The organism is Sporosarcina gallistercoris, from assembly GCF_050459885.1.
Lineage (GTDB): Bacteria > Bacillota > Bacilli > Bacillales_A > Planococcaceae > Sporosarcina > Sporosarcina gallistercoris_A.
Window position 1 is genome coordinate 1 of record NZ_JBCMNO010000014.1, and the last position, 115,343, is coordinate 115,343.

Sequence of the window (115,343 nt, forward strand, 5' to 3'; positions counted from 1 at the left end):
CCTGCACCGCACAGTTGAGACACGAATCTGATAAATTGAAAGTTGTATTGTACGTTCCTAGCATTACAGAGCGATTAAGTCACTCATGACCTAGAATTCGTCCAGACATTCTTCCTACTATGATAGTGTGTTACACTATTGTCAATTGTGTGAATAGGAGGATCCTAATGAAACCGAAACTCTTGATAACAAGAAAAATGGATGAGCGAGTGGTGGCGCCGCTTCAAGAGAAGTTCAATGTCCGGATGTGGGAGTCGGAAAGTGAGCCGGTTCCGCGAGAGGTTCTATTGAAGGAAGTGACGGACGCGGACGCATTATGGGTGGTCATTTCCGATAGGGTCGACCGGGAGCTGATTGAAACGGGCAAGAATTTGAAAGTGATTGCCAATATGGCGGTCGGTTATAATAATATCGATTTGGAAGCAGCGAAAGAACAAGGAGTATTAGTGACGAATACACCCGATGTCTTGTCGGAAACGACAGCAGATCTGACGTTTGCACTTCTTTTGTCGACGGCACGTCAATTGACTGTTGCTGAAAGTGAATTGCGGAAAGGCAATTGGAAGTCATGGTCTCCAATGGGGTTCACGGGGATGGATGTCGGCGGCGCGACGCTTGGTATTGTCGGTATGGGACGAATCGGTGAAGCGGTTGCGCGCCGGGCGAAGGGGTTCAACATGGATGTCCTTTACCATAATCGGAATCGAAAACCTGATGCGGAAGCGGAGCATGGTTTCGAATACCGGGAGCTCGATCGATTGTTGGAAGAGGCGGATTTCGTTGTCCTTCTTACCCCTTATACACCAGAAACGGCAGGTCTGATCGGTGCCAGGGAGCTGGGACTGATGAAGCGGACAGCGGTTTTGATTAACGTATCGCGGGGTGGAATTGTCGACGAAACGGCTTTGTACAGTGCGCTGAAGGACAATACCATTTGGGCAGCAGGGCTGGATGTGTTCGAGACGGAACCCGTATCGCTCGAGAACCCGCTTCTTTCATTGCCGAACGTTACAGTCCTCCCTCATATTGGCAGTGCCAGTATTAGAACACGGCTTGCGATGATGAACTTGAATGCCCAGGCGATTGTGGATGTGCTTGAGGGGCGTGCACCGAAAAATATTGTTAGGTGAGAGATGGGGGGTGTGTGGGTTGCGCCTTGCGCAGCATAGAAAAAGCTTCCCTATTCTTAATAAGACTTAAACAGTTGAATGACATGAAAAGAATGCCAGGTTTTCATTGAATCGGACTTCAATGAAAGCCTGGCATCTTTTGTGTTTCCCTTGTTATCTGAATTATACTCGTTTCCGTATCGTGAAATTGTCTTCAAGCAACAGCCAGTTTTGGGGGAAGGGGTAGCCGAGCACCCAGTAGCTGATCCCGCGGAGTTTATATGCCTTCACCATATCGAATTTCGCTTGTGCACTCCGGGCGTCTTCGAACCATACTTCATGTCTGCGGCCTTGTGCATCTGAGTAACGGAAGAAAGGGGATTGTGCTCGTTCGTCATATTGAATGGCGGCTTGGTATTGGATGGCGCGTTGGATTGCTTCCTGTTGGCTGAACGTTTCAGCTTCTTGCCCTGGTACGAACGGAAGGACCCAATCCCGTGCGTATATTTGGAAGCCGAACAGGATTTTGTCTCTCGGGATGACTGTGACAGCATAGTCGAGCACTTTTTTGATTTCATTCAAAGGGGAAATGGCTTGGGCGGGTCCTTTGCGATAGCCCCATTCGTAGGTCATCAGGACAACAAAGTCGACGATCCTGCCGTGCGCTTCATAGTCATGTGCTTCATAGAGCTCGCCTCTTTGGGTGCTGCTGGTTTTAGGGGCAAGCGCGGAAGAGACGAAGTACCCTTCTGGATGCAGGCGATCGACGGCCAGCTGAAGAAATTGGTTGTACGATTCCCGGTCACCCGGCCTCACATTCTCAAAGTCGATGTTGAGCCCTTGATAGCCTTTTTCCTTCATGACAGCGAGAATGTTCGTAATCAGTTTTTCTTGAAGTTCACGGCTGGAAAGAACGGTATGCGCAAGTCCGGCTCCCGTAGTGGTCGAGCTGAAGTTTGTGATCGCAAGAACGGGCACGATCCGTTCGGCGGAAGCAGATTTCAGCATTTCAGTGTCATCGAGTGTCGTTAAACTGCCATCCTCTTTAATACTATAGACAAACGGCATCCAGTAGGTTAAGTAACGGCCGACTTCTTGAATCTCCCTGGCCCCGGTTTCCCCTGCATTGATCGTATACGCATTCACATCGATCACCGGCTTTGGAGTGGTTGACTGGGACACAGTTGGAATGACGAGCGCCTGACCGACTGCTAGGGCGTTCGAATTCTCCAGTTGGTTGGCCACAGCAATTTCGTTACTTGTGACTCCATATCCACGGGCAATCGCCCATAGCGAATCTCCTTGTTTCACGACATAAATCTGCAATCCACTTCGCTCCTTATTATTCATCTCCTATATGACTATGCCTGCAAAATCCACGATGCCACTCGTTTCTGTTTTAGATACCGCTGCATCATACGATTCGGAAGTTAGTCAGGGATTTGTGGAATGGGGATGGATAGAATTCTCCCAGTGGATTTCGTAGTTAAGGAAGATTTTTGAAGCAAGTAGCGTTGGTAGCGTTTCTTGCATCATAATCATTTGAGGAAGTGAATGGCGATTCTAGTGAATCAGGTTAACCAATTGATCGAAGATGGTCAGGAAAATAGGTAGAATAGCATAATTATGCTGTCATTTAGTAGCAGTATTTGGTACTATTAAAATAGAAAATAAAGTATAAGAGATTAAAGGTTTTAAGAAGTATATTGATGATGGAGTTTGGGTTGAGAAAGAAAGAGGGTTTATCAATGGAGAAGATTATCGATTTGCATCTATCTTTTTTGGACCGCCTAGCCGAAAAAGGGGATGTACTGCGGGAGTTGGAACGGGAGGGGATCTCCGTATTGCCTGGATTCAAAGAGCAGGCTGAGCTGGTCCGGGCTTATTATAAAAAGTTCTATTCCAAGTTGGAACGTCGCATCGTCTTTTGTGGAATAAATCCCGGTCAATATGGGGCGGGGAAAACGGGTGTGCCCTTCATCGATTTCGACGGGATTGATCGGCTGCTGCCGGGATATGGCCGACAGGATAAGGAGAGAAGTGCCCAATTCATGCTGTCCATCATCGAGGAGTATGACTTAGGAGAATTTCAGGATGCTGTGTATTTGACCAATGTTTCCTGGTTCGGCTTCCTTCGTAACGGCAAGAATTTGAATTATTATACTCTGCCCCGTACCGTTCGTCATCACTTTATCGAGTCCTTTGTGGAAGAGATGAAAATTGTCAATCCTTCTTTTATTATCCCTCTCAGCGAAGAGGTGGGACGAACTCTCCGCCAACTGGTAAAAGAAGGACAACTGGACTATCCGATTGCAGACCGACTTCCACATCCTCTTCACGGTTCGTTTCCAACCAATCTGAAAAAAACGAGAATGAGGTATCTCAAGTGCATCGAACAGCTGGCCGGGGTGAGACGGAAAGGGGAAGACAGTAGTGAAAGCTAGGTAACTATGCAAGAAACTTTCGTGTTTGTTTTATGCACTGCTGCTTTCCACGAGTGTCCGCCCTGGAACAGATCGGCTCTATCTGACGCTGACTGTTGTTTTTAACTAAAGCATTTCCAAGGAAAGGTGTAAGGATACGGGAAATAAAAAATAGCACCAATTTCTCTGGAAAAGAAATCAGTACTTACTTTGTTCACTATAGGTTATCGTGCTTCTTTTGGTGGTTGGCACACATCACATTTACGTTGGTTTTTAGTGTTGAATTTCGTGAATGTTTTTTCGAAGTTACTGCCACACGCACATTTAAATAGTAATTTCTGAGAAAAACCATGATATTCCGTACTTAACAATTTACTATCCGAATTGTTCTCAACAAACTTTTGTATCTCACCGATCGTCCATCGTTTTTGCATTCCCTTACATCTCCTTATTTCGTCCGTTCCATTATTAGTGATGATGTTAGTTTCTCATTATAGCATGGGATGGCACACAATGAAAATACACTAGAGATTTGGAAAGTCATACGGAATAGGAGTCTTCAGCTATCTGACAGATAAGAGGACACCATGTTTCATCGTGTAAGAAGCACAGAAATTCCCAATGAAACAGCCATCCAGCAGCGCATTATTCGCTGTTGGATGGCTGTTTTTTTGTTCTTTCAATCATCCAATGACGGTGCGGCGGGACCTGTATCCAACTCCTGATTCTTCCGGCCTTTCACAGATCAATGTTTCTGAAAACCTTCGTCTTGTTTGCACGCAGGTACCATTCACTCAAGAGTTTAGTATCTTTCTCCTATCCAATTCATATGGTTTTTGAAGGGGGGACGGATAGTTGTTAAGTAAATTCATAGTGAAACGGGAGAAAGTTGCAAACGCACAATTCAATGAAAGACAGATAGAAAGGAATCACCAAAAGAATAAAGAAGACTTTGACAGCATTATGAGTTTTTCTAAAAGCGTTCTGGACCAAACAAAAGAATTAGACCTAGGTAAAGGAGTAGAGCATCCAATAGTTGATGTGGTGAGACTCGTAGGAAGGGGAATTCAAACACACTATTTAACCAATCTCCTGTATGTAAAGTATGAGTCAGGATTACCTAACTTATATCCAGAAGGAGTTCTATTTAATTTCAGGTCCATACTGTCACAAGATGGGAGGAGATTTGAAGATTTAATAAAAGAATCAAAGCTTGAGAAAACTATATTATTAAATCGAGATTTGGTTTTACCCTGGCCATGGAAAACCTCGAGGTTGGTAAATTGCATTGCGCAAATTGGAGAAGGAAGAGTGAATAACCCTTGGAGACAAGACGTTAACCATAGTGTGGATTTGTGGTTGCCGATGGGAATCGCATGGGTCCATAGTGGAAACCATTCCATATCAGCTGGTCTCATTCAAGGAAAAGGTAGCATTAAACCAAATGCTGTTTATGATATCAGTGAAGTATATGATTATGTACAGTGTGATGGCTTTAATTATTATAGGAAAGAAGACGGTTCTATAATATCTTCGGTTAAAAACGCAGAAATTGCTGCAATTTTTGAGATAGGCCGCTTAATGAAGGAAAACTCAATAAGCTTTTAAAGTGCCCCATGTTATGGTATAGAACCTTTTACCGATAAATGGTGTTCTTTTTTTCCGAAAATAGACTTTGCCTAATCATTATAGTGAAAAATATACAATAATTTTCATATACTGGGCACCCTCATATGAGAATAATAAAGGAAAAACGGGGATGCTGCTTACGGATGATCGATTGTGAAGAAGACAAAGGAATTGGTGCAGGTTGGCAGACGATGAAATGGGATCTTCAAGAATAGTAAATCGGAAAGCAGACAGGGACAGCTCATGCTGACTCTGTCTGTTTTTGCAGGGCGGTTGTCTACCTGATTTACACCAGCTATCCTATTACGTTTATGCCGGGCGAATTTGATCTATTTCGGTACTTCAGAAGAAGGTCATTACACTGCGTCAATGCGGAATAGTATGCTAAACTGAAGATATATTTTACGGCTGAAAAAGGCTTGTGATTAGGCAGATGACTGTATCTTTTACAGTGTTTTTTTATGTCTGCTCTTTATATACAACCCGGGAAAGAGTCTTCCTAAACCAACAAACTCATCCAACGAAAGGAGGAAAGATACATGGCGACCCTAAACGTTTCAGAGCGTCCCGATTCAAGCTATCCAACAATCGAATCCGCAGTAAAAGCTGCCATGCCCGGAGATACGGTGGAAATTGAAGAGGGCATCTACCATGAATCCTTACGTATCGATAAGCCCCTTATCCTTCGAAGTACAAGAGAGGACGCACGGTCCGTCTGTATAACAGGCGGCATACATATCGATGCAGCGGATGAAGTACGGTTTGAATCGCTCACTGTCGGACGCGGCACTGCTCCGATTGACTATGGACTTCATATCGAGTCAGGGCAGTTGACACTTCATCACTGTCTTTTCTCTGAAATTCAAGGAACTGCGATGCGAGTGGACAAGAAGGCAAAAGTATCGGCAGAGCATACCGTATTCAAAAAGAATATCCAGGGTATTGACGTGTCAGGGCGTCTCGTTCTGTTCGATTGTATAATAGAAGAAACAACGGAGAAGGCACAACTTGCTGTACATGATGGAGGGGAAGTTGCCCTGACAGATTGCGGGATTCTAAGCGGTCAGGAAGAAGGAATCAGTCTGACAAGTGGCAGTCGATGTACGGTTACTAAGAGTTCGATCATCGGCAATAGCGGGGTACAAATATCTATGGAAGAAGACAGCTTCTTAGATTTGGTACAGACGAATTTCTATTTAGGGAAGGCAAATGGGATTTCTAGTGACCATTCCAAAGGGGTCATGAAAAACTGTACATTTAACATGCAGGATCTAGCCCATATGAACCTGACGAACGGATCTCATTTTGAAATAGAGTCCAGTACGTTTGAAAACGGAGAATCCGAGGGTGTGACTATGAGCAGCTCCTCTGTTGAGATTACGGATTCGCTATTCAAAGGTCAAAAAAGCGTCCAGTTAAACTGTATGGAACAAAGCAATGTGACGATGAAACGAACGCGATTGGTCTCAGGGAAAGACAGAGGGATTGTTTGCGTGAATTCTACGTGTACGATCATTGAATCCGCGGTGAAATACCATCAGATGACCCAGCTGTCTGCATTTACCGAAAGTGTGTTAACCATTCTCGACTGTGATATAGAGAAAGGGAAAAACAAAGGGATTTACGCTGCAGACAGTCAAGTGAAGATTTCCGATTCGCGAGTGAGTCATCATAAGAGCGCTCAGGTTTTTGCTTCGGAACACTCTGAATTGACGGTCTCTGCAACTGAAGTGAAGAGTGGGAAAAATGTGGGCTTGTCGGCTAAAGAATCCACGTTGAATGTATCTAACTGTATTATCTCGGATCATAAAGGTTCGAACATTGCACTAGGCTCCGATGTTCATGCAGAAATTGCGGATTGCAGGATTTCAAATGGAGAAAAAAATGGAATACTCATAGGTCCAGGGACAGTTGTGTCACTGGAGCGGACGGTTCTGTTTAACCATAAAAGACCGCAGGTGAGCGCATCGAAGTCTGCCAAAGTTTCCCTGACGGAGTGCGAACTCTACGATGGCGACTCGTCCGGAGTGTCGTTCAGTCAAGTGGAACGTATTGAAGTGACAAATACTAGAGTGCACGGGCATCGTGATGACCAAATCGTTCTGAAAGAGTGCCCTTCGGCTATCTTTAACTCAACACAGGTGATGAATGGAAAAAAGGCGGGATTACGTGTGGAGAAATCCGCTCCACTCATGGAAGCGTGTCACTTTGACAACAACCGTGCGGGAGATCTGAATCGACTGGATGACAGTAACCCATTACTGAAAAACACGGCGTTGTCGGTACCTGCCGTTTCAGCAGGACAAGAGGAACGAGTTAAAGCGGGCACACTGTCAAAACCAACTAAAACAAAAGATTCACATGTCAATGAAGAGATGATGAACGTCTTAATGAATGCTTTGGACGAGTATATCGGACTTGAAGCGGTTAAAGACAAAATCCGGGATATGAAAAACTTAGTGGAAATCAATCGATTCAAAGCTGAACGGGGGTTGAAAACCATTGAGCTGGTTGCCCCCCATATGATTTTCCAAGGGAATCCAGGCACAGGGAAGACTACCATTGCACGGCTCATGGGCGGGGTGTTTAAGTGGCTAGGTCTTTTGGAGAAAGGGCATCTTGTTGAAGTGAAACGGGATGATCTTGTTGGAACCCACGTAGGGAGTTCTGAGGAATTAACGAAGATGAAAGTCCAAGAAGCGATGGGCGGGGTACTCTTCATAGACGAAGCGTATTCTCTTGTAGCAGGAAAGAACTCAAGCAACGATTATGGACAGAAAGTGATCGACACATTACTGCCTGCGATGGAAAATCATCGTGGTGAATTTGTTGTGATTGCAGCAGGGTATCCGGAGGATATGGATCGTTTCTTAACGTCCAATCCGGGGCTGAAAGATCGATTTACTGAAAAGCTTTTCTTCGAGGACTATACGCCTGATGAGCTCATGCAAATCGTATTATCCAGCTGTGAAGGAAGTTATTCTGTAACTGAAGCGGCAAAGCGTGCAATCCGGAATGAGTTCATCGAACGGTATCGCAAGCGCGACCAGACATTTAGCAATGCCCGAATGGCACGCACATTTTACGATCAAATCGGTCTGGCCCAGTCCTTGAGAATTGCAACGTTTCCACGGGACCAATGGACAGAAGCGTTATTGACGACTTTTGAAGAAGAAGACGTACTTCAAGCAGTAGGAAAGCGGGATGTTAAGAATTACGAGGTTCCCATCGATGAGGAACTGCTTTTTGAGAAAAGAGCAGAACTCCATCAGTTCATCGGTCTGGACACGGTAAAGGCTGAAATTGATGAAATGATTGAACTGATGAGGTATTACAAACGGGAAAACCATTCAGCCGAAAAGTTGATGAACCATACGTTGCTCATAGGAAAACCAGGGACAGGAAAAACAGAGGTCGCCCGCGTCCTTGCAGGTATCTATCAAGCCCTCGGATTACTTGATAGAGGCGAACTGATTGAAGTGGATCGCAGCGACTTGGTCGGGACGCATATTGGCGAAACGGAAAAGCGGACAGCGGACCAGATTGAGCGTGCGATGGGCAGTGCGCTGTTCATCGACGAAGCTTACACACTCGCCGGTGGTGGCGAGAATGATTACGGGAAAAAAGCAGTGGAAGTATTGCTGAAGCAGATGTCCGATCGCCAAGGGGAGTTTTTGCTGATCGCGGCAGGCTATGAGAAAGAAATGACCCGGTTCCTGGACAGCAACGCAGGGCTGCGACGCCGCTTCGGGCTCACTTTACATTTTGAAGATTATACACCAGAAGAACTGATGGAAATCACGAAGCTCTACATTCAAGGATATCGCCTGACGGTTGAAGCCGAAATGGAGTTGCATCGTCATTACGAAGACATTTTTAACAGAAGAGACGAACACTTCGGAAATGCAGGTCTGGCTAAGAAGATGGCTAAAGAAATGACCCGGAAAGTCGACTATAGACTGGCAATTGCAAGCAGCAGCCAGGTGAGTGATGTAATGAAAAAAGAGATTACACTAGATGATTTGGTTTTATTGGAGAGCTGAATCTTAAATAGGTACCTTCGCAAGAAACTTTCATGTTTGTTTACCATTCATGGTTGTTTTGCGCAAAGGTGCCTTTTAGTTTTTTCAAAAAATAGACTTGCTAAAAGCCTGTTCTTATCGTTTAATTAGCTAGTCATAAAAAAACGAAAAGGACTGTGATACATGAAAAAGATTGTGAGCTGCTTGACGTTGTCGATGCTTGTCGGCATGTCATTAGTGGCATGTGCGCCAACAGAAGAAACGCCTGAAGTGAAGGAAGAGTCTGTGGAGGATGGGAAGACGGCTCCCGTTACAGATGGAAAGGAACAATACTTATCTGCAGTGGATGTGGAGTATGCTTTTGACTTTACTAAAGGATTGGAAGAATATAAAACCAACGAGAAGTTAGGCTATCGTACTGCCGGATCGGAGGCGGAACGGAAGACGGGTGAAAAAATCGGGGAAGAAATGAAGGCTATCGGTCTAGTCGAAGTGACAAAAGATAAGTTCAAGGTCGACAGCTGGGAATTCGAGAAAGCGGATTTGACCTTTACAGACGTGGAGGGAAAAGAACATCTTGCAGTACTAGGTGGGTATCAAGTCAACTTCGACACAAAAGGCGTGAAGGAACTTGAGGTTGTCTATGCGGGTAAAGGGACGGCTGCCGATTTGGAAGGGCTCGATATTAAAGGGAAACTCGTTTTGATAGACATCAATCAACGGGAAGAATGGTGGATCAATTATCCGGCGTACCAAGCTCACCTGAAAGGAGCGGCCGCGGTGATTGCAGTGCAAGAAGCCGGGTATGGCGAAGTGGATCCCGATGCACTGAATGCCCAGGATATTTGCGGACCGGATGATGCACCTGCATTTTCCATGTCCCAAACTGATGCAGGGAACCTTAAGAAGGCCTTGGAAGCAAGTGAAACAGGAAGCCTTACTGTGAAGTTCGATGCAAAATCCACTGTGAAAATGGATGGGGAATCGTACAATTATTACGGAAAAATCATCGGTAAGGATCCTGACTCCTACATCCTCTTATCCGGACATTACGATTCTTATTTTGCTGGATTCCAGGATGACAACGCGGCAATCGGCCTATTGATGGGGATCGCAAAAGGGATGATCGACAGCGGCTATCAACCTGAAAAGACGATCATCTTCAACGCACTTGCGGCGGAAGAATGGGGCGTATCGAATTCCCGATACGATTGGTCCACAGGAGCTTACAACCAAATCTTCAACATCCACCCTGAATGGGTAGGAAAAACATTTGCCAATATGAACTTTGAACTCCCGGCATTTGAACATACGACTCAAGACGAAATTCGTTCCGTCTATGAGCTGAATAACTACTTGACTGAGTTTGCAAAGGAAGTACCACAGCTATCCGATGTATATAAGGATGGGATTTCTGTCGTCTCTCCATTACGTACGTGGTCGGATGACTTCTCATTCGGTATTGCTGGTATACCCGCACTGCGTAATGATTTTCAAGATAGCGAATTCATGCACTCCCATTATCACTCCCAATTCGATAGTGAGGATGCATTCAATGCAGAAGCACTGAAATTCCACTTGAATCTCTATGGATTACTTACCATGCATTACGACCAGACGGCAATCGTGCCACTGGACTTCACCACGCGTCTGCACGCGATGAAAGAAAAGATCGACACAGCAGTATTCAAACAAGCATCGGTCGCTCCAGAAAGTTTGATTGGTGAAATCGATCGCGTTGCAACTCTTGCAGAAGAGGTGAATGCGAAGGTAGCTGAAGTGAATGAAGAATACGCAGCTGCACTCAAAAAAGGGGATACGGATTCAGCAAAGAACCTCTATGAGGAAAGCCGTGAATTGAACAGCGGTTTACTGGCGGCCTTTAAATATGCTGAAGACCAATTTGTCCGGTTAACGTGGGAGGACGAACCGATTTTCCCACATGAACACGCACAAAATAACGTCAAGAACTTAGCGGCGTCCATTGCTGCATTGGACAAAGGCGATATCACTGCTCCTTTGGACGAGTATTTATACGAAATCGATAACAACTGGTACGCATATGACTTCGAAAAGGAAGTATATGATTACTTTACTGACTATGTAATGGAAGCGCCAAAAGAAAAACTCATGTGGGGCGCGGGAAGAATTGTCGGTCATGAAGACCTGTTTGACACCATCCATTCATTGAAAGTGAAAAAAGAGCAAGCAAATGCAGATGTTTCCGTTGAGATTTCAACTTTGACAAGTGCACTGGAAAGACAAAAAGCTCTGTTGGACAAAACTGTAACTGATGAAGCAGCTAGTGTGAAAAAGCTCGGTGAGTTGTTGGCTGAGTTGAAATGATGAAAGAGGAGTCTCTGTCGATATGACGGGGGCTCCTCTTCTTTGTGATTTTTCATTTTAGATTCTCAAGTTAGTGTTCCTGTAAAAAGTGATTGCGGAGAAATTTAATATTTTTTTTGTGGAATCGCTCACTTTCCCGTTATGAAATCTTAACAACACCTTTTTATAGCCGATAGTACTCATGAGGGGTTCGTGAATACTTGGACACCTGTTAATGGAAGGAGGAGACAATTATGACATATGAAGAATACTTATCAGCCCGGCATGAGCTAGTGGAGAACTCTAAGCAGCTTTCCGAAGTGACCATTGAACAGTATGTGAATCGTTTTCACAATCTTCAACGCCGTGGCATTTATACGAACGAGCGTGAAGTCACGGATACTCTTTTACAGCAAATCGAACAACAATATAAAAATGGCCTAAAGCATTATCCCATTCCGTTACGCTATTACTTGGAATACTTGGATTACCTGGACCAAGCTGTCGAAGCATCGTCCTAATGGATTGTGCTAAAAGTTGAAAAAACAGCAGGGAGTGTTTGAGAATCGCTACGGAAATCCCTATGGCTTATGCGATTAGGGAATATGTAGTGTGCCGCTCATATAACGATCTAACTATAGTAAGGTATTATAAGTTGGCCTTCTAGCCGAGATTCAACAGCCCCCCAAATGGAATCACTTTTTTAAAGTGTCTACCATTTGGGGGGCTGTTCAAAAGTAGCTAGGGGTTTTTGGGTTGGAAGCGATTGTAGGTAATTTTCATCCTTAGATTCTCACGTGAAGGACCCATTTGTAAATGCTTACAACATGGAAAAACGATCGTTCCACTTCAAAAATTGAGATAGATGAAGGCATGTAACTTCCACTTGCAATCCGTACACTATTCCCCATAATATATACATTTTAAAGACACCCTTGGAGATTATTTTTCCAAAGGTGCTTTTTTATTTGCAATGGATGTGTAGGAATCCTTCTATGCAAAAAGAAACGAATAACGCCGCGATCACAAGTAAAGATACTGATATTGTTAGGCACGCCCCCAATACCTTACAAAAATAATATCACTTACTCCTCCATAGTTGACTAGTAATCGGTTGTTGCTCGCTCGATTAATCTGCTGAGGAGGGAGAAATCCTATGTGCTGCATAAAAACATGAGGAACAGGCAGTGTAATCAGATTTAGCGATATAAGAACGAGCATTTCAAAAAAAATTCTCCGATAGGAGTTTTGAAAAGTACTTCTTCAGCATAGTATTAGAGAACATTTCCATACCAACTTTTTCAGAGCTAGAGGACTCTTGAAATGTGTTGCAGTTTTTTCTATTACTGACAGAAATGAATTGGCGAATCTTCTTTATGAATTTAAAGAACCAAACGGATGTTACCTGTTGAACGTATTAAATCCCGTCCAATTTGTACTTGATCCCCCTTTGTTAAGACGATTTTAAAAATGTATACAATTATTTTAAAGGTGGTAAAAGATTTGAGCAAACTTGTTAGGACCAGCAGGGTATCGACTAAAGATATTGCTTATAAGGAGTTAAGGGAAAAAATCGTGAAATGTATTCTTGAACCCGGTCAACCTATTGTGGAAGATGAGTTGGCAAAAGAATTAAAGATCAGTAGGACGCCATTGAGGGAGTCCTTACAAAGACTTGAACTGGAAGGCTTAATAAGCCGAGGTATTAATGGCAGAATGAAAGTCGCGCCAATTTCGATTCAGGAAGTAAAGGAAATATTTCTCATACGTAGTAATTTAGAGGGGATTGTAATTGAAAATGCCATTGATCATATTACTGAAAAAGAAATTGAACATCTGGCACACCTTGTTGAAATTCTCAAATTGACTGTCAGCTTGAAAAACTTTGAGAAGATTGACGACTTTGGCAGTCAATTCCATGAATACATTTATAAAGTAAGTCGCAATAGAATCGCAGTAAAGTTTTTATCCCAGCTCAACAGCTTAATCACTCGATACAGGCGTTTAGCACATCAATGCATTATCGATACCAAAAATTCAGTAGACGAACACGAGGTTATTCTTAATTACATCATCAAGAAGGATAAGGTGAATGCAGTAGCAGAAATGAGAAAACATATTTTGGGCTCTATGAATCAAGCAATAAAGACAGTCGAGAAATACAATTGTGTACGACCTGATCAAGTTATGAGTACAAAACAAAAATGGGGTTAAGAACACTATACGAGGAGGAAATAATGATGACCTACGCAGTAATTGGTGGCGGTAATACGGCACAAGCTATAGCGGGATATCTGACATTAAACGGGGAACGTGTGAAGTTGTATACACGTGACTCAACTAAGGCACAACGATTATCACAGCAAGGGTTGGAAGTTAAAGGGATATATTGCGGAAAAGCATTTTTTGAAGCGTCAACATCAATCGCTGATGTTATTTCAGATGCTGAGTTTATCATTATTTCGACGGTTGCGATGGGGCATGAACCAATTGTAAACCAAATCCAACCATTTCTAAAAAACAATCAGACCATTGTGTTTTTCCCGGGATATTGGGGGGCGATCGAATGTAAGCGCATATTAGGTTATGACACTATAAAAAATAAGAATATTACAGTGGCAGAAACTAGTGCCATGCCTTTTGTCAGTATAGCGGATAATGCTGGTTCCGTGAATATCAATAAAATTAAAAACAACGTGCTCATTAGTACATTAGATAACGAGAATCCAATCGCAGCCTCTTTTATGAACAGGTTCCCCCAATTAATCCGTGGAAACAATGTTTTTGAAACATCATTGAATAACTCGAATGTCGTGATTCACCCACCGATTACTCTTTTTAACGCTGCTAGAATTGACGCAGACGAAGAGTTTCAGTTTTATACAAATGGTGCGTCGCCTTATTCAGTTAACTACGTTGAAAAGATGGATGTGGAAAGACTGCAAATAGCAAGTCGGCTGAATGTAGATACTCAAAGTATTTTGGCTGTATTGAATGAGTTTTATGATACAAGTTATCCAAACCTATATGAAGCTTTGCCAGGTTTATTCCCTACAGGGCTGGCTCCTACTACATTGGATTATCGGTATATGACAGAAGATATACCGTTTGGTCTTGTTCCGCTTTCAGAGTTAGGGAAAATGTTGGGAGTTGAAACCCCTTATACGGACTCGATAATTAGTACAGCGTCTTTACTGATGGGGAGCGATTATAGAACAGAAGGGATTAAGTTTACTGGATTAACAAAAGAGAGCCTACTAAGTATGTCGGAGGTGTAAAAGGTTTACTACTATTTTAAAAACGTCTGGGGAGGTAGACATTATATTACACATAAAAAACTTGCATATTTCATTCAATGAAAACGAGGTATTAAAAGGAATTGATTTATCTGTTAAGAAGGGGGAGGTCGTATCCTTTATTGGACCGAGCGGAACAGGTAAAACAACGTTATTGAAATGCATTAATTATTTAGAAAAACCACATGAAGGTGAAATTCAATTAGGCGATTTAACGATAAACTATAAAAACATGAAAAAACAAGACATCCTTAAACTTCGTCGGAAAACTGCCATGGTGTTCCAAATGTTTAATATTTTCAAGCATAAAACGGTCATACAAAATGTGATGGATGCCCAAATAGCAGTTCAAAAAAAATCTAAAAAAGAGGCGTATCAGAATAGTTATAAGCAATTAGAGAGAGTGGGATTAAAAGACAAAATAGATGAATTTCCTTCTCGTTTGTCTGGGGGACAATTACAACGGGTAGGCATTGCACGTGGTCTAGCGCTTGAGCCCGAGTTGATATTATTTGATGAACCCACATCTGCGCTGGATCCGGAACTAGTGGAGGAGGTCTTGCGGGTAATTGAGGATGTAGCCAAGTCAGGAATGACAACACTTTTAGTGACCCATGAGATGGATTTTGCAAAGCGCATTTCAGACAAAGTTGTATTTATGGAGAATGGATACATTGTTGAGGTCGGAACACCTGAACAGATTTTTGAAAATTCAGAGAACCCGAGAACGAGACAGTTTTTGAATAAAATGTATGCGAAACATGAAATTTAAAAAATATAATAATGGGAGAGAGGTTGATTTGAATGAGGAGAAAGTTCATTTCATTCACTATGTTCGTATTCGTTTTAGTTTTACTAGCTGCATGTAAGTCGGGCGATAAAGAAACAAAAGCAGTGGGTGATGGTGATTCAGACGTCAGAACAATCAAAGTCGCAACTGGACATACTTCAAAACCATTAAGTTGGGTGGATGAGGGTGGAAAGGTTACTGGTTATGAACCGGAAATAATAAAAGAACTGGATAAAATAATGGATGGATATGAATTTGAATTGGTTGCTGTTGAAGATTCAGCAGGTGAAACAGGGTTAGCCACTGGTAAATACGATATGCTCGCGGGTGGCATGGGTTTTACGGAAGAACGTGCAAAACAATACTTAGTCCCGGAAGAATCTAACGGAAGGGCCCTAATAAAAATGTATGTTGCAGAGGATAGTGGGATTGAAACGATGGAAGATGTGGAAGGGATGAAAATCTCTCCTCTTTCACCAGCTGGAGCCACTTATAAAGCCGTTAAGGATTGGGAAGATGAGAATCCGAAGTATCAGCTTAAGTACGATTTGGCGGATGTTGGTATCCCCATAGCAGATAGGCTGAAAGAAATAGCGAACGGTAAGTATGATGTATTGTTTTATCCATCAAGTTATGGACAAATAAAAATTATAGAAGACCAGAAGCTAGCTGTCCGTGCAACGGATCCCATCAAAATTATCCCGACTTTCTTCATGATACACAAATCGGAGGAAAACGAGAAACTGAAAGAGGCAATTGACGAAGGATTACGGGAATTGGCGGATTCCGGAAAACTTTCGGAACTATCTGTTGAATTTTACGATGAAGATGTATTTCAATATGATGAAAAACAATAAGATAGGATGTACTTGAAGTTATCCAGTTAAGTATTGAATTTCTACCGGAATAGAAAGAAACATCCATATTCTCTTTATCCTTCCTTTAGGGGGATGAGATGAAGAGAGTATGGATGTAAACAAAGATCATAGAAGGTATACCTTGACTGGCAGGAGTTATATAAACGGATTGAAACATGGACGTTCATCATTGTAGGGAGGAATTACTATGGAAATGACTATGCCTGAGTTGCTATTGGAATTTCTAAAAGCACTTCCCATTAATATAATAATAATCATTATGTCGGCAGCACTTGGACTACTATTTGCTGTTTTTTTAACAGTACTTAGAATAAAAAAGATCCCAGTAATCAGTCAAATGGCAGATTTATATGTTTCATTTGCTCGGAGCGTTCCTGGATTAATATTACTATTTATTGCGTACTTTGGTATCCCTAAAATATTTTCCTTAATAGGCCTAAGTTCGGTTGATGTAAGTCCAATGCACGCAGCGATTATCTCAATGGGGTTTTATCATTCGGGATATATTTCTGAAGTTTTTCGTCCAGCCTATCTATCTATTGATAAAAGTCAGCATGAAGCAGCGGATAGTCTAGGTTATACATCAACTCAAAAGTTTTTCAGAATTATACTTCCGCAGGTGATACCCGTCGCGCTCCCCGGATATGGGAATGGGTTGGTTTATTTAATCCATGATACTTCACTTATCTTTGCGATTGGTGTAGTGGATATTATGGGAACTGCTGAATTGTTCATATCAAGGTCTTATGGGACCAATCAAATAGTTATTTATTTTGTTATCGCCATTATGTTTTCTGCAATGTGTTTTACAATCGATAGCTTGGTTAGGAAGTTTGAGAAGAAAATATCATTTAGATAAGGGATAGCAAAATCAAGCAGAGGGGGGAAGAAATGTTTGACGTAAAGGCTTCATACGATATGTTTTTGGAAATACTGGGTGTACTTCCTAAAACTTTGTTATTGGCGATAACTATACTTTTTTTATCTACCCTCTTAGGAATAGTTATGGCTTGCATACTACAATATAAGATTCCAGTACTGGTCCAACTGATAGGATTATATAAATTGTTTTTAAGAGGTACGCCAATGGTTGTTTTTTTATATTTAATGTACTATGCATTACCAGCGACGGGGCAACTTATTTTGTCACTGCTAGGTATTCCTTACAATATGGATAACCTGTCTCCAGTTATCATTTTAATTGTCACAGTTAGTCTCACCTTATCCACCTTTCAGTCAGAAATTATAAGGGGCGCATTTTTAGCAGTGGATAATGGACAAATCGAGGCAGCCCACTCATTAGGGTATAGTTTCTTTCAAACCTTTAGGAGAATTATTGCCCCTCAGGCCTTTGTACACGCGGTACCCGATTTTGCCAACTCCTTTACAGTAGCAATCAAAGCAACTTCACTCGGTTTTTTAATCACCGTAATCGATATTTTTGCACAAGCTAAAATTATGGCAGCTCAGAATTTCCTTTTCATTGAGGCGTTTTTAATGGTGGCGCTAATCTATTGGGGGATAGGTATCTTAATAACAAAGATTGCAGATAGATATGAGAATGATGTAAGGATAAAGTGAAATGAAACGCGCATTCTTCTTTTGTCTAAGGGAACTGGGGGTACCTCGCTATATCTGAAAAGCATAGTCCCTACTTTTGCCACGAGTAGATTCAGTAAGACAAGCTCCTGTAAGTCCTACTAAGCCAAATCACGAAATGGAAGTATATCAACGGATTGGTAGCAAGGCGAGTAAAGACATACTGTCGACCGCTTTGAGAAAACTGAATATTGGACTTTCTGGTATTCCGATATAGACGGTAAGTAGTAATCGTATGATTAGCGGGACAGAACTAATGGGTGAACACTCGAATCATGAAATACGCTTCAATAGATTTACTGAATTGTATCGTGTTTAGTAAGAACGCTCTCTGCGTAGCCTATAGGAATTGTAAAAAAGGTGAAACCGATCTCATCGGTTCCACCTTTTCTTAAGCTTTAGTGCTCTCTGCATCCAGACTCTTGAAGATCTCCCCGGCAATCCCCATTGCATGAACGGCCTTCGGGAACCCGATGTACCCTACGCATTGGATGATGATTTCAATAATCTCTTGCTGAGTCATGCCTATTTTCAGAGACGCAATGATGTGGACGCGTAGCTGATCGAACGCTCCTTGTGTGATAAGGGCTGTCAATGTGATGTATTCACGTTGGTGGAGTGTGAGATTCGTTCTTCCGTAGAGGTCTCCAAAACCGAACGATACAATCATATCCCAGAAGTCGGGGGATATTTCCTTGATGTGCTGCATGTACGTTTGGGTTTCTTGTGAAAAGAGCTGGTCCATTACGTCTGCACCCGTTTCGTAACGTTTATGATTTTCCATATTATTGTCTCCCCATCGTAGGTGGAATTTCGTGTTCATCGACTAATGCTTCGATAACGAATGGTTTGTTTGTTTCTTGAATTCGCTGCAGCGCTTTTTTAATCTCTTCACTGATTTCTGTCGGTGTATGACACGTTACGGCTTCAAGCCCCATGGATTGTGCGAATTTTGCAGCGTCAAGAGGAGTTTCATAAATGCCTCCAATAGACGTTCCAATCATCTTCCGCATTCCTTTTTCCACCATGTCCAATCGGCCATTATTGACGACGACGAACAGAACAGGAGAGTCATAATTGTAAGCGGTGGAGATTTCCGTACCATGCATGAACATGCAACCGTCCCCGACTAGGCAGACAATCAGTTTTTCAGGAGCTGCCAGTTTTGCACCGATGGAATATCCGATTCCATTCCCCATTGCTCCAAAAATATCGTCAAAGAAAAATGTCCCGGGTTCATGGATGTCGAAGTGCTGGATGCCGTAGAACGAATGGCTTCCGTCATCTCCGAAAACGATGGCCTCCTTTGGTAACACATTCCGCATCGCTTTCAGGACTTGGACAGCGGACATACGGACTCCAGGCTTATTCTCTTCAAGTGGCTTCGGCTCGATTTCCAATAGGAAGGAATCGCTGTCCGGTTTTGGAGTATTCTTCAATAGGACCTTCAAGTTCGATTTGATATCCCCTAGTATTGGCGTTGTTGGGACTGGAATCGATTTACCGATGAAGGTCGGGTCATAGTCGAAGTGGAGAATGTGTTCCGGATACATCGCTTGCGTTAATCCGACAGTGGACATATCGCTTAGTTGTGAACCGATCACGAGTAATAAGTCTACAGATTCAGCTAGATAATTGGATGCTTCCGTTGTGCCGCCTAAGCCGAATGCCCCTAAAGAGAGTGTGTGATTGGATGGGAAAGTTCCTTTCCCCCCTGGCGTTGTCATCACAGGGATCTGCCAATGCTCTGCCAGGTGTCGGACTTCTTCATAGGCTTTACTTGAGTGTACGCCTTTGCCCAAAAAGAGGAGGGGGCGTTTTGCGGTTTGTAACTTCTCGGATACTTCATCCAGTTTTGGTGAAATGAGTTCATGGGCAACCGGGAAATCGAGAATGAAAGGATCGATCTCAGCGAGCAGGATGTCAAATGGAATGGATAAGTGAACAGGACCTCTGACACCGGATACTGCTTTTTCAAGTGCATGCTGTAAATAGGGTTTCAACAGATCTCCACGCTCTACGCGTGCACTGAACTTAGTAACGGATTTGAACATGTCCGTCAGATCCGTTGCGAAAATACTGGAATCCTGTCCCATCGCTGTTCCAGTATCTTTCATCGAAGGGTGTCCAGTGATGAGCAATAGCGGAATGTTGGATGCTTTTGCTTGTCCTGCAGCGGAAAGAAGGTTTGTCCCGCCAGGCCCCGAAGTTCCTACAGCTACTCCGATCGTTTCGTTCATCAATGCATAACCTGCTGCCTCATATCCTGCGGCAGCTTCATGTTTGCTTAAGACGAATTCCATCTCGTGGGCTAAAAGTTCGAATAGTATCGGGGAAATCGCCTTCCCAGGTATGCCGAAGACATGATCGATTCCCCAATGCTGAAAATTAGAAACTAAAACGGATGCACATGACTTCATACTCATTTCGCTCCCTAAACTTAGATTATATTAAATAGTTTTTTTCGATTTCTTCTGCGGGTAACGGCTTACTGAAGAAATAGCCTTGAGTGATATCACAGTTATGACTTTTCAAGAAGTCCAGCTGTTCTTGAGTTTCAACGCCTTCTGCAATCACTTCTTTGTGAAGATTATGGGCCAAAGTAATTATAGCAATTACAATTATAGCATCGTTATCCCCATTCACAAGTTCGCTAACGAAAGATTTATCGATTTTAATGTAATCAATTGGGAAATTTTTGAGGTAGTTCAGTGAGCTGTATCCGGTACCGAAGTCATCTATACTTATACCTACGCCTAATGATTTGAGTTTTTTCAATACGTGTATCGAGTAGACATATTCCATCGCCATATTTTCAGTTATTTCAATCACCAGATACTTGGGATCGAGAGCCGTCCGCTCGAGTACTTCTTCTACGAATGTAACAAGGTTCGGTGTTAAAAATTGTTGCGTCGATAAATTCACAGAGATTTTAACGGGAGACATCCCTGCATTTTGCCATTTTTTGTTTTGTAAGCAAGCCTCATTGATCACCCACTCCCCAATTTGGGTAATCAATCCGCTATCTTCTGCGAGTTTGATGAATTGGTTGGGCTGGACAAGTCCTAAACGTGGATGCTGCCAGCGGATCAATGCTTCAAAACCGATCAAATGCCCCGATGTATTATGGATTTGAGGTTGGTAGTGGAGAACGAATTCATCATTTTCCAGAGCATTCCGTATTTCGATTTCAAGACTGGATTCCGCCATCATTTCATCTAATAGATCGGATGTGTGCACAACGAACTGATTTTTTCCTTGTAATTTTGCTTGATACATTGCGTTATCTGCATAGACCATGAGGTTCTCCATTGAAATAGGCGGACCAGGGGATAGGACAACCCCTATGCTGACGGTAGTGTGCAATTCCTTGTTATTCACTAGGAATGGATGGCGGAACGATTCAAGAATTTCTTCCGCTTTTTTTGTGACGTAACTTGGATCATCAAAATCCGTCAGCAGCATGATGAATTCGTCACCCCCCATGCGGCCGAGTGTGTCTTTTTCTCCAAGACGTTCTGTCAAACGCTCACTTACCTTGTGTAGCAATTCATCTCCGTAGGAGTGGCCGAAATTATCATTGATGATTTTAAAGCGATCCAAATCCATGAACAACAGGCCCATGCTGCGGAGTTGCCCGGTATTCACTTCCTGGGCGATCGTTTCAATTTTGTTTTTGATATACCTTCGATTCGGCAGATTGGTCAGATCATCATGGTAGGCTAAATAGTTGTATTTTTCTTGAAGATGATAGCGGTTCGTAATATCCCTGAACTGACCGAACGCTCCAACCATTTTTTCCCCTTCATAGATCGGCTGCGCGTCGAAGAGGCAAACCACCTGATCCCCTTGGAGATTCGTAAACTTGATTTCTTCGTTGTTGATGATTTTTTCTTCGTTGATGACTTTTTTGAAGTATTCTCCTGTAAGAGGAGAGTCGAAAATGTGTTTACCGATAACCGATTCTCTACTATTACTGGATAGTTTTTCAGCGATATCATTGAACTCGGTAGTCATGCCTTTTTCGTCGGTGATCACAATCGCATTTCTCGTTCTTTTCAGCATGATCTGGTTCATGATATTGAGTTTGCGATTCTGTTTCCGTAAGAGCAACTCGCGTTCAATCGAGTCCACTACTTGCCCTAACATGGATAAGTATAATGGGTTCTGGAACCAAATCGGCATCATGATGGAGACACTGCCAAGTAGATCATTCTCTTCTGTATTTCGGAAGCCCGTTCCGTAGCAAGCGATTTCGTGAAGCGATTGGTGGTAATGCTGCTCCCCGATAATACTGATGGGATTCATTTCCTGTAGGGAGAGACTCACTACGTTAGTTCCTGTATCTTCTAGAGTGAATTGAGCTCCGAGTTGGATGCCGAATTGGTCACTAGTGGACTTGATGGTCTCGTCACCTTCTATAGAAAGCAAATACCCATCGGCGTCTGAGACCACCACAAGAATCGGTGTACCTTTCAACGAATGGAGTAATTTGTCTGAGAAAAAGCTGACTACAGACAGAATTTCACTATAGGAATTTTTCTTTTTTTTGAAGTCTTTATCATTCAAGAAATGTTTCGGCGGAGACACTTCTCCGGGATCCATTCCCGAGGCAGCACACATTTCATTGGCTTCTATAATATATTGTGGATCTGGCATGTGAAAAATCTCCTCCTAACAACGATGTATATGAGCATTCTCTATTCAACAAGTGTATCGTTCATTTGTAATTTCAGTATAGCTATTAGCATGATTTGACACTCTTATTCTAGCATATAGTTTATGGCCTGGACTTGAAGGAAGCGAGGCTGGCGATTACAAAACGACTATTCTAAATTGCGGTTGTACTAGCAATCGGGAGTTACCTGTATCCTTATTATCGTACTTCTCATTCGAGGATATATGAGTCAATGGTATTGATTCTATACAACCATGTTTTGAATTGAGGTTATGGGGATTGTCTAGTAAAAGGAGGTGTATGGACGATCGACTGAATGGGGTGCGTTTTTTGAAGTTTCAAGGATATTTTCTTACAATTGCCTTTGAATATGAGGTATGGTGATAGAGTAGACATATTGAAAAATTCAAAAAGTAGTGGACTGAGGAGAGGAACCGATGACTGGATCAGAAAGCTTATTTACAAAACTGACTGCTGGATATGATGAATCCCTATCGCGCGGAGGCGTCGATGGCGAAAGGATTGCACAACGATTGAGTGAGCTGTCTATGATCGGTGCGTCGCCGGACGGTGGAGTGACCCGCCCGGGCTATTCTGCTGAAGAAAAGCAGGCAAAACAGGTTGTGAAGTCTTGGATGGAACAATCTGGTTTGCAAGTGACTGAAGATGGGGCTGGAAATGTCATTGGCCGATTGGAAGGAATCGAAAGCGGACCTGCGATCTTGTCTGGGTCACATGTCGATAGTGTTCCGAACGGAGGGGATTTTGACGGACCCCTTGGCGTAATTGCTGCGCTCGAAGTGGCAGAAGCATGGAGAGAAACGGGGTACGAGCCGCGTAAGCCGTATGAAGTGGTTGTGTTCTCAGACGAAGAGGGAACTCGATTTGGCGCTGGACTAACGGGCAGTCATGCGATGGCCGGGCAGTTAACTGAAGAAGAGACGAACTTGAAGGTGGACAGTGAAGGCAAGTCATTCGAAACCGTCATTGAAGAATACGGAAGTACACTGCCAGCCGTGTGGCGCGCAAAGCGGAAGATGAGCGAAATCGAATTGTTTGTCGAATTACATATCGAGCAAGGAAAACTATTGGAGAAACACGGTTTATCAGTCGGGGCTGTAAAGGGGATTGCAGGTCCGGTGTGGATGAATGTGACATTCGAAGGGGAAGCGGGACATGCAGGAAATACACCGATGGATGATCGAAGGGATTCCATGGTAGCTGCGAGTCATTTTATTCACATGGTTTCTACTTTACCCCGTCAGTTCAGTGATACCGCAGTAGCGACGATTGGAAAGTTGAATGTCTTTCCAAACGGGGTGAATGTGATTCCACAGAAAGTGGAGCTGACTGTAGACATACGGGATATCCATGAGGACAAACGCGATGCGTTAGTGGAAGCGATCATAGAAGCCGCTGAACAATCAGGGGTATCCCATCATGTCGACGTCACCTGTCAAAAGACATTAACCGTCCAACCTTTGTTGGTTAATGAAAAACTCCTCACTGACATGAAAGAATCCATCAGTGAATTCGGGATGGAACCGATGGAACTGATGAGTGGTGCAGGTCACGACGCCATGGTAGTAGGAAGAGAAGTTCCCTCTGCGATGCTGTTTGTTCAAAGCAAAAAAGGAATTAGCCATAATCCCGAAGAATGGACGGACTTGAGTCACTGTGTCGTTGGCATACACGTGTTGAAAGATTTCATTGAAAAGCAGATGGAACGATCTTGAATAGTTCGGAACTTCAGAGGAGAGTGGAGTGATTGGGTTGGTGACTATTGCGATGACGAGTACCGCCCATTGGATGACTAACGTAAGTGCACTGTCTGTTATCGGATGTTTGTATTTTATCCTCACCTTCTTCCAACACATTAAAATGGAGGACGAACGGCTTGCGCAGCAATCGAAAATTGCAGCTGTCGTCTGTCTTGCGATCGCTTTGCTCATCCAAGCAATCTAGGGGACCTGCTTGTTTTCGAAGATGAATAGGTCACCCGATCTTTTTCACACATCGCCTCACTATGAATACACTGTCATAGAGAACGCGAACTGGAGGAGATGGATTGAAGAATAAGAATTGGGCGGAACCGAATCCATATTGGGCAAATCATTGGCAACATCCTCAATATCGTGTGATTTCCATCGAAGAGGCCATGATGATTGCCATGCAGCAAGTGCCAGGTCATGTAGTGAAAGCGGAGTTGGAATACGACCAGGGAGCTGTCGTCTACGAAATCGATATCCGTACTCATGATGGACAAAAGTACGAAGTGAAAGTGGATGCAAATACGGGGAATGTGTTGAGAGTGAAACTGGATTGATGACAAGTAGTGAAATAGCCGTCTACAGGTTTTGTTACCTGTAGACGGCTATTTTTCACTTGAAATTTCTATTCGGCATGGTCGTGGAAATGGAATCAGTTCAACTTGAAAGAACCCATTAAAACCTTTTAAAAATATACTTTCGAAAAATACTAAAATAATGTTGTAATGGGATGAAACATGATGTAAAGTATTAGAAAATATAGAATAGTAGGAGAGTGATGATGTGCCAGCTGAAAGATTAGTAGACGTGGTACGGGGTGGGTACGTAGAGAGCGGCCATACCGGACACATTGCAGTGGTCGATTCGAATGGGAAGTTGCTTTTCAGTTGCGGAGATCCGAAACGCCATACATTTGCACGATCTTCCATGAAACCGCTTCAAGCCATTCCACTTATTGAAACCGGAGCTGCAGATCATTACAACATGCAAGCTGCCGACATTTCACTTGCATGCGCTTCCCACAATGGGGAAGACCAGCATACGATCAGAGTGCAAGATATTCTGCATCGGCTGGAACTTGAAGTGGACGATCTGAAATGTGGCACGCATCCTCCTAGATGGGCTCCTGCATATGAAAACGTTATCAAAACGAATACGCCGATTACTCCTGTCTACAATAACTGTTCAGGTAAACATAGTGGGATGCTGACTACTGCCAAGCATATGAATGAGTCGACAGATGACTATTACCGGATTGAGCATCCGGTCCAGCAACGGATTCTTGAAGTGATCAGTGATTTGTCGGAAGTTCCTATCGACGAGATTGAAATCGGAATTGATGGGTGTGGGGTTCCTGTTCACGGAATTCCACTTGACCGTTTGGCACTTAGCTTTGCCAAAATGGCTAGCCCGGAGAACTTTCCTGAGAAGAGGAAACAAGCGATCGAAACGGTGACTTCTTCGATGATGGCTGCGCCTGAAATGGTGGGTGGTACGCAACGTTTCTGCACCGACTTCATGAACGTGATGGACGGTCGGATGTTTGGAAAAGCGGGAGCGGAAGGTGTGTATTGCATCGGGGACCTTGAAACAGGATTAGGCATTGCGGTCAAGATTGAAGACGGGAACGGCAGGGCAGTCTATCCGGCTGCTGTCGAAGTCCTCAAGCAGTTGGAGCTGCTGACGGATGCCCAATTGGAACAGCTGTCTTCCTATCATGAGCCTGCTCTGAAAAACGCGCGCGATGAACTAATCGGTCATTTGAAACCCGTATTTTCGATGAAAAATGCGTCATGCATTTTATCATAAACGAGTTTAACAAAAAGGGGAGAAGAAGATGAAGAAGACCTATGGTTGGCTTTCAGCACTTGTGTTCGTCATGTTGCTTGTGTTAGCAGGATGCAGCGACTCTGGAACGAAAGAAGGAGCTGCTGAAAAAGAAGGCGATGGGAAAAAGGCTACAAAAGAAGGGAAAGACTTAGTCATTGCGGTCGCGGACAACTTTACCACTCTGGATCCACATGATACGAATGATACACTTTCCAACTCTGCTGAAAAAACAATGATGGAAGGTCTTCTAGGATTCGATGAGAAAATGACGGTTGTTCCGTTGCTTGCTGAAAAATATGAAACGAATGAGGAAGCAACAGAGTTTACGTTCAAACTCCGTGAAAATGTGAAATTCCATGATGGCACTCCGTTCAATGCTGAGGCCGTAAAAGTGAACTTCGACCGTCTGGCTGATCCGGACAGCGGCCTAAAACGGCACAGCCTGTTCTCGCTTATCAAGTCGACGGAAGTACTGAGTGATTACGAAGTGAAATTCACGTTGTCTGAACCATTCGGAGCGATGATCAATACATTCGCGCACCCGGCAGCTCTTATCCATAGTCCTAAAGCGCTCGAAGAGTTCGGTGACGAAGTCGGTAAAAATCCTGTCGGTACAGGACCATTCAAGTTTGTTGAGTGGAAACCTAGTGAAGGATTGAAAATTGTTAAGAACGATGATTACTGGAACAAAGGATTCCCGAAAGTGGATTCCATCACATTTAAACCGGTATCGGAAAACGGATCGCGTATCGCTATGCTGCAAACAGGTGAAGCGGATTTCATCTACCCTGTACCTACAGAGCAAGTGGAAGGCGTAGATGGTAAAAATGGAATTGAAGTGGACAGTAAACCATCCATTGTTGTCCGCTATATGGCGATGAACACAATGAAAGCGCCATACAATGATGTGAAAGTGCGTCAAGCGCTGAATTATGCCATCAATAAAGATGCGTTCATCAAGGTCGTGATGAATGGGCAGGGAGAGAAATTGGATTCGGTGATTGCGCCTGACGTCCAGTTCTATTCCCAGCAGGAACTTTATGAATTCAACCTTGAAAAAGCGAAAGAACTATTGAAGGAAGCTGGAGTCAAGGAAGGGATGAAAGCGAAACTATGGGGCGGAAATAGTTCAAGTACAGTGAAAGCGATGGAATTCCTGCAGCAGCAGCTTGCAGCGGTAGGAATTGAAGTGGAAGTGGTACCGATGGAATCGGGGACATTGTCCGATAAAATCTGGTCAGTACAAAATGCCGAGGATGCTGAACTTGAGCTGTATTACGGCGGATGGTCACCATCCACTGGAGATGCAGACTGGGGTATCCGCCCATTGCTAGGCGGTACAGATGCATTCCCGCCAAAATCGTATAACGTATCTTACTACAATAGTGAAGAAGCGAACAAATTGATCAGTGCAGGGTTGCAAACTGCGGACGAAGGCAAACGTGCAGAAGCGTATGCAGAGGTTCAAAAAGTCCTTTGGGAGGATGCGCCATGGGTATTCTTATCTGCTGACAACACGTTGGCTGGAAAGAAAAACTATCTGAAAGGTGTTTATCTATTGCCTGATGGTTCGTTGAGTGTTGCTGAAGCTGAAATCGAGTAAGAGATGGATACAGGGGCGCTTACTTTAAAAGCGCTCCTTCTTTATCTAAAGGGGGCTTATGAATGTTACGATTTCTCGGAAAACGATTGCTGCAGGTCATACCGATTCTCATATTGGTTTCGATTTTCATTTTTCTATTTGTACATATGATACCTGGGGATCCTGCAAGACTTGTGGCGGGTGAAGACGCAACGATTGAAGATGTGGAACTTGTCCGTAAAGAGCTGGGTCTCGATAAACCGATTACCGAACAGTATATTACGTACATGAAAAACCTGTTTCAAGGGGATTTTGGGAAGTCGTTGAAGACCAATCGGGATGTTAGTTATGAGATTGGGGAACGCTTCATGCCAACGTTCTGGCTGACAGTATGGAGTATGTCTTGGGCGGTGGTCGCTGGATTGATCATCGGGGTGATATCTGCGACTAAAAGGAATAAATGGCAAGATTATTTAGGGATGTTCGGAGCCGTTTCAGGACTGTCTCTCCCCTCCTTCTGGCTGGGACTTATGCTCATTCAACTATTTGCAGTGACTTTGGGCTGGTTGCCAAGCGGGGGGATGGAATCCTGGAAAAGCTACATTTTGCCGGCATTCACATTGGGTACAGGAGTAGCTGCTGTTGTTGCCCGTTTCACAAGATCTTCTCTGATGGATGTATTGAAAGAGGATTATATCCGAACGGGTCGCTCGAAAGGGTTGAACGAACGAAAAATTACCTGGGGGCATGGGTTGCGGAATGCATTGATTCCTGTCGTCACGATGACGGGCTTGCAGTTCGGATTTCTGTTGGGCGGATCGGTCGTCATTGAATCGGTGTTCAGTTGGCCGGGATTAGGTAAGCTATTAATCGATTCGGTCGCGTATCGGGACTATCCAGTCATTCAAGCTGAAATGCTCATTTTCGCACTGGAATTCATCCTCATTAACTTAGTCGTCGACTTACTCTATGGAATCTTGAATCCGCAAATTCGTTATGAATAGGAGGGTACTTTGTGGTAGAAATCAAGTTATCAAATAAAGAAGCCTACTATCAGCAGACTTTGGAGAACTTCCCATCCAAAACACCATTTTCCGAGTTTTGGAGGAAATTCAAAAAGCAGAAGCTCGCATTGGTCGCATTTTTCTTTGTAACAGCGCTCATTTTGCTGGCATTTATAGGCCCATTCATCACTCCATATGATATTACGGAACCTGATTATGAAAACGTATTATCCGGTCCGTCAGCGCAGCACTGGGCAGGAACAGATGCCTACGGCCGGGATATCTTTAGTCGGGTGCTCGCTGGAACCCAGATATCTCTCGCTGTAGGATTGACATCCGTTTTGCTTGGAGCAATCGGTGGAACATTCCTCGGGATTGTTGCAGGGTACTATGGCAAACGAATCGACTCCATCATTATGCGAATTTGCGATGTACTGCTTGCATTTCCCGGGATTTTGCTGGCAATCGGAATTATCGCCATTCTCGGGCCAGGACTAGGAAACGTCATTATTGCAGTGGCGATTTTCAGTGTTCCGATGTTTGCGCGAATTGTACGGAGTTCCACACTTGCTGTGAAGTCCACCCTCTATATTGAAGCGACGAAATCCATCGGCACAAGACCGAGACGTATCATTTGGAAGCACATTTTTCCTGGGACGGTTTCCAGTATCATCGTCTATTTCACGATGCGGATCGGTTCAGCCATTTTAACCGCTGCAAGTTTGAGTTTCCTCGGACTTGGTGCACAGCCACCATCGCCGGAATGGGGCGCGATGTTGAGTGGCGGTCGTGATTATTTGAATATTGCTCCCCACGTTACGATATTTCCGGGGATTGCGATTTTTGTAACAGTACTAGCATTCAACTTGCTTGGAGATGGACTGAGAGACGCACTGGATCCGAAGATTAAAGAGTAATTGTTTTATGGAAGGAGGAACACAGAATGGAAGAGAAGGTTCTTCAAGTGAAGAATTTGCAGACCCACTTTACAAGCGATTCCGGGGTTGTCAAAGCGGTGGACGGCGTATCGTTTGAAGTGGGAAAAGGTGAGACATTAGGCATTGTGGGGGAATCCGGAAGCGGAAAGAGTGTGACTTCGCTCTCCATCATGAGACTGTTGAAAGACACCCCGGGGGAAATTGCAGGCGGTGAAATTCTTTATGAAGGCCGGGATTTGACCAAGATCAGCGAACGTGAAATGAGGAAGATACGCGGCAACGAAATCGCCATGATTTTTCAGGAGCCGATGACATCATTGAACCCTGTCTATAAAATTGGACGGCAATTGGAAGAATCGATCATTCTGCATATGAAGGTCTCGAAAAAGGCGGCACGGGAACGTTCCATTCAAATGTTGAATGCAGTCGGGATTTCAAGACCGGAAAAGATCGTCTTTGAATTTCCCCATCAGCTTTCTGGCGGAATGAGACAGCGCGTGATGATTGCCATGGCGATGGCGTGCAATCCAAAAGTACTGATTGCAGACGAACCGACGACAGCATTGGATGTAACCATTCAGGCTCAGATTCTTGAGTTGATGAAAAGCCTGACGACTACGACGGATACCGCGATATTACTGATCACCCATGACTTAGGTGTGGTCGCTGAAATGTGTGACCGCGTTGTGGTCATGTATGGAGGCAGAGCAGTTGAAGAAAGCGATGTTGTGTCTATTTTCACGAATCCTAAACACCCTTACACCCAAGGTCTACTGGAATCCATCCCTAAAATCGGAGACCGGGTCGATCGGCTTTCATCGATTCCAGGAAATGTGCCGATTCCAGCGCATATGCCGCTTGGCTGCAAGTTTGCACCCAGATGTCCTCATGCAATGGATATCTGTTGGGAAAAGGAACCTGCATTTGATAAGTTAACCGATAATCATTCCGTACGCTGCTGGCTGCATGAGGAGGTGCCGACAGATGAACCAAACTTTGTTGGAAGTTCAAAACATTAAAAAGTATTTCCCTCTACCTTCTAAACTGTTCAGTAAAAAGAAGGAATTCGTCAAAGCGGTGGACGGTGTTTCGTTTACAGTGAACAAAGGGGAAACATTGAGTATTGTTGGGGAAAGCGGATGCGGAAAGTCGACAACAGGCAGAATGATTATGAAATTACTCGATATAACTGAAGGGAAAGTGCTTTTTGAAGGGCAGGACATTACGGATATGACGGATGATCAGATCCGTCCGCTTCGAAAAGAATTTCAGATGGTGTTCCAAGACCCATATGCGTCTCTGAATCCTAGGTTAACGATTAAAGAGACCCTGGAAGAGCCTCTCATCGTGCACAATGTGAATAAGTCGAACCGCAGTCAGCGGGTAACGGAACTTCTTGAAGTGGTGGGTCTCAACAAATACCATGCTGACCGGTATCCCCATGAATTCAGCGGAGGACAGCGCCAACGTATCGGGATTGCAAGAGCCCTTGCAGTGAATCCTAAACTCATTATTGCTGATGAGCCTGTTTCCGCATTGGATGTGTCCATTCAATCGCAAGTGTTGAATTTGCTGAAGGATCTGCAAGAGGAATTCGGGTTGACTTATGTATTCATCGCCCACGATTTAAGTGTCGTTGAGCACATTTCCGATCGGGTGGGCGTGATGTATTTAGGAAGACTTGTCGAACTGGCTACGCGTGACGAACTATTTGGAAGACCGTTGCATCCATATACGAAAGCCTTATTGAGCGCAGTTCCGATACCTGATCCTACGGTGAAGCGTGAACGGATCATTTTGAAAGGCGATATACCAAGTCCGGCAAATCCGCCTTCAGGATGCACGTTCCATACGCGCTGTCCATTTGCGCAGGAAACGTGTAAAATTCAAGTGCCGGAATTCCGCGAACTGGAAACCGGTCATTACGTGGCGTGCCACTATGCTGAGGAGCTTGAGATTACTTAACATGAAAAAACTTCATATCATCTCGATTCAAAAAGAATATTTGAACATCGTCGCCTATCAGCTATTTGATATTTTTGGTGATCAAGTGAAGTTATATCCGATTACTTTACAGGAACTGACAATGGAAACGGTAGCTGATGGGGATTTGGTGCTGCTATCGAAGGAGGTGTTGAGGGGAATCACTGCTTCTTTCATTCCTTCCTCGTGTACGATCCTGGTGGCAAATCGCGAAGTGAATATTGCTGCAACAGAAAAACTATCATCGCTCTCCAAAGACCAGCGTATATTAATTATCAACGATACGGTCGAGCATGCAGTTGAAACAGCCAGCTCTTTAAAAAAAATCTATTACGAACACCACTATAGAACCTACAATCCGATGAATGCGGTTCCTACGGATATTGACTGGATTGTCACACCTGGGGAGAGGGAATTGGTTCCGGCAGCTTTCAAGAATGTTATCGACATTGGTCCACGGACGCTGGATTTTTTGACCATCCAACAAGTCGAGTCTGCGCTGAACACGTCCATTTCTGAAATCGTTCTGATGAACCGGTACTTCAAATCACAAGTGACCGTGGCGATGAAACAGAAGTCCGCATCCAATGAGAACGAGCCGGTGCCGGCCCGTGACCATAGAGTGACTGTTGAAAATCAGAAAGAACCTTTCTTTACACTTAACTCGAGTGACATCGAGGCGATTAAGAATAAAATTGAAACCCATGGATTCCTAGATGAAAGTCTAGTGATTCTCTCTATATATAAAGAAGGTAAAGAATCGTATGAGCTGTTAGGCAGGGCGAAAGTCAAGGAACGTCTCGCTGTCAAAGGAATCACATTATCAGATCAGCAATTACGTCTACGCCTGGAGATTATGCAGGATGAACAGCTGATCCATGCTCGGATAGGACGAGGAGGAACCCGTATTTCAGAAAAAGGGGAAGCAGTTCTGGAGTATTTCATGAGCACAAAAGAATAAGAGGCGGTGGGTCATGAAGATTTACATTTCCGCAGATATTGAGGGAGTGGCCGGAGTCGTGCATGCCGAGCATACGCTGCGCGATGGGAAAGAGCACGACTATGCCCGTAAACTGATGACCGATGAAGTGAATGCATGCATCCGCGGGGCACTGGAAGCAGGTGCAGATGAAATTGTAGTCAATGATTCTCACGGAACGATGCGTAACATTTATCCTGATCAGTTACATAGTGAAGCAAGGTTGCTAATGGGATCGCCTAAAAAGCTTGCCATGATGGAAGGGATCACATCTGAGTATGATGCTGCACTTTTCGTGGGCTATCATACAAGAGCGGGAACCAATGGCGTTCTGAATCATACTTTCAGCGGCAAAGTCATTCGAACGATCCGGGTCAATTCAGTCGAGATGGGGGAATTCGGATTAAACGCCTTAGTTGCCGGTTCTTATGATGTACCAACAGTTTTTGTGTCCGGCTGTGATTTACTGGCGGAAGAAGCCAAGGCTGTCATTCCGGAAATTGAGACGGTCATTGTGAAAGAAACGATTTCGCGAACAGCAGCATTGAATCTCAGTCCATCGGAGGCCAAAGCGCGGATTCAGCAAGGAACTAAGCGATCATTAGAAAATGTTAGCAGTCGAACTCCGTTTGTGATGGATGGACCCTTTGCAGTCGAAATAGAATTTTTGAATACCGCATATGCGGATGCGGTGGAAATCTTGCCTATATATGAACGGAGTCATCCGCTAACGGTAAGTTTTACAAACGACGATTGGTTGCATTGTTACCGCCTCATTCGGGGTGCCATCATGATTGCTAATTCAGTTCAGTGAAAAACTGAAGGGGAAGGGGACTTGCAAGTGAAACCGTTAATCGGAATTACATGCCATCATAATTTTGAGTATCAATATGTACTGAATCATTCGTATGTCCAATCCGTAACCGAAGCTGGCGGGATTCCGCTATTGCTTGCTATGGGATTGCAGAATGATGTTGGCGCTCTGGTAGAGCGTTTGGACGGTCTCTTGCTGTCAGGTGGGTTCGACATCGATCCGTTATTTTATGATGAGGAACCCATCAAAGAACTTGGAGAGATTTCACCGGGCAGGGACGATTACGAGATGGAGATGGTGCGAGCCTTCCTTCAAGCGGATAAACCCGTTTTAGGGATATGCCGCGGTCACCAAGTCTTGAATGTCGCTCAAGGCGGCACCATGTATCAAGACATTCATGCACAAATGGATGGCCACGTCCTCCAGCATGTACAGAATGCGAGAAGGGATCACGTGTCCCATCGCGTAAAGCTGTTGGAGAACTCCAAGATATCCACTATTTTTGGCGCAACGAACATCCTTGTGAATTCCTTTCACCACCAAGCGGTAAAAGAAGTCTGTGATGGGTTTACTGTGTGCGGTACAGCAAGCGATGGTGTGATTGAAGCGATCGAGAGTGAGAGACATAAGTTTGTTGTAGGCGTTCAATGGCACCCGGAAAACACAGCCTGTGCTGGAGATTCTCCTTCTGAACGATTGTTCAAGGCATTCGTAAAAGCGTGCCTTTAGAGTAGGTATTATGGAACAAGATATTAAATCATTAACGGGTTGTTACAATATGTATGCATATCTGCGAACAAAAAGGAAGCCGACTCCGAGTGGAGCGGCTTCCTTTTTTGCTGAAAATCTTTTGTGATTAGTTCAGATTGGAAGGATTTTTCTTTTTATTGACCCAATATAAGATCCCTTCAATCGCAAGAACAACTAGCAAAGAGATTCCGAACAGGGGCATGAGGACGCCCAAAATCACCATAAGCACGATAAACCCAATGGAAATGCCGCTCGTTGTTTTAGGCGGAGCCGATAGGTTTCCTTTCCGCTTTCTCGATAACCACATGTTGAAACCGTAGAAAATCAGAAACAAGAATGCAAGACAGACGGCTAAGTTGATGAGTTTGTTCGGCCATCCGAACAAATGGCCTTCATGCAAGGGGATACCCCAAGTGAACCATTTTGCTAAAATCCCATAATCGTCATACCCGACTTTGGATATCAAATCTCCGCTGTACTGATCGAAATAAGAAGTCATCTCTTCAGAAGGGCTTACATCCAACCCTGTGACCCCAGTGTTACTTGCTTTGGATACCGTGAAAACGCCATCTTCAGAAAACGGATAGACGATGGAGTACGGTTTTGAAATTCCGGCATCCCTTACTTTCCACAACAGTTTTTCAACTAGAATTCCATCATTCCCCATATCCATACCAGGCATTTTCCCATTGCCGCCGTGATTTGCATGCGGATCCGGTTTATCGGATTCAGGTGCTTCCTCTTTACGAGTTGCCCATGGTATTTCGCTCATATCGGAAGTTGGCGGTTGCTGCTGAAGCAATGGTGTGCCGATGGAAGGGTGTTCCTGTGATGCCGTGTAGATGAAGTTCCCCATAAATGCTGACCAAGGCAGACCCGTGAATATGAGGATGATCATCGGAATCGTAATAATTGTCCCAATAAGTGCATGAATTCTTTTCAGCTTTAAGCGACGTGTCGATTTCTTAGGCTTTTTGAGGGCTTGACTTTTAAATGTCATATAAAGTCCGGAAAATAATAAGAAGATCGCCCAGCATGCCGCTAACTCCACTAAGTAGTTCACAACGGTTCCGCCCACAAAGAGGGAACTATGGACGTTCCTCATAATGTTCGCGAACGTATACTTGGGATTTTGTGATCCGACGATTTCGTTATGTTCATCTAAAAAAACATACTTCTCTTCGCCAGATTCGGATGCTAACGTAAGTCTTGTATTATACGGTTCATCCATGATCATGATTTTGGACACTTCAAAACCTTTATTCTGATGCTTCGCAAGGGAAATCCCCTCATCGATTGTCAGCTGGTACGTCTCTTCGCTGTTGCCGAAGAAAAGATCTTTGTATGCGACATTTTCAACATTATTAAAAAACAAGTACCCGATTCCACTAAGTGTCAGCGTAATCAGAAGCGGTGCCATGAACAATGCCCCGAAGAAATGCCATCTCCAAAATCGATTGTACGTGCCTTTATTCATCTAATATCCTCCTCTTTCTCGATATCATTTAGTAGCTAACGTAACCATTCATTAGTTGGATCACAATTTTGGGTATGTATAGTAGATTGTCCAAAAAAGGGTGAGAGAAAACAAATGATGGTATCTGCAATAGACACTAGAAGTTTATAACATGTAATTGTGAACTCTGGATGAACAGCTCTGCAATTTCAGAAAACTGAAATCTCAGATATCATCCAATATTTGTCTGGACTTTATTTTTAAAATCATTATGATTGAAGTAATGGAAATTGATTACAATAACAGGAGTTACAAATTAGATTGATCTTGCAAGAGAAAGAGGGGATTTGCTTGACTGGATTTTTCGAGGGGTTTTTAACCGGTATAGGAATGTATACCAAGTCACCATTATTTTATTTGTTGATTGTTTTATTGGTTTTGCGTGTATTGTATCGAGTTAAACGTCCAGCTATTCGAGGAGTTTTTGGCGAGTGGAGGGTGAATCGGCGACTTGCGAAGCTGGGGGATGAATATCGTATTTTTGCAGATATGTATGTGCCTGATGGAAAGGATGGGTACACACAAATCGATCATATCGTGACTTCGCCATACGGGATTTTCGTCATTGAGACGAAGCACTATAGCGGGTGGATTTTTGGTAGGGAGCGTCAGAAAAACTGGACACAAGTGATTTATAAACGTAAAGAGAAAATGTACAACCCAATCTGGCAGAACTTCGGTCACATCCAGTGTTTGAAAACTTACTTAGAAATTGAAGAACTGGAGATGCATTCGATTATCGCGTTTTCAAGCGATGCCAAGCTTAAATTCAAAGAGCCATTTGAAACGGCACATGTGATCAATGTGAACGAGTTGAAAAAGGTCATAAACAGATATGTGGATATCGTTTTGAGTGAAACAGAACTGAGGGATATCAATAAGTCACTTGAACAACTGAGCTTCACAGATAAAAAACAGAAACGTAGAGTAAAGGCAGCGCATTTGAAATCTGTGAAAAGTAAACAATCCGGGCAGAAACCTGATCGTCCTCACCTATCAAAAGTTGAGTTTAAACCGAATAAGAGTGCGAGCAAAAAAATAGAATCCGTTGTGGAGTTGAATCCCTCGATCCATACAGGACCTCAAGTGGGTTCCCTCGGATATTGCCCTCGATGTACTCATGAACTCGTTCAACGTAATGGGAAGTTTGGGGAATTTGTAGGATGCAGTGCTTTTCCGAAGTGTCGTTATACATTGAAAAAGGAAGCGTGAAAAATAGGATTGCCTATGAGGCAAGGGTTCCTCATTCTTCGTGTCATACATATTGGTTGTAATGGGTAGAGAAACTCGCAGCTATTTGCTGTTTTTGTAAGGCCAGGTTTTTCACGACGGAATACGCCCATTTCAAGGAAAGAAGGAATGATGATGAGTAATAATTGCTCGATTGTGCTCCGGGAATTGATCGAGGAAGACAAATGCATTCTTGCGAGATGGTTGTCCAATCCGCAAGTTCTTCAATATTATGAAGGACGAGACAATCCTTTTTCTGTAACGAAAGTGGAAGCTGCCTTTTTTGATGAAAATCCGGAGGAAACCAGATGCATCATCCTCCATGAGGACCAACCGATTGGGTATAGTCAATTTTACGAAATTGGCGAAGAGGAACGAAAGATTTATGGCTATAGTGATTCAAAAGAAGTCATTTTCGGGATGGATCAATTCATTGGCGAGACTGAGTACTGGAATAGAGGAATCGGAACCCGGGTTGTCAACATAATAATTGAGCGGCTCGTTCAGGAAAAACAAGCAAGTCGAATCGTGCTGGATCCCCAAACGTGGAATGAGCGGGCAATTCGTTGTTATGAGAATTGTGGGTTTCAGAAAGTGAAATTGCTACCTGAACGGGAGTGGCACGAAGGTGAATTTAGGGATTGCTGGCTGATGGAGTATGTGGTTGCGAAATCCTGAAATTATCAGCAACGCTCATACTCCTCCGTAATCGAAATCAGGGAGAAGCGTCATAGTATTCCATATAACCAATGTATAAGTGGATAGGTCACGTAACTCTCTTCCCTGTCGGAAGCGGAGTGATGATTGTTCAGGGGGATCAACTTGTGTTGCAGCGGCCAATACTGTAACTCTTCTTTCAATGTTTCAACTATCATTCTCAAGGGCACAAGAATAAGAAACACGAGTAAAGGATGACACGTATGGACATCTATACGATTGGACACTATTCGCACACACAAGAAGAATTCATCGATCTCCTGAAACAAGCCGGAATTGAAAGACTCGTTGATGTACGGGCGTTCCCAGGCAGTCGGAAGTTCCCTTGGTTTGCGAAAGACAGAATGGCTGAATGGTTACCTGAAGCACGGATTGATTATGAACATATCGAAGAACTTGGCGGCAGACGACAGCCATCGCAACTTGTCTCCCCCTTGCTAAATGAGGGCTGGCAAAATCAGTCCTTTCATAACTATGCGGATTATACATTATCGAACTGTTTCAAAGAAGGTGTGAAGAGGCTGACTGAAATCGCTTCTGAAAAACGCACAGCGTATTGCTGTTCAGAACGGCACCCTGCACGTTGTCATCGATTGATCATCAGCAATTGGCTCGCCGTGCATGATTGGGAGGTTCTCCATATTGTCCCGAAAAGTGACGGTACATGCGAGGTGGTTCCACATGAACTTGGCAAGTGGGGGGCGATGCCGATTATCGAAGAGGATGGTACTGTGGTATATCCCGGATTGACACAATAAGAATGGGTCTTTGCAAACAGCCTTCTAAACTGAGAGGCTGTTTTTTGTATGTAAGAATACCCAATTCAAACATTCTGAAAATAGAACTGTTTACTCATCTGAAAATGGCGAATACTGCCACAAAGACGCATAGTAGGTTGCCAATGGCAATGGTACGCTTAAATCGATATCAGTATTCCATCTGAAGATGAAAATATGTCTGCGGACGGAATCATTCCAATGAGGAGTGTGAGGCAATGCACGGTCGAACGGGAAAGAAATGGTTGAATTCACTGATGGCAACAACGCTGGTCGCGGGATTGGCGACACCGGCAGTACCGGTTCACGCGGCAGAGGCGACTGCTGTAATAGCGAAGGATTTACTGATTTCCGAGTACGTTGAAGGGACTAGCTTCAATAAGGCGATTGAGCTATACAATGGCACGGGCGCTGCAATTGACTTAGGTGGATATTCTATTGAACTGTATGCAAATGGTGCAGTGGCCCCAACGAACAAACTCCAGCTCGAAGGAACGCTTGAAGATGGACAAACCTTTGTCATCGTTCATAACCAAGCGGGTCCTGAATTGAAAGCGAAAGCGGACTTGGAAGTTGGAAGTGTTACCAATTTTAACGGGGACGATGCCATTGTATTGAAAAAAGGGGAAGCTCCGATTGACTCCTTTGGACAAACGGGCGTCAGAGACGCTAGCTGGGGCACCGACGTGACACTTGTCCGCAATGCCGCGGTAACTAAAGGAGACGCTATTATCGATGACGCATTTGACCGGACGAAAGAGTGGACGGTGTATCCGAAAGATACGTTTTCGAATTTAGGTATGCATAAATTGGACGGCTCCGATTCGACAGACCCGGAAGAGCCTGAAACACCAGCAGACGTTGTGTCCATTAAAGACGCACGTGCATTGCCAGCTGGAGCGAACGCAACGGTGAAAGGAATTGTCACTGCGAAACTGAAAAACACAATTTCGATACAAGACGAAACTGGCGGCATCGCACTGCGTCCAACGAGTTTAGCAGCAAACGTTGGAGATGAAGTGACCGTGACAGGCAAGCTTGTCGACTATCGGGGACTCTTGCAATTGGACGGAGCGACACTCGTTGAAAAAGTTACAGCAACAGAGCCTAATGCAAAACGGGTGACAGGGGCGGCGATCGGGGAAGAGGTTGAATCCCAGCTTGTCACAGTGAATAATGTAACACTATCCGATAAACAAGCAGGACCCGGCTGGGCAAACTTCATTGCCACAGATGGAACTGAATTCACGGTTCGGGATGAAAACGACAGTCTTGGATTGCAGGCAGGCATGACATATGACTCCATCACAGGCATCGTTCAGCAATTTGACGATGTCTACCAAGTGATTCCACGGGGATCCAAGGATATTGTAGAAGATGCTTCAGTCGTGCAGCCTGTTTCTGCGAATCCGGGGAGTGGGACGTTCGTTGATAGCGTGGAGGTAATCTTGACGTCTGGAACCGTCGATGCAGAAATTTTATATACACTCGACGGAACGGATCCGATCGAGAATGGCGCAACCTATGCAACTCCATTGAAAATCACGGATACCGTTCAGTTGAAAGCAGTTGCGAAAACGGACGATGGACGGTTAAGCGCTGTTCAAACGTTCGACTATACGATCACGGATGCTCTGCAGATCCACGACATCCAAGGCGCAGGTCATGAGTCACCATTTGCGAACCAAGTGGTTGACGGCGTGCAAGGGATTGTGACATACAAATACGAATTGCAAGGATCCACGTATTATCATATCCAATCACCCGATAACAAGCGGGATGGTGATTTGAAAACGTCTGAGGCTATTGTGTTGTATAGTGGACGCGATGCATGGAATTTACAGAAGGGCGATTTCGTCTCTGTCACTGGACAAGTGAGTGAGTACGCGATCGATGGCTTCTCCGACCGTCAAGAGACGGACCTGAAAACGACGCAAATCAACGTCCGTGAAGATCGCGGCGGTGTCGTGACCGTTATAGATCGCAATGTTGCACTTCCTGCACCGTTCGTTATAGATGAATCCAATCTGCCTAAAGAACAAATTCTCAGTGAAGGGTTAAAAGAATTCGATCCAGCAAAATATGCAGGCGATTTCTGGGAAAGCCGTGAAGCGATGCTGGTGCAAGTGGGCAATGTGAAAGCTGTCGCTCCTCAGCAGAACGGGGATCTTGCAACGGTATTGGAAACGCGTAAGACAGAAACGAAAAACGGCGGCATCTTGTTGAAGAAAGACGCTCCGAATGCAGATCTCGTGCAATTCCGTATGGAACCAAATGGCCCAGTACGCGATTTCGAAGTGGCTACAGGGGATCTGTTCAAAGGACCGACAGTCGGAGTTGTCGGGTATTCCTACCAGAACTACAAGATTTACGTGGGGTTAGATGATATGAAATCGAAGTTTGTAAAAGGCAAAGCGGTACCTGAAACGACAACGATTGTGAAGGATAACGAAAAATTAGCGATTGCGTCGTACAACCTGGAGAACTTCTCTAACAATACAAAGACGACTTCTGCGGATAAAGCGAAGAAACTGGCACGTGCTTTCGCGGTGGATATGCAAAGTCCTGATATTGTTGGAGTGACTGAAGTTCAAGACAATAATGGCCCGGACGCAGGCGGTCCTGAAGCCAATCAAAGTTACGAACGCCTGATTCAAGCGATTGTAGATGCTGGCGGTGTGAAGTATGAGTATGTCAATATTGATCCTGTGAATAACCAAGATGGTGGACAACCGAATGCAAATATCCGAGTTGGCTTCCTGTATAACCCCGAGCGTGTTTCATTGAAGACAGGCGCGCCGCATGGAGATGCTGTCACAGCAGTCGGGTATGAGAATGGAAGGTTGACGGTCAATCCAGGTCGGATCGAACCTCAAAACGAAGCATTCAAGAGCAGTCGAAAGCCGCTGGCGGCCGAGTTCACATTCCAAGGTGAAGACGTCATTGTCATTGCCAACCATTGGAATTCCAAAGGTGGGGACACGCCATTGTTCGGTTCAGTCCAGCCGCCTGTGTATAAAAGTGAAATCCAACGTAAACAGATTGCGCAACTTGTGTATAACTTCATTGATGATGTGAAGACGAAAAACCCGGATGCGAATATTGTATCGCTTGGCGATTTTAATGACTTCCAGTTTACAGATGCGTTGAAGATCCACGAAGGGGAACGGATGACGAACCTAGTGAATAAAGTCGAAGAATCGGATCGTTATTCGTATGTATATCAAGGGAATTCGCAAGTGCTTGACCATGTACTCGTATCGAACAATTTAGCAGATGCTGCTGAAATCGACATGCTGCATGTGAATGCTGATTATACGGATATGGCGGGCAGAGCAAGTGACCACGATCCGGTTCTTGTCCAGCTGGCGTTGAAGACGAAGAGTGATCCGGATGGATTCGAGTGGGAAAATGTACCGGTTACCAAGTACTTCGTCTTTGTTAACAATAAAAAGCCGAATATCGTCATTGAGGATGCAGGCATTTCAGTTACCGTGGATTCTAAATCCAATTTCGGGAAGGGTCTTACATTGAGAGGTCAGTATGCTGAATTGTCCGGATTGGGCTTCCTGAAAAATAAATTGATTCTTGAGCCATCTGAAAAAGGATTGACGGTGGATACGAGAAAGGCCGTCCAAAGCAGTGTGACGATCCAAGGATCGAACCCTGTCCGAATTTATGGAGCTGAAAATATCTTGAAGATCAAATACAAGGGTGGAGCAAGCGAAGAGACGGTTGAGTTGTATGACAGCAACGCCACTCCGCTGAACAGTTCAAGTTTGGAGTATGAAGAAGCGAGCTAAATAGGTTTTAATGGGGGACGGCGCCTGAGGGCGTCGTCCTTTTTGGGTTGTTGATCAGATGGGATGAGTTGTCCGACACTCGGTGGGGATTCTCCATCACCCCGGGAAATTTGCCCGACATCTAGAGAGCTTTCTCCGACACCTAGCGGAATTTCTCGATAACGGGAGACAATTCACGCGAGTTAAGGAATTAATTGGTAGCGCTTCGCTTGTTGAGGGAGGGCTACCACATAAAAAAATCTGATTCGCAAGTTGTCCGACAGCTCTAGTTGATTGTCCGACACTCGGTGGGGATTCTCCATCACCTCGGGAAATTTGCCCGACACCTATCGGGTTTTCTCCGACCCCTAGCGGAATTTATCGATAACGGGAGACAATTCACGTGAGTTAAGGAATTAATTGGTAGCGCTTCGCTTGTTGAGGGAGGGCTACCACATTCAAAATCTGCTTCGCAAGTTGTCCGACAGCTCTAGTTGATTGACCGACACTCGGTGGGAATTCTCCATCACCTCGGGAAGTTTGCCCGACATCTAGAGAGATTTCTCCGACTCTTAGCGGAATTTCTCGATAACCGGACACAATTCAACACACAAAAAAGCAGCCTCTCAAGTCAAATAGAGGCCGGATGTACCAAAAAGTCAAGAAGGAGTTAAGAGACTATGTTGACCGGCCTTCAAACCATCATTTGTCCGTTCACTTCTTTTCCCTACATGAAAAGAACGTAAAGCGTTGCAAAAGTTGAATTCAGCAACAATAGACATTGGAACAATCAGACGACTATGGTAAGTTAGAGTAGTAAGAAAACAATGGGTGAAAGGGAGATGTTAATGTCATTGCTTAAAAGAATGGGCTTTAGTATTCTAGTCGTTTTGCTGACCCTTGGCAGTTTAGTCATACCTCAAGGAGCAAGCGCTGCTAAGTCAGATGAGGCAACTAGAGGCGAATTTGTACAACAAGTCGTAACAGCACTAAATTTACCTACTAATGATGGGTCCTCACTCACATTCAAAGATGTGGACAAGCAGCTGGCTCCATATGTGGAAGCTGCCGTGAAAGCCGGTCTGGTCCATGGCCGTACTTCAACAAAGTTCGACACAAATGGTTCACTTACTCGTGAACAGGCATTTGTAATTGCAGCACGCGCTGCAAAAACAGACAAAAAGTATCCGATGTCCCTCCTTGACCGATTTAAGGACAAACGTGACTTCGGTGCTTCGCTGCGTCCTGAAATGGCGAAAAGCATCGGTTTAGGCCTGATGAAAGGATATTCAGACCATACAGCAAAACCGAAAAAAGCAGTGATGAAAAATGAGATGCGCGCAATTGTAAACCGTTTAGTGAAAGTAAGTCAACAATACCCAGGGACTGACGAAGCGACTGTGTCCCTTCGTGTAATGGGAACTTCAGATCTTCACATGAACCTCGTGAACTATGACTACTATCAGGATATGAAGGTAGAAGATTACGGACTTGCGAAAGTGGGTGTGTTGGTTGAGGAGGCACGTGCGGAATCGAAAAACACGCTCATGTTCGACAATGGGGATTTAATCCAAGGAACGCCACTCGGTACATATAAAGTGAGTGTGGATCCATTGAAACAGGGTGAAGTCCACCCTGCATTTGCTGCCATGCAAGCACTTGGCTATGATGCAATGACTCTTGGGAACCACGAGTTCAATTACGGATTGGAATACCTGGACCAAGTGATCGATCAGTCTGGTGTCCCTGTTCTAAATGCCAACGTATACGATGCGAAAACAGGTAAAAACCGCTATAATCCGTACATTGTCATGGATAAGGAGGTAACTGATTCCAAAGGTGCGAAACACACCTTGAAAGTCGGTGTGATCGGAATTGTTGCACCTGGAATTTTGCGCTGGGATGGCGCGCTTCTTGAAGGAAAGGTCACTGTAGAAGATGCAGTAGATTCAGTTGAGAAATTCTTGCCGGAAGTCCAGAAGGCAGGAGCTGACGTCGTATTCGTCCTCTCTCACTCAGGTATGGGTGATGCAGTCCATGAAAAAGGCGAAGATGACGTAACTTGGCAGATTTCTGAAATTGACGGCATCGACGGCGTCCTCACAGGACACAACCATGGAGTATTCCCTGGTGATTTCACTGACGTGAAAAATGCGGATCAGTCACAAGGGACAGTGAATGGAACTCCTGTCGTGATGCCTGGCAAGTTCGGAACGCACCTAGGATTGCTCGATTATGAATTGAAAATGGAAAATGGTAAGTGGAAAGTCATTTCTGGAAAAGGCTCACTCCGTGCAGTCCATAAAGATTCGGAAGCTATCAACCAAAGTGTCATGGATGCAGTGAAGGAAGCCCATGAAGGAACTCTGAACTATATCCGTACACCGGTTTCTAAAACCACCGCACCGATCACAAGCTACTTTGCACTTGTCAAAGATGATCCTTCGATTCAAATCGTGACAGAAGCACAAAAACGTTATGTAGCAACTCAGCTGCCTGGTACAGAGTATGCAGATCTGCCTATCCTGTCAGTAGGAGCACCGTTTAAAGCAGGCGGAAGATACGGTTCCGATTATTATACAGATATTCCTTCTGGAGACATTGCCATAAAAAACATGGCAGATCTATATGTATTCGACAACACCATTACGGGACTCGTCATGACAGGAGCCGATGTGAAGGAATGGCTTGAGATGTCTGGCGGTCAGTTCAACCAGATCGATCCTAAAAAGACCGGAGAACAGAATGTGTTGAACGAAAACTACCGATCTTACTTGTTTGACGTGATTGACGGAGTCACATATGAATATGATGTGACGCAGCCAAACAAATATGACGGTGCAGGTAAAGTTGTAAACGAAGGCGCAAACCGCGTGAAAAATCTCATGTTTGACGGTCAGCCGATTGATCCGAAACAGAAGTTCGTTGTAGTGACGAACAACTATCGTGCAAGTGGGGACTTCCCGGGGGTTCGTAACGCGACAGATACGCTTTCGTACCAATACGAAAACCGTGAAGCGATTGTTGACTACATGAAAGCGGTAGATCCGATCGACCCTTCTGCAGACGGAAACTGGTCCATTCAATCCATCAGTGGAGCAAACATGATATTTGAAACATCAGAAAAAGGGAAACAGCATCTTGGTAATGATAGCCGCATTCAGTATGTCGGACCAACAAAAGATGGGTATGCGAAGTATGAATTGAAATAACAAGACAGTCAAAAGAGACGCGCTCGCTGCGTCTCTTTTTTTATGCCCCACTATCATTAAGTAATTATAGTATGCAAATAGTATTCATAAAATTATTTCTGAATAATATTTATACGGAAAATATTTATTCAGAAAATTACTGTATATATTAACAATCAATTATCTATGCCGACACTATAAGTAGAGATTCTATACATAAAGAAATGGGAGATGACCTATGTCGATTGGAAAGAAATTATACGGAGGATTCGCTGTCCTTTTAGTAGTCATTTTACTCTCCGCACTATATAGCTTCAGTCAGCTTGCGAAGATTGAAAAAGAGTACAATTTTTTGTTGGAACACCGCGTGTCCCAAACGGTTCTTGCAAAGAATATACAAACTGAAAGCGGCTTGGAAGGGGTATACATCCGTTCCTACTTGTTACTGGGTCGTCAAGATGATTTAGAAAAATTTGATGAGCACTACGAAAAAATCAATCAATATCTTGCAGGCATTAAGCAATTGGCCCGTTCCGAAAAAATGAAGAACCTAGTGAATGAGACAGAAGAGTTGAATACAAAGTTCTATACTATTTCCCAAGACGTCATTAAATTGAGAAAAGCGAATGACGTAGAAGCGGCAGTCCAGTTGATGGATTCAGAAATGCGTCCAATCAATGAAGGTATTCGAGAGAAATTGGAAGAGATGACAACTTACCAAAATGAACAATTGACCATAGGCAATAGTGCTGCACTCAAAACTGCCAAAAATGCAAAGTTGGGTTTACTTGGTGCGAGCTTCATTGCACTGGTTTTAGCTGGCATCATTTCAACAACCATCACACGCAGTATTTCAAAACCCGTCGTTCGGCTATCTAAAGCGGTATCTGTAGTCGCATCTGGTAACTTATCAGATGAGGACATTCAATTGAAATCCAAAGATGAACTGAACGATCTTGCGAATTCCTTCAATGAAATGAAACAAAGTCTTCGCACTCTAATTCGCGGAGTGAACGATAACGCGCTGCATCTGACAGCATCTGCAGAAGAGTTGTCTGCAAGTACGTATGAAGTATCCCAATCCTCTGAAGAGATGGCTAAATCGATCGACTCAGTTGCTCTAGGTGCAAAACTATCCGCATCTGCTGCGAGCGAAAGTTCGATTGCAATGGATGAAACAGCTGTAGGTGTCCAACGGATTGCGGGGTCAGCTGCCGAACTGAACGACAGCGCTGAAAAAACAAAGAATATCGCTACTGAGAGCGGTCAAACAATCGAAACAGCGAAGGAACAAATGGATATCATTTATCAGTCATCCAACCAGACGTCCGAGCTTATCAAACGATTGAGTCGACAGTCTGAAGAAATTGAAAGCATTACCAAAGTGATAACAGGTATTACTGAACAAACCAATTTGTTAGCACTCAATGCCGCCATTGAAGCAGCACGTGCTGGAGAGCATGGGAAAGGATTCGCTGTCGTTGCGGATGAAGTGCGCAAATTGGCGGAGGAATCGAAGAAGTCGGCGGGTCAGATTGTCGAGTTGACGATGGCCATCCAAACCGATACAAAGAACGTTGAACAATCCGTCACGGAGAGCATGGTAAATGTGGAGCAAGGTGTACACGTTATTGAAAACGCCGGCCTTACGTTCCTGGAGATAGTGAAAGCTGTTGAGATCATGTCCAGTCAAATTGCGGAGATTTCTGCAGCAACAGAGCAGATTTCTGCAAGTGCCGAAGAAGTTTCAGCATCTGTGAATGAAATTGCCGGTCAAGCAACCAGCGCCTCTGCCCAAACAGAACAGAACGCGTCCGCTATGGAAGAACAAATGGCAACAATCGAGGAAATCAATGCAGTGGCTCAAGACTTGAGCAATAAGGCGGTAGACTTACAAGAAATGATTCAGCAGTTTACTGTATAACAGAGAACTTGAGGTCCTTTTGTCCACAAATGTGGGCAAGAGGGCCTTTTCAATGCCTGTAAAGTTCCTCTATATCGGATACACCTGATCCTGGACGTTAAAGAATCAGCTGCCGAAACACGGAGGCAGCTGATTCTACGATAGGTATAGGAAGTACGAGTACGCCGCTTTCCTTGAATGGTTTGGCTATTGCGACACGTTAATGAAGGAAACAAAGTAAACTGCGTTTATCCACTTCACACTTGAGCAGGTTAATAAAATCAGAACTCAGTTCTAGTTCCATGGCTTTTACATAAGATAGGATGAGCAGATCATCGGGGAGCCTGTTCACAAGCACGACACCTTCTTCCAGCATTGTTTTATTCATTTTCCCCAATTCCGAGGAAAGCGGCTTGCTTCTAACTTATCAGATAAATAAAAAAAGAACAACCGTTCGATTATCCACATGGTTTAGTGGATAAAGTGTGGACAAGCTGTTCACAGGAACCTTCAAGACTGTTCAGACAAGGGTAAAAAGTGGAAAAGGTTATGCACAGCTGTGGAAAGTGCAAATTTTGTCGAAATGTTTTTGAAATTCTTGCACGCATTTGAGTGAAAAATTTTATTTAAAAAGTGCGATGTGCAATATATCGCGTAGTTGAGGCATTGTAAGCGTATACATTTTCACTATATATTCTAAATTGAAAAATAATTTGAAAAACACTGTTGACTCTTTATTTCTTTCGCTATATGATAGCAACAATCTACTTCAGCGAAAGGTGGTTTCAATTACCTGGCTGCTGAAAATATCGTCCACCCGTTGGTGCCATTGTGAGGAGTGAGATTCATTGAGAAGTGACATGATAAAGAAAGGTGTCGACCGTGCACCCCATCGAAGCCTGCTATATGCGACAGGCGTCCGTTCGAAAGATATGGAGAAACCGTTCATTGGGGTATGTAACTCATACATTGATATCATTCCCGGTCATATGCACTTGAACAAATTTGCGGAAGTCGTGAAAGAAGCGATACGTGAAGCTGGAGGCATTCCGTTCGAGTTCAATACAATTGGCGTCGATGACGGAATCGCGATGGGGCATATCGGCATGCGGTATTCATTGCCAAGTCGTGAACTCATTGCCGATTCCGCGGAAACGGTCATTAACGCGCACTGGTTTGACGGTGTATTCTACATCCCGAACTGTGACAAAATCACACCGGGAATGCTGATGGCAGCAGTTCGTACGAATGTCCCTTCCGTTTTCGTCTCAGGCGGACCGATGGAAGGAGGGACTTCTTCCGATGGGAAACCGTTATCCTTAGTATCCGTATTTGAAGGAGTCGGCTCTTACAAGCAAGGAACCATGACTGCTGAAGAGCTCCTCGATATCGAACAGAGCGCATGTCCTACTTGCGGAAGTTGTTCAGGAATGTTCACCGCCAATTCGATGAACTCGCTCATGGAAATGCTTGGCGTAACCGTCCCGGATAATGGCACGATCATTGCGACTTCCGATGAACGGCACCGGCTTATCAAAGAGGCTGCCCACCATCTCGTGCGAATGGTGAAAGAAGATATTAAACCAAGAGACATCATTACAAAAGAGACGATTGATGACGCATTTGCTCTCGATATGGCGATGGGAGGGTCAACGAATACCGTACTCCACACTCTCGCTATTGCACACGAAGCGGAAATCGAGTACGACGTCCGAGATATCAACGAAGTCGCCAAGCGGATTCCATACTTATCCAAAATCAGTCCTGCGTCCGATTATACAATGCACGATGTCCATCTGGCAGGTGGCGTCAGCGCCATTATAAAAGAACTGTGTGAAATTGAAGGAGCGGTCCATCCCGATCGGATGACCATCACCGGGAAGTCACTCTATGAAAATGTGAAAGACCGTCCTATCAAAAACGAGCAAGTGATCCGCAGAAAAGAGAATGCCTATAGTCCCGTCGGAGGGCTTTCCGTCCTTTTCGGAAATATAGCTCCCGATGGCGGCGTTATCAAAGTAGGTGCCGTCGATCCTTCCATCAAAGAGTTCAAAGGGGAAGCAATCGTCTTCGAATCCCAGGAAGCGGCTCAAGAAGGTATTGACGACGGTACTGTGCAAGCGGGCCATGTTGTGGTCATTCGTTATGAAGGTCCAAAGGGAGGACCTGGAATGCCGGAAATGCTCGCACCGACTGCAGCGATTGCAGGTCGGGGACTTGGAACCAAAGTCGCGCTCATCACCGATGGACGTTTCTCTGGAGCATCCCGAGGTATTTCCATCGGGCATATTTCCCCGGAAGCAGCTGAAGGCGGGCCGATCGCGCTTGTGGAAAATGGAGATATCATCGAAATCGACTTGACGAATCGAACCATCGAATTAGCAGTTGATGAAGCAGAGCTGGTTAGTCGGAAAAGTCGATTGAAACCATTTGAACCGAAGATTAAAAAAGGGTATCTTGCCCGTTATTCTAAATTAGTGACATCCGCCAGCACAGGCGGCGTTATGAAAATTTAATAGACGAACTCGATGATGAGGTAAAAGTGGTTGGAATCTTGCATTCCCAGAGAGCCGGTGGTGCTGAGAACCGGTAGTGCAGCCAACGCGATATCCCCTCGGAGTGAACAGCTGAACAAAGTAGGCTGTTTCGGGCAGATGTGCCCGTTATGGAAAAGGACGTGATTCATTCACGTCCATGAGGCGGTGAACGTTACCGCGAACAAGGGTGGTACCATGAAAGCTTTTTCATCCCTTGCGCAACTATTTTTGTGCGCGGGGAGAAAAGGCTTTTTATGTTGATGAAAATCGGATTTTCTTTAACGAAAGTACTAGATCGACGATGACAAGGAGAGATGCAGATGAGTACGGAATTACAGTTGAAAACGGCACCTGAAGCTAGTGTGCAAGATGCCGCTCCGGTGCGGCCAGCGAACGGATCGGATGTACTGATCAGGTCTTTGAAAGAACAGCAAGTTGAAATCATTTTCGGATATCCAGGCGGTGCAGTGCTCCCGATTTATGATGCGCTGTATCAAAATCCGATTCAACACATTCTAGCTCGCCACGAACAAGGAGCAATCCATGCTGCTGAAGGCTATGCACGAGTATCCGGGAATCCTGGCGTTGTCATTGCCACTTCAGGACCCGGTGCAACCAACCTGGTCACAGGGATTACAGACGCCATGATGGATTCCATCCCACTCGTTGTGTTTACCGGTCAGGTCGCAACTAGCGTCATTGGAACAGATGCTTTCCAGGAAGCGGATATTATCGGCATTACACAGCCGATTACGAAGCATAACTATCAAGTGACTCGTGTGGAAGACTTGCCTCGTATCATCAAAGAAGCATTCCATATTGCTTCTACTGGCAGGCCGGGTCCTGTAGTTGTCGATATTCCTAAAGATATGGCTACAGCATCGGCTGAAAACGTCCCGGACGCGCCAAGTGATCTCCATTTACCAGGTTATCAGCCGACGATTCATCCGAATTACCTGCAAATTCAAAAAACTATTGCGCTGCTCAAAGAAGCGAAGCAGCCGGTGATTTTAGCGGGAGCTGGCGTCTTACATGCAAAAGCGACTAAAGAACTGAAAGAATTCGCTGAAGTGAATCGGATCCCCATTGCTAACACGCTCCTCGGATTAGGCAGCATTCCTGGGGATCACGAACTCTTCCTGGGCATGGCGGGCATGCATGGTACGTACACTTCGAACATGGCAATCAGTGAATGTGATGTGCTGATCAACATCGGTGCAAGGTTCGACGATCGGTTGACAGGAAATCTCCAACGCTTCGCACAAAACGCTACGGTCGTCCATATCGATATCGATCCTGCAGAAATCGGAAAAAACGTTCCGACTGCAATTCCGATCGTGGCAGATGCAAAAGAGGCGCTGCTGGCGTTATTGAAACATCCAGCTTCCAAGCCGGATACGGAAGTCTGGTTAACGAAGCTCGAGAGTCTGACGAAAAACTTCCCTCTCTGGTACAAAGAAGATTCGGAGCATCTCCTGCCTCAACAGGCGCTCGAACTGATCCATAGAATTACGGAAGGAAATGCGATTGTGACGACGGACGTCGGACAGCACCAAATGTGGACCGCCCAGTACTACGCACTGAACCACGCGGATCGCTGGGTCACTTCCGGTGGGCTCGGAACAATGGGCTTCGGATTCCCGGCGGCCATCGGTGCTCAGCTCGCTAAACCGGATGCACGTGTTATTGCGATCGTCGGTGATGGCGGTTTCCAGATGACAGCCCAGGAATTATCGCTGCTTCAAGAATTACGGATTCCCGTGAAAGTAGTGATCTTGAACAATGAAGCATTAGGGATGGTAAGGCAGTGGCAGCAGACGTTTTTCGAAGAACGGTATTCACAGTCGCTGATCCCCATTCAACCGGACTTCGTAAAACTTGCAGAAGCCTATGATTTGAAAGGGTACCGCATCAGCAATGCTTCAGAAGCGGAAGCGGTATTTACAGAAGCCTTATTATCGGATGAACCCGTTCTGATCGACTGCCGGGTGAAACGTATGGAAAACGTCTATCCGATGGTTGCACCGGGGAAAGGGATTCAAGAAATGATTGGAGTGAGTGCGCCATGAAACGAGTCATCACCGTAACGGTCATCAACCAAAGCGGCGTGCTGAATCGAGTAACGGGGTTACTGATGAAACGCCAATTCAACATCGAAAGTATTACAGTCGGTCACACGGAACAGACGGGCATGTCGAAGATGACGTTCATCGTTCACGTCGAGGACGAACGCAAAATCGAGCAGCTCGTGAAACAGCTGCAAAAGCAGATCGATGTCATCAAGGTGAATGATATTACCGACAAGTCGATTGTGCTGAGGGAGCTGGCGTTAGTGAAGGTGACGTCCCCACCTCATGCAAGAGGGGAGATGAACAGTCTGGTCGAACCGTTCCGGGCGACTGTCGTCGATTCCGGAAAAACCATCGTGACGTATCAAGTGACGGGTGACCCGGAAAAGATCGATGCATTCATTGCTCTGCTTAAGCCATATGGCATCAAGGAGCTCACCCGAACAGGCACAGCAGCGTTTGTCCGGGAAGTCCAAAAAGCTCCGTCTCCATTGTTATCTATTTTGAAATGAATTGTTAGACAGTGTTGATTTGCGCTTCAGACGGACGCTTTCCGAGGGGCTTGATCTCAGCCGCTTCCCTCGCTTTGCTCAGTCCAGGGTCTTCGATCTTCGCTGATCCCTCCGGAGTCGCCGTCTTACGCTTCAATCAACGAATTATGTTAACGACGGGTCAACTTCTTGAGAAATGATTTGAAAAATAAAAAATAAAACCCACAAACCCTAGGAGGAATTCATTATGACAAACATGTATTATAACCAGGACATCAATGAGAAAGTATTGGACGGCAAGAAAATCGCGGTGATCGGGTACGGATCGCAAGGTCACGCACATGCACAAAACTTGAAAGACTCCGGTTTCGACGTGGTTGTAGGAATTCGTCCAGGGAAGTCATTCGATAAGGCGAAAGAGGATGGACTCGAGGTCACTACGGTTGCGGAAGCTGCGCAACAAGCAGACGTCATCATGGTATTGCTTCCGGATGAGCGCCAGAAGCAAGTGTATGAAGAGGAAATCGCACCTGCGCTGAAAGCAGGCAAGTCACTCGTATTCGCACACGGATTCAACATCCACTTCGGCCAGATCAAACCACCTGCAGACGTCGATGTGTTCCTCGTCGCACCAAAAGGTCCTGGACATCTCGTTCGTCGTACCTTTGAAGCAGGAGCGGGTGTTCCAGCATTGTTCGGAGTCTACCAAGATCCTTCAGGTACTGCGCGTGAAACGGCACTTGCATATGCGAAAGCGATCGGCTCGGCTCGGGGCGGTGTCCTTGAAACGTCTTTCGAGGAAGAGACCGTGACGGATCTGTTCGGGGAACAAGCGGTACTGTGCGGTGGATTGACGTCTCTCATCAAAGCAGGATTCGAAACTCTCGTAGAAGCTGGATATCAGCCGGAACTCGCGTATTTCGAAACACTCCACGAAACGAAGCTGATTGTGGACTTGATGTATGAAGGTGGTATGGCAGGCATGCGCTACTCGGTATCGGATACAGCAGAATGGGGCGATTTCGTTTCAGGACCGCGCGTCATCGATGCCGATACGAAAGCTCGCATGAAGTCGATTTTGGATGATATCCAATCCGGCAAGTTTGCAAAAGAATGGATCCAGGAAAACGAAGACGGCCGTCCTAACTTCAACCGGATCGAAAAAGAAGAAGCAGGACACCAGCTTGAAGAAGTCGGTGAAAAACTGCGTGCGATGATGCCGTTTGTTGCAAAAGGATTGAAAAAAGAGGAAGAGGTGACAGCGGGTGCGACGAATTGACTTTTTCGATACGACACTGAGGGATGGCGAACAGTCAGCAGGCATCAATTTGAATACAGCGGAAAAGCTTGAAATCGCACGCCAGCTGGAGCGACTTGGCGCAACGGTGATTGAAGCGGGCTTTCCCGCTTCATCCCCCGGCGATTTCGAAGCAGTGAACCGCATCGCAGCAACCGTAAGAAACTCTACAGTGACGGGCCTCGCCCGTGCTGTAAAGAGTGATATCGACACTTCGTGGGATGCGTTAAAAGGCGCAGAACAGCCTCACTTACACGTGTTCCTCGCAACATCACCCATTCACATGGAATATAAATTGAAAAAAACACCTGAAGAAGTTGTGGCTATCGCAGTGGAAGCTGTCAAATATGCCCGCTCAAAATTCCCGCTCGTACAATGGTCAGCTGAAGATGCGTTCCGATCAGATCCAGCGTTTCTCGTCCGGATTTTGAACGAAGTCATCGCAGCCGGAGCGACGACGGTCAACATTCCGGATACGGTCGGATACGCTTCACCGCAAGAGTACGGTGCACTTTTCCGCTTCTTGAAAGAAAATGTCCGTGGGATTGATCGAGTAAAACTATCTGCCCATTGCCATAACGATTTAGGGATGGCCGTTGCGAATTCCATCGCTGCAATCGAGAACGGTGCCGACCAAGTGGAAGGCACCATCAATGGGATCGGCGAACGGGCAGGCAATGCGGCACTTGAAGAGATCGCAGTCGCACTGCACATCCGGAAAGACTTCTACAAGCTGGAGACAGGCATCCATCTCAATGAAATCAAACGAACGAGCGAATTAGTCAGCCGGTTGACAGGTGTCATGATCCAGCCGAATAAGGCGGTTGTAGGTAAAAATGCTTTTGCACATGAATCGGGGATTCATCAAGATGGTATGTTGAAGAATCCGGAAACCTACGAAATTATTACTCCTGCGCTGATTGGTGCGAAAAAAGAGCCGCTAGCTCTCGGGAAACACTCGGGCCGTGCAGCGTTTAAAGATCGGGCTGTTACAATGGGATTCACATTGACTGAAGAGCAGCTGAACGAAGCGTTTGCAGAATTCAAAAAGTTAGCCGATAAGAAGAAAGAAATTACGGAAGATGATCTATTCGTACTCTTCACTAGGCAGCAGCTTGAACAGACAGAAACCCCTATATATGATCTGGAAAGTATTCAAGTGCAGTATGGAACGAATAATGTACCGACAGCAACTGTGACGAGTGTGACTCCTGAAGGAAAAACGATCAGCGTTGCCACGACGGGTGCCGGGTCGGTGGAAGCGATCTTCAATACTTTGGAGCTGCTTGTGAAAGGTGATGTGCACATTCTCGATTACCAAGTTTCTTCTATTGGTAAAGGACGGGATGCTCTTGGTCAGGCGGTTGTGAATTTGAATTTCAATGGGACGCAGCTGACAGGCAGAGGAATTGCACAAGACGTGTTGGAAGCATCTGCAAAAGCATATTTGAATGCGATCAATCGGCAATTGGTTCGTGAGTCATTGGAAGTGCAACGGGAACACGCAGTTGAAACAGTAAACTAACCTTACAAGGAGGAGACGACGATGGAAAAACGTATCGCAGTATTGCCCGGTGACGGGATTGGTCCAGAAGTAATCGGTTCTGCAGTGAAGGTGCTTGAAGTCATTGCTAGAAGATTTCATCATTCGTTCGACTTTGTCCATGGGACGATCGGTGGAGCGGCAGTGGACGCCTTCGGCACACCATTGCCGGATGAAACGATAGCCCTTTGCGAAAAGAGTGATGCGGTGCTGCTCGGCGCAGTCGGAGGTCCGAAGTGGGACCACAACCCTGCAGAGACACGCCCCGAAAAAGGATTGCTTGCCATCCGTAAGCACTTTGGATTGTTTGCAAACATTCGTCCTGTAAAGGCAGTACCTGCCATTCTCCATCGTTCCCCTCTGAAAGAGGACCTAGTGAAAGATGTGGATCTTATCATCGTCCGTGAACTGACAGGCGGTCTGTATTTCGGAGAACCTAGCTGGAAAACACAGGACGCTGCGGTCGATACACTTGTTTACACACGTAAGGAAATCGAGCGGATTGTACGATCTGCATTTGACATTGCACGAATGCGACGCAAAAAAGTGACATCTGTCGATAAAGCGAACGTCCTGCAGTCGAGTCGCCTATGGCGGGAAGTGGTTGAAGAAGTCCGTACCGGCTATCCCGATATCGAAGTCGAGCACCAGTTGGTCGATTCCGCTGCGATGAAGCTCATTACGAATCCAGCTGCTTTTGACGTCATCGTAACGGAGAATATGTTTGGAGATATCTTAAGTGACGAAGCATCCGTCATTACAGGATCCCTCGGACTCTTGCCTTCTGCAAGTGTTCGGGCGGATGGATTCGGGTTATACGAACCGGTCCATGGATCTGCGCCGGATGTTGCAGGAAAAGGGCTCGCAAATCCGGCTGCAGCCATGTTGTCGGCAGCGATGATGCTGCGTCAATCATTTGGAATGGAAGAAGAAGCGGCTGCAATCGAGCTAGCCATCCAGACGGTTTACGAAGAAGGTCATTGCACTGCGGATCTAGCAGGTCCTGGCGTACGTCCGATGACAACAGAGCAATGGGCAGCACGGGTTGCAGAGGAAGTGGATGTACAGTCAGTTTCGAACAGTATCATGTTTTCATATGTGTAACTAGTCAATCGCGGCTTTCGCATGCTGCCGCTCATGGAAAGGGGAATTGGTTATGGCAAAAACAATTATTGAAAAGGTTTGGGATCGTCATGTCGTGATGGAAGAAGTAGGGAAACCTGATTTACTTTACATCGACCTCCATCTCCTCCATGAAGTGACATCTCCGCAGGCGTTTGAAGGATTACGGCTTGCGGGACGGCAAGTGCGGCGTCCGGAACGATGTTACGCGACGATGGATCACAACGTACCGACTCGGAATATTGAAGTGGTCAGTGATCCGACTGCTCAAAAACAGATGACGACACTTGAGAAGAACTGTGAGGAATTCGGTATCGAACTAGCCCACATGACACATCCCGATCAAGGAATCGTCCATATCATCGGGCCTGAGTTAGGGCTCACACAGCCAGGCAGGACCATTGTTTGCGGCGACAGTCATACTTCTACACACGGTGCATTCGGTGCGATCGCATTCGGTATCGGTACAAGTGAAGTGGAACACGTTCTATCCACACAAACCCTTTGGCAAAACCGTCCTAAAACGATGGAAGTGAAGATTTCCGGGCATTTAGGAACAGGGGTTACTGCGAAGGACGTCATTCTCGCTGTCATTGCGAATTTCGGGATTGACGTGGGGACTGGACATATCATTGAATTCACGGGAGAAGCTATCCGAAACCTGTCAATGGAAGAGCGCATGACGATTTGTAATATGTCGATCGAAGCAGGAGCAAAAGCAGGGATGATCAGCCCCGATGAAACGACAGTTGAGTATTTAAGAGGCCGTCGTCATGTTCCTGAAGAGACAGCATTTGAAGTGGCAGCTGAAGACTGGCTGGCACTTGCGACAGACGAAGGTGCTGTGTATGACACGACGCTTACAATCGATGCATCTGACATAGAACCATACGTAACTTGGGGAACGAACCCAGCGATGGGAACGGGAATAAGCGGTCATGTCCCATATGCTGACGACTACTCCTCCTCATCTGACAAAGAAGCATTGAGAAAAGCGATTGCCTATATGGGGCTTGAAGAAGGCATGCCGCTATCGGATATCTCGATCCAACATGTATTCATCGGATCTTGTACAAATGCGCGTCTAAGCGACTTGCGTGCAGCGGCAGCAATTGTGGAAGGTCAACAAGTGCACCCGGACGTCACTGCAATTGTCGTTCCGGGATCACGTTCCGTTAAACGGCTTGCAGAAGAAGAGGGGCTGGATGAAGTGTTCAGAGCAGCTGGATTCGAATGGCGGGAATCCGGCTGCAGTATGTGCCTTGCGATGAATGATGACGTCGTTCCTGCCGGAGAGCGGTGTGCATCTACATCGAACCGGAACTTTGAAGGACGGCAAGGCGCTGGAGCGAGGACACATCTGGTCAGTCCGGCGATGGCGGCCGCCGCTGCGATTGCAGGGCGGTTTACGGATATTCGGAAAGTACCTGTGCTGCAGGACTGAAGGGAGGAGCATTCCATGGAACCGATCAATAGTGTCACAAGCGTCATGACCCCGCTGGACCGGAAAAATGTCGATACGGACCAGATCATTTCAAAAGAGTTCTTAAAGAGGATTGAACGGACAGGATTCGGCAAGTATCTGTTCTATCATTGGCGGTTCGATAGTGAAGGTAAAGCGGATACTGATTTTGTTCTTAACGATTCCAGATTTGAAGGTTCACAGATTTTAGTGGCGGATGAAAATTTCGGGTGCGGCTCTTCCCGTGAACACGCTCCGTGGGCCATTCTGGATTACGGATTCCGAGTGGTGATTGCACCAGGGTTTGCGGATATCTTCTATAGTAATTGTTTCAAGAATGGTATTTTACCGATTCGGCTGGCCCAACACGATATCGATTCCTTGCTTGCAGAAGGACAGAAGTCTCCGATCAGCCTCACTGTGAATTTGGAATTACAGACCGTAACACGTGAAGATACAGGCGTCACCCTTGCGTTCGAAATCGATCCATATTCACGTCAGATGTTGCTGAACGGTTGGGATGAAATCTCCCTTACGTTCCAATACGAAGACCAGATCGCTGCATATGAAGAACGTACGGCCCGTTGAAAAACGGGCTTTTTTGTAATGAAGGATTTCCGATGAACCGTGTCGAAATTTTGGATGCACAACAATCTGATTATTGGGGGAATTTGATTGAAGAATGAAGAGTTGTTACTCATACCCGGGCCTACGCCTGTCATCGACTCCATTTATGATGCATTAGGGGAGGAAACCCGTGCGCACACAGACCCGCGGTTTGTGAAACGATTCAAGACTGCGATCGAGCGCACAAAACGAATTCTGAATACCGATGGGGAAGTGTTCATCGTCGCAGGATCTGGGACACTTGCGATGGAAATGGCGCTCGTCAACACGATTGCACCTGGTGAACGCCTCTTGATCATCAGTCACGGGTATTTCGGGGATCGCTTCATTAAACTGGGGCAGGCATTCGGAATCCAGATCGATCTGCTGCAGGCGGAGTGGGGCAAGCAAGTCGAAGTGAAACATGTCAAAGAACATTTGGAGAAAAACAAATACAAAGCGGTTACGGTGACGCATGCAGATACGTCTACTGGAGTTCAAGCGAGCTTGGGGGAACTGATCCCTCTCATTAAACAGCATGGCGCCTTAGCGATTGTAGACGGCGTCTGTGCGACAACGGCCATGCCGGAAGATATGCAGCACAATTATGCAGGACCGGACACTGCAATCGATATTGTCCTGACAGGTTCTCAAAAAGCGATCGGTGTCCCTCCAGGTATTGGTATCGTTGCCTTCAGCCAAGCGGCATTAAAGGCGAGAAGTGAAATGGAATCGGTATCCGCTTACTATTGTGATATCCATAACTGGATTCCTGTCATGCATGACCCATCCAAATATTTCGCAACACCACCTGTCAATATGATCTATGCACTCGAAGAAGGCTTACGGATTGTCGAAGAAGAAGGGTTGAAACACCGGTTTGTACGCCATCAAGCTTATGGACGTGCCGTTCGTTCTGCTTTGCGTGTTTACGGCATGATTCCGCTCGCCGAAGAGAAAGACGCTGCGCCGACTTTAAGCTGTCTCTACTATCCGGAAGGAGTCGATGACGCCACGTTCCGTGCAGAGCTTGCTAAACAAGGTGTGATCCTATCCGGTGCTCTTGCTCATCTAGCTGGAAAAGCATTCAGAATTGGACATATGGGGAATACGACCCCGGAGATGCTGGAAACTGCAATCCGTAAAATCGGGGAGGCGTTGCAAAATAGCGGCCATGACGTCGTAGTTGAAGATGCAGTGTCGGTATTGCAAGCAACGTTGGGGGCGATATCTGTGAAGTGAGACCATCCGATTTGATAGGAACGTTTGAATCGATAAAGGCAATGTGGAAAAGTAAGTACGAGACGTATCGGATCCTGCAAGTGGACCCGATGCGTTTTTTGTGTTCCGGTTCATCCGGTGTAAAAAGATTCGTGACTATCGAAAAAAGAGAGCCACCTTTTAGTAGACTAGGCATCTTCCATTTCCAACGGGCCAACTAATCATATACTAGAGAACACAGTCTGAATTTGTATATGGAAAGTCTTCGGAATGACATGAATGGAGTGGGGAGATGAAGGAAGAAAAGGAGAGATTTGAACAAATCGACGGGAAGTTGTTTCCTGGACAAACGTACTCAGATGCCCTGCTGAAACCGCTGTTTGAACTGCAGAAACATCATTTGTTCTGCGCGATGCTAGCGGTGCATCGTGCCCATACGATCATGCTTGCGGAACAAAGCATCATTCAAGATGCGGAAGCTGAACAAATCTTGCAGGCAATCGAAGAAATATCGAACATGGATTCAGCAGCTTTCACTTATGATGCGGCTTATGAAGACCTGTTTTTCCTCTTGGAATCCAAACTCAGTGAAAAGATCGGTGACGAGTCAGCAGGCAATATGCACATCGGGAAAAGTCGGAATGACATGGGAGAAGCGATGTATCGGATCGTATTACGAGAACACTTGCAAGCTACAATCGGCTTGGCAAAAAAATTAGCAGCCACACTATTGAGTCAAGCGGAAGATCATGTTGAAACCATCATGCCCGCCCATACGCATACACAGCCCGCGCAGCCGACTACATTGGGCCATTATTTCGTAGCGATCTATGACGGGCTGTACCGCGACATCGAACGTCTGGAACGGGCAAGACGTACCGTCAATCAGTCTCCGATGGGCGCAGCTGCTATTACGACAACAGGTTTCCCGATTAGTCGTGAGCGCATGGTGAGTCTGCTCGATTTTGAAGGGTTGATCGAAAACTCATATGATGCGATCGGTGCAAGTGACTACTTGCTGGAGGCAGCACAAAGTCTAATCAGTCTGATGACGAACATCGGCCGGTGGGTGCAAGAGCTCTTGAGAATGGCCTCTAAAGAAGTGGGGTTATTGCGTGTTTCCGATGCATACGTTCAAATCAGCAGCATCATGCCGCAAAAACGAAATCCTGTTTCACTTGAACACTCGCGCTCCCTTGCATCGAGTGCTATTGCAGAAGGGCTTGCTGTCCTTCACATGATCCACAACACCCCTTACGGAGATATCAATGATACGGAAGATGATCTGCAGCCTCATTTGTACATGGGATTCGAGAAAGCGGATCGAGTGTTGAAGATGCTGAATGCTGTCATGATCACGATGGAGTTCAAAAAGGAACGGGCGTATCAGCAAGCGAGTGCGAATATGATTACAATTACCGAACTTGCAGATGTGTTAGCAAGAGACTTTGATATCCCGTTCCGTCAAGCTCACAGAAAAGCTGCTTTCGTTGCCAAAAACGCGGATGCACTTCAGAAAGAGCTAGTTGATATCCCGTTAGAGCTTGTAAACGAATGGTTAAAGGAGGTGTCTTTGTCTGAAGGAGACTGGCAGGCAATTATAGATCCTGGAGTATTCATCGAAAGAAGAAGCATCACGGGAGGACCGAATCCTGACACCGTTCGTGAAATGATTGCGAAGCGGAAGTACTGAGGGGTTGAATGGAAACAAAGAACTCTTAACAAACAGCTAGTTCAAGATGTTGAACTACACACAGATTAGCAAAAAACCACGCACGGTGACCTAATCGCGTGGTTTTTTCATGCTCTCATAATTTGATTAGGCATAACGGGAAGAATGGAAATTATAAAATGGTCGAAAAGTAGTGATTTATTTGAAAAAAACAGATATAATTGGACTAGTCATAACTATTCAGACGATTGGGTAAGTTCGTCGGTTCTGAAAAAAGAGAACAAATCGGGGTGGAATGGGTGAAACGTACAATTGCTGGGAAGTTACGGAATGGATTTGGGTTATTACTGGCGTTGCTAGTTGTTATTGGGGTGGCTAGCATTCTGTTACTTGTGAAATTGAATAGCGATTATCGGAATATGCTCGATGATGAAGTGCATAAAGTGGATATCGTAGACGAATTTGTTCTGAAGCAAGAACAAATGCAGAGTGAAATCCGAGGCTACATGCTCTATCAGGATAAGGCGTTGCTTGATAAGCGCCAAGAGAACTATGAGCGTTCTGAACAGCTCCTGAGCGAACTGGGGAAGATGATGAACGAGGCGACGATGAAAAAAGAATATGGAGCACTTGTCGATTCGAATGAAAAATCGATGACGCTTCAAAACAATATTGTCGATAACTTGGAACAAGGAAAAGATGATATCGCAAAATGGATGTCAGAAGCATCCAAAGACGTAGGAAATGTTGTCATGACACGTGCGGATCTCATAAAGGACAACCAGTATAAGGCACTCGAGAAAAAACAGAAAGAAGTGAACCGGATGATGGTGCAGCTGACGGTTATCATCGCTGCAATCATCGTTATCGGAGTCGTGGTGGGTATCGTGATTTCTCAGCGTATTAGCAGATCCATCACGAAACCTGTTGGGATCGTAACGGAAGGGCTGCACCAAATTGCAAATGGTGATTTTTCCATAGATCCGCTCGTCGTGCGCAGTAAAGACGAAGTCGGAGAAATGGCGAGTGCGTTCAATAAGATGGGCGCAGATGTAGCGAACATGATCCGCAAAATCAATGTCTCAGCGGAACAGTTGGCTATGCAATCGGAAGGGTTATCTGCAAGTTCGGAAGAAAGTTTAGCTTCATCGGAACTGATCGCAAGTACTGCAGAAAAACAACTCGAAGGCAGTGAGCGGCAGCAGCGGATCACAGACCAATCGACTCAATCCATGAATGAGCTGTCTTTAGGGGTTGGAGAGATTTCAGAAAGCAATGAGGACATGCTGCGTTCGGCAGAAGCGGTTACACAACTTGTTGGAAAAGGATCTGCATCGATGGATGAGGTCGTCGAAGAGATGAAGACCATTCGGGAAACGATCCGGGAAACGGCAGCGATCATGAAAGAGATGGCTGACCACTCTTCTGAAATCGAAAAAGTGACGGCCATCATTACAGGCATTGCTGAGCAAACAAACCTTTTGGCACTGAATGCAGCAATTGAAGCAGCCCGTGCAGGAGATGCAGGGAAAGGGTTCGCAGTTGTTGCAGATGAAGTCCGTAAACTCGCAGAGCAGTCCAAAACGTCTGCATCGGAGATTGGAACGATGGTCAGTGACATCCAAGTGTATTCGAAAAAAGCGACGAAATCGATTGAAACGGGCAACGAGAAAGTTGAAAACGGGATGAAAGCAACGGCTGAGTCCAACGCAGTATTCAAAGACATCCAACAGGCAGTGGGCGATGTATCCGCTAAGGTTGAAACGGTCTCTGCTGCAATTGAAGAGATCCAAGCGATGGCGGATGAAGTGACTCAAGGCGCACGCGAAGTGCAGAGCTTAAGCGGACAAGCAGCTGCTTCGGCAATGGAGACAAGCTCAGCCACCGAAGAGCAGCTGGCGGTCAGCCAAGAGATCAGCGCAAGCGCACAAAGCCTTACACGACTCGCTGATGAACTTCAGCAAGAGGTCAGCCGATTCCAAGTATAAGAGAAACTGACAAGCGCATTCCCCATAGAAATGGGGGATGCGCTTTTGCTAGGCGATTAAAGCCGAACAAAGTAAAGTTTTTCGGAATATAGGTTTAATAAAAGAAAAAACGTGGAAACCTCTATAGTAAGAGAGTTCCACGTTTTTCATATCATTTAAGGTTGTCCATAAAGCGTTGCATGTCTTGGATTTTAACTTTATCATCTACACCAAAGTTCCCATTCGTGTAACCGGATGTAACTTTGTTAGCGTACAATGCAGCAATCGCTTCTTCTGCATAGTAACCTTTTGGAACGTCCTTGAATGGTAAATCGATTTTCGTAGAGGAAGCAGTTGTAGCAGTCAAGTCAAAAGCATCTGTTAAGACCAGAGCCATCTGTGAGCGAGTCAACGCAGAATTCGGATCGAACTTACCACTGCTGTTTCCGTTAAAGATACCTGCTTCGGCAGCAGCCATGATTTCGTTATAATAAGGAGTTTTAGGTGTAATATCCGGGAAATCCGCTAGTTTGTGTGTTCTATGAAGACCTAATGATTTCACAACAACATTCGCAATTTCAGCGCGTGAAGCGTATGTCACTTTCGCAACTGGTTTTGAAGCAACAGCTGTTTCACCGAAAGAAGCAGGGCGTTTAGCGCCTACATAACGGCTTTTCCAGTAATAAGGATCATTAAGGGAAGAGATTGTGACGCCTTTACTCGTTGACGCGTGAATGAATTTGCTAGAACCTATGTAGATTCCAACATGTGAAACACCTTTACCGCCTGTGTTGAAGAATACGAGGTCGCCAGTAGTCAATTTGCTTTTCGAAACTGATTTACCTTGTTGGTATTGTTGACCTGTTGTACGTGGAAGTGAAGATCCGCTCTTTTTGTATACGAGTTGAGTATACGCAGAACAATCGATACCGGTTTTAAGGCTTGTCCCGCCATATCGATAAGGTGTTCCTATGTAATTTTTAGCTGTATTTACCAAGTTAGTTGCAGAAAGTGTTGCAGCAGAAGCCATAGACGGTACGGACGTTGAAATTACTAAACTGGCGATTCCTAATGCCAAAAGACGTTTCAGTTTCATAAGTTTCTCAGTTTCCCCTTTCGCACCGTATCAAGGACAGTGTCTTTATCTGTGATTATCTTAGCACAGGCTAAACCTGATTTCGGTTACAGTTATATTACAATGGTGTTACAAATGGTCGGTTGCTGTATAAAAGGTTGATATAACGCGGTTTGTCGGATGATGATTCCGATGAAAGCGTTTTTATTTTTGCGCTAAATGGCTGTTCAGCGTGAAAAAAAGACGAAAATGCTGTATCTTTGTAACCAAACAAATTGAAATGCCGGAAAATGACATTATGAATCTGGCAGAATGGGGCGGACATGAAAAAAATTGTAGTATTCAGCAATATGTATCCATCTGCGGAACATCCTACATACGGTATTTTTGTTGAAAACCAAGTTGAATTATTGAAAGCTTCTGGTGTAGCGATGGATATTAAGGTGATTGATAATCCGAAAGCAGGTAAACTGCACGCTCTTTTGAAATACGGAAAGTGGTTTGCCGGTTCCTTCTTTTATCTGATGGGGAACCGGAAAAATTTAACCATGACCCATGCTCACTATGCCTTTCCTACAGGTTATATTTCATTGATTGGAAAGCGCCTGTTTAACCTTCCGTATGTTGTCACGATCCATGGTGGGGATATTGACAAAATGCCGAAAAAAAGCGCGCGGATTGCTAAACTGACCCGTACCATTTTGCAGGAAGCATCTCACGTCATTACCGTTGGGGAACGTTTGAAACAAGAAGTCGTGACAAACTTCGGCGTATCTGAAGTGAAAGTTTCCGTGATGAGCATGGGGGTGGACCGGACCGTGTTTCACCCGTTGCCGAAAGCTGAAGTCCGCAATGAGCTTGGATTGCGTGAAAAAGAACCGGTGATCTTGTTCATCGGTAATTTGATCCGTGAAAAAGGGATTCTGGAGTTAGTGCAGGCATTCGTAACTGTAAAGAGTCAGTTGCCCGATGCATCACTACGTTTAGTAGGTTCCGCGAAGTCCGCAGCTTTTGTGGAAGAGGTCAAGGAATACATCACAACCCATCAAATAGAAGGAATCCACTTCGAAGGGACAAAAAGCCAGAAGGAACTAGCGAAGTGGCTTGCAGCCGCAGATGTCCTTTCACTCCCTTCCTATCATGAAGGTTTTGGACTTGTCGCGCTGGAAGCTATGGCCGCAGGTTCACCTGTTGTTGCATCGGACGTTGGCGGACTGTCCTATTTGTTAGCGGATGGAGCGGGTATTTTAGTTCCAGCACGCGAAGTGGAAGGTCTTGCACAAGGCTTGTTTCAAGCACTTTCCGGTGATGGTGCGATAAATGTCGCAAAGCGGGAAGAAATAGTACATGAACATTCCTACGAGATGATCTTGGAGAAATTGCTGAAGATATATGGGGAAGTCGAACGTACACGATAAAAAGGGGGAAAAGGGAATGGCTGTCACACAACAAATAAGGAATTGGTTTGAACATTTCCATGCGAATCCGGAAGTCAGTTGGAAAGAACATGAAACGACTAAGGAAATCGCCCGTATTCTAACTGAAATGGACGTTCCATTCAAAACGTTTGAAGATGTCACCGGTGCAGTTGCGGAAATCGGAAAAGGAGACACTGTCATAGCTGTACGGGCAGATATCGATGCGTTGTGGCAAGAAGTGGATGGGGTGTATCAAGCGAATCACTCCTGCGGACATGACGGTCACATGGCAATGGTGCTTGGGGCGCTTGCTTATTTGAAGGAAGAGGATCTTGGATGCAGAATCCGTTTCATCTTCCAACCTGCCGAAGAAAAAGGGAATGGATCGAATGCAATGATTGACCGTGGGGCAGTCGATGATGTGAGTTATCTATTCGGCATCCATCTGAGACCACAGGAAGAGCTTCCGCTAGGGAAGGCATCAGCAGCGATCCGTCATGGTGCCGCATATTTTGTAAAAGGGACGATTCGCGGAGTCGATGCCCATGGAGCGCGTCCTCATCAAGGCGTCAATGCAATCGATCCATTACTGGCCATCGGACAATTCTTGAAGACGGTGCAATTTTCACCATACGAAGCCTATTCCGTGAAATTGACGAACATTCAAGCTGGCGGAGACAGTCTCAACATCATCCCAGGCACAGCGAAATTCGGATTGGACATGCGTGCTCAGTCCAACGATGTGCTGCAGCTATTGAAAAAAAGGATCGACACAGGCATTCAACAGATTGCAGAACTTTACACTACTAAAATCGATTTGGAATGGGCAGACTATACACCGGCAGCGGAAGTGTCGGAGGAAGCTGCTTCCATCGCTCGGGAAGGTATTTTCGACGTGCTCGGTCAAAAAGGTCTTGCTGGAGACGTTGTCACATCAGGGAGCGATGATTTTCACTTCTATACCATACGCAATCCGAATCTGAAAGCGACTATGATTGGGCTCGGTGCCGATTTAGGGCCAGGCTTGCATCATCCAGCGATGAAATTCAATCGGGATGCACTTGTCACCGGCGCTGAAATCCTGGCAGAAACACTGAAACGGGCTAGTTTCCAAGCATAATTGTGTGCCGGGAATTTGAGGAATTTTAAGTGCAGTCAGTGCGTGAGAGTTGTTATTTATTTGAAGAATTGAAATATCCGTAGCGGAGAGCCGTTTGTTGCATTGAAGAAAATATAGGAGTACTATTTAGATGTTAAAACTAATTGAACATATAAAAAGGAGCGGTTTAAATGGGTAGAATGCAGGATAAAGTAGCATTTATTACAGGTGGAGCTTCAGGCATGGGCGAAATGATGGTTAAATTGTTCACAGCAGAAGGCGCTAAAGTCATTGCTGCAGACATTAATACAGATGCTCTTAAAGTGAAATGGGACGGCGTTGAAAATGTCGATTACGTAAAATTGAACGTTACAGATGCTGACAACTGGGCAGAAGCTGTAAAATCAGCTGCTGACAAGTTCGGCAAACTTGACATTCTTATCAACTGTGCTGGTATCTCTACTGAAAAAGGCATGGACGATATTACACTCGCTGACTGGCAGCGCCTGCACGACATCAACGGATTCGGTACATTCGCTGGTATGCGCGCAGTCGTTCCTTACATGAAGGAAGCTGGAGAAGGTTCAATCGTCAACATTTCTTCATATACAGCTCTAGTTGGTATGGGCTACAACCCATATTCAGCATCTAAAGGTTCAGTCCGTGCGATCTCTCGTGCAGCTGCAGCTGAGTTCGGTAAAGACGGAATCCGTGTAAACACAGTATTCCCAGGCGTTATCCAAACTCCGATGGTAGCGAACCTTGAGGCTTCAAAAGCAGCGCTTGAAGGCCTTATCAAAATGACACCACTTGCTCGTCTTGGTCAGCCTGAAGACGTAGGTAACGCAGTTATGTTCCTTGCTTCTGATGAAGCTTCTTACATCACAGGCGCTGAACTCGTCATCGATGGCGGATTCTCAGCACGTTAATGGACGAATGCATAAGAAAGACGTCAACTCATTTATGAGGGGCGTCTTTTTCATTTCTAATTGAGCGATATACGGTGCTTCTCAAAGTACGCTGTTCTCAATGAGTGAACGAGAGAAACGGGAAGATGCAGGGTTATAAACGATATTGCGTCAAAATGTTTTCCAGTTTTAACGCGAGGCCGAGGCTGCCTTTGACTTTCAGTTTCCCCACCATGAACGCAATCGTTGTGTTCAGCGTTCCGCCAATCAGTTTGTAGAAATCTTCGACCTTCATTGTCAGTGTACAATCCGCCTCCGCTGTCTCTTGCTCACTCACGCTTGCCTGATTGTCGGCAAATACCAATACAAAGTTCTCTGTTCTGTCCCCAGACAAATTAAACCCATAACTTACATTCAATCCTTGTATAGGTGCGGAATCCTCGTTCAGCCGCCGCTCAATTTCGTTCCATACCCCTCTAAGGTCCTTTTCGTGTTCAATCGCCAAATTCACAACCTCCTTAAAATGACTAGTGCTTCATTAGTAGTATAGCAAATTGGTGAATCTTAATATACAGAGTTTACTGAATGTTGTAGAGGGGAATCTCTAGGAGTGTCGAATTAAATGGTATTATGAAGATAGTACTCGGATGAATGATTCTAGCACATACTGGCCGACATAAAGATTACCAGATTTCCCTTTTAAGGAGGTGCTTGAGCATGGATCGATCGAAGGAAGAACTTGCGGAAATCTTATCGAGAATGCAGGAACAGCAGCAGAATTTGTTTAAACAAGCAAAGCACTTGGACCTTACTCCAGAGTCCATGAAAGACGTTTTGTACGAACTCTGTGAAAATATAGCCATGATCATGAAGGCGGACCGCGTGAGTATTTGGTTGTTCAATGAAGATCAAACGAAACTTACGGAGCATTTGACGTATGCCGCGGAATCAGTAGCGATTCCCAGCGTTCGCCAGCTTGACGCAACAGAAGCAAAGCTCTATTTTAAGGCGATTGGGGAAAGCCGTATCAATTCAGTGGAAGACATTGCTTCAAATGAGGCACTTGAATCATTTCCTATCAGTTATTTCAACGAAACCCCGATTACATCGTTACTCGAAGCCTCTATTATTATGAGTCGGGGAATTGGCGGTCTTCTGTGTTGCGAAACTGTGGAAAGTCGTGTTTGGTCGAAATTGGACGAAGTATTTATCGCTGCTAGTGCAGACATGTTGTCCTTTGTATTCGATCGTTTGAATAGATTGGAAATGGAAAACCGCGTTCACGAGTTAGCTTACACGGATACAGTGACGGGTATCGACAATGAAAATGCATTCATTGAAAAAGTGAATGACAAGATCCGTAAAACGGAAAGTGGGCTTTGTGGCACATTTATATATATGAAGATTGATCAGTTCATTTCCATTCAGAGTGTGCTTGGCCCTGAAGGAACCAAGAGTTCTTTGAAAGTGATTGCCAATCGGCTGCGTTCGCTTTTCCCGGATGGTTCGACCTTTGCGAGAATCGCTTTTGACCATTTCATCATTTACTCTGAATATCAGGGAGATCGGGAAGATGATGAAAGCGCCATGGGGCACATTCTTTCTGAGTTACGCAAGCCGATGATGATCAAAGACCAGGAGTTGTTTTTGTCCTTCAGTTATGGAGTCTCCTTATATCCGGAGCATGTGAAAGATGCATACGAAGGGATTCACGCGGCCAAAATTGCACTGGACTCCTCTCATAAAGCAGGGAACCGGAAAACCCGTGCAGTGTACGATCCATTAATGTTTGAACAATGGGAAGAGGAAATGCATTCGGAGATGAATTTAGGTAAAGGATTGGACATGAATGAGTTCCGGCTATTTTATCAACCGCAAGTGGAAAGTCTGACGCACAAAGTGACGGGGGTCGAAGCACTGATCCGATGGCAGCACCCTGAAAAAGGGTTGCTGTCTCCAGCTGCATTCATCAATATTGCTGAAACGACTGGACTTATAAATCAAATTGGAGAATGGGTCGTATGTCAAGCGTGCCATCAGTTGAAAAGATGGAAACAGATCGGGCTGGGGGCATTGACGATTTCAGTCAACATTTCCCCAAGACACTTCCTTCATAATCACTTTCCTGTGTTCTTGGAGGAATGCATGCGTAAATATGAGGTGAATCCTAAAAAACTGATTATCGAAATTACGGAGAATGTAGCGATTGAAGATTCGGATCTAGTGGAAATCCAAATCAAAAAAGTGCAGGAAATGGGTTTCCCGATTTCAATTGATGATTTTGGAACAGGATACTCCGCATTCATATACTTACAGCGTTTCTCGATACAGGAAGTTAAAATTGACCGTCAGTTTGTTGCCAACATGGAGACCGACCTCAAAAGCCGTGCGATTGTCCGTGCGATTTTGACCCTGGCGAAGAGCTTGCATCTGCACACGGTGGCAGAAGGCGTTGAAACGGAAGGTCAGTTGAAGTGGCTGGAAGAGTTAGGCTGTTTTGAAATTCAAGGCTACTATTTCAGTAAACCGCTGCCAATCGAAGAATTGGATAGTTGGCTGCTTGCATCACCGAGATTTCCATTTTTATATCTGCCCAGACAGACTGTTGAAAAAGAGAAAACATCCGGAACGTAAGCAAAGCCGCTTACGTTCCGGATGTTTTTCACATTCTCCCGATTGGCCATTTAAATGGCACGGAACCGGGAGGAGAGTGTTTAATAATATCGATCATAGGGATCGTATACGCAAATGCGATGAGCAGAATTGTAATTCCGATCCACAAATACCAGTTTTCCAGTACTTTCGGTGTTGCTTGCGCGTCTTCGTCCTCTTCGGCAATCGGGAATTCCTCCACTCCGCGAGGTGCGAAAAATGTGAGTTTGATGAAGATATACGTCATTAAAAGAATACCGATGAAAAGAATGGTGCCGCCGATTGCCTGCGCAAGCTGGTAACCGATCCAAGTATCGACCTGTGCTCCTCCTGCATATTCAGAGTATGCAGAACGGCGCGGTCCTCCGAGAAGACCTTGTATGTGCATCGCTGTAGACATGATGGTCATACCCACGGTCCAGATGATCGTCTGGATGATTCCCAGTTTGTTCAATTGCTTAGTCAAGCGACGGCCAGTCAAGTGAGGCACTAGCCAGTAAGCGATGCCGAAATAGGTCAAAATCACTGTCGTTGCAACTGTCAAATGGAAGTGACCCGTAATCCATATCGTATTGTGGACCAGTGCATTCATTTGGTGGGATGCGTTGATGATACCGCCGATTCCGCCGGGGATGAATGCAACCATACCTACAAATGGTGCGAAGAATCGTACATCGCCCCATGGCAATTTCTTGAACCAGCCGAAGAGGCTATGGAATCCTTTTTTACGGCCTGTAATCTCGAATGTTGCAAAGATCGAGAAAGCGGTCATGAGCGACGGGATGACAACCATGAATGTCAAGACGACTTGGATGAACTTCCAAGTCGGATCGATTCCCGGTTCTGTCAATTGGTGGTGGAACCCAACTGGAATCGAAAACATCAGGAGCAGAATGAATGCTAGGCGGGCAAGCGAATCACTGAATAATTTACCGCCAATGATTTTAGGGATGATTGCATACCACGCCATGTAAGCAGGCAATAGCCAGAAGTAGACAAGCGGGTGACCGAAGTACCAGAACAACGTACGGCTGACGAGTACGTTAATCGTTTCCGTGTAGCCGAGTGACCAAGGGATGAACTGTACAACCACGGCGATCGCTACACCAAGTGATGCAATGACCCACATGAGCATGTTAATGACAACCATGAAGGCAAGCAGGGGTGATTTTTCACCTTTATGCGCTTTTTTCCAGACATATAACTGACGGAAGTTTGTGAATGCGGAAATCCAACTTCCGATTATTACGAGAGCAAGCCCGATATAGAAGGCCGGATGTGCTGCAAGTGGGGCATAGAATGTATACAGTACATTCGCTTGGCCGACTAGGATGGTAATCGCCGCCATTATCGTTCCGATGAGCATCATCCAGAACGAGATCCAGCCGACATTCCGCTGCTTATCCGAAATTCCGACTGTTTTGCCCATAAGAGCGAACTGGAATCCGATGATGAAGAACGTGGTCAAAACGAGTCCGAGAATGACACCGTGCACCGTTAAAATGGTGTAGTAGTTAATGTTGAAGGGAAGGGTGAATCTGCCAGACCGGACAAACGTCTGCAACAGTCCCATAAGGCCCCCGACGAGTAATGAAACGAACGTGACATACATGAAAGACATGTAGAGCCGTGCATCTTTTTTAGGGAATAGACGCAGGTTATTTTCTGTGGCACCCATATCAATACACCTCCACTTTCCCGAACATCTGATGGTGACCGATGCCGCAGTATTCGTTACAAACGATCGTGAATTCACCTTTGTTTTTCATAACCGCCTCAAACCGGCTGATGTGTCCAGGTTCCACCATCATATTGACATTTGTTCCGGCCACTTGAAAGCCGTGAACGACGTCTTTCGTTGTCGCTGTAAAGAGAATTGTGGAGCCTTGCGGTACACGGATTGTTTTGACAGGTTTTTCATCTTTGTCGACACCGAAATCATAGTTGAATGCAGATGCGACAAGATTGACTTTGTATTTACCGTCTGCCACTTCTGTCAGACCGAGGTTTTCAGGTTTGAACGAATCATGTGCTTCCACATTATTTGGATCGATCGTCTCCAAGTGACTCTGTGGATGAGTGCCTTTCCAAAATGCTGCAAATCCTATAATTAAAAGGAAAATAACTAATGATGCCATACCGAACGTGAGCCAAACTTTCTCATACTTGTGCAGATGCATGATCTCTGCCTCCTTCTTCTCTCGTTATCTTGAAATGAAAAGCCAATACGCGCCAAACCAGGAACCGACCATAAGGATTCCTAAAATCATGACCATGATGAACGTCCCTTTTAAATTGGATGATGAATCTGTCGTATGGATATCTTGGGTCGTGTGCTTTTTTGCCATTTGAATCACCGCCTTTAATGGGTGTCTGATTACTGTATAAGAACTACTTTCATCATATTGAATCTGGAAAATTATAATACTAGGGAATTCCCTAATACTTTCGTAGTGAGTCGTAAGTTCACACTTTGTTCATAGAGTCACCACATTATGGACAAATGAAAATGGGTTTGGAATTATGAGATTACGGGATGGAGATCCAGGGAACAGTGAGAATGGGGCAGTGTGTTGACCGGCGGAGCACCACGCTTTACAATTAATGAAGTACTTTTAAAGAAAGTTGGTAGATGGACATGGAGAATATACAGACAATTGTGGTTGACAGTAAAGAGCAAGGCGCTGAAAAAATTTGCGGATTGGTACGTGAAGAATTAGAGGCAGGACGATTACATGTACTTGGGCTGGCAACAGGAAGTACGATGGAGCCCGTTTATGAAAAAATGAGAGCATCAGATCTCGACTTTACAAATGTGACGGCATTCAATTTGGACGAATACGTCGGGATACCGGCAACTCATGAAAACAGTTACGCCTACTACATGAATCATCATCTCTTCTCGGAAAAACCTTTCAAACAAACGTATATCGAAAATGGGATGGCTGACGACTTGGATGCAGAGTGTGTGCGCTATGAAACGCTCTTGAAAGAGAATCCGCTCGATATTCAATTTCTCGGTATCGGTGAGAACGGGCACATCGCATTTAACGAACCAGGGACATCTCCGGATTCCGTGACGCACGTTGTCGAACTGACGGAGTCGACGATTGCAGTGAACAGCCAGTATTTCAAAGAAGGGGAAACGATGCCGGTAACTGCCTTGACTATGGGGATTTCTTCAATCATGCAGGCAAAGAAGCTCATCGTAGCAGCCTTTGGCGAGAAGAAACGCGCAGCGCTTGAGAAATTATTCGCTGGTGAAGTTTCCGCGGAATGGCCCGTTACATTTTTGCTCAACCACCCGGATGTAGTCGTCATAACTGATTTGAAATTGTAATAGAGGCAATCCATCGGAAGGCTGTCCTTATGGGCAGTCTTTTTTTGTACAAGGAAATGGGAGGGCATGGACCGCTTGATTGGCGGGCCCGTACTCCAATCTTTAGTGGGGATTCTCGATAACAGGAGACAAGAAGCTATTTTGTATCCAAGTGCAATTGAATACAAGAAAGCCCGTACAATTGTACGGGCTTTTGTCATTTATGCATTTTGCTGAGGTACACGGATGGTCCAACGAGAGAAATCAGGATCTTCTTTTGACACCATTTCTGTTGGATATACGAATGTCCATGGTTTCGTTGTGTTCGCATTCACAGGTAGTGAACCGATATCGAACGAACCGCTTGCTACCACTTCACCTGTCGCATCGATCAGTTCAAGCGGAAGCTTTTCAATATTTATCTGTTTCGAGTGACCGTTTCGGATGAATACAGACGCTGCGATGCTTCCGTCGTCTTGTTTTCCGACTTGGAATCCAGCGATGTTCACTTCACGCGGCTTCAATTTCGGTAAGTTGCCGACAACTTCTTCAAGTGCAGCTTTTTGTTCAGCTGGAAGGCTAGTTTCCCATGATTCTTCAAGCTCCAACTTGTGGGGGACCATGGATTGTACGTTGAACGCCAGTTTCCAGTTCTCTTTAGGCGGTTCTTCAACGAATAGGTTCTCTTTAGAGAAGACGAATACCCAAGGACGCGCGCTGCGTGGAGCGAGTTCGCCAAGTTCACTTAAGTCAAATTGTTGGGAACCGATTGTTTTGCCTTCTCCATCCATCAGCATCAGTTCCACATCACCAACCGTTATCGTTTGGTCCAGAGAAGAACGGAAAAATGCTTTGACCAAAAATTCACCCGTAGCGGGTTCAACGTCAATATCTATACCAGACAACGAAATCTGGTTCGGTTTGAGAGGTTCCAGTTCGTTCGCCAGGAAACGGAATACGTATTCCTGTTCCTGGGGCAATTCCCATGAAGGATGAAGGGATAGCGCTGTTTCGATATCCTCGTCTCCAGCGGGTCCGGCAGTACCGGCCATCAGTTCTTCAGAGCCGATGGTGCTGTCGCTTCCTGTCTTTTCGGTCTTCTTAAACATTGAAAGGAATTTCATGAGCTAACCTCCTGTGATTGTTGTTGCTGTTGTTCTGTCAGGACTTTCATGAACTGAATGACCTCAGAAGCAATGTCCCTGCGCAGTTTCTGATAATGTTTCCCGAAGAGTTCCAATCCTTCGCGCTGATAAATCCGCATCGGGTCTTCCTGCCCGTATGAGCGAAGCCCAATACCTTCTTTCAACCGTGTCATGACTTCGAGGTGCTTGACCCACATGGTGTCAATGTGACTCAGCATGACTTGTGGAATCAGTTGGTTCACTTGCTCATTATCCTCAAATGATTGAATGTATGCAACCAATTCATCGAGAGGCTCAGCATAGAACTTGACGATCTGTGAGGGTTTTTCAAATGTCCGCGGAAGTTCAACCGGCACACGGAGCAGCGAATTCAATGTCCGTTCGATACGCTCGAAATCCCACTGATCCGGTGTTTCACCTTCTGGACAGCTATCGTATACGACAAACTCCGCTGTTTCTTTCAACATCGTTTGCAACAGTCCATTCACGTTATTACGCTCTAGGACATTATCCCGCAATCCATATAGCACGTTGCGCTGATCGTTGATGACATCATCCAATTTCAAATTATACTCACGCATCGAGTAGTGCGCGCCTTCGACAATACGCTGAGTACGCTCTGTCAGTTCGTTGACGTCTTTGTTAAGAACTAAGCCGTTCTCATCCGTTTCGACTTTTTTCTCGAATTTCTCGATATCGTCTTTTGCAAAGCGTTTGAACATGTCATCTTCAAGGGATAGGAAGAATCGGGATTCCCCTTTGTCGCCCTGACGGCCCGAACGTCCACGCAGCTGGTTATCGATCCTGCGGCTTTCGTGCTTTTCAGTTCCGAGCACGAACAAACCGCCAAGCTTTTCAACGCCCTCACCGAGAACGATGTCGGTTCCGCGGCCCGCCATGTTTGTCGCGACCGTGATATGCCCTTTTTGACCTGCATTTGAGATGAGTTCAACTTCTTGCTCGACACTTTTCGCGTTCAACAAATTGTAGTCCAGTTTTTGCTCATCTAAATACTCGACCACTTTTTCCGATTGCAAAATAGAAGTCGTCCCGACAAGAACAGGTTGTCCGACTTTGTGCCGATCAGCCACTTCCTTTGCCATCGCCTTGTACTTTTGGTCAATTGTTTTAAAGACAAAATCTTCTTGGTCGACGCGTTGGCGAGGACGGTTCGTCGGAATTTGGATGACTTGCATATTGTAGACTTCACGGAATTCCTTTTCCTGCGTTTTTGCAGTCCCTGTCATGCCGCAAAGTTTTGGATACATGCGGAAATAGTTTTGAATTGTGATCTGTGCTTGTGCTTTGTTTTCATCTGTGATCGGAAGACCTTCTTTTGCTTCGATCGCCTGATGAAGTCCGTCAGATAACGTCCGTCCGTCCATGATCCGTCCCGTGAACATATCGACCAATTCGATCTTTTCCTCGCGGACGATATAGTCAACATCACGCTTGAAAATCACATGGGCACGAACCGCTTGGATCATATAATGGTAGAGTGTCTGATGCTCAAGATCATATAAATTATCAACACCGAATGCCTTTTCCACTTTTTCGATACCTGTTTCAGTTAACGATGTCGACTTGGTTTCATCGTCAAAGTCAAAGTCCACTCCTTGTTTGAATCGTTTTGCAAGGCGGGCTGCAATCATATGGAGATCTGCATCCGCTTGCATTTTACCTGCTACGATCAACGGAGTTTTCGCTTCATCGATCAGTACACTATCGACTTCGTCAATAATTGCGTAGTGATAAGGGCGCTGCACTTTTTGGCTGATGTGCTGTGCCATATTGTCACGTAAATAGTCAAAGCCGAATTCAGTGCCGACGCCATACGTAATGTCCGCATCATACGCTTCTTTCTTTTCCAGACTTTGCATCATCGGTACGTTCAGTCCGACGGTGAGCCCGAGGAAGCGATGGATCTGACCCATCTGATCGAAATCACGACGTGCCAAATAGTCGTTCACCGTTATAATATGGACGCCTTTGCCTTCGAGCGCCCGTACATAGGAGGGAAGGGAAGCGACAAGCGTCTTTCCTTCACCTGTAGGCATTTCTGCAATATTCCCTTCAGTCAGCACCATGCCGCCAATAAGCTGTACGTCAAAATGGCGCATGTGGAGTACGCGTTTCGAGGCTTCGCGTACAACGGAAAATGCTTCCGGGATAATCGATTGAACAGTTTCGCCATTCGCAATACGTTCTTTGAATTCAATGGTTTTTTCAGCGAGCTGGTCATCGGATAAGTCGACATAATTCGGTTCTAATTTATTTATACGATCAACAATTTTCCGGTATTTCTTAAGCTGTCGATCACTGGTTTGGTTTGATCGTCTAAAAATGGATAGCATATAGTTAACGCTCCTTTATATTGTCCATTCAACGGACACGACTCTATTTTATCAAACAAGAGCGGAAAAGACTAGAAGTGCGTGAAAGCGCGTGTTGAATAATAGGAGTAGACCTTGTGAATAAGGGGTATTGAAAACTAAAGAGTCTGTTTTCTAATAGAAAAGTTGTTTCACAGAGTGCTTTCTTTAAGTGGTCATGTTATAATACGGTAGGCTTTAACTAAAAATCGAGTACTACAGGGAGGAAGGACATGTTATTCCTTGCAATGGCAGCAGCGTTTTTCGGTGCCATCATACTAACTCCACTTGTCATAAAATTCGCGTTCCGTATCGGGGCGGTTGATAGACCGAATTACCGCAAAGTCCATGCTGCGGTCATGCCGCGTATTGGAGGACTTGCGATATTTGGAGCGTTTTTAATCGGATACGCCATATTGTTGCCGAAAGATGAACACGCTGCCGGAATTCTCATCGGTGCCGTAATCATCATCGCGATCGGGTTCTTTGATGATATGCTGGAAATTACAGCGAAAGCGAAAGCATTAGGACAGTTGGTAGCTGCAATTGTCGTAATGACTGTTGGGAATCTTCAAATCGATTTCATTAACTTACCGTTTCTCGGACAAATTGACTTTGGCTACTTAAGTATACCTATTACGATCCTCTGGATAGTCGGCGTAACGAATGCCATTAACCTGATCGATGGACTGGACGGTCTGGCAGCGGGCGTTTCGACAATTGCACTGATTTCCATATCGGTCATGGCTCTCATCATGGGGAACACGTTCGTACTTGTTACCGCTGCAATCCTTGCGGCCAGTTCACTTGGGTTTTTACTGTTCAACTTCCATCCGGCTAAAATATTCATGGGGGATACGGGATCCTTGTTCTTAGGGTTCATGATTTCGGTCCTGGCACTTCTCGGTTTCAAGAACGTTGCCGTTGTGTCACTCGTTATCCCGATTATTATGCTTGGCGTTCCGATTTCTGATACATTCTTTGCGATTGTCAGACGCATTCGTATGAAACAGTCGATTACCGCGCCGGACAAATCTCACTTGCATCACTGCTTGTTGCGCGCAGGGTTTTCACATCGCCAAACCGTACTTGTCATTTATGGCATTGCCATTCTTTTCGGAATCGCAGCAGTGCTGTTTTCACAAGCGACGGTGTGGGGAGCGATCCTCCTACTGTTCGTGATCTTACTTGCTATCGAATTGTTTGTCGAAATCATCGGTCTTGCCGGTACGAATTATCGTCCTATATTGAATCTAGTCCGCATGATCGGAAAATAATTATAAAAGGCTGCCCCGGAATTTATTCTGGGACAGCCTTTTTTTGATGGAAATTAAAACGCGAAAGGAAGATTCTCCTCTCGCGTTTGCTCTCTATACCATTTAATTGGTGTCTGATTGTTCTTCAGATGGAGAAATTACGACACGTTTCGTACTCCTTGGAAAATCGGCCGATGCTTCATCATCCGCTCCGGGTGTCAGGGAGGAGATCAATCCTAAATGGGATTGTAAAATCAACCGTTTCTGTTGGAGGTCCTCATCGTTCAACTTCCAAAAGTATACGCCCGTTGACCAATCGTCATCTCCTTCAAGAGTTAACGTATCAACGGATGGGATTCCGCCTTTTGCATACTCTAAGAACGACAGCATCTCATTATACTGCATATCCGTTTTGATGTTATTTCCGAGTGCATCGATGACATCACCGAATTTCGTAATTGCAGCAGGAGATTTCGCTTGGTCCATCATCGCCTGGATAATCATTTGCTGACGTTTCCCGCGCTCGATATCGTTGTCGAGTTTACGTGTTCTGGCAAGTGCAAGCGCATGTCGGCCATCCAACACTTGGAGACCTGGCATCAAGTGGATTGTGCCTGCATCCGTTTCATCTTTTTCAATTCGTTCATAGGGGACTTCGACTTCGACTCCGCCGAGCGCGTCCACTACATCGATGAACGCATTGAAGTTCGTTTTCAAATAATAGTCGATCGGAATGTCCAACATTTCTTCGACCGTTTCAATGGTCGCCTTTGTTCCGCCGTATGAATTCGCATGTGTGATCTTATCCTTGTAATCCACTTCCGGAATGTAGACATAGGAATCGCGCGGAATACTGAGCAGTTTGACCGTTTTCTGTTTCGGATTCAACGTAGCGACGAGTAACGCATCCGCACGGCTGTTGCTGTCCCCTTGCTTGCGGTCATCGCTGTCATCCACCCCGATCAGCAGAACGGACACATTATCTTTCGCAGGTTGGATGTTGTCTGCACCTGCGGGCGATCGGGAAGTGCGGTCCAGGATCGGTTCATACGCTCTATCAGCGGCCAGTTCCGCTTTCTTATGAAGTGTGACCCCATAGGCGGCCACTGTCAAAAAAGCTGCAATGGCCACCACAAGACCTATCTTCAAAACAAGTCTCGTTTTCGAAGACTTCCTCTTGGCTTTTCTAAATTCTTTTCGTTTCATCTTTTACTTAGCCTCCGTTAATCCGTCCTTAATGTCGAACTCCATTGTAATGGAGTGGATGCTGTCAAATGACAGCAACGGCTATATGTGTCGAATAGGCTGTCGATCTGCACAATATTGCAATTATCAACAGTATACTACCTTTACGGAAGCGCGTACACCTTTTCAGACAGAAAACTCCAAGAACTTCTGGTCACCCATGGCTATCTCTCCTTGACCGTTCGTTAAATCTGCAATCCACGTATGGAATGTGTCCAAGTCGGAAATCGGTACCAATATGAATAGCGTCACCTGTTCACCGTACTCGATGTGTTCAAGCGGCCAAGCGGATTGCCGTACCTCGTTTTCCACTTTCCCAAGCGCTGTATAGTCGACAGTAACGCACATTGTGCGGTGAAGTACGCGCTCAACCGTCCCTGCGGCTGCAACCCCTTCTGAAGTTGAACGTCCATATGCACGTATAAGGCCTCCGCCGCCCAGTTTGATACCGCCGAAATATCGTGTGACAACAACGGTTGTGTCTTTCAGCCCTTGCTTTTTCAATACTTCCAGCATGGGAAAACCGGCTGTCCCCGAGGGCTCGCCGTCATCGTTCGCTTTTTGGATATGATCGTGCTCACCTATTAAATAAGCTGAGCAATTATGATTAGCCGATGGATGCGCTTGTTTTATTTCCCGGATGAAGTCGAGAGCCTCTTGTTCCGTTTCCGTTCGTTTCACCGATGTGATAAATCGAGATTTGTTAATGATGATTTCTGTTTCACTTTGGTGTTTCACGGTCTTATAGTCCATTCTCATTGCAAGACCTCCTCAATCTGTAATACAATTTTAATATGTTATGGGCATTAAGATGCTATACTGAATAAAGTGTATAGTGAATCCAATGTAATCGCAACAGCCTATGGATTCTGCAAGGAGATTTCAGCATTGGTAGGAGTGTGAACAATGGATAAGGCGGCAATCGATATTCAAAAGCTCGAAGGGATCTTCGATAGAATGGTGAATGTAATGGATCAGTCCAAGAATGACATCTTCATGATCAGTGAGCAAAGCCGTCGAAGTTTTGAATCCATGCAACGCGAGCTCATTCTTGTTAAGGAAGATATTTCCCGGGTAATAACCGAAGGAGATCACCTTGAAGAAATGACACGTCATTCACGCAGAAGACTTGCCGATGTCTCGAAGAACTTTGTGAATTACTCGGAGCAAGAAGTGCGAAAAGCATACGAGGTTGCCAATGATCTTCTCGTTAGACTGTCCGTTAACAGAATGGAAGAAAAGCAATTGCGGATTCAACGTGATGACTTGGATCGTCGTCTGGCGGATCTGTTGGAGACGATTGAACGGGCCGATCAGCTCGTCAACCAAGTATCCACTGTGGTCACTTACTTAACTTCAGATTTGAAGGACGTGGGTGAAGCACTTGAAACAGCCAGGCATAAGCAGGACTTTGCAATCCGTATCATCCAAGCGCAAGAAGAGGAACGTAAACGAGTTTCCCGGGAAATCCATGATGGACCTGCCCAAATGATGGCCAGTGTCCTCATTCGTTCTGGACTTATCGAGAAGGTGTTTGAACAAAAAGGTCCTAAACAAGCACTTGAAGAATTGACGGATTTAAAAGAGATGGTACGAAGTTCATTATATGAAGTGCGCCGGATCATTTATGATCTTCGCCCGATGGCGATTGATGATCTGGGTGTGGTGCCAACTTTAAAAAAATATTTATCCACTCTTATGGAATATGAACCCAATGTCCGCATCCACTTCCAAAGCATCGGAGAAGACCGACGGTTCGAGTCGAGTTTTGAAATCGCGGTGTTCCGCTTGGTTCAAGAATCCGTGAACAATGCCATAAAGCACGGAAATAGCCGGGATATCTGGGTGAAAGTCGAGTGGTTACGTGAGACAATGAATGCAATTGTAAAAGATAACGGGTCAGGTTTCGACCAAAATGAAGTAAAAGAGAAGTCATTCGGGATTATCGGGATGAAAGAGCGCATCGACTTGTTGAAAGGCGATTTTAAAATCTCTTCCGAAGTCGGTAAAGGGACAAGCGTGTTCTTTAAAATTCCGATCAATCCCGATAGTATAGGCAAATAGAGGCTTTGGAGGGAACAGACATGACAAAAATCTTGATAGTAGATGATCATCAATTATTCCGTGAAGGAGTCAAGCGCATTTTGGCGTTTGAGGACAGCTTCGAAATTGTAGCAGAAGGCGATGACGGCAGTGAAGTATTCAGCTTATACGAAGCACATAAGCCTGACGTAGTCCTTATGGATATCAATATGCCCCGCATGAACGGAATCGAAGCTACTGAACAACTCATGACTAAATATCCGGATGCGAAAGTTATCGTATTATCGATACATGATGACGAGTCTTATGTTTCTCAAGCACTTAAGACGGGTGCTCTTGGCTACATGCTGAAAGAAATGGATGCCGATGCGATTGTACAGGCAATCAAGGTTGTTGCAGCTGGCGGATCTTACTTACATCCTAAAGTGACGCATAATCTAGTGACGGAATATCGCAGATTGAGCGAACGTGAGTACAAAGGTTCTTTCCATCAGCATGAAATCCGTCGGCCGCTGCATTTGCTGACAAAGCGTGAATGTGAAGTCCTGCAATTGTTGACGGATGGTCAAAGTAACCGGGCAATCGGAGAAACATTATTCATTTCCGAGAAGACCGTTAAAAACCACGTTTCAAGTATTTTGCAGAAAATGAGTGTTAACGACCGGACCCAGGCTGTTGTGACAGCGATTAAAAATGGTTGGGTTGAAGTGAAGTAAGGCGGTATTTTATAAAAGGGCCTCCAATCGGATGGTCCTTTTGTTATGAAGGGAGAATAATTATGAAGAAACTAACAGGACTTGTTGGAATGGCAGCGCTTGCTCTTATGTTAAGCGCGTGCACTGGTGACGATGACAGCGCTCAAAAGAATTCAGGATCAATCGATGATGGTGAACGGACGAACGAAAATGGCTCGATTGACCATGGAGTTAAAGACAAAGGCGAGACAGGTGGCAAAGAAACCAAAGAGGACGATGATATTGGTTTCAGCCTAGATGGAGGCAGTATTGAGGAGGCAGCTGACGTACCGGCTGAACAAAAGCAATCGATTGTTGCAGCGTTCAATCGCTACATCGACACATTAAATGAGGGCGATGTGGATGCTTATCTTGAAACACTCTCTGCTGACGGCTATGATCTGGATGAAGAGCGGGCTGCAACTGAACAGCTTCTTGCTACCTACGAACTGACCCGCACTCCCGAAGACATCACGATTGTGAAGTACTCCGACGAGGAAGCTCAAGTATTTACAACGATGGAAACCGCGATGAAAGACAAAGAAAGCGGCAAGGAAGAGGTCAGTGCGGGCCGCCAAGTAACTGTAATGGCAAATGAGAACGGCAAGTGGAAAGCGAAAGCCGTCCACTATATCGGAGACCCGGAACCGAAGTAAATGATGCGGATTTCAAACAGAGGATCACAATGAGGGCAATCGCCTTCTGATCCTCTGTTTTTTTGTTGCATTTTTTATTGAAGTGACATAGAATAGAGATAAGAACATGCGTTCTATTCGAGGGAGGTGGAATCATGCCGGCATTGAAAAACGAAGTGATACCTTATTTGGAAAACATGATTTACTTGCCTATGATTTTGACGATTTTGGAGAAAGATCGACTGCTTATTCAAAATGGCAAATTTAAATTGAAAAAACCGTATTTGGGACTCTTGGATGGTGTGACGAAGCACGTCCACAAAGAGCTTGGAAATACGGCTGCATATTTGCGCATGAATCAGATAACGGTCATAAGAGGGAAAATGGATGATATTTTCACAGAGTATATTTTTTTGCATGATCATCAGGAAGAGCGCCGAAGGTATTTGAACGTGCGGTTACGCAATCGAACAGAGGAATTGCTCACTCAGTATCTTCGGCAGCCGGGTAGCTGAACAAGCCTTCTTGAGCAAGGAACGATCTAGGCCGCTGCAGCAAGAATTGTTTCTTTGCAAAGTCCCTTTCCAATAAAGCAGCAAAAGCGAACTGGCGCCACATAGTGGGGGTGGATACGTTCACTTTCATTTTATACCCATTTTCAAAGAGGACGGAGCATCCGACATTCTCTTCTTGAAAGTCAGAAATCGCATGATAGGAAATCCAGACATTCTCTTCGGAATTAGGAGACATTGTCGGTAAAAAGATATACGGCGTATCGAAAGCGTGGGCGACCACGATTGGCGTCTTATGGCGTTTGCCAAGAGCATGGCGTGCGGTCAACGTACGAGTTTTTAGTGAAGCACCATAAAGTTCGCATGTTTTTTTGACGATTTGAATCGGTTTTTTAGGAAGTTCGAATTCGGCATGACGTTCAATCACGCGTGTAGTCAATTTATACCCTTCTCGAATCGGTTGTAGCACAAACGTATCGGAATTGATCAGATAATTGTCGGTGTTTTTCTGGGAATGCATCCTCTTCACTCCTAATCACTAAGTAATAATTCCTATTATATAGGATAAATAATGGAAAGCAATCAGTAAAAACTAAATAGTCAGAAATAAAACAAGAAAAAGCTCCGGACTTGCCATTTCTTGACGACCCATGTTTGACAAGGGGGTAAGAAATGGGACTGAGTCACAGAGCAGATGTCACTGATTTTGATAGGTAAGAGCTGCTGCCCCTAAAGTTTTGGCGGCAGATAACATGGCGGATTCGTCAAAGTCGAATCGCGGATGATGATGCGGATAGGCATGTTCAGGTTGTGCACCTGTAAAGAAGAACGTCCCAGGAACATGTTCCAAGTAGTAAGCGAAATCTTCGCCGCCCATTTGAGGGATGGTTTGAATCACTTCTTTTACTCCTGGCACCTCTTTCGCAACGTCGCGTAAAAATGCTGTCTCTTTTTCATGATTGACAACAGCTGGATAGCCGCGTGTATAGGTTACATTGATTTCACAGTTGTTCATAAGTGCGGTTCCTTCAGCAATCCGGTGGATCTCTGATTCCATAAGATCCCGAATTTCAGGAGAAAATGTCCGTACGGTCCCTTTGAGCTCGGCGCTGTCCGCAATAATATTGAATGCATTGTCGGATACGAATGAGCCGATCGACAGTACTGCGGACTCAATCGGGTCGACCCGACGTGACACAACCTGCTGGAAGTTAGTGACGAGTTGGGAAGCAATCACGATTGCATCTTTTGTTTGATGCGGTGAAGCACCATGTCCGCCGGCGCCTTGAACTGAAATTTCAATACGGTCTGCGGCTGCCATGATCGGTCCGCTCACGTATTGGATTGTGTTCGGCTCCATCATGGACCATAAGTGAGTCCCGAAAATAACATCCACACCGTCCAGGCATCCATCTTCTATCATGGAAATCGCGCCGCCTGGAGCGTATTCTTCGGCATGCTGATGGATGAAGACATATGTTCCGGCAAGTTCATCTTTCAACTCATGGATCGCTTTAGCAAGGTGCAGTAAAGTGGAGGTATGGCCGTCGTGACCGCAAGCGTGCATGACGCCAGGCACAGTAGACTTATAAGGCACATCTTTTTGGTCTTGGATCGGCAGTGCATCAAAATCAGCTCGAAGTGCAACTGTTTTACCAGGTTTTGCACCTTCAATACGAGCCACTACACCGTTTCCGCCAACGTTGCTTCTGAATTCCACCCCAAGTTTGTTATAGAAATCCTGGATGAACAGTGCTGTATTGGTTTCATGGAATGACACTTCCGGATGCTGGTGCAAATAGCGGCGCACACTGACCATGTCGTCAAAAGAGTTGTCAAGCAGTGTATAAAGTTTTCCGTTCATAATAGACAGCCCCCTTTTCAAATATGATATCCAGTATATCAGTGTGTTTTTAAACTCGCAATTGTTCGACAACAAAAAAAGAGGCACATGGCCTCTTAGGAATTGATCATTCTGAATGATCCGGATGAAGGGAACTGAATAATGTGATGTAAGGAGCGCTAGTGAAAATGTGAATGGAAGGCCCAGCGACAAGTTCCTTTTTCGTAGTATCGTAAGCAGCTGAAAAGGCAGGTGTGTCCTTGTTCGAATCGAATGATTGGCTACTTTCCCACTCTGTTAAAATGACGTACGTATCTGAATCGAGTGACCGTAATAGTCGAAATGCGATAAAGCCTTCAGCGTGTTTCATATCTGGATGATCTCTTTTGAGACGTTCTTCAAACACTGGTTTGCCTTCGTCTGAAATTGCTACGTTGTTCAAAGCGAAAAATCCGTGTTCTTGAAGCTGGCCCATTTCCTCGACAACTTCATATCGCTGAGGTGTCTGGAAAACGGTTTTCCCTTCAGTTTCGTGCAACAGCTGGGATGAACCGCTGCCATGCATCAAAATGATGTTCTCGTTCATGTGTTTCTCTTTGATCTTCTCCATGAATTCGGCTGTTCCTCGTGTGATGTATACATTTTTCATAATTAAGCATCCTCCTTGGCTCGTCTGTTCAATGGTAACTCTATGTTAGTTATTTCCCCCGAATCCTGCTCCTAAAACAATCCATGTCTAAACAATGGCTGAATGTGGCACAAATTTATGACAATAGGTGTATATTGCTATACATCCCAACCGTTTACGTCTATATTGGAAACGATAAGCTACACGGGAATTGTAGAATGAGGTTCGGTTAATAGAGAATGGGGGATTATGTTCATGTCTATAGTAAATGATACGCTCCTTCGGGCTGCCCGCGGAGAACATATTGATCACACACCGGTTTGGTATATGCGTCAAGCAGGAAGGTCACAGCCTGAGTACCGGAAAATCAAGGAAAAGTATTCGCTTGAAGAGATTACGCATCAACCTGAACTGTGTGCCTATGTGACAAAGTTGCCCGTCGACCAATACGGAGTCGATGCTGCAATTTTATATAAGGATATTGTAACACCACTTCCAGGAATGGGCGTTGACGTAAAGATCAAAGCTGGAGTCGGACCGGTTATATCGAATCCGATTAAAACGATTGCGGATATCGAAAAACTGACAGCGATGCATCCTGAAGAGGACATTCCATTTGTACTTGAAACGATTCGCATGCTGACGCAAGAGCAGTTGGATGTGCCTCTCATCGGATTTGCAGGAGCACCTTTCACACTTGCAAGCTACATGATCGAGGGTGGGCCTTCGAAAAACTATGCCCGCACAAAAGCACTCATGGTTTCTGAACCGCAGGCTTGGTTCGCACTCATGGACAAACTTGCAGATACGATGATTGTCTACGTAACTGCACAAGTAAAAGCGGGTGCCTCTGCGATTCAATTGTTCGATTCATGGGTCGGGGCGTTGAATGTATCGGATTACCGTATTTTCATCAAACCTGTCATGGAGCGTATTTTCACAGAACTGCGTAAATTGAACGTTCCTTTGATCACGTTTGGGGTAGGTGCCAGTCACCTAGCGAACGAATGGCACGATCTTCCGGTCGATGTAGTGGGGCTGGATTGGAGATTATCTATTGAAGAGGCAGGTCAACGCGGCCTAACAAAACCGCTTCAAGGGAATCTTGACCCGACATTGCTGCTTGCGGATTGGTCCGTTATTGAAGAGCGTGCAAAAGTGATTATTGAGCAAGGGGTTGCTCACGGCAGCCATATCTTCAACTTAGGACATGGGGTCTTTCCAGAAATCGAACCTGCCAAATTGAAGAAATTGACAGAATTCATCCACACATATAGTGCGGAACTTCGCGCAACTAAAAACTAATCTTGAGGTGATTGACATGGTAAAACGTACAATGGGGCTTTTAGTAATGGCATATGGTACGCCTTACAAAGAAGAGGACATCGAGCCGTATTACACTCATATCCGACGAGGACGTAAACCAGCGCCCGAACAACTTGAAGATCTGAAAAACCGTTATGAAGCCATTGGCGGGATTTCACCGCTTGCCCATATTACCGATGGTCAGGCACAAGCACTTTGTGATGCGTTGAACCGCCAGCAAGATGAGATTGAATTCAAGCTTTACATTGGTCTGAAGCACATCACGCCATTCATCGAAGATGCAGTGGAGCAGATGAATAACGACGGCATCAAAGAAGCGGTAACTGTTGTACTGGCTCCTCACTATTCAACATTCTCAGTGAAATCATACAATACCCGTGCGAAAGAGGAAGCGGACAAATACGGAATTTCTCTCACTTCTGTTGAAAGCTGGTATAAGCAGCCGAAATTCTTGAAGTATTGGGAAGAGAAGATCCGTGAAACCTTTGACGGCATGAGCGATGAAGAGCGCGAGAAGTCAGTTCTCATTGTATCGGCACACTCTCTTCCGCAAAAAATCCGTGAAGCGGGCGATCCCTATCCGGATCAGCTTGAAGAAACCGCTAAACTCCTTGCAGAAGCAGCTGACGTGAAAGAATATGCGGTAGGCTGGCAAAGTGAAGGTCAGACAGGCGAACCTTGGCTTGGACCTGACGTCCAAGACTTAACACGCGAATTGAGCGAGAAAAAAGGATACACGTCATTTGTCTATACACCGGTAGGTTTTGTCTCGGATCACCTAGAAGTACTCTTTGACAATGACTACGAATGTAAAGTGGTATGCGACGAAATCGGTGCATCGTACCATCGACCTGCTATGCCGAATACGGATCCGCTCTTTATCGGTGCCGTAGCGGACGCAGTACTTGAAAAAGCGACAAAGTAAGTTTTGAAAAGGACGTGTGAAGGAAATGGACGAACAGCGTAAAAAGATTGTCATTGCGGGGGGCGGGATCACGGGTCTTTCTGCGGCATTTTACATGCAGCAGCAAATCCGTAATCAGAATCTTCCTATCGACGTGATCCTTGTGGAAGCAACCAACCGGCTGGGTGGTAAGATCCAGACGGTCCGACGCAACGGCTATATTATAGAACGCGGTCCAGATTCCTTTTTGATACGGAAAAAAAGCATGGACCGTCTTGCAGACGAGCTCGGCATTGCCGATCAGCTCGTGAAAAATGCAACGGGACAATCGTATGTATTGTTGAACGATGAATTGCATCCGATTCCTGGTGGTTCAATCATGGGAGTTCCAACAGAAATTGCTCCATTCCTTAAAAGTAACCTGTTTTCCTTAACAGGGAAGCTGCGTGCAGCGGGAGATCTATTTTTACCGCGCTCTGACATTAAAGGTGATCAGTCGCTAGGGGCTTTTTTCCGCCGGCGTTTTGGGAACGAAGTCGTGAATAATCTTATCGAGCCCTTATTGTCTGGAGTCTATGCAGGTGATATTGACCATATGAGTATGGAATCGACGTTCCCGCAATTTGTCAGTGTCGAAGAAAAGCACCGCAGTCTCATTTTAGGTATGAAGAAAACGCAGCCGAAGCCGGAACAGCTGCCGAACAAAGGACATGCTGCGAAGAAAGAAGGCGCGTTCCACACATTCCGCAATGGACTCGAGACCATCGTGGAAGCTCTTGAAGAACAGCTGCCTGAGGTGAATTTTATCAAAGGCGTCCGGATCGAGAAAATCGAAAAAGAGGGAGGGCGGACATTTGTCACGCTCAACGAAGGCTCTGTTTTTGAAGCGGATGCTGTCGTCCTCACGACAGGTCATGCAGTCGCTCGCCAATTGTTCGAGCCACATGGCATATTGCAGGAGTTAGAGGCGATTAAAACTTCATCCGTCGCGACCATAACCCTCGCATTCCCGGAAAGTGCCGTTGTCCAAGACAAGGAAGGCACCGGATTCCTTGTCTCCCGAAGTGGTGACTATTCGATTACTGCCTGCACATGGGTAAACCGCAAATGGCCGACGACGACACCTGACGGGAAAGTATTGCTGCGTGCGTTCGTCGGCCGTATCGGTGAAGAGGCGATTGTGGATTTACCGGACGACGAAATCGAGCAGATTGTGCTTGGTGATCTCCGGAAAATCTTCGAAATCAATGGGGACCCGGAGTTCTCCATCGTCACTCGCTGGAAAGATGACCGTCCGCAATACCGGGTCGGCCACAAAAAGCTGATTGCAGATGCAAAAGAACAATTGCGCATCGCATTTCCGAACGTCGAGCTCGCTGGCGCATCCTATGAAGGTGTCGGATTACCCGATTGCATCGATCAAGGAAAAGCAGCAGCGGATCGCGTGATTCAGCGATTGACTCACTTGAACTAATAATTTGAAAGACCTCACACAGCCGAATTCTGGCAAGTGTGAGGTCTTTTTATGTTGAATTAGAAACGGGATTCTTTGCGCTTTGATGGGGAATCGGCTCTGGATCAGCATGGTTGGAACGTTCGTGATCATCGGAGGAGGAATGTCCGACACAAGGAAGTGGTTGTCGATCACGCAGAGGGGATTCTCCATCACTTGGAGAAGATTCTCCGACACATAGGGAAGTTTCTCGATAACGGGACACAATTCACTTGGCGAAAAGAGTTAATTAGTAGCGCTACGCTTGTTTGTGTGGGCTATCTCGCTGTGAGTGGCGGAATCGGCATGAATGGACCGTTCGTGATCATCGGAGGATGAATGTCCGACACTAGGGAGTGGTTGCCGATCACGCAGAGGGGATTCACCATCAGGTGGAGAAGTTTCTCCGACACCTAGGGGAGTTTCTCGATAATGGGACACAATTCAGCTGGCGAAAAGAGTTAATTAGTGGCTGGGTGGGCTATCTCACTGTGAGTGGCATAATCGGCATGCATGGACTGTTTACGATCATCGGGGGAGGAATGTCCGACACTTGGAAGGAGTTGCCGATCACGCAGATGGGATTCTCCATCACTTGGAGAAGTTTCTCCGACACATAGGAGAGTTTCTCGATAACGGGACGCAATTCACTTGGCGAAAAGAGTTAATTAGTAGCGCTTCGCTTATTAGGTGGGCTATCACGCTGTGAGTGGCGGAATCGGCATGCACGGACCGTTCCCGATCATCGGAGGAAGAATGTCCGACACTTGGGATCGGTTGTCGATCACGCAGAGGGGATTCACCATCACTTGGAGAAGTTTCTCTGACACCTAGGGGAGTTTCTCGATAACGGGACACAACTCACTTGGCGAAAAGAGTTAATTAGTGGCGCTACGCTTGTTTGTGTAGGCTATCTCGCTGGGAGTGGCAGAATCGGCATGCATGGACCGTTCAAGATCATCGAAGTAGGAATGTCCGACACTTGGGATCGGTTGTCGATCACGAGTAGGGGATTCACCATCAGGTGGAGAAGTTTCTCCGACACATAGGAGAGTTTCTCGATAACGGGACACAATTCACTTGGCGAAAAGAGTTAGTTAGTAGCGCTTCGCTTGTTTGTGTGGGCTATCACGCTGTGATTGGCACAATCGGCAAGCACAGACCGTTCAAGATCATCGAAGTAGGAATGTCCGACACTTGGAAGCGATTGTCGATCACGCAGAGGGGATTCTCCATCACTTGGAGAAACTTCTCCGACACATAGGAGAGTTTCTCGATAACGGGACACAATTCACTTGGCGAAAAGAGTTAATTAGTGGCGCTTCGCTTGTTTGTGTAGGCTATCTCGTTGGGAGTGGCAGAATCGGCATGAATGGACCGTTCAAGATCATCGGAGGAGGAATGTCCGACACTAGGGATCGGTTGTCGATCACGCAGAGGGGATTCACCATCAGGTGGAGAAGTTTCTCCGACACCTAGGGGAGTTTCTCGATAACGGGACACAATTCACTTGGCGAAAAGAGTTAATTAGTGGCGCTTCGCTTGTTTAATATTAGCGGTATCTATCGGTGAAGCAGTCCACAGAATGACAATTGAAAAAACTGCTGCTGAAGTCAGTATGTACTGACGTTCTGCAGCAGTCGATCGATCTGAACTATAACAGCAGCTCGTTATTCTGAGCAGGATGGACATTTTGTTTGATAGCACTCATGTTGCTCTTCCATCTGTTCACCGCAAGTAACACACTGTTTCGGAGGCAAATTCTTAAAAAATTCAACAACGTTTTCAATCATCTCTAATCCGCTCCATTCATTTTGTAGTAGTACTACCTTGTCCCGTGACGAGTGTTATGCAACAGAGTTGGCAAAAAAAATGGGCTGTTCCGCTCCTTTGTACTAGCACTTCGACTTGTTACTCATAGTGTATTATAACAGAAGCACTTTTGTCAATAGTTTTTGAACAATTTAGAAAAATGGTTCCATTTACATATGGTGCCTCTTTCATTTGATCTCGCAAGAACTTCGGCACTCCTAGCATCACGAAACGATTCGGCTTATGGTAGAATGGCAATATCAGCTTCATATAAAGGAGAGAGACCTATGCGTTTTGTAGATAACCAAGGGATTACCGATCCGCGGATTAACCTGGCGATTGAAGAATACATCCTGAATACTATGGATACGGACGAGGATTCTTACTTGCTGTTCTATATCAACGAACCCTCCATCATTATCGGAAAGAACCAGAACACAGTGGAGGAAATTGATACAGAGTACGTCGATGCTAATGGGATCCACGTAGTCCGCAGACTTTCGGGCGGCGGCGCTGTGTACCACGACAAAGGGAACTTGAATTTCAGCTTCATCACTAAAGATGACGGACAATCGTTCCGTAACTTTAAGAAGTTCACAGAGCCGGTTGTGGAAGCACTTGCGAAGATGGGCGTAAAGGCAGAGTTGCTCGGACGTAATGACTTACTGGTCGACGGTAAAAAAGTTTCCGGAAATGCGCAGTTTGCAACGCAAGGGCGTATGTTCAGTCATGGAACGCTCATGTTCGATACGGAAATCGAGGAAGTCGTCAATGCGCTGCGTGTGAAAAAAGATAAGATCGAATCCAAGGGGATTAAATCGATTCGCAGTCGCGTGACGAATATTTCCGAGCATATGGATAAGACGATGACAATTGAAGAGTTCCGGATGGAGATCTTGAAATCGATCTTTGGCGGGGAAGAGAATATCCAATACAAAGAATTGACCGAAGAAGACTGGAAGAACATTCATCAATTGTCGGAAGAGCGCTACGCCAACTGGGATTGGAACTATGGACGTTCACCGAAATGCAACGTCCAGCACTCCCATCGTTTTCCGGTCGGCAGTATCGATGTTCGGCTGCAAGTTGAAAAAGGGACAATCCATGAAGTGCACATTTTCGGGGACTTCTTTGGTATTGGCAGTGTCACAGAAATTGAAGAACGTCTTGTGAATTGTCAATATGACCGCGAGTCCATCACTGCTGCAGTCAGCACACTCGATATTCCGAAGCTGCTCGGTGGAATTACGCAAGAAGAATTCGTGAACCTAATTTATTAACATCCCGACAGGCTCCCTCTGCCCCAGCGCAGAAGGAGTCTGTTTTCCTATGTGTGAACAAGGCGAGGGCAGCGGATTTGCGGTATACTTAACCTACTTATGAAGGGGGCGCGGATCTATGGAGAAACATCGGATTTTTATCGTTGAAGACGATCGTAAAATCGCGGAACTGCTTGCAGATACACTGAGGAAATACCAGTATGAAGTAGCTGTTGCGGAGGATTTCGATCAAATAGCGGATGAATGTCTGTCGTTCGATCCGCATCTGATTTTGCTCGACATCAATTTACCGACGTATGATGGCTATTACTGGTGCCGCCAATTAAGAACGCAAACGACGTGTCCGATTCTTTTCATCTCGGCACGTTCAGGTGATATGGATCAGGTGTTTGCACTTGAAAATGGAGGCGATGATTTCATCACGAAACCATTCCATTACGAAGTCGTCTTAGCGAAGATCCGAAGTCACTTACGGCGTTCGTTTGGCGAATATGCCCCTGCCCAATCGGAACGGATTGTAAAAGCGGGCACACTGACGCTATTTGCAGAACGGATGGAACTGCAATCAGGCGGCAACATCGTTCCATTGCAGAAAAAAGAATGCATCATCCTGGAATTGCTGATGGAAGCGGCTCCGAAAGTGGTATCGAGGGAGACGCTCCTTGAAGAGCTATGGGATGATCAGTCGTTCGTGGATGAAAACACATTGAACGTCAATATTGCGCGTGTCCGTAAAAAATTGGCGGATTTTGATATCGTTTCAACAATCGACACGGTGCGCGGAGCGGGATATCGGTTTGTATTGGCGACTGAAGAAGAATGAACAAGTACAAGTTATTCATCAAAGAGCACATTCCGTTTCTAGTGTTCCAGGTGGCGCTCCTGCTGTTCATCGTCCTCTTATTTTGGCTCGATGGGGCAAGGGACCTGAGCACGTCCATCTATGCAATTCTGATGGGCATCCTGCTGACGATTGGCTACTTGTTTGCGAAATTCATCACACGGAGGACATTTTATGAAGTGTATGAAAGGGAGCCCGGCCGCATGGAAGATGCGCTGATCGGCCGTCCACAAACGCCGGAGCATCGAATGACGGCACACTATATGAGGAAATTGTACAAACTGTACCACAGTGATGTGCAAAAGCTCGATGCTGCACAACATCGGCAACTGCATTTCATTAACCAGTGGGTGCATCAGATGAAAACACCGATATCGGTTCTGGGATTGCTCTTGCAGGAAGAGGAGATTGACCGGAAAAGTTTTCATGAAGAGCTGGATCGGCTGCAGGACGGGCTGGATGCGGTGCTTGTGAACGCACGACTGGAGACGTTTGAAGATGATATGCGCATTGAACGGGTCGCGTTGGAAGATCTTGTGCGGCAAGTGGTGACGGAGCATAAACGTTTGTTCATCACAAATGGTGTGTTTCCGGAAATTCACGTGGATCCAGGGTTTGTCGTCGCGACCGATCCGAAATGGCTGAAAATCATACTTGGACAATTCATCACCAACGCAGTGAAATATACCTTTGAAAAAGGCAAGAAAGTCTATGTGAATGCCATCAAAACAGATGAAGGCATTCAGTTGATGGTAGAGGACGAAGGGATCGGGATTCCTGAGACCGATTTGAAACGAGTCACCCGAGCGTTTTTCACCGGTGAAAACGGGCGCAAAACCGGAGAATCGACAGGGATGGGATTGTATATCGCATCTGAAGTGAGTGGACGGCTCGGACATATGCTGACAATTGAGTCGAAAGTGGGCGAAGGGACAGTGGTGTCCATGTTGTTCCTAAATGGAGAGGCGGTAGAAAACAATGGCACGAAAAATCGTCGAATTGACGGAAGTGACGAAAATCTATGAAGGCAAAGTGATGCATCGGGCACTGAACCGTCTCGATTTCGAGGCGGAAGAAGGGGAGTTCATCGCGATCATGGGGCCATCCGGGAGTGGCAAGACAACGTTGCTCAATCTGATTTCAACGATCGATTTGCCGACATATGGCAGGCTTGCGGTGAATGGAATCGAGCCTGAAATGCTGAATCAGAATGATCTTGCGTTATTCAGAAGACGGAATTTAGGGTTCGTCTTTCAGACCATCAATTTACTGCAGATGCTGACGGTGGAAGAGAACTTGGTGCTGCCGCTGACACTCGATCGTGTGCCAGTACCTGAAATGGAACGCAGAATAGCAGCTCTTGCCGACAAATTATCATTGAATGAGATTCTATCCAGACGGCCCGATGAGCTATCGGGTGGTCAAGCTCAGCGAACTGCGGTCGGACGTGCGCTGATCCATGAGCCTGAGCTGATTCTGGCGGATGAACCGACAGGGAATCTGGACTCGAAATCCGCGCGTGATGTGTTGGAATTGTTATCGACAATCAATAAGACGGCAGGCACTACCATCATCATGGTGACCCACGATCCGCTGGCTGCAAGTTATTGTGATCGCGTGTTGTTCATCAAAGACGGTGAGTTTTTCAATGAGTTGTACAAAGATGAACAGCGCCGGACATTTTTCCAGCAGATTTTGAACGTGCTGTCGCTGCTCGGAGGGAACGTCAATGACCTTTCGTCAGTTCGCATACCGTAACGTCGTCCGGAACAGACGCATTTACGCGGCCTTTTTCATGGCAAGTGCGTTTTCGGTCATGGTGTTTTTCTTGTATTCGATGTTATTGTTCCATCCCGCGATGAATGATGGATTCGTCCAAGAAATTGCAACGACTGGGATGATCATTGCTGAGTTTGTACTTTTCATCTTTACGTTATTTTTCTTATTCTATTCAATGCGCGCTTTTTTACAGGCAAGAACAAAAGAATTCGGTATTTTACTGTTGCTAGGCATGGCACGGAGCCAGCTTCAGCGTCTGATCTTCCTGGAAACGATGCTGATCGGCGGCGTGGCAATTATCGCAGGGACGTTTCTTGGATTTGTGTTCTCGAAGTTCTTCTTGATGATTGTGAAGGAGCTCATACAAGTTCCCACGCTGCCCTTTTATTTCACTTGGCAGCCTTTCGTGCTGACAGTCGGGAGCTTTGCAAGTGTCTTCATCATCATCTCGCTGCTTGCACCGATGTTCATCCGAACCGGGGAAGTATACGACCTGCTGCAAGGGGAAGCCGCGGAACAAGATGCGTATTCGACAACTAAATGGCGTGCGCTTGCGGGGATCGTATTGCTCGCTGCGACGTATACGATGGCGGTGTATGCCACGAATACATATGTCATCCGAGTCCTCTTTCTGTTGCCCGCAGCCGCGGTGATTGGCACGTATTTCTTCTTTAGCGATTCGTTGCCCTATCTGATTCAGCTATTCCGGACACGAAAACGCCTCTATTGGAAACCGTTCTGGCTATTATCGCTATCTGAAGGCGTCGTCCGGCTGAAAGAGAATGCGCGTATGTTCTTCATCGTCACGATGGTATCGACGCTTGCGTTCATGTCCGTCGGATTACTGGCATCCCTCACTTCCTTTGCCAACCAATACCGGGAAATCAACCCTCTGGGCCTCGTTTACAAAAGTTATCCTGGTAATATTCTGGAGCAGATCCATATCCGTGAGCTTACGGATGAGTTGGATGAAAAGGAAATCGATTACAACTTGGTTGCATTCCGTGTGCTCGAACAGAAGTCGTCATTCACCGATATGAACGTATCGATCATCCGTCTGTCGAGCATTAATTCCCTCGGATATACGTTCGGTTATCCTGCAGTTGACGTGAAAGATGGAGAAGCGCTATTTTTACCACAGTCCGAATCTTCCTATCACCAGTTGAAGGAACGCACGGTCAAAACATCATTGGAAAAAAGTGGTCTCAAAGTAACGATTTCAGGGGCCTATCCGCATCAAGTATTTCCGCCAAATGCTATTGGCGCGAATGCCATCATCGTGTCCGACGCTGATTTTGAACGGGTGCTGATGGGGGAAGATGGATCGGATTCCTCGTTATTCCGCTATTACGCATTCAATATCGCAGACTGGCAGCAGACAAAAGATATCGGGCGGGGGCTCCATGAAGACGAATTGCAGTCCATTTTACTTGGAGGAGAAACGGAAACCCTGTTCTCATTCGGTAATCCGGGTCTCAATTATTCCATCATACGCACGACATTTTCACTGCTGTTATTTATGGGATTAATGCTGGCTGCTGTATTATTTCTTGCTGCAGGCAGCTTCGTCTATTTCCGTTTGTATACGACACTTGACCGTGACCGCAGGCAGTTTGACGTATTGCGCCGCATGGGGATTACAGACAACGAATTGAAAAAGGTTGTAAACCGGCAGTTGCTGCCACAGTTCTTCATCCCGTGGGGAGTAGCGTTCGTCCATAGTGCATTTGCATTCCTCGCATTGCAAGTCATTTGGGATGCACTCGCAGAAATTTCAATCGCGAAAGAATTGACGCTCGTATTAGGCGGGTTCGCGATATTGCAAATCTCGTATTTCTATCTAATCCGCTGGAGATACCTATCGCATATTCGGACACCGGAATAATTTCCGGTGTCTTTTATTATTGCGGAAAAACAGTTTAAAGTTGAAGAGTCTTAATATAAAGGCTATTGAATTATTTTAATTTTTCTTATATACTAATAGTTGGAAGTAATGAATGACAATTCATTCAACTACGAAAGGTGGTAAACCGATGAATTTAGTAGAGAGAGTCCGGGCGACCGCTAAATCACAGCCTGGCAAAACAGCTTATCACTTCATAGGTAAGGACACATCGTATGCAGAATTTGATCAGTCGGTCTCCCTGTTTGCGTCCGCTTTACAAGACCTGGGGGTAAACAAAGGGGATCATGTCGCTTTGTTACTCGGGAATACACCACACTTTCTAATATCGCTTTATGCGACCATGCGATTAGGTGCAACAGCGATCCCTGTCAATCCAATCTACTCCCCTGACGAAATTTCGTACATTTTGCAAGATAGTGATGCGAAAATGGTGATTGCTCTTGAACAGTTACTTCCTCTAGTAGAAGTAGCTTCCGTCCAACTTCCAGCGATTGAACATTATATCGTGTGTGAAACGACCGATGAGGCGAGTGGAAAAGTGGAAGCGTTGTCCGCAAGAGCAAAAGCGAAAACACGTCTGTTCACAGAGGTGCTGAGAAGCGGAAATCCTGACATGGAGCCAGTGGCAGTGGATGAAAATGAAACCGCTATCATTTTGTATACGTCTGGAACGACAGGGCGTCCAAAGGGTGCAATGCTGACACATAGAAACTTATATTCCAACGCAAGTGATGTAGGGGAATATCTTGGGTTCTCTTCCGAAGACCGCGTCATCGCGACTCTGCCCGTGTTCCACGTATTCGCCCTCACTGTTGTTGTCAACGCGCCGCTCGTCAAAGGTGCGACGATTGTCCTCATGCCGAGATTCAGCCCGGCAGAAGTGTTCAAAGCGGTGAAGGAACAGCAAGCGACAATCTTTGCGGGAGTACCGACGATGTACAACTTCATGGTGCAATATCCGGAAGCGACGAAAGAAGATTTTTCATCGATCCGGCTTGCTATTTCAGGTGGTGCCTCCCTTCCAGTTGCGCTCCTTGAAAACTTTGAAAACAAATTCCAAGTGAAAGTTTCCGAAGGCTACGGATTGTCAGAGGCCTCGCCCGTGACGTGCTTTAATCCTTTGGACAGGGAACGGGTTCCAGGATCGATCGGAACTTCGATCTTGAATGTGAAGAACAAAGTGGTCGACGAACTGGGGAAGGAAGTGCCAGTCGGACAAGTCGGCGAACTCATCGTCCAAGGCGACAATGTCATGAAAGGCTACTACAACATGCCTGAGGAATCAGCGGCTGCTCTTCGTGACGGTTGGCTGTACACAGGTGATCTCGCCCGTAAAGACGAAGAGGGCTATTTCTATATTGTCGATCGCAAAAAAGACTTGGTGATCGTCGGCGGGTATAATGTCTATCCCCGTGAAGTGGAAGAAGTGTTGTTCACTCATCGCGATCTGGTCGAAGCAGCAGTGCTCGGCGTACCGGATCCTGATTTCGGTGAAGCGGTGCTAGCGTATGTGGTCGCAAAAGAAGGAGCCCACGTAACAGAACAGCAGCTGATCGAATTTTGTGAGAAGCGCCTCGCGAAATACAAAGTACCGAAACACATCGAGTTTTTGGATGAATTGCCGAAGAACACCACCGGGAAAATTTTGCGTCGTTCTTTGAAGGATTACGTGAGAGTATAAGGGAATGGGGACTAGCAGAAGGGGGCGCAGTTGCGTTCTCTTTTTTTGTCCACAAATACGGGGCGACCCGCTCGTTTGGACGAGGCCTGCGCCCATTTCCGGTGTCACCCCGCTCGTTTCGAGGAGGCCCCCGCCCGTTTCCGGTGTCGACCCGCCCGTTTCCATTGTCGACCCGCTCGTTTCGAGGAGGAACCCGCTCGTTTCCGGTGTCGACCCGCTCATTTCGTCGAGGAACCCGCCCGTTTCCAGGGTCACCCCGCTCGTTTAGTCGCGGCACCCGCTCGTTTCCGTTGTCGACCCGCTCGTTTCGAGGAGGAACCCGCTCGTTTCCGGTGTCACCCCGCTCGTTTCGAGGAGGAACCCGCCCGTTTCCAGGGTCAACCCGCTCGTTTCGTCAAGGAACCCGCCCGTTCCCAGGGTCACCCCGCTCGTTTCGTCAAGGAACCCGCCCGTTTCCAGGGTCAACCCGCTCGTTTCGTCAAGGCACCCGGCCGTTTCCGCGGACCACCCACCCGCCAATGTCCCGCGGCAAGCTACTTCCTTGAATCTGCGTCCCCACTCGCGACCAATCTATCTTTTCCTAGTTCAAAACCAAACCTAATTGGTGTGCTCCGCTTCGCTACGCATTCAGGGAAGTTATTGGAGGAAGGTGGATGTCTCCCTGGAACTGGTTCGATGTCCTCGGTCAAGCGCTCGTTGCTCTTGTGGACCCGCTCCATTCGCCCAGTCAAGTGCTCAATTCCCCAAGCTAGGCGCTTCAAACTGTCATTTCCTTAATTCCTGCAAAGGGCCATCAGAAACACATAATCCGAACGATGCGCTTTTATCCGTAAAAACTGTTCTATGAGACAGCTTGGCCGACATCCCCGATTCGTTGCGTCGCGTTTCAATAAACAAATAATGTGAGAGCCCCCTATGTAACAAGGTAAAAAAACCTCAAACCCTCATGAAAAATTCACAAGAATAAAAGGGAAAGTCTTCCGGGTGTCGAAATAGATGACATTAGGGGAGGAATGACAATGACAGCAAAACAGACGGTTCAACAAGAAGACTTATTCAAATTGAAGTCGGTGACGAATCCGGTATTGTCACCGGATGCCTCAGAAGCGGTATTTATTGTGACACAGATCGATAAAGAAGAAAACACGTATCATGCACATTTGCATCACCTCGACGTGAACACAGGGAACTCCACGCAATGGACATATGGGAAAGAACGGGTTTCCCAGCCGCAATGGTCACCGGATGGGAGCCGGGTGGCGTTTTTGTCGACGCGGGATGACAAGAACCAACTATTTGTCATGCATTCAACGGGCGGGGAAGCGCGCAAGTTGACGGATTACCAGAATGGTGTAAGTAGTTACTTGTGGTCGCCATGCGGGACGAAAATCTGGCTTTCGGGTACTGTGGTGGACGGAAAAACGTTCGCGGATAAAGAAGAGAAAGACGAAAAGAAGCAGCCTGAAGCGCTTCGCGTCACGACGATGAAATATAAAGCCGATGGAGCAGGTTTTGTGAAGGACGACCGTCATTCGCAAATTGGATGCCTCGATCTTGAAAGCGGAGAGATTACAGCATTCACAGAAGATCCTTTCCATCATTCATTACAAGCGGTCTCCCATTGCGGCAAAAAACTCGTCATCGGTGTCAACCGGACGGAAAACACAGATTTCGACTTCCGTCAGCCGCTGATGCTTGTTGACGTTGAAACAAAAGAGGAAACTGTACTTGTCGATGAACAAGGGTATTTTGGCGGTGCAGCATTTTCTGAAAACGATCGTTATATTGCTTACGGAGGATCGGATCGGACGTTTGAAAACGCAACGCACTCTGAACTGTACGTCTATGACTGCGAAAACAGGACGACGCTCAATCTGACGGAAGCGCTCGATGCTCCAGTTGGGGACGCAGTCGTTGCGGATCATCAGCAAGGGCCGAATCCGCCTGAGGCTGTCTGGACAGAAGGCGATTACTTGTATTTCCAAGTGACGACGATGGGCGACGTGCGCCTTTACTTCGCGGATTTGGAAGGCAGTCTGTACCCTGCATCCCCGGAGTCGGAGCATGTCTACGATTATGACGTGGCGAAAAATGGCCAGTTCGCACTTGCTGCAATCAGTGACCCGGTGAATCCCGGGGAACTGTATCGTCTCGACATTGCGACAGGTGAACGGAAAGCACTGACTTCTTTCAATGAAACCTATGTGGCGGATACGATTCTCATACAGCCGGAAACGATTCAGCTGGAAGGGGCTGGAGGCTTCGACGTCCATGGCTGGCTCTTGAAACCTGCGAACTACAAGGAAGGCAGTAAGTATCCACTAGTCGTCAACATCCACGGAGGTCCGCATGCGATGTATGGGAACTCATTCTTCCACGAAATGCAAGTACTTGCAGCTCAAGGATGGGGAGTGCTGTACATCAATCCACGGGGCAGTCACGGGTATAGTCAAGCATTCGTGGACGCAGTACGCGGAGATTATGGCGGTGGCGATTACCAGGATATCATGGACGCGCTTGACGACGTCCTTGAACGGCAGGACTGGATCGACAAAGACCGACTTGGCGTGACAGGCGGCAGCTATGGCGGCTTCATGACCAATTGGATCGTCGGACATACGGACCGTTTTAAAGCGGCTGTCACACAACGATCCATTTCTAACTGGATCAGTTTCTTCGGTGTATCGGATATCGGCTATTACTTCAGCGACTGGCAAATCAAAGCGGATATGACCGATGTCGAAACATTATGGAAGCATTCGCCATTGAAATATGCAGAGAATGTGAAGACACCGCTGCTCATCCTTCATTCCGAAAATGACTTGCGTTGTCCGATCGAACAAGCGGAACAGCTCTACATCACCCTTAAGAGCATGCACAAAGAAACCGAGTTTGTGCGGTTCCCGGAAGCCGATCATAACTTGTCCAGGACAGGGAAACCGAACTTGAGGATCACGCGCTTGAATGAGCTGACAGGTTGGTTTGAAAAGTATTTGTGACATAAGGAAAACGCCTGTCCCGGGGGAAGGGACAGGCGTTTTTGAATGGGGAGGGGAAGGGATTAGCGTGAGCAGCAATCTCCAACAACAGGCGTTGAATCTTCGGCTGCATCGATTGCGATGCCAGCTCTGATTTTCTTGACAACTGCGTCTTCGATACAACATACGCCTTTCAACACGTCTGCGAGTGCTCTGTCGAATTCGATTTTTTCGCATGCTGATGTGCCATTAGGTTGATTGTTAAAATCGTTGAATTTTTCGATTTCTTCAAACAAGAGAAGTGTAACTGCAAATTCTGTCAGCAGAGCGGAAACGATTGTGATGTCGCCTAAAGTAACATTTCGGCTCTGAAGAGATTCTGCTGCTGCTGTTTGAAGTTGATTAAGCATTTTAGCGTGGTCCATATTCATTCACCTCCTTTAAATGGGATGCGTCCGGACAATGTTAGTATATGTCTCCATTTTTACGAGAGTTGGACAACCGTCCGCGGACAATCTTCTCAAATTGCTGTGGATGTGAAGTGACGACATACCGAGGAAGGGATTTTCCTAGTCCGTACATGACTAGTATATGTCGCCAGTTTTACGAGAGTTGGACAACCGTCCTTGGACAATCTTCTCAAATTGCTGTAGATGTTTATGGGAGAGACTGATCGGTTTGATCGGCGTTCTTCGTCCGAACATTACTACTATATGCAGCACGTTCACTCGCAATTGGACAAGCGTCCGGGGCCAACTGTCTTATCGGGCTAAATACTGATTTGAGTACGTTTTGAGGAGGTTCCATCCGAACACTTCTACTATATTCTGCAGTTGGAATAGAGAAGAGACAGACGTCTGTGGACAAACTTCTTACAGGTACTAGGAATTTCAGCAAAGCAAAAGCGATTGCAACCATTCAGGAAATATTGTAGGATGAACGTAATAGAAAACTGTCCAGACTTTTCCAGATTCCCTGAAGGCTTGGATAGCTTAAATGAGTTGGGAAGGGAATTTGAATGGAGGAGAACGCAGTGGGAGTCCAAAATGTAATGGAAGATGTCGTTCGGGATACCTTATTGTCGTATAAGAACAATATGAATCTTGCGTGTGATTGTGAGCAATGTCTGAATGACATCGCGGCACTCGCGCTCAATGAACTGCCGCCCCGCTACATCGCTAACTCGAAATATAGTCCATATGTCCGCGCGTCCCATGAAGCGGATCAGCAAGGAATCACTACGATCATCGCCATCATCGCCAAATCAGCAGCCCGCGTGTCTGCAAGCCCGCGCTGTGAGACGTTCGCGAACAAATAAGTAAAAACATCGAAGCGTATTCCAGCTTCGGTGTTTTTTTGTATGTAAATCATCGCTTCGTAGGTGATTACTAGCGGGTACGGAGAGGAAAGGAGCGGGTACGGAGAGGAAAGGAGCGGGTGCGGAGGGGAAACGAGCGGGTACGGAGGGGAAACGAGCGGGTACGGAGGGGAAACGAGCGGATGCAGAGAGGAAAGGAGCGGGTACGGAGGAGAAACGAGCGGGTGCGGAGAGGAAAGGAGCGGGTGCGGAGGGGAAACGAGCGGATACGGAGGGGAAACGAGCGGGTGCGGAGAGGAAAGGAGCGGGTGCGGAGGAGAAACGAGCGGATGCAGAGAGGAAACGAGCGGGTGTGGAGAGGAAACGAGCGGGTGCGGAGGAGAAACGAGCGGGTACGGAGGGGAAAGGAGCGGGTGCGGAGAGGAAAGGAGCGGGTGCGGAGGAGAAACGAGCGGATGCAGAGAGGAAACGAGCGGGTGTGGAGAGGAAACGAGCGGGTACGGAGAGGAAACGAGCGGGTGCGGCGGAGAAATGAGCGGTTCCAGTGAGGATACCACCAGATATAGCGGAGAACCATCCGACATGTGTTTACTCCATCCTTAAATGCGTAGCGAAGCGAAGCACACCAATCAATCTTGGTTTAAAATGGGGGGAAAGATGAATTGGTCGCGAGCTGGTAACCGCATCGAAGAAATTGAGTTGCCGCGGGAATGAGCCCTTCCCAGTCGTAGTCGAGCGTCTGCAAGAACTCTCCCTCCATCACTCCAACAGAAAAAACACGAATCCACTAAAAATCAGATTCGTGTCTCCCTCTCTTAGCGTCCTTTGAACTCGGGCTTCCTCTTTTCGGCGAACGCATTTAGCGCCTCCATCCGATCCTCTGTCGGAATCGTGATTTCGTATGCTTTCCGTTCAATCGTCAAACCTGTCGCAAGATCCGCCTTCATTCCTTGTTTAATCGCAAATTTCGCCTGCTGAACGCCAATGGGCCCATTGGCGAGAATTTTGTCGGCAAACGCCTGAGTCTCTTCTTTCAATACAGCATCTTCGACAGTCCGTGTCACCAATCCGCACAATGCGGCATCTGATGCGCTCAACCGCTGAGCTGTCAAAATGAGCTCAAGCGCTTTCGCTTCTCCGACTAAACGAGGCAATCGCTGGGTTCCACCTGCGCCTGGAATGATCGCAAGTCCCGTTTCCGTCAACCCCATAACTGCGGACATTGCAGCGAAGCGGAAGTCACAAGCAAGCGCGAGTTCCATCCCGCCTCCGAATGCGAAGCCATTGATCATCGCAATCGTCGGCTGCGGCAGCTGATCGATCGTCGTGAACACGTCTCCGATTTTATTCAGATTGCGTTTTACGTCCATGTCCGTCAACGTCTTCCGTTCTTTCAAGTCAGCCCCCACGCTGAGTGCGCGATCACCTGCCCCCGTCAATACAACGACACGCACTTCGGGATCGATCCGAATCTGTTCGACTGTTTCACCGAGTTCGCGAATCATGTCGTAATTGAACGCATTCATCGATTCTGGCCGATTCAACGTCACCCAAGCGAGTCCCTGTTTCTTTTCCAATGAAATCGTTTTCATTCCATACACCCCCACGGTCTTTAACACCCCTAAAACATACCATTTCAAAACGGATGAATCCAGAAAAAAGGAACTAATCTAATAAAAACAAACTTGCAATGTAGTTCCAATTTGCTACAATATAGGAAAATGGACTAAGTTAGGTGGAATTCCAGTGGACGCAAGTGTATTTGTAGGCAGACAGCCGATTTTGGATCGAAACGGAAACCTTTTCGGCTACGAACTTTTATATCGAAACAGCGAAGTGAACCGGTTTCCGAACGTGAATCCAGAAAAAGCGACAATCGGCGTGTTAGTCAATACGTTCCTCACGATTGGTGTCGATCGCGTTTCTGGCGCATACCCTTCCTTCATCAACTTCACAGGGGAATTATTGGCTCAGGATCTGTATGACCACCTGAATCCGGCGCGAGTTGTCATTGAAGTATTGGAAGACGTCGAAATCACCCCGACATTGCTCACCAAATTACGCAAACTGAAAAAACAAGGCTTCCGGATTGCTCTGGACGACTTTGTCCTGACGAAACAATATGAAGTGGAAAAAGGGTTGTTCACCATCATCGATTTCATTAAAGTCGATTTTCTCCAATCCGATCGACAAGAACGTGAACGGATTCAAAACTTCGTCCGTGTCTATCCGAATGTCCAATTACTCGCAGAAAAAATTGAAACAGCAGCTGAATTCGAGGAAGCGAAAAAAGCCGGTTATACATTATTCCAAGGGTATTTCTTCGCCACACCCGAAATCGTGAAAGGTGCGGAAGTCCCTGTCATTGAAGAACACAACTTCCGCATAATGGACCGACTCAATACCGATCTGCCGAGTATCCGGGACGTGGCCGGACTCATCACGCAAGATATGTCACTTACATACAAACTTTTAAGATTCATCAATACGTATGCGTTCGGCATTCCAAGGAAGATCACATCGATCCAGCAAGCCATCATACTGATCGGGTTACAAGAAACAAAAAAATGGATCTATATCATCACCCTCCACCAAATGGGGATCGGCGAAGGGAAGGGTCGGACGAAAGTGCTTGTTGACTATTCCCTTGTGCGTGCAAAGTTGTGTGAACTACTCGCTAAACGGAAGGGACACCAAAACTCGGATGAATTCTTTCTGATTGGCATGTTTTCGATGCTGGACGTGATCCTTCATCGGGATTGGCACGAAATCGAACACGACATTCCGCTATCCGACAACGTCATGCATACGCTCATGGGTGAACCGACACAGATGTCGCCCTACCTTCAACTGGTGATTGCCGTCGAACGTCTCGACTTGCCGCGCATGAAGGTGTTATGTGCACAACTCGACATCCCGATGAATGATCTATGTGTGTATTCCCAAGAAGCGATCCGATGGGGACGTCAGCTGGACTAAAAAACTTTCATCTTCCGCCTCATAGTGTTTCCCTATTCCCATGCAATTCGTTAGAATGAGGAAAGGAGTTGATGAGAGTGAATATTGCAGTTGTTACAGACAGTACGGCCTACTTACCTGAAGACTTGCGCAAGCGGCTCCAGATCCATGTTGTTCCGCTCGCAGTAACGATAGATGGACAGGATTATGAGGAAGAAATCGATTTAACGACTGAAGAATTCTATGAAAAAGTACGCGGAGATGGACCGCTTCCGAAAACTTCCCAACCTTCCGTCGGACAGTTCGCAGAGAAATTCAAACAACTGAAAGAAGAAGGTGCGGACGCAATCGTTTCCGTCCACTTATCGAGCGGAATCAGCGGCACATACACCGGAGCTGTCCAAGCAGGTGAATTGGATGAAACATTGGACGTGCGCGCTTTCGATTCGGAAATTTCCTGCTACATGCAAGGGTACTATGCGATCCGGGCAGCGGAACTTTCCCAAGCAGGTGCCTCCATGGACGAAATCATGAACGAACTTGAGGAAATGAAACAAACGATGCGAGCCTATTTCATGGTCGATGACTTGTCGCACCTCCAACGCGGGGGCAGATTATCGAGTGCTCAAGCATTAATCGGCGGATTGCTGCAAGTCAAACCCATTCTGCATTTTGTCGATAAAGTCATCGTGCCTTTCGAAAAAATCCGGACGCGTAAAAAAGCGATGAAACGGATCGCCGACTTGCTAGCTGAAGACGCAGCGAACATGCCGCTCGATGCCGCCATCATTCATGGCAATCAACCCGAAGAGGCAGAAATCTGGCTGGCAGAATTGAGCGAACGGCTCCCGGACGTCAAGTTCACCATCAGCCATTTCGGACCTGTCATAGGAACCCATCTAGGTGAAGGTGCGATGGGACTCGGTTGGGTCAAACGGAAAACGAACAACTAAACAGCAGGGGGTGTGCGGATGAACAAACCATTCGATCCGGCCGTCAGAGACTTTCTGGACGGTCGCATTTGGTTGCGTCAGCACACGCCTTTTTCTATGGAGATAATTAACGCCCATATCGATCGTGGCATGATCGGAACGATACCAGGGGTTACGATGAAAAAAGGGATACTCAGTCAACGGGATTGTACATGTGCACGGTGTGAAAACGAGGACCCTCTGCTATTCACCCATTTCCATTGTTTGCGTTGTGAAGGTCCATGCGCGTATTGCCGGAACTGCCTGCAAATGGGGAGAGTGTCCGTGTGCACAGAGCTGATCGTTTGGAAAGGTCCGAAAACCGAATACTCTAAGGAACACACACTCGCGTGGGAAGGGACATTGACAACACACCAGAAGCGCGCGTCCGAAGAGTTATACGAAAGTACGGTGATGGCCCGTCCTCATCTCATTCACGCAGTGTGCGGCTCCGGAAAAACGGAAATCTTGTTCGAACCGATACATAAGCTACTGTTAGCAGGTAAGAGAGTGTGCATTGCAGCGCCCCGCGTGGATGTCATCTTGGAGCTCGAACCCAGGCTGCGTGCAGCATTTCCGACCACCTCTCTTGAAGCGCTCTACGGCGGAGCGGACGTCAAGTCGTTCGATGCGCAGCTCATCCTTGCGACAACGCATCAGTTGTACCGATTCCGTCATGCATTCGACGCGGTTTTTGTCGATGAAGCCGATGCGTTCCCTTATACAGCGGAGAAGACACTCCAGCATGCGGTCCGTAAAGCGGCGAAACCTGGAGCACCCATCCACTTCGTCACCGCAACACCATCCGACAGACTCCTTGCGGAAATGAAGAAAACAGGTGCGGTATCCACCATCTATCGCCGCTATCACGGCCATCCGCTTCCCGGACCGCGAACCGAACCACTTTGGAACTACTCCAAACAGCTAACCAAAGGAAAACTGCCGGAAGCACTTGGCGCGTGGATCAGAAAACGGCTCGACTTGAACGAACCATTTCTCGTATTCTTCCATGAGGTTGAGTTGATGATGAAAGCGGAACAGGCATTCCGCCAACTCGACGACCGGATCCGAGCTGTCCACTCAGCGCATCCGGACCGGAAACAGCACGTCCAAGAGTTACGTGCGGGGAAAATTCCCGGATTGCTCACGACCACGATTCTGGAACGCGGCATTACGATTAAAAACGTCCAAGTGGCAGTGGTCGGCGCAGAACAATCCATCTTTGACAAAGGGGCACTCGTCCAAATCGGAGGGCGCGTCGGCCGGAATGTCAGCCATCCCACTGGCGATTTCGTATTGTTCCATAACGGCATCAGTTACGCAATGGATGGCGCACGCCGTGAAATCAACCGGTTGAACGCAGGAGGCGATGTCACGTGAACCCATGTTTACTGTGTATGAAACCTATCAAAGAGATGGCTTCCTGGCAGTCGTTCTTCGGACTCGAAAAGAAAAAGACACTTTGTGACGACTGTTCAAAACGCTTCGTTCGTGCCGACATAAAAGAAGAGGGCGACGTGTTGGACGCTGTTCATTCATTATACGAATACGACGACGCGATGCGGGATTGGCTCCATCAATACAAGTTCCTGCAAGACGTCGCACTCGCCCATGTATTCGGAGACGAGCTCCGACGTTCATTTTCAAGTAAGGAAACCATTGTCCCCATTCCGATGCATCCGGAACGCGCACGGCTCCGGACATTTTCGCACGTGGAGACGTTATTGAACGCCGCAAAACGACCTTACATCCAACTCCTCGAAAAGACGAATACAGGGGTCATGGGAGAGAAGTCGAAACAAGAGCGCCTCGGAATGGAGAATCTGTTCGAGCTCGCACCCGGAGCGGTTGTCCAACCGATCACGTACCGTCTTGTAGACGACATTTACACGACAGGGACCACACTGCGTCACGCAGCGAGCGTCTTGAAACAAGCAGGCGCCGCACGGGTTGAAGCGGTGACCTTAATCAGATCGATCCAGAAGTGAGTCAAGGAGGAACTAGAAATGGCAGATTTAAGACATTGCCCATCATGCGGCGACTTTTTCAACTATACGGGGGTCCGCGAAGTATGCGGCAAATGCGGAATGAACGAAGAACAAGTATATGAAGAGGTGTATCGCTTCTTACGGAAACGCGAAAACCGCGCAGCCACAATCGAACGCATCGTAGAAATGACGGAAGCGACGGAGTCCATGCTTCACAAATGGGTACGAAAAGGACGCCTGCAGCCCGCCATGTTTCCGAATCTAGGCTATCCATGCGATAATTGCGGCAAGCTGACATCCAAAGGAAAACTGTGTGATACCTGTACGGCTGAAATCAAACAAGAACTCAAAGTGTTCGAAGCGGCAACGGAATTCAGAGAAGCGATTCAGCAGAAAGACCAAGCGACGTATCTGTCGGAACGTAAGAGATAAATAATTGACAGTCATGCAAGTCTTTTAATGGCTGCCTGGACTGCCTTTTAACTATTGATGGAATTTGTTGAAGTATTTATGAACATAGGATAAATGTTGTCTATTTCAATAACCTTGATTGAAGTGGAAGGTGGCGACTCCAGAGGGAGCAGCGTAGATTGAAGACCCTGGACTGAGCGAAGCGAAGGAAGCGGCTGAAATCAAGCCCCCTCGGAAAGCGTCCACCTGCAACGGAAATCAAAACAGTCTAATATCCCCCTAATGAATTAGTTTATTACCTATTAAAACGGGTACGTGTAAAGCGCTGTCAAAGCTGTAGGTATACAGGTGTATATATCGGCAAATCTGTAATTTCGTACAAAAGACCCTTCAACTACTCGGAAATCAGCCGAAATAGTAACTAACAGCCAAACCTATTCGAAAGGAGCGAGAACAAACATGAAAATTACAAACAATAACATTCAACCCGTGAACCCTTACCGGGCGAACCAAGTGAAAAACGAACAAACGAAGAACGGAACGGCGATTCAGAAAGACCGTCTGGAAATTTCCAGTGAGGCCAAAAAGCTCTCCGAACCGAGCCCGATCACAGCTCAGCGCAATGACAAAGTCAGCGCATTGAAAGCTCAGATCCAAGCGGGTACGTATAAGGTCGACGCGGAACAGCTCGCTTCCGATCTGATCGGCTATTACCAACCGAAACAGTAAGCGAGCGCACTTCATTTTAGAAAGCAGGGGACCTCATGACAATCGAATCGATTCTAGGGCAGCTCGACCAATTGGAGAAGCTTCATAGGAGCCTGCTGCGCATCGCAAACGAAAAAACCACACGCATCAAGAAGAACGACATCAGCGGACTCGATCAGCTGCTGAAAGACGAGCAGGCACATCTTGCTGCCATCTTGCAGACCGACAAAGCCCGCGAAACAGCAGTCATCGCTTTCTTTACCGAACAAGGACGTCCGGTACCGCTTCAACCGACCATCACAGATGTACTCACCATCATCCAAGAGCCGGAACACACACAGCTTAAGGAGGCGAAGGACCGTCTCCTGCACGCGATTCATGAATTGAAATGGCAGAACGATCTGAACCAGAAGCTCACCTACCAATCGCTTCAATTTGTGAATCTGTCGCTGGACATGGTCCGTCCACGGACCGAATCCGTGAACTACTCGAAAAAAGAAGTACTCGGCAAACCGCCAACTGAAAAAATCGCATCATTCGATTCACAAGCTTGAGGAGGAAATCATCATGGGCTCAACATTTATGGGACTGGAAACAAGCAAACGCGGCCTGCAAACCCAGCAGTCCGCTCTTTATACGACAGGGCATAATATCAGTAATGCGAATACACTCGGCTACTCGCGTCAGCGGGTGAATATGCAGGCGACAAGCGGATTCCCGGGTGTAGGACTGAATGCCGGGACGATGCCAGGATTTTTAGGAACTGGGGTTCAAGCAGGTTCGATTCAACGGATTCGGGATGGGTTCGTGGATCAGCAATATCGTAGTGAGTCCAATAAGCTCGGATACTGGGATACACGTTCGAAAGCGATTGGGCAAGTTGAAGATATTATGAACGAGCCATCAGAATACGGCTTGCAAAAGTCACTCAGCCAATTTTGGAGCAGTTTAGAAGACTTAGCAGTCCACCCGGAAAATGGTGGAGCTCGTAAGGTTGTTATTGAACGTGGGAATGCAGTCGCAGATGCTTTCAACTATATGAATAAATCATTAAAAGAGTTGAAAACCAATGCTGGCCAAGAACTGGATATCGCAGCAAAAGATATCAATTCGATTTTAAAACAAATCGTGGGACTCAATGAACAAATCACCAGTATTGAACCGAATGGTTACTTACCGAACGATCTGTATGATGCACGGGATTTATTGATCGACGAGCTTTCAGGCTATTTGCCAATTGAAGTAAGTTATACGAAATCAGGTGGGAATGCTTCAGCGGTTTCAGAAGGCTCCGTGACCATCAAGTTGAAATCAAATGACGCGAATACAACTATGAACCTTGTAGCGGGCAAAGATCATACAACGATGACAGTAAATAAAACGGGTGAAGCGGTTACTGGGGTTTCTTTTTCTAAAAAAGGTGGCGGAACTTATGATCTTGCTGTAAAAGATATGATGAATACAGGAAGCATTAAGTCGCTCGTAGATACTTTTGGTTATAATGACGGAGCAGGTGTAAAAGGTCTTCTCCCTGATATGATCGGGAAGTTGGAACGAATGGAAAAAGCTTTTGTGAAAGCATTCAATGACCAACACAAAGAGGGATACCAGTTAAATTCAACAGCTAAGGGAGAAGACTTCTTTATCAAAAACGCGGATGGCAAACTGGTGGTGAACGAAGTAATCATCAAGGATCCATCTAAAATTGCCGCTTCTTCTGCCGAAAACGCAGAAGGAAATGGTGAAAACGCGAAGAAACTTGGCGGAATCCAATTTGTGAAGATTAATGGAGAAGGGGAGGGTCAATTGGGCGGTGCCACGATCCAAACATATTTCCAAGGGATCATCGGTGAACTAGGCGTAGACGGTCAACAAGCAGACAAAATGACGTTTAACTCTCAAACCCTCATGATTTCAGTATCCAATCGCCGTGATTCCATAAGTGCCGTATCACTCGACGAAGAAATGACAAACATGATCCAATTCCAGCAAGCCTACAACGCTTCCGCACGAATGGTCACAGTTGTCGATGAGACGCTAGACAAAATCATCAACGGTATGGGTATAGTCGGTAGATAATAAGGAGGAATCATAGCAATGCGTGTTACACAATCAATGCTTTCCAATAATATGCTCCGGAACTTAACGTCAAGTTATAGTAAAATGGGGAAATTGAATGATCAGTTGACGACCGGTAAAAAAGTGAATCGTCCATCCGATGATCCAGTCGTGGCAATGCGGGGACTGAACTACCGTATGCAAGTGGATAAGGTGGCACAATATCAACGCAATATCGGAGAAGTGAACAACTGGCTCGATAGTACGGATGATGCTCTTGATAAGGTCGGTCAAGCGTTGCACCGCACAAAAGAACTTGTTACAAACGCAGCCAACTCGGGAACTATGACGGATTCAGACCGCGAGAAAATCAAATCTGAGTTAGACCAACTTCGCCAACAGATTCAAGATACAGCGAATACAAAAGTCGGGGATAAATACATCTTTAGCGGTACAAAAACAAATTCACCGTTACACGATAAAACGATTACACCGCCAAGTACTGTACCAAATGGCTACCCGGATTTAAAAGACCCGAAAAATTCTGCATTTACTTCTGATATCAAAATAAATGTCTTTGATGGCGTTGATCTGAACGTTAACTCGAAGTCTGCAGAACTATTTAAAAAAATCGATGATATGTTTAAAAGCTTTGATGACCCTAATGTCGATTTCGGTGCTGCAATTGGAAAAGTCGATGGCATGATGGATGACTTGCTTACGGAACGTGCAGACGTCGGTGCTCGCCAGAACCGCGCAGAACTAATGGACGACCGTTTGGAAGCCCAAGAAGGGATTTCTAAAAAGCAAATGTCGTTGAATGAGGATATTGATTTCGAAAAAGTCATTACTGAAATGATTTCTCAGGAATCCGTCCACCGTGCGGCGCTATCTGTTGGTGCTCGAATCATCCAGCCTTCACTCGTGGATTTCTTAAGATAATCTATTTTGCACGAGATGTGCCAGGTACTCTTGTGCCTGGCATTTGTTGTTTTACATATAGAAGGAGGTGCCACTCATGCAAATGCCACAACTCCAAATCCAAACAACGCCAGGAAAACTAGGACTCAACACTGAGAAGCCAGTTCAGCAAATCGAACAATCAAGGGCGACAATTGACCAACAGCAACCCGCCGCAACTTTGGAGATTTCAACGACTCGGCCACAACTATCCATCGATACGACAGCAGTACGCGAAGACATCGATTTGAAAAGTGCATTTAAGCGAACTGAAGAATATGCCCAGTTAGGCCGTCAAGCAGCGTCAGACGGAGTGGGGAGACGTGCTGCAGAGGGGCAGCAACTATTGCGGATTGAAAATGGTGGTAATACCATTGCAGACTTAGCCAAACAAAATGGGACACCGCCTCCAGCGCCGCTGGGTATGCGGTTCGTCGCCAATCGCTCTAAAATCCAAATGTCGATTACACCAGGTACAACGACGATTAACGCAATGGCTCAAAAACCGGTATTCAACGTTCAGGTGAACAAGCCAATCCACGATTACATCCGAGGGAAAGTAACCGGACAAATGGAGCAACACCCCTCCATCCAGATTGACTGGAAAGGGTAACAAAGAACGAAAAAGGAGAACTTCATATGACCATCCAAACAAAATTCCATGGCGAACTCGATATCGACACCATTGCTCAGTGGACATTTCCGAAAGGACTTCCGGGCCTTGAAGATGAAAAGCAATTCGTCCTATTGCCGATCGAAGAAAACGACAGCTTCCAAGTGATGCAATCTATAACAAGTTCAAATGTCGCGTTAATCGTCTCAAACCCATATACAATAGTAAACGACTACTCATTTGAGATTGATGAACCGACGTTAGAGTTATTGGAGATCAAATCACAAGAAGACTTGATGATCCTGGCAGTCATGACACTGAAACAGCCATTTGAATTGTCAACAATCAACCTGCAGGCGCCACTCGTATTCAATATCAAAAATCACAAAGCAAAACAAATGATTCTAAATGATGCCAACTTCAATCTGCGACAACCAATCGGTCAGCTAGTTGAAAAGGGGGCGCGTTAATATGCTCGTTCTCTCAAGAAGACCCAACGAAACGATAAAAATCGGTGATGACATCGAACTGAAGATTATCGAAGTGAAAGGCGATGTAGTCCGGATTGGTATTGAAGCCCCTAAGTCAGTGGAGATTCTGCGCGGAGAACTCGTTCAATCCATTTCGGAAACGAACTCAGAAGCAATTACAGTGGATTTAAATGTGTTCAAACAATGGATGAAGAAAGACTGAGAACCTCCTGCAGGTTCTTTTTCTTTTGGGAATTATTTCGTGTCAAAACAGATAGGTAGAGTGAAATACTTTTGAAAAACTTATTGAAACTACTAAACACTCATGCAACTAATCCGATATTAGATATGTAAGCAAGAGAAGGATGTTTCGGCCGGCACTCTGACTCAAGCGAACAACAAAATGATCAGGTTCACAAGGACGTGAACCTAACACAACTCAAGGAGGAAACAACAATGATTATCAATCACAATATCGCAGCAATGAATACTCATCGTCAACTAG

At 45.9% G+C, this 115,343-nt stretch carries 105 protein-coding genes and 1 other annotated feature (1 of these 106 running past the window's edge); of the genes, 80 read left to right on the forward strand and 25 right to left on the reverse strand.

The window, feature by feature from the left end; all coding sequences use genetic code 11:
- The first annotated feature begins 167 nt into the window (after positions 1–167).
- Complete coding sequence (locus ABE021_RS09180; RefSeq protein WP_430288205.1) at positions 168–1,130, forward strand: 2-hydroxyacid dehydrogenase; 963 nt, start codon at positions 168–170, stop codon at positions 1,128–1,130.
- 162 nt (positions 1,131–1,292) lie between these two features.
- On the opposite strand, the gene ABE021_RS09185 is transcribed toward ABE021_RS09180, so the two are convergent.
- Positions 1,293–2,435: a glycosyl hydrolase family 18 protein gene (locus ABE021_RS09185; RefSeq protein WP_430288206.1), complete on the reverse strand. Its 1,143-nt coding sequence runs from the start codon at positions 2,433–2,435 to the stop codon at positions 1,293–1,295.
- Between the two features lie 422 nt (positions 2,436–2,857).
- On the opposite strand from ABE021_RS09185, the gene ABE021_RS09190 reads away from it, so the two are divergent.
- Positions 2,858–3,553 carry a uracil-DNA glycosylase family protein gene (locus tag ABE021_RS09190; RefSeq protein ID WP_430288207.1) on the forward strand — a complete coding sequence of 232 codons (696 nt, stop codon included), beginning with the start codon at positions 2,858–2,860 and terminating at the stop codon, positions 3,551–3,553.
- A gap of 203 nt (positions 3,554–3,756) precedes the next feature.
- Here the strand turns inward: ABE021_RS09190 and ABE021_RS09195 are convergent, their stop codons facing one another.
- Positions 3,757–3,966, reverse strand: a complete 210-nt coding sequence (locus ABE021_RS09195; RefSeq protein ID WP_430288208.1) for a hypothetical protein — start codon at positions 3,964–3,966, stop codon at positions 3,757–3,759.
- Between the two features lie 421 nt (positions 3,967–4,387).
- Between ABE021_RS09195 and ABE021_RS09200 the strand changes: the two genes are divergently transcribed.
- The 10 genes from ABE021_RS09200 (at position 4,388) to ABE021_RS09245 (ending at position 18,053) form a co-directional block, all read left to right on the forward strand.
- A complete protein-coding gene (locus tag ABE021_RS09200; protein WP_430288209.1) occupies positions 4,388–5,140 on the forward strand; it encodes a DUF6710 family protein in 753 nt (250 codons plus the stop codon).
- Positions 5,141–5,700: 560 nt separating this feature from the next.
- A complete protein-coding gene (locus ABE021_RS09205; protein ID WP_430288210.1) occupies positions 5,701–9,204 on the forward strand; it encodes a right-handed parallel beta-helix repeat-containing protein in 3,504 nt (1,167 codons plus the stop codon).
- A 162-nt stretch (positions 9,205–9,366) separates the two neighbouring features.
- Positions 9,367–11,529, forward strand: coding sequence for a M28 family peptidase (locus tag ABE021_RS09210; RefSeq protein WP_430288211.1), 2,163 nt, complete (start codon positions 9,367–9,369; stop codon positions 11,527–11,529).
- Positions 11,530–11,762: 233 nt separating this feature from the next.
- A complete protein-coding gene (locus ABE021_RS09215; protein ID WP_430288212.1) occupies positions 11,763–12,029 on the forward strand; it encodes a hypothetical protein in 267 nt (88 codons plus the stop codon).
- 982 nt (positions 12,030–13,011) lie between these two features.
- Positions 13,012–13,722 carry a GntR family transcriptional regulator gene (locus tag ABE021_RS09220; RefSeq protein ID WP_430288213.1) on the forward strand — a complete coding sequence of 237 codons (711 nt, stop codon included), beginning with the start codon at positions 13,012–13,014 and terminating at the stop codon, positions 13,720–13,722.
- 26 nt (positions 13,723–13,748) lie between these two features.
- Positions 13,749–14,786: an NAD/NADP octopine/nopaline dehydrogenase family protein gene (locus ABE021_RS09225; RefSeq protein ID WP_430288214.1), complete on the forward strand. Its 1,038-nt coding sequence runs from the start codon at positions 13,749–13,751 to the stop codon at positions 14,784–14,786.
- Between the two features lie 43 nt (positions 14,787–14,829).
- Entirely contained in the window at positions 14,830–15,576 is a 747-nt protein-coding gene (locus ABE021_RS09230; RefSeq protein ID WP_430288359.1) for an amino acid ABC transporter ATP-binding protein, read from the forward strand.
- A gap of 32 nt (positions 15,577–15,608) precedes the next feature.
- Positions 15,609–16,451: a transporter substrate-binding domain-containing protein gene (locus ABE021_RS09235; RefSeq protein ID WP_430288215.1), complete on the forward strand. Its 843-nt coding sequence runs from the start codon at positions 15,609–15,611 to the stop codon at positions 16,449–16,451.
- Between the two features lie 208 nt (positions 16,452–16,659).
- A complete protein-coding gene (locus ABE021_RS09240; RefSeq protein WP_430288217.1) occupies positions 16,660–17,331 on the forward strand; it encodes an amino acid ABC transporter permease in 672 nt (223 codons plus the stop codon).
- Between the two features lie 32 nt (positions 17,332–17,363).
- Positions 17,364–18,053, forward strand: coding sequence for an amino acid ABC transporter permease (locus tag ABE021_RS09245; protein WP_430288218.1), 690 nt, complete (start codon positions 17,364–17,366; stop codon positions 18,051–18,053).
- Positions 18,054–18,462: 409 nt separating this feature from the next.
- Here the strand turns inward: ABE021_RS09245 and ABE021_RS09250 are convergent, their stop codons facing one another.
- The 3 genes from ABE021_RS09250 to ABE021_RS09260 are packed head-to-tail and all read right to left on the reverse strand — an operon-like array spanning position 18,463 to position 22,730.
- A complete protein-coding gene (locus ABE021_RS09250) occupies positions 18,463–18,855 on the reverse strand; it encodes a carboxymuconolactone decarboxylase family protein (RefSeq protein WP_430288219.1) in 393 nt (130 codons plus the stop codon).
- Between the two features lies 1 nt (position 18,856).
- Positions 18,857–20,491, reverse strand: a complete 1,635-nt coding sequence (locus ABE021_RS09255; RefSeq protein ID WP_430288221.1) for a thiamine pyrophosphate-binding protein — start codon at positions 20,489–20,491, stop codon at positions 18,857–18,859.
- 25 nt (positions 20,492–20,516) lie between these two features.
- The gene (locus tag ABE021_RS09260; RefSeq protein WP_430288222.1) at positions 20,517–22,730 is read right to left on the reverse strand and encodes an EAL domain-containing protein; all 2,214 of its coding nucleotides are present in this window, start codon (positions 22,728–22,730) and stop codon (positions 20,517–20,519) included.
- A 456-nt stretch (positions 22,731–23,186) separates the two neighbouring features.
- Here ABE021_RS09260 and ABE021_RS09265 point away from each other — a divergent pair, with 456 nt between their 5' ends.
- The 12 genes from ABE021_RS09265 to ABE021_RS09320 all read left to right on the forward strand — a co-directional run bounded on the left by ABE021_RS09265 (position 23,187) and on the right by ABE021_RS09320 (position 34,377).
- Positions 23,187–24,485 (forward strand): Zn-dependent hydrolase, encoded by a 1,299-nt coding sequence (locus tag ABE021_RS09265; protein ID WP_430288223.1) that lies wholly within the window; start codon positions 23,187–23,189, stop codon positions 24,483–24,485.
- A gap of 28 nt (positions 24,486–24,513) precedes the next feature.
- Positions 24,514–24,714 carry a hypothetical protein gene (locus ABE021_RS09270; RefSeq protein ID WP_430288224.1) on the forward strand — a complete coding sequence of 67 codons (201 nt, stop codon included), beginning with the start codon at positions 24,514–24,516 and terminating at the stop codon, positions 24,712–24,714.
- 103 nt (positions 24,715–24,817) lie between these two features.
- Complete coding sequence (locus tag ABE021_RS09275; protein WP_430288225.1) at positions 24,818–25,075, forward strand: PepSY domain-containing protein; 258 nt, start codon at positions 24,818–24,820, stop codon at positions 25,073–25,075.
- Between the two features lie 226 nt (positions 25,076–25,301).
- Positions 25,302–26,327, forward strand: a complete 1,026-nt coding sequence (locus tag ABE021_RS09280) for an asparaginase (protein WP_430288226.1) — start codon at positions 25,302–25,304, stop codon at positions 26,325–26,327.
- A gap of 28 nt (positions 26,328–26,355) precedes the next feature.
- Positions 26,356–27,951 (forward strand): glutathione ABC transporter substrate-binding protein, encoded by a 1,596-nt coding sequence (locus ABE021_RS09285; RefSeq protein WP_430288228.1) that lies wholly within the window; start codon positions 26,356–26,358, stop codon positions 27,949–27,951.
- A gap of 62 nt (positions 27,952–28,013) precedes the next feature.
- Complete coding sequence (gene gsiC, locus ABE021_RS09290) at positions 28,014–28,934, forward strand: glutathione ABC transporter permease GsiC (protein ID WP_430288229.1); 921 nt, start codon at positions 28,014–28,016, stop codon at positions 28,932–28,934.
- A gap of 20 nt (positions 28,935–28,954) precedes the next feature.
- On the forward strand, positions 28,955–29,851 hold the full coding sequence (locus tag ABE021_RS09295; protein ID WP_430288361.1) for an ABC transporter permease subunit: 897 nt from the start codon (positions 28,955–28,957) through the stop codon (positions 29,849–29,851).
- 26 nt (positions 29,852–29,877) lie between these two features.
- Positions 29,878–30,891: an ABC transporter ATP-binding protein gene (locus tag ABE021_RS09300; RefSeq protein WP_430288231.1), complete on the forward strand. Its 1,014-nt coding sequence runs from the start codon at positions 29,878–29,880 to the stop codon at positions 30,889–30,891.
- Positions 30,857–31,837 carry an ABC transporter ATP-binding protein gene (locus tag ABE021_RS09305; protein ID WP_430288232.1) on the forward strand — a complete coding sequence of 327 codons (981 nt, stop codon included), beginning with the start codon at positions 30,857–30,859 and terminating at the stop codon, positions 31,835–31,837. Before ABE021_RS09300 ends, ABE021_RS09305 begins: the two co-directional genes overlap by 35 nt.
- A 1-nt stretch (position 31,838) precedes the next feature.
- Entirely contained in the window at positions 31,839–32,816 is a 978-nt protein-coding gene (locus tag ABE021_RS09310) for a winged-helix domain-containing protein (protein ID WP_430288233.1), read from the forward strand.
- Positions 32,817–32,829: 13 nt separating this feature from the next.
- Positions 32,830–33,648, forward strand: coding sequence for a M55 family metallopeptidase (locus tag ABE021_RS09315; protein WP_430288234.1), 819 nt, complete (start codon positions 32,830–32,832; stop codon positions 33,646–33,648).
- Between the two features lie 27 nt (positions 33,649–33,675).
- The gene (locus ABE021_RS09320) at positions 33,676–34,377 is read left to right on the forward strand and encodes a gamma-glutamyl-gamma-aminobutyrate hydrolase family protein (protein WP_430288235.1); all 702 of its coding nucleotides are present in this window, start codon (positions 33,676–33,678) and stop codon (positions 34,375–34,377) included.
- 127 nt (positions 34,378–34,504) lie between these two features.
- Here ABE021_RS09320 and ABE021_RS09325 read toward each other — a convergent pair whose 3' ends face one another.
- Positions 34,505–35,875, reverse strand: a complete 1,371-nt coding sequence (locus ABE021_RS09325) for a PepSY-associated TM helix domain-containing protein (protein WP_430288236.1) — start codon at positions 35,873–35,875, stop codon at positions 34,505–34,507.
- Between the two features lie 330 nt (positions 35,876–36,205).
- Here ABE021_RS09325 and ABE021_RS09330 point away from each other — a divergent pair, with 330 nt between their 5' ends.
- The 4 genes from ABE021_RS09330 to ABE021_RS09345 all read left to right on the forward strand — a co-directional run bounded on the left by ABE021_RS09330 (position 36,206) and on the right by ABE021_RS09345 (position 42,440).
- A complete protein-coding gene (locus ABE021_RS09330) occupies positions 36,206–37,126 on the forward strand; it encodes an NERD domain-containing protein (protein WP_430288237.1) in 921 nt (306 codons plus the stop codon).
- 153 nt (positions 37,127–37,279) lie between these two features.
- Complete coding sequence (locus ABE021_RS09335; protein ID WP_430288238.1) at positions 37,280–37,822, forward strand: GNAT family N-acetyltransferase; 543 nt, start codon at positions 37,280–37,282, stop codon at positions 37,820–37,822.
- 242 nt (positions 37,823–38,064) lie between these two features.
- Positions 38,065–38,619: a DUF488 family protein gene (locus ABE021_RS09340; RefSeq protein ID WP_430288240.1), complete on the forward strand. Its 555-nt coding sequence runs from the start codon at positions 38,065–38,067 to the stop codon at positions 38,617–38,619.
- Positions 38,620–38,855: 236 nt separating this feature from the next.
- Positions 38,856–42,440, forward strand: a complete 3,585-nt coding sequence (locus tag ABE021_RS09345) for a lamin tail domain-containing protein (protein WP_430288241.1) — start codon at positions 38,856–38,858, stop codon at positions 42,438–42,440.
- 387 nt (positions 42,441–42,827) lie between these two features.
- On the opposite strand, the gene ABE021_RS09350 is transcribed toward ABE021_RS09345, so the two are convergent.
- A complete protein-coding gene (locus tag ABE021_RS09350) occupies positions 42,828–43,019 on the reverse strand; it encodes a hypothetical protein (protein WP_430288242.1) in 192 nt (63 codons plus the stop codon).
- A gap of 248 nt (positions 43,020–43,267) precedes the next feature.
- Between ABE021_RS09350 and ABE021_RS09355 the strand changes: the two genes are divergently transcribed.
- Together ABE021_RS09355 and ABE021_RS09360 are read left to right on the forward strand one after the other, a co-directional pair.
- Positions 43,268–45,631 (forward strand): bifunctional 2',3'-cyclic-nucleotide 2'-phosphodiesterase/3'-nucleotidase, encoded by a 2,364-nt coding sequence (locus ABE021_RS09355; protein WP_430288244.1) that lies wholly within the window; start codon positions 43,268–43,270, stop codon positions 45,629–45,631.
- Between the two features lie 217 nt (positions 45,632–45,848).
- Positions 45,849–47,534 carry a methyl-accepting chemotaxis protein gene (locus ABE021_RS09360; protein ID WP_430288245.1) on the forward strand — a complete coding sequence of 562 codons (1,686 nt, stop codon included), beginning with the start codon at positions 45,849–45,851 and terminating at the stop codon, positions 47,532–47,534.
- Between the two features lie 199 nt (positions 47,535–47,733).
- Here the strand turns inward: ABE021_RS09360 and sda are convergent, their stop codons facing one another.
- Positions 47,734–47,901, reverse strand: a complete 168-nt coding sequence (gene sda, locus ABE021_RS09365; RefSeq protein ID WP_430288247.1) for a sporulation histidine kinase inhibitor Sda — start codon at positions 47,899–47,901, stop codon at positions 47,734–47,736.
- Between the two features lie 460 nt (positions 47,902–48,361).
- Between sda and ilvD the strand changes: the two genes are divergently transcribed.
- From ilvD to ABE021_RS09420, 11 genes are all read left to right on the forward strand, one after another.
- Positions 48,362–50,029: a dihydroxy-acid dehydratase gene (gene ilvD / locus ABE021_RS09370; protein WP_430288249.1), complete on the forward strand. Its 1,668-nt coding sequence runs from the start codon at positions 48,362–48,364 to the stop codon at positions 50,027–50,029.
- Positions 50,030–50,032: 3 nt separating this feature from the next.
- Positions 50,033–50,268, forward strand: a binding site (T-box leader).
- A 102-nt stretch (positions 50,269–50,370) separates the two neighbouring features.
- On the forward strand, positions 50,371–52,119 hold the full coding sequence (gene ilvB, locus ABE021_RS09375; RefSeq protein WP_430288250.1) for an acetolactate synthase large subunit: 1,749 nt from the start codon (positions 50,371–50,373) through the stop codon (positions 52,117–52,119).
- On the forward strand, positions 52,116–52,631 hold the full coding sequence (ilvN, locus tag ABE021_RS09380) for an acetolactate synthase small subunit (RefSeq protein WP_430288252.1): 516 nt from the start codon (positions 52,116–52,118) through the stop codon (positions 52,629–52,631). Before ilvB ends, ilvN begins: the two co-directional genes overlap by 4 nt.
- 226 nt (positions 52,632–52,857) lie before the next feature.
- Complete coding sequence (gene ilvC, locus ABE021_RS09385) at positions 52,858–53,889, forward strand: ketol-acid reductoisomerase (RefSeq protein WP_430288254.1); 1,032 nt, start codon at positions 52,858–52,860, stop codon at positions 53,887–53,889.
- A complete protein-coding gene (locus tag ABE021_RS09390) occupies positions 53,876–55,432 on the forward strand; it encodes a 2-isopropylmalate synthase (protein WP_430288256.1) in 1,557 nt (518 codons plus the stop codon). The genes ilvC and ABE021_RS09390 overlap by 14 nt, the downstream gene beginning before the upstream one ends.
- Positions 55,433–55,453: 21 nt before the next feature.
- Positions 55,454–56,554 carry a 3-isopropylmalate dehydrogenase gene (gene leuB / locus ABE021_RS09395; RefSeq protein ID WP_430288258.1) on the forward strand — a complete coding sequence of 367 codons (1,101 nt, stop codon included), beginning with the start codon at positions 55,454–55,456 and terminating at the stop codon, positions 56,552–56,554.
- A 52-nt stretch (positions 56,555–56,606) separates the two neighbouring features.
- Complete coding sequence (gene leuC / locus ABE021_RS09400) at positions 56,607–58,016, forward strand: 3-isopropylmalate dehydratase large subunit (protein WP_430288260.1); 1,410 nt, start codon at positions 56,607–56,609, stop codon at positions 58,014–58,016.
- Between the two features lie 15 nt (positions 58,017–58,031).
- Positions 58,032–58,622: a 3-isopropylmalate dehydratase small subunit gene (gene leuD, locus ABE021_RS09405; RefSeq protein WP_430288261.1), complete on the forward strand. Its 591-nt coding sequence runs from the start codon at positions 58,032–58,034 to the stop codon at positions 58,620–58,622.
- An 87-nt stretch (positions 58,623–58,709) separates the two neighbouring features.
- Positions 58,710–59,882 (forward strand): pyridoxal-phosphate-dependent aminotransferase family protein, encoded by a 1,173-nt coding sequence (locus ABE021_RS09410; RefSeq protein WP_430288262.1) that lies wholly within the window; start codon positions 58,710–58,712, stop codon positions 59,880–59,882.
- Positions 59,883–60,153: 271 nt separating this feature from the next.
- Entirely contained in the window at positions 60,154–61,554 is a 1,401-nt protein-coding gene (gene argH / locus ABE021_RS09415) for an argininosuccinate lyase (RefSeq protein ID WP_430288263.1), read from the forward strand.
- A 278-nt stretch (positions 61,555–61,832) separates the two neighbouring features.
- Entirely contained in the window at positions 61,833–63,521 is a 1,689-nt protein-coding gene (locus tag ABE021_RS09420; RefSeq protein WP_430288264.1) for a methyl-accepting chemotaxis protein, read from the forward strand.
- Between the two features lie 151 nt (positions 63,522–63,672).
- On the opposite strand, the gene ABE021_RS09425 is transcribed toward ABE021_RS09420, so the two are convergent.
- A complete protein-coding gene (locus ABE021_RS09425) occupies positions 63,673–64,596 on the reverse strand; it encodes an NlpC/P60 family protein (protein WP_430288266.1) in 924 nt (307 codons plus the stop codon).
- Positions 64,597–64,898: 302 nt separating this feature from the next.
- On the opposite strand from ABE021_RS09425, the gene ABE021_RS09430 reads away from it, so the two are divergent.
- The 3 genes from ABE021_RS09430 (at position 64,899) to ABE021_RS09440 (ending at position 68,021) form a co-directional block, all read left to right on the forward strand.
- Positions 64,899–65,993, forward strand: a complete 1,095-nt coding sequence (locus ABE021_RS09430; RefSeq protein ID WP_430288268.1) for a glycosyltransferase — start codon at positions 64,899–64,901, stop codon at positions 65,991–65,993.
- 16 nt (positions 65,994–66,009) lie between these two features.
- A complete protein-coding gene (locus tag ABE021_RS09435) occupies positions 66,010–67,113 on the forward strand; it encodes an amidohydrolase (RefSeq protein WP_430288269.1) in 1,104 nt (367 codons plus the stop codon).
- Between the two features lie 170 nt (positions 67,114–67,283).
- Positions 67,284–68,021 (forward strand): SDR family NAD(P)-dependent oxidoreductase, encoded by a 738-nt coding sequence (locus ABE021_RS09440; RefSeq protein ID WP_430288271.1) that lies wholly within the window; start codon positions 67,284–67,286, stop codon positions 68,019–68,021.
- Between the two features lie 133 nt (positions 68,022–68,154).
- Here the strand turns inward: ABE021_RS09440 and ABE021_RS09445 are convergent, their stop codons facing one another.
- Positions 68,155–68,505, reverse strand: a complete 351-nt coding sequence (locus tag ABE021_RS09445) for an SCP2 sterol-binding domain-containing protein (RefSeq protein ID WP_430288272.1) — start codon at positions 68,503–68,505, stop codon at positions 68,155–68,157.
- A 212-nt stretch (positions 68,506–68,717) separates the two neighbouring features.
- Between ABE021_RS09445 and ABE021_RS09450 the strand changes: the two genes are divergently transcribed.
- The gene (locus tag ABE021_RS09450; RefSeq protein WP_430288273.1) at positions 68,718–70,634 is read left to right on the forward strand and encodes a sensor domain-containing phosphodiesterase; all 1,917 of its coding nucleotides are present in this window, start codon (positions 68,718–68,720) and stop codon (positions 70,632–70,634) included.
- Positions 70,635–70,662: 28 nt separating this feature from the next.
- Here ABE021_RS09450 and ABE021_RS09455 read toward each other — a convergent pair whose 3' ends face one another.
- From ABE021_RS09455 to ABE021_RS09465, 3 genes are read right to left on the reverse strand one after another with little or no spacing between them, the layout of a single operon-like run.
- Positions 70,663–72,330 (reverse strand): b(o/a)3-type cytochrome-c oxidase subunit 1, encoded by a 1,668-nt coding sequence (locus ABE021_RS09455; RefSeq protein ID WP_430288275.1) that lies wholly within the window; start codon positions 72,328–72,330, stop codon positions 70,663–70,665.
- Between the two features lies 1 nt (position 72,331).
- Positions 72,332–72,832, reverse strand: coding sequence for a cytochrome c oxidase subunit II (locus ABE021_RS09460; protein ID WP_430288277.1), 501 nt, complete (start codon positions 72,830–72,832; stop codon positions 72,332–72,334).
- Positions 72,833–72,856: 24 nt separating this feature from the next.
- Positions 72,857–73,000: a cytochrome c oxidase subunit 2A gene (locus ABE021_RS09465; protein ID WP_430288278.1), complete on the reverse strand. Its 144-nt coding sequence runs from the start codon at positions 72,998–73,000 to the stop codon at positions 72,857–72,859.
- Positions 73,001–73,284: 284 nt separating this feature from the next.
- On the opposite strand from ABE021_RS09465, the gene ABE021_RS09470 reads away from it, so the two are divergent.
- Both ABE021_RS09470 and ABE021_RS09475 read left to right on the forward strand, forming a co-directional pair.
- Positions 73,285–73,992 carry a glucosamine-6-phosphate deaminase gene (locus tag ABE021_RS09470; protein ID WP_430288280.1) on the forward strand — a complete coding sequence of 236 codons (708 nt, stop codon included), beginning with the start codon at positions 73,285–73,287 and terminating at the stop codon, positions 73,990–73,992.
- A gap of 66 nt (positions 73,993–74,058) precedes the next feature.
- Positions 74,059–74,208: a hypothetical protein gene (locus ABE021_RS09475; protein ID WP_430288281.1), complete on the forward strand. Its 150-nt coding sequence runs from the start codon at positions 74,059–74,061 to the stop codon at positions 74,206–74,208.
- Here ABE021_RS09475 and ABE021_RS09480 read toward each other — a convergent pair.
- A complete protein-coding gene (locus ABE021_RS09480) occupies positions 74,193–75,095 on the reverse strand; it encodes an accessory Sec system S-layer assembly protein (RefSeq protein WP_430288282.1) in 903 nt (300 codons plus the stop codon). The two genes, ABE021_RS09475 and ABE021_RS09480, sit on opposite strands and share 16 nt — an antisense overlap.
- Positions 75,092–77,470 (reverse strand): accessory Sec system translocase SecA2, encoded by a 2,379-nt coding sequence (gene secA2, locus ABE021_RS09485; protein ID WP_430288283.1) that lies wholly within the window; start codon positions 77,468–77,470, stop codon positions 75,092–75,094. Before secA2 ends, ABE021_RS09480 begins: the two co-directional genes overlap by 4 nt.
- A gap of 251 nt (positions 77,471–77,721) precedes the next feature.
- Here secA2 and ABE021_RS09490 point away from each other — a divergent pair, with 251 nt between their 5' ends.
- A complete protein-coding gene (locus ABE021_RS09490; protein WP_430288284.1) occupies positions 77,722–78,765 on the forward strand; it encodes a glycosyltransferase family 4 protein in 1,044 nt (347 codons plus the stop codon).
- A gap of 102 nt (positions 78,766–78,867) precedes the next feature.
- On the opposite strand, the gene ABE021_RS09495 is transcribed toward ABE021_RS09490, so the two are convergent.
- Together ABE021_RS09495 and ABE021_RS09500 are read right to left on the reverse strand one after the other, a co-directional pair.
- Entirely contained in the window at positions 78,868–79,950 is a 1,083-nt protein-coding gene (locus ABE021_RS09495; protein ID WP_430288285.1) for an LCP family protein, read from the reverse strand.
- Positions 79,951–80,115: 165 nt separating this feature from the next.
- On the reverse strand, positions 80,116–80,748 hold the full coding sequence (locus ABE021_RS09500; RefSeq protein ID WP_430288286.1) for a YigZ family protein: 633 nt from the start codon (positions 80,746–80,748) through the stop codon (positions 80,116–80,118).
- Between the two features lie 147 nt (positions 80,749–80,895).
- Here ABE021_RS09500 and ABE021_RS09505 point away from each other — a divergent pair, with 147 nt between their 5' ends.
- The 4 genes from ABE021_RS09505 to ABE021_RS09520 all read left to right on the forward strand — a co-directional run bounded on the left by ABE021_RS09505 (position 80,896) and on the right by ABE021_RS09520 (position 83,916).
- Entirely contained in the window at positions 80,896–82,053 is a 1,158-nt protein-coding gene (locus ABE021_RS09505; protein WP_430288287.1) for a sensor histidine kinase, read from the forward strand.
- A gap of 20 nt (positions 82,054–82,073) precedes the next feature.
- Positions 82,074–82,748 (forward strand): response regulator, encoded by a 675-nt coding sequence (locus ABE021_RS09510; protein ID WP_430288288.1) that lies wholly within the window; start codon positions 82,074–82,076, stop codon positions 82,746–82,748.
- A gap of 62 nt (positions 82,749–82,810) precedes the next feature.
- The gene (locus ABE021_RS09515; RefSeq protein ID WP_430288289.1) at positions 82,811–83,422 is read left to right on the forward strand and encodes a hypothetical protein; all 612 of its coding nucleotides are present in this window, start codon (positions 82,811–82,813) and stop codon (positions 83,420–83,422) included.
- Between the two features lie 134 nt (positions 83,423–83,556).
- Positions 83,557–83,916: a hypothetical protein gene (locus tag ABE021_RS09520; RefSeq protein WP_430288290.1), complete on the forward strand. Its 360-nt coding sequence runs from the start codon at positions 83,557–83,559 to the stop codon at positions 83,914–83,916.
- On the opposite strand, the gene ABE021_RS09525 is transcribed toward ABE021_RS09520, so the two are convergent.
- From ABE021_RS09525 to ABE021_RS09535, 3 genes are all read right to left on the reverse strand, one after another.
- Positions 83,885–84,433, reverse strand: a complete 549-nt coding sequence (locus ABE021_RS09525; RefSeq protein ID WP_430288291.1) for a competence protein ComK — start codon at positions 84,431–84,433, stop codon at positions 83,885–83,887. The two genes, ABE021_RS09520 and ABE021_RS09525, sit on opposite strands and share 32 nt — an antisense overlap.
- 177 nt (positions 84,434–84,610) lie before the next feature.
- A complete protein-coding gene (locus ABE021_RS09530) occupies positions 84,611–85,777 on the reverse strand; it encodes a M20 metallopeptidase family protein (RefSeq protein WP_430288292.1) in 1,167 nt (388 codons plus the stop codon).
- 106 nt (positions 85,778–85,883) lie between these two features.
- Positions 85,884–86,405: an antibiotic biosynthesis monooxygenase family protein gene (locus tag ABE021_RS09535; protein ID WP_430288293.1), complete on the reverse strand. Its 522-nt coding sequence runs from the start codon at positions 86,403–86,405 to the stop codon at positions 85,884–85,886.
- 234 nt (positions 86,406–86,639) lie between these two features.
- Between ABE021_RS09535 and hemE the strand changes: the two genes are divergently transcribed.
- From hemE to ABE021_RS09565, 6 genes are all read left to right on the forward strand, one after another.
- Positions 86,640–87,689, forward strand: coding sequence for a uroporphyrinogen decarboxylase (gene hemE, locus ABE021_RS09540; RefSeq protein ID WP_430288294.1), 1,050 nt, complete (start codon positions 86,640–86,642; stop codon positions 87,687–87,689).
- 16 nt (positions 87,690–87,705) lie between these two features.
- Positions 87,706–88,635 carry a ferrochelatase gene (gene hemH, locus ABE021_RS09545; protein WP_430288295.1) on the forward strand — a complete coding sequence of 310 codons (930 nt, stop codon included), beginning with the start codon at positions 87,706–87,708 and terminating at the stop codon, positions 88,633–88,635.
- 25 nt (positions 88,636–88,660) lie between these two features.
- A complete protein-coding gene (hemY, locus tag ABE021_RS09550; protein ID WP_430288296.1) occupies positions 88,661–90,088 on the forward strand; it encodes a protoporphyrinogen oxidase in 1,428 nt (475 codons plus the stop codon).
- A 75-nt stretch (positions 90,089–90,163) separates the two neighbouring features.
- Positions 90,164–90,445 (forward strand): hypothetical protein, encoded by a 282-nt coding sequence (locus tag ABE021_RS09555; RefSeq protein WP_430288297.1) that lies wholly within the window; start codon positions 90,164–90,166, stop codon positions 90,443–90,445.
- A 53-nt stretch (positions 90,446–90,498) separates the two neighbouring features.
- Positions 90,499–90,726, forward strand: a complete 228-nt coding sequence (locus ABE021_RS09560; protein WP_430288299.1) for a hypothetical protein — start codon at positions 90,499–90,501, stop codon at positions 90,724–90,726.
- Positions 90,727–91,303: 577 nt separating this feature from the next.
- Complete coding sequence (locus ABE021_RS09565; RefSeq protein ID WP_430288301.1) at positions 91,304–91,585, forward strand: hypothetical protein; 282 nt, start codon at positions 91,304–91,306, stop codon at positions 91,583–91,585.
- Positions 91,586–91,633: 48 nt separating this feature from the next.
- Here the strand turns inward: ABE021_RS09565 and ABE021_RS09570 are convergent, their stop codons facing one another.
- Both ABE021_RS09570 and yhfH read right to left on the reverse strand, forming a co-directional pair.
- Complete coding sequence (locus tag ABE021_RS09570) at positions 91,634–91,813, reverse strand: hypothetical protein (RefSeq protein ID WP_430288303.1); 180 nt, start codon at positions 91,811–91,813, stop codon at positions 91,634–91,636.
- Positions 91,777–91,899 carry a protein YhfH gene (yhfH, locus tag ABE021_RS09575; RefSeq protein ID WP_081760271.1) on the reverse strand — a complete coding sequence of 41 codons (123 nt, stop codon included), beginning with the start codon at positions 91,897–91,899 and terminating at the stop codon, positions 91,777–91,779. The genes ABE021_RS09570 and yhfH overlap by 37 nt, the downstream gene beginning before the upstream one ends.
- 306 nt (positions 91,900–92,205) lie before the next feature.
- On the opposite strand from yhfH, the gene ABE021_RS09580 reads away from it, so the two are divergent.
- From ABE021_RS09580 to ABE021_RS09605, 6 genes are all read left to right on the forward strand, one after another.
- The gene (locus tag ABE021_RS09580; RefSeq protein ID WP_430288305.1) at positions 92,206–93,198 is read left to right on the forward strand and encodes a lipoate--protein ligase; all 993 of its coding nucleotides are present in this window, start codon (positions 92,206–92,208) and stop codon (positions 93,196–93,198) included.
- Positions 93,199–93,316: 118 nt separating this feature from the next.
- The gene (locus ABE021_RS09585) at positions 93,317–94,021 is read left to right on the forward strand and encodes a response regulator transcription factor (protein WP_430288306.1); all 705 of its coding nucleotides are present in this window, start codon (positions 93,317–93,319) and stop codon (positions 94,019–94,021) included.
- Complete coding sequence (locus ABE021_RS09590) at positions 94,018–95,064, forward strand: sensor histidine kinase (protein WP_430288307.1); 1,047 nt, start codon at positions 94,018–94,020, stop codon at positions 95,062–95,064. Before ABE021_RS09585 ends, ABE021_RS09590 begins: the two co-directional genes overlap by 4 nt.
- On the forward strand, positions 95,018–95,797 hold the full coding sequence (locus ABE021_RS09595) for an ABC transporter ATP-binding protein (RefSeq protein WP_430288309.1): 780 nt from the start codon (positions 95,018–95,020) through the stop codon (positions 95,795–95,797). The genes ABE021_RS09590 and ABE021_RS09595 overlap by 47 nt, the downstream gene beginning before the upstream one ends.
- Entirely contained in the window at positions 95,769–97,703 is a 1,935-nt protein-coding gene (locus ABE021_RS09600) for an FtsX-like permease family protein (RefSeq protein WP_430288310.1), read from the forward strand. The genes ABE021_RS09595 and ABE021_RS09600 overlap by 29 nt, the downstream gene beginning before the upstream one ends.
- Before the next feature lie 148 nt (positions 97,704–97,851).
- Positions 97,852–99,405: a fatty acid--CoA ligase family protein gene (locus tag ABE021_RS09605; RefSeq protein WP_430288311.1), complete on the forward strand. Its 1,554-nt coding sequence runs from the start codon at positions 97,852–97,854 to the stop codon at positions 99,403–99,405.
- Between the two features lie 264 nt (positions 99,406–99,669).
- Here ABE021_RS09605 and ABE021_RS09610 read toward each other — a convergent pair whose 3' ends face one another.
- Entirely contained in the window at positions 99,670–99,924 is a 255-nt protein-coding gene (locus tag ABE021_RS09610) for a hypothetical protein (protein WP_430288312.1), read from the reverse strand.
- Positions 99,925–100,424: 500 nt separating this feature from the next.
- Here ABE021_RS09610 and ABE021_RS09615 point away from each other — a divergent pair, with 500 nt between their 5' ends.
- Positions 100,425–102,404, forward strand: coding sequence for a S9 family peptidase (locus ABE021_RS09615; RefSeq protein ID WP_430288313.1), 1,980 nt, complete (start codon positions 100,425–100,427; stop codon positions 102,402–102,404).
- Positions 102,405–102,466: 62 nt separating this feature from the next.
- Here ABE021_RS09615 and ABE021_RS09620 read toward each other — a convergent pair whose 3' ends face one another.
- Positions 102,467–102,808, reverse strand: a complete 342-nt coding sequence (locus tag ABE021_RS09620) for a hypothetical protein (RefSeq protein WP_430288315.1) — start codon at positions 102,806–102,808, stop codon at positions 102,467–102,469.
- A gap of 608 nt (positions 102,809–103,416) precedes the next feature.
- Here ABE021_RS09620 and ABE021_RS09625 point away from each other — a divergent pair.
- Together ABE021_RS09625 and ABE021_RS09630 are read left to right on the forward strand one after the other, a co-directional pair.
- Positions 103,417–103,701, forward strand: a complete 285-nt coding sequence (locus ABE021_RS09625; protein ID WP_430288317.1) for a late competence development ComFB family protein — start codon at positions 103,417–103,419, stop codon at positions 103,699–103,701.
- A gap of 63 nt (positions 103,702–103,764) precedes the next feature.
- Positions 103,765–104,304, forward strand: a complete 540-nt coding sequence (locus ABE021_RS09630) for a hypothetical protein (protein WP_430288319.1) — start codon at positions 103,765–103,767, stop codon at positions 104,302–104,304.
- A gap of 212 nt (positions 104,305–104,516) precedes the next feature.
- Here the strand turns inward: ABE021_RS09630 and ABE021_RS09635 are convergent, their stop codons facing one another.
- The gene (locus tag ABE021_RS09635; protein ID WP_430288321.1) at positions 104,517–105,293 is read right to left on the reverse strand and encodes an enoyl-CoA hydratase-related protein; all 777 of its coding nucleotides are present in this window, start codon (positions 105,291–105,293) and stop codon (positions 104,517–104,519) included.
- A gap of 154 nt (positions 105,294–105,447) precedes the next feature.
- Between ABE021_RS09635 and ABE021_RS09640 the strand changes: the two genes are divergently transcribed.
- The 13 genes from ABE021_RS09640 to ABE021_RS09700 form a co-directional block, all read left to right on the forward strand.
- Positions 105,448–106,680, forward strand: a complete 1,233-nt coding sequence (locus ABE021_RS09640; RefSeq protein ID WP_430288323.1) for an EAL and HDOD domain-containing protein — start codon at positions 105,448–105,450, stop codon at positions 106,678–106,680.
- A 77-nt stretch (positions 106,681–106,757) separates the two neighbouring features.
- Positions 106,758–107,612, forward strand: a complete 855-nt coding sequence (locus ABE021_RS09645; protein ID WP_430288325.1) for a DegV family protein — start codon at positions 106,758–106,760, stop codon at positions 107,610–107,612.
- A gap of 18 nt (positions 107,613–107,630) precedes the next feature.
- Entirely contained in the window at positions 107,631–109,010 is a 1,380-nt protein-coding gene (locus ABE021_RS09650; RefSeq protein WP_430288326.1) for a DEAD/DEAH box helicase, read from the forward strand.
- Positions 109,007–109,618, forward strand: a complete 612-nt coding sequence (locus ABE021_RS09655) for a ComF family protein (RefSeq protein ID WP_430288327.1) — start codon at positions 109,007–109,009, stop codon at positions 109,616–109,618. Before ABE021_RS09650 ends, ABE021_RS09655 begins: the two co-directional genes overlap by 4 nt.
- Before the next feature lie 18 nt (positions 109,619–109,636).
- Positions 109,637–110,050: a TIGR03826 family flagellar region protein gene (locus ABE021_RS09660; RefSeq protein ID WP_430288328.1), complete on the forward strand. Its 414-nt coding sequence runs from the start codon at positions 109,637–109,639 to the stop codon at positions 110,048–110,050.
- Positions 110,051–110,488: 438 nt separating this feature from the next.
- Positions 110,489–110,758: a flagellar biosynthesis anti-sigma factor FlgM gene (gene flgM, locus ABE021_RS09665; protein ID WP_430288330.1), complete on the forward strand. Its 270-nt coding sequence runs from the start codon at positions 110,489–110,491 to the stop codon at positions 110,756–110,758.
- A gap of 35 nt (positions 110,759–110,793) precedes the next feature.
- Entirely contained in the window at positions 110,794–111,291 is a 498-nt protein-coding gene (locus ABE021_RS09670; protein ID WP_430288331.1) for a flagellar protein FlgN, read from the forward strand.
- Between the two features lie 13 nt (positions 111,292–111,304).
- Complete coding sequence (flgK, locus tag ABE021_RS09675; protein ID WP_430288332.1) at positions 111,305–112,816, forward strand: flagellar hook-associated protein FlgK; 1,512 nt, start codon at positions 111,305–111,307, stop codon at positions 112,814–112,816.
- Between the two features lie 18 nt (positions 112,817–112,834).
- On the forward strand, positions 112,835–113,737 hold the full coding sequence (gene flgL, locus ABE021_RS09680; protein ID WP_430288334.1) for a flagellar hook-associated protein FlgL: 903 nt from the start codon (positions 112,835–112,837) through the stop codon (positions 113,735–113,737).
- 76 nt (positions 113,738–113,813) lie between these two features.
- On the forward strand, positions 113,814–114,368 hold the full coding sequence (locus tag ABE021_RS09685) for a DUF6470 family protein (protein ID WP_430288336.1): 555 nt from the start codon (positions 113,814–113,816) through the stop codon (positions 114,366–114,368).
- A gap of 26 nt (positions 114,369–114,394) precedes the next feature.
- Complete coding sequence (gene fliW / locus ABE021_RS09690) at positions 114,395–114,838, forward strand: flagellar assembly protein FliW (protein ID WP_430288338.1); 444 nt, start codon at positions 114,395–114,397, stop codon at positions 114,836–114,838.
- A gap of 1 nt (position 114,839) precedes the next feature.
- On the forward strand, positions 114,840–115,061 hold the full coding sequence (gene csrA, locus ABE021_RS09695) for a carbon storage regulator CsrA (protein ID WP_430288340.1): 222 nt from the start codon (positions 114,840–114,842) through the stop codon (positions 115,059–115,061).
- 233 nt (positions 115,062–115,294) lie between these two features.
- Positions 115,295–115,343: the start of a flagellin gene (locus ABE021_RS09700; RefSeq protein ID WP_430288341.1), read on the forward strand. It continues 1,130 nt past the right edge of the window; only the first 49 of its 1,179 coding nucleotides appear in the window; its start codon is at positions 115,295–115,297; the stop codon falls past the right edge of the window.

Coding starts and splice junctions, on each gene's coding strand:
- ABE021_RS09595 (WP_430288309.1), top strand. CDS start 95,018: ATGGCACGAAAAATCGTCGAATTGACGGAAGTGACGAAAATCTATGAA.
- ABE021_RS09205 (WP_430288210.1), top strand. CDS start 5,701: ATGGCGACCCTAAACGTTTCAGAGCGTCCCGATTCAAGCTATCCAACA.
- flgK (WP_430288332.1), top strand. CDS start 111,305: ATGGGCTCAACATTTATGGGACTGGAAACAAGCAAACGCGGCCTGCAA.
- ABE021_RS09190 (WP_430288207.1), top strand. CDS start 2,858: ATGGAGAAGATTATCGATTTGCATCTATCTTTTTTGGACCGCCTAGCC.
- ABE021_RS09465 (WP_430288278.1), bottom strand. CDS start 73,000: ATGGCAAAAAAGCACACGACCCAAGATATCCATACGACAGATTCATCA.
- sda (WP_430288247.1), bottom strand. CDS start 47,901: ATGAATAAAACAATGCTGGAAGAAGGTGTCGTGCTTGTGAACAGGCTC.
- ilvB (WP_430288250.1), top strand. CDS start 50,371: ATGAGTACGGAATTACAGTTGAAAACGGCACCTGAAGCTAGTGTGCAA.
- ilvN (WP_430288252.1), top strand. CDS start 52,116: ATGAAACGAGTCATCACCGTAACGGTCATCAACCAAAGCGGCGTGCTG.
- ABE021_RS09240 (WP_430288217.1), top strand. CDS start 16,660: ATGGAAATGACTATGCCTGAGTTGCTATTGGAATTTCTAAAAGCACTT.
- ABE021_RS09360 (WP_430288245.1), top strand. CDS start 45,849: ATGTCGATTGGAAAGAAATTATACGGAGGATTCGCTGTCCTTTTAGTA.
- fliW (WP_430288338.1), top strand. CDS start 114,395: ATGACCATCCAAACAAAATTCCATGGCGAACTCGATATCGACACCATT.
- ABE021_RS09195 (WP_430288208.1), bottom strand. CDS start 3,966: ATGCAAAAACGATGGACGATCGGTGAGATACAAAAGTTTGTTGAGAAC.
- leuB (WP_430288258.1), top strand. CDS start 55,454: ATGGAAAAACGTATCGCAGTATTGCCCGGTGACGGGATTGGTCCAGAA.
- ABE021_RS09510 (WP_430288288.1), top strand. CDS start 82,074: ATGACAAAAATCTTGATAGTAGATGATCATCAATTATTCCGTGAAGGA.
- hemY (WP_430288296.1), top strand. CDS start 88,661: ATGGACGAACAGCGTAAAAAGATTGTCATTGCGGGGGGCGGGATCACG.
- ABE021_RS09425 (WP_430288266.1), bottom strand. CDS start 64,596: ATGAAACTGAAACGTCTTTTGGCATTAGGAATCGCCAGTTTAGTAATT.
- ABE021_RS09215 (WP_430288212.1), top strand. CDS start 11,763: ATGACATATGAAGAATACTTATCAGCCCGGCATGAGCTAGTGGAGAAC.
- gsiC (WP_430288229.1), top strand. CDS start 28,014: ATGTTACGATTTCTCGGAAAACGATTGCTGCAGGTCATACCGATTCTC.
- ABE021_RS09580 (WP_430288305.1), top strand. CDS start 92,206: ATGCGTTTTGTAGATAACCAAGGGATTACCGATCCGCGGATTAACCTG.
- yhfH (WP_081760271.1), bottom strand. CDS start 91,899: ATGATTGAAAACGTTGTTGAATTTTTTAAGAATTTGCCTCCGAAACAG.
- ABE021_RS09340 (WP_430288240.1), top strand. CDS start 38,065: ATGGACATCTATACGATTGGACACTATTCGCACACACAAGAAGAATTC.
- ABE021_RS09670 (WP_430288331.1), top strand. CDS start 110,794: ATGACAATCGAATCGATTCTAGGGCAGCTCGACCAATTGGAGAAGCTT.
- ilvC (WP_430288254.1), top strand. CDS start 52,858: ATGACAAACATGTATTATAACCAGGACATCAATGAGAAAGTATTGGAC.
- hemE (WP_430288294.1), top strand. CDS start 86,640: ATGTCTATAGTAAATGATACGCTCCTTCGGGCTGCCCGCGGAGAACAT.
- ABE021_RS09475 (WP_430288281.1), top strand. CDS start 74,059: ATGGACCGCTTGATTGGCGGGCCCGTACTCCAATCTTTAGTGGGGATT.
- ABE021_RS09480 (WP_430288282.1), bottom strand. CDS start 75,095: ATGAAATTCCTTTCAATGTTTAAGAAGACCGAAAAGACAGGAAGCGAC.
- ABE021_RS09300 (WP_430288231.1), top strand. CDS start 29,878: ATGGAAGAGAAGGTTCTTCAAGTGAAGAATTTGCAGACCCACTTTACA.
- ABE021_RS09325 (WP_430288236.1), bottom strand. CDS start 35,875: ATGAATAAAGGCACGTACAATCGATTTTGGAGATGGCATTTCTTCGGG.
- ABE021_RS09685 (WP_430288336.1), top strand. CDS start 113,814: ATGCAAATGCCACAACTCCAAATCCAAACAACGCCAGGAAAACTAGGA.
- csrA (WP_430288340.1), top strand. CDS start 114,840: ATGCTCGTTCTCTCAAGAAGACCCAACGAAACGATAAAAATCGGTGAT.
- ABE021_RS09180 (WP_430288205.1), top strand. CDS start 168: ATGAAACCGAAACTCTTGATAACAAGAAAAATGGATGAGCGAGTGGTG.
- ABE021_RS09450 (WP_430288273.1), top strand. CDS start 68,718: ATGGATCGATCGAAGGAAGAACTTGCGGAAATCTTATCGAGAATGCAG.
- ABE021_RS09660 (WP_430288328.1), top strand. CDS start 109,637: ATGGCAGATTTAAGACATTGCCCATCATGCGGCGACTTTTTCAACTAT.
- flgM (WP_430288330.1), top strand. CDS start 110,489: ATGAAAATTACAAACAATAACATTCAACCCGTGAACCCTTACCGGGCG.
- ABE021_RS09235 (WP_430288215.1), top strand. CDS start 15,609: ATGAGGAGAAAGTTCATTTCATTCACTATGTTCGTATTCGTTTTAGTT.
- ABE021_RS09505 (WP_430288287.1), top strand. CDS start 80,896: ATGGATAAGGCGGCAATCGATATTCAAAAGCTCGAAGGGATCTTCGAT.
- ABE021_RS09285 (WP_430288228.1), top strand. CDS start 26,356: ATGAAGAAGACCTATGGTTGGCTTTCAGCACTTGTGTTCGTCATGTTG.
- ABE021_RS09515 (WP_430288289.1), top strand. CDS start 82,811: ATGAAGAAACTAACAGGACTTGTTGGAATGGCAGCGCTTGCTCTTATG.
- ABE021_RS09250 (WP_430288219.1), bottom strand. CDS start 18,855: ATGGAAAATCATAAACGTTACGAAACGGGTGCAGACGTAATGGACCAG.
- ABE021_RS09265 (WP_430288223.1), top strand. CDS start 23,187: ATGACTGGATCAGAAAGCTTATTTACAAAACTGACTGCTGGATATGAT.
- ABE021_RS09605 (WP_430288311.1), top strand. CDS start 97,852: ATGAATTTAGTAGAGAGAGTCCGGGCGACCGCTAAATCACAGCCTGGC.
- ABE021_RS09650 (WP_430288326.1), top strand. CDS start 107,631: ATGAACAAACCATTCGATCCGGCCGTCAGAGACTTTCTGGACGGTCGC.
- ABE021_RS09600 (WP_430288310.1), top strand. CDS start 95,769: ATGACCTTTCGTCAGTTCGCATACCGTAACGTCGTCCGGAACAGACGC.
- ABE021_RS09355 (WP_430288244.1), top strand. CDS start 43,268: ATGTCATTGCTTAAAAGAATGGGCTTTAGTATTCTAGTCGTTTTGCTG.
- ABE021_RS09255 (WP_430288221.1), bottom strand. CDS start 20,491: ATGAAGTCATGTGCATCCGTTTTAGTTTCTAATTTTCAGCATTGGGGA.
- ABE021_RS09520 (WP_430288290.1), top strand. CDS start 83,557: ATGCCGGCATTGAAAAACGAAGTGATACCTTATTTGGAAAACATGATT.
- ABE021_RS09590 (WP_430288307.1), top strand. CDS start 94,018: ATGAACAAGTACAAGTTATTCATCAAAGAGCACATTCCGTTTCTAGTG.
- ABE021_RS09635 (WP_430288321.1), bottom strand. CDS start 105,293: ATGAAAACGATTTCATTGGAAAAGAAACAGGGACTCGCTTGGGTGACG.
- argH (WP_430288263.1), top strand. CDS start 60,154: ATGAAGGAAGAAAAGGAGAGATTTGAACAAATCGACGGGAAGTTGTTT.
- ABE021_RS09460 (WP_430288277.1), bottom strand. CDS start 72,832: ATGCATCTGCACAAGTATGAGAAAGTTTGGCTCACGTTCGGTATGGCA.
- ABE021_RS09430 (WP_430288268.1), top strand. CDS start 64,899: ATGAAAAAAATTGTAGTATTCAGCAATATGTATCCATCTGCGGAACAT.
- ABE021_RS09315 (WP_430288234.1), top strand. CDS start 32,830: ATGAAGATTTACATTTCCGCAGATATTGAGGGAGTGGCCGGAGTCGTG.
- ABE021_RS09615 (WP_430288313.1), top strand. CDS start 100,425: ATGACAGCAAAACAGACGGTTCAACAAGAAGACTTATTCAAATTGAAG.
- ABE021_RS09495 (WP_430288285.1), bottom strand. CDS start 79,950: ATGAAACGAAAAGAATTTAGAAAAGCCAAGAGGAAGTCTTCGAAAACG.
- ABE021_RS09490 (WP_430288284.1), top strand. CDS start 77,722: ATGTTATTCCTTGCAATGGCAGCAGCGTTTTTCGGTGCCATCATACTA.
- ABE021_RS09455 (WP_430288275.1), bottom strand. CDS start 72,330: ATGGGTGCCACAGAAAATAACCTGCGTCTATTCCCTAAAAAAGATGCA.
- ABE021_RS09210 (WP_430288211.1), top strand. CDS start 9,367: ATGAAAAAGATTGTGAGCTGCTTGACGTTGTCGATGCTTGTCGGCATG.
- ABE021_RS09620 (WP_430288315.1), bottom strand. CDS start 102,808: ATGGACCACGCTAAAATGCTTAATCAACTTCAAACAGCAGCAGCAGAA.
- ABE021_RS09310 (WP_430288233.1), top strand. CDS start 31,839: ATGAAAAAACTTCATATCATCTCGATTCAAAAAGAATATTTGAACATC.
- ABE021_RS09530 (WP_430288292.1), bottom strand. CDS start 85,777: ATGAACGGAAAACTTTATACACTGCTTGACAACTCTTTTGACGACATG.
- ABE021_RS09345 (WP_430288241.1), top strand. CDS start 38,856: ATGCACGGTCGAACGGGAAAGAAATGGTTGAATTCACTGATGGCAACA.
- flgL (WP_430288334.1), top strand. CDS start 112,835: ATGCGTGTTACACAATCAATGCTTTCCAATAATATGCTCCGGAACTTA.
- ABE021_RS09245 (WP_430288218.1), top strand. CDS start 17,364: ATGTTTGACGTAAAGGCTTCATACGATATGTTTTTGGAAATACTGGGT.
- ABE021_RS09440 (WP_430288271.1), top strand. CDS start 67,284: ATGGGTAGAATGCAGGATAAAGTAGCATTTATTACAGGTGGAGCTTCA.
- secA2 (WP_430288283.1), bottom strand. CDS start 77,470: ATGCTATCCATTTTTAGACGATCAAACCAAACCAGTGATCGACAGCTT.
- ABE021_RS09525 (WP_430288291.1), bottom strand. CDS start 84,433: ATGCATTCCCAGAAAAACACCGACAATTATCTGATCAATTCCGATACG.
- ABE021_RS09305 (WP_430288232.1), top strand. CDS start 30,857: ATGAACCAAACTTTGTTGGAAGTTCAAAACATTAAAAAGTATTTCCCT.
- ABE021_RS09500 (WP_430288286.1), bottom strand. CDS start 80,748: ATGAGAATGGACTATAAGACCGTGAAACACCAAAGTGAAACAGAAATC.
- ABE021_RS09335 (WP_430288238.1), top strand. CDS start 37,280: ATGAGTAATAATTGCTCGATTGTGCTCCGGGAATTGATCGAGGAAGAC.
- leuD (WP_430288261.1), top strand. CDS start 58,032: ATGGAACCGATCAATAGTGTCACAAGCGTCATGACCCCGCTGGACCGG.
- hemH (WP_430288295.1), top strand. CDS start 87,706: ATGGTAAAACGTACAATGGGGCTTTTAGTAATGGCATATGGTACGCCT.
- ABE021_RS09225 (WP_430288214.1), top strand. CDS start 13,749: ATGACCTACGCAGTAATTGGTGGCGGTAATACGGCACAAGCTATAGCG.
- ABE021_RS09260 (WP_430288222.1), bottom strand. CDS start 22,730: ATGCCAGATCCACAATATATTATAGAAGCCAATGAAATGTGTGCTGCC.
- ABE021_RS09535 (WP_430288293.1), bottom strand. CDS start 86,405: ATGAAAAATGTATACATCACACGAGGAACAGCCGAATTCATGGAGAAG.
- ABE021_RS09435 (WP_430288269.1), top strand. CDS start 66,010: ATGGCTGTCACACAACAAATAAGGAATTGGTTTGAACATTTCCATGCG.
- leuC (WP_430288260.1), top strand. CDS start 56,607: ATGGCAAAAACAATTATTGAAAAGGTTTGGGATCGTCATGTCGTGATG.
- ABE021_RS09585 (WP_430288306.1), top strand. CDS start 93,317: ATGGAGAAACATCGGATTTTTATCGTTGAAGACGATCGTAAAATCGCG.
- ABE021_RS09470 (WP_430288280.1), top strand. CDS start 73,285: ATGGACATGGAGAATATACAGACAATTGTGGTTGACAGTAAAGAGCAA.